This window comes from Bradyrhizobium betae, from assembly GCF_008932115.1.
Classification (GTDB): domain Bacteria; phylum Pseudomonadota; class Alphaproteobacteria; order Rhizobiales; family Xanthobacteraceae; genus Bradyrhizobium; species Bradyrhizobium betae.
On the sequence record NZ_CP044543.1, the window covers coordinates 2,530,670 to 2,641,364 of the forward strand.

108 protein-coding genes, 1 tRNA gene, 1 other RNA gene and 1 pseudogene (2 of these 111 cut by a window edge) are annotated in these 110,695 nt (G+C 65.3%); 52 read left to right on the top strand and 59 right to left on the bottom strand.

All coding sequences use genetic code 11. The features are described from left to right. The 3 genes in view from F8237_RS12110 to F8237_RS12120 are tightly spaced (at most 54 nt apart) and all read right to left on the bottom strand, a layout consistent with a single transcriptional unit that may run on beyond the window. On the bottom strand, positions 1-26 hold the beginning of the coding sequence (locus F8237_RS12110; RefSeq protein ID WP_151644916.1) for a fumarylacetoacetate hydrolase family protein. It extends 835 nt beyond the left edge of the window; the window shows 26 of its 861 coding nt (coding positions 1-26); its start codon is at positions 24-26; its stop codon lies beyond the left edge, outside the window. A 54-nt stretch (positions 27-80) separates the two neighbouring features. Next, positions 81-698, bottom strand: a complete 618-nt coding sequence (locus F8237_RS12115; RefSeq protein WP_151644918.1) for a flavin reductase family protein — start codon at positions 696-698, stop codon at positions 81-83. 2 nt (positions 699-700) lie between these two features. Next, a complete protein-coding gene (locus F8237_RS12120; protein WP_151644920.1) occupies positions 701-1,666 on the bottom strand; it encodes a Bug family tripartite tricarboxylate transporter substrate binding protein in 966 nt (321 codons plus the stop codon). A gap of 130 nt (positions 1,667-1,796) precedes the next feature. Here F8237_RS12120 and F8237_RS12125 point away from each other — a divergent pair, with 130 nt between their 5' ends. From F8237_RS12125 to F8237_RS12135, 3 genes are all read left to right on the top strand, one after another. Then, positions 1,797-2,585, top strand: coding sequence for an IclR family transcriptional regulator (locus tag F8237_RS12125; protein ID WP_162006008.1), 789 nt, complete (start codon positions 1,797-1,799; stop codon positions 2,583-2,585). 256 nt (positions 2,586-2,841) lie between these two features. After that, entirely contained in the window at positions 2,842-4,137 is a 1,296-nt protein-coding gene (locus tag F8237_RS12130) for an O-acetylhomoserine aminocarboxypropyltransferase (RefSeq protein ID WP_151644924.1), read from the top strand. Between the two features lie 4 nt (positions 4,138-4,141). Further along, the gene (locus tag F8237_RS12135) at positions 4,142-4,924 is read left to right on the top strand and encodes an alpha/beta fold hydrolase (protein ID WP_151644926.1); all 783 of its coding nucleotides are present in this window, start codon (positions 4,142-4,144) and stop codon (positions 4,922-4,924) included. Positions 4,925-4,930: 6 nt separating this feature from the next. Here the strand turns inward: F8237_RS12135 and F8237_RS12140 are convergent, their stop codons facing one another. Beyond that, a complete protein-coding gene (locus F8237_RS12140) occupies positions 4,931-5,428 on the bottom strand; it encodes a type 2 periplasmic-binding domain-containing protein (RefSeq protein ID WP_151644928.1) in 498 nt (165 codons plus the stop codon). Positions 5,429-5,449: 21 nt separating this feature from the next. Then, entirely contained in the window at positions 5,450-5,671 is a 222-nt protein-coding gene (locus tag F8237_RS12145; protein ID WP_151644930.1) for a hypothetical protein, read from the bottom strand. On the opposite strand from F8237_RS12145, the gene F8237_RS35905 reads away from it, so the two are divergent. From F8237_RS35905 to F8237_RS12160, 3 genes are all read left to right on the top strand, one after another. Then, on the top strand, positions 5,670-5,828 hold the full coding sequence (locus F8237_RS35905) for a hypothetical protein (protein WP_154696358.1): 159 nt from the start codon (positions 5,670-5,672) through the stop codon (positions 5,826-5,828). The genes F8237_RS12145 and F8237_RS35905 overlap by 2 nt on opposite strands. Before the next feature lie 237 nt (positions 5,829-6,065). Then, on the top strand, positions 6,066-6,797 hold the full coding sequence (locus F8237_RS12155) for an SDR family NAD(P)-dependent oxidoreductase (protein ID WP_151644932.1): 732 nt from the start codon (positions 6,066-6,068) through the stop codon (positions 6,795-6,797). 244 nt (positions 6,798-7,041) lie between these two features. Beyond that, on the top strand, positions 7,042-7,482 hold the full coding sequence (locus F8237_RS12160; protein WP_151644934.1) for an LOTUS domain-containing protein: 441 nt from the start codon (positions 7,042-7,044) through the stop codon (positions 7,480-7,482). Positions 7,483-7,575: 93 nt separating this feature from the next. Here the strand turns inward: F8237_RS12160 and F8237_RS12165 are convergent, their stop codons facing one another. The 9 genes from F8237_RS12165 to phnG are packed head-to-tail and all read right to left on the bottom strand — an operon-like array spanning position 7,576 to position 14,571. Beyond that, a complete protein-coding gene (locus F8237_RS12165; RefSeq protein WP_151644936.1) occupies positions 7,576-8,187 on the bottom strand; it encodes a pyridoxamine 5'-phosphate oxidase family protein in 612 nt (203 codons plus the stop codon). A gap of 22 nt (positions 8,188-8,209) precedes the next feature. Continuing rightward, on the bottom strand, positions 8,210-8,806 hold the full coding sequence (gene phnN / locus F8237_RS12170; RefSeq protein ID WP_151644938.1) for a phosphonate metabolism protein/1,5-bisphosphokinase (PRPP-forming) PhnN: 597 nt from the start codon (positions 8,804-8,806) through the stop codon (positions 8,210-8,212). Further along, entirely contained in the window at positions 8,803-9,960 is a 1,158-nt protein-coding gene (locus F8237_RS12175) for an alpha-D-ribose 1-methylphosphonate 5-triphosphate diphosphatase (protein ID WP_151644940.1), read from the bottom strand. The genes phnN and F8237_RS12175 overlap by 4 nt, the downstream gene beginning before the upstream one ends. Positions 9,961-9,971: 11 nt before the next feature. Beyond that, positions 9,972-10,670, bottom strand: coding sequence for a phosphonate C-P lyase system protein PhnL (gene phnL, locus F8237_RS12180; protein WP_162006009.1), 699 nt, complete (start codon positions 10,668-10,670; stop codon positions 9,972-9,974). Between the two features lie 22 nt (positions 10,671-10,692). Continuing rightward, positions 10,693-11,490: a phosphonate C-P lyase system protein PhnK gene (gene phnK / locus F8237_RS12185; protein WP_151644944.1), complete on the bottom strand. Its 798-nt coding sequence runs from the start codon at positions 11,488-11,490 to the stop codon at positions 10,693-10,695. Next, complete coding sequence (locus F8237_RS12190; RefSeq protein ID WP_151644946.1) at positions 11,483-12,391, bottom strand: alpha-D-ribose 1-methylphosphonate 5-phosphate C-P-lyase PhnJ; 909 nt, start codon at positions 12,389-12,391, stop codon at positions 11,483-11,485. The genes phnK and F8237_RS12190 overlap by 8 nt, the downstream gene beginning before the upstream one ends. Continuing rightward, positions 12,388-13,491, bottom strand: a complete 1,104-nt coding sequence (locus tag F8237_RS12195) for a carbon-phosphorus lyase complex subunit (protein ID WP_151644948.1) — start codon at positions 13,489-13,491, stop codon at positions 12,388-12,390. The genes F8237_RS12190 and F8237_RS12195 overlap by 4 nt, the downstream gene beginning before the upstream one ends. A gap of 2 nt (positions 13,492-13,493) precedes the next feature. Next, positions 13,494-14,102, bottom strand: coding sequence for a phosphonate C-P lyase system protein PhnH (phnH, locus tag F8237_RS12200; RefSeq protein ID WP_162006010.1), 609 nt, complete (start codon positions 14,100-14,102; stop codon positions 13,494-13,496). 4 nt (positions 14,103-14,106) lie between these two features. Then, entirely contained in the window at positions 14,107-14,571 is a 465-nt protein-coding gene (gene phnG, locus F8237_RS12205; protein WP_151644952.1) for a phosphonate C-P lyase system protein PhnG, read from the bottom strand. A 119-nt stretch (positions 14,572-14,690) separates the two neighbouring features. On the opposite strand from phnG, the gene phnF reads away from it, so the two are divergent. Further along, the gene (gene phnF, locus F8237_RS12210; protein ID WP_151644954.1) at positions 14,691-15,422 is read left to right on the top strand and encodes a phosphonate metabolism transcriptional regulator PhnF; all 732 of its coding nucleotides are present in this window, start codon (positions 14,691-14,693) and stop codon (positions 15,420-15,422) included. Between the two features lie 184 nt (positions 15,423-15,606). Here phnF and phnE (F8237_RS12215) read toward each other — a convergent pair whose 3' ends face one another. From phnE (F8237_RS12215) to phnC, 4 genes are all read right to left on the bottom strand, one after another. Next, on the bottom strand, positions 15,607-16,455 hold the full coding sequence (gene phnE, locus F8237_RS12215) for a phosphonate ABC transporter, permease protein PhnE (protein ID WP_151644956.1): 849 nt from the start codon (positions 16,453-16,455) through the stop codon (positions 15,607-15,609). Further along, positions 16,452-17,336 (bottom strand): phosphonate ABC transporter, permease protein PhnE, encoded by an 885-nt coding sequence (gene phnE / locus F8237_RS12220; protein ID WP_151644958.1) that lies wholly within the window; start codon positions 17,334-17,336, stop codon positions 16,452-16,454. Before phnE (F8237_RS12220) ends, phnE (F8237_RS12215) begins: the two co-directional genes overlap by 4 nt. 75 nt (positions 17,337-17,411) lie before the next feature. Beyond that, a complete protein-coding gene (phnD, locus tag F8237_RS12225; RefSeq protein ID WP_151644960.1) occupies positions 17,412-18,347 on the bottom strand; it encodes a phosphonate ABC transporter substrate-binding protein in 936 nt (311 codons plus the stop codon). A gap of 62 nt (positions 18,348-18,409) precedes the next feature. Continuing rightward, positions 18,410-19,219: a phosphonate ABC transporter ATP-binding protein gene (phnC, locus tag F8237_RS12230; protein WP_151644962.1), complete on the bottom strand. Its 810-nt coding sequence runs from the start codon at positions 19,217-19,219 to the stop codon at positions 18,410-18,412. 174 nt (positions 19,220-19,393) lie between these two features. On the opposite strand from phnC, the gene F8237_RS12235 reads away from it, so the two are divergent. Genes F8237_RS12235 through F8237_RS12245 form a run of 3 tightly spaced genes read left to right on the top strand, consistent with a single transcriptional unit; the run spans position 19,394 to position 21,960 of the window. Continuing rightward, positions 19,394-20,053 (top strand): transferase hexapeptide repeat family protein, encoded by a 660-nt coding sequence (locus tag F8237_RS12235; protein WP_151644964.1) that lies wholly within the window; start codon positions 19,394-19,396, stop codon positions 20,051-20,053. Beyond that, positions 20,050-21,243, top strand: a complete 1,194-nt coding sequence (locus F8237_RS12240; protein WP_151644966.1) for an alpha-D-ribose 1-methylphosphonate 5-triphosphate diphosphatase — start codon at positions 20,050-20,052, stop codon at positions 21,241-21,243. The genes F8237_RS12235 and F8237_RS12240 overlap by 4 nt, the downstream gene beginning before the upstream one ends. An 18-nt stretch (positions 21,244-21,261) precedes the next feature. Continuing rightward, entirely contained in the window at positions 21,262-21,960 is a 699-nt protein-coding gene (locus tag F8237_RS12245) for a DUF1045 domain-containing protein (RefSeq protein ID WP_151644968.1), read from the top strand. A 172-nt stretch (positions 21,961-22,132) separates the two neighbouring features. Here the strand turns inward: F8237_RS12245 and F8237_RS12250 are convergent, their stop codons facing one another. The 11 genes and pseudogenes from F8237_RS12250 to F8237_RS12300 all read right to left on the bottom strand — a co-directional run bounded on the left by F8237_RS12250 (position 22,133) and on the right by F8237_RS12300 (position 36,967). Beyond that, positions 22,133-23,071 carry a dihydrodipicolinate synthase family protein gene (locus tag F8237_RS12250; protein ID WP_151644970.1) on the bottom strand — a complete coding sequence of 313 codons (939 nt, stop codon included), beginning with the start codon at positions 23,069-23,071 and terminating at the stop codon, positions 22,133-22,135. A 123-nt stretch (positions 23,072-23,194) separates the two neighbouring features. Further along, positions 23,195-25,276, bottom strand: coding sequence for a methyl-accepting chemotaxis protein (locus F8237_RS12255; protein ID WP_151644972.1), 2,082 nt, complete (start codon positions 25,274-25,276; stop codon positions 23,195-23,197). Positions 25,277-25,401: 125 nt separating this feature from the next. After that, positions 25,402-26,172 (bottom strand): enoyl-CoA hydratase, encoded by a 771-nt coding sequence (locus F8237_RS12260; RefSeq protein WP_151644974.1) that lies wholly within the window; start codon positions 26,170-26,172, stop codon positions 25,402-25,404. Between the two features lie 11 nt (positions 26,173-26,183). Beyond that, entirely contained in the window at positions 26,184-26,645 is a 462-nt protein-coding gene (locus tag F8237_RS12265) for a MarR family winged helix-turn-helix transcriptional regulator (RefSeq protein ID WP_151644976.1), read from the bottom strand. A 118-nt stretch (positions 26,646-26,763) separates the two neighbouring features. Next, a complete protein-coding gene (locus F8237_RS12270) occupies positions 26,764-28,425 on the bottom strand; it encodes a tannase/feruloyl esterase family alpha/beta hydrolase (protein ID WP_162006011.1) in 1,662 nt (553 codons plus the stop codon). A gap of 82 nt (positions 28,426-28,507) precedes the next feature. After that, the gene (gene serA / locus F8237_RS12275; protein WP_151644980.1) at positions 28,508-29,752 is read right to left on the bottom strand and encodes a phosphoglycerate dehydrogenase; all 1,245 of its coding nucleotides are present in this window, start codon (positions 29,750-29,752) and stop codon (positions 28,508-28,510) included. Between the two features lie 291 nt (positions 29,753-30,043). Then, a complete protein-coding gene (locus tag F8237_RS12280; RefSeq protein ID WP_151644982.1) occupies positions 30,044-31,276 on the bottom strand; it encodes a rhodanese-like domain-containing protein in 1,233 nt (410 codons plus the stop codon). Between the two features lie 72 nt (positions 31,277-31,348). Continuing rightward, entirely contained in the window at positions 31,349-32,530 is a 1,182-nt protein-coding gene (locus F8237_RS12285) for a PepSY-associated TM helix domain-containing protein (RefSeq protein ID WP_151644984.1), read from the bottom strand. After that, positions 32,523-33,545, bottom strand: a complete 1,023-nt coding sequence (locus F8237_RS12290) for an extracellular solute-binding protein (RefSeq protein WP_244626113.1) — start codon at positions 33,543-33,545, stop codon at positions 32,523-32,525. Before F8237_RS12290 ends, F8237_RS12285 begins: the two co-directional genes overlap by 8 nt. An 8-nt stretch (positions 33,546-33,553) precedes the next feature. Continuing rightward, positions 33,554-35,793, bottom strand: a pseudogene (locus tag F8237_RS12295) (TonB-dependent siderophore receptor). A 289-nt stretch (positions 35,794-36,082) separates the two neighbouring features. Continuing rightward, complete coding sequence (locus F8237_RS12300) at positions 36,083-36,967, bottom strand: dihydrodipicolinate synthase family protein (RefSeq protein WP_151644988.1); 885 nt, start codon at positions 36,965-36,967, stop codon at positions 36,083-36,085. A gap of 214 nt (positions 36,968-37,181) precedes the next feature. Between F8237_RS12300 and F8237_RS12305 the strand changes: the two genes are divergently transcribed. Both F8237_RS12305 and F8237_RS12310 read left to right on the top strand, forming a co-directional pair. Then, positions 37,182-38,558: an FAD-binding oxidoreductase gene (locus tag F8237_RS12305; RefSeq protein WP_151650527.1), complete on the top strand. Its 1,377-nt coding sequence runs from the start codon at positions 37,182-37,184 to the stop codon at positions 38,556-38,558. A 6-nt stretch (positions 38,559-38,564) separates the two neighbouring features. Then, the gene (locus F8237_RS12310; protein ID WP_151644990.1) at positions 38,565-39,230 is read left to right on the top strand and encodes a GntR family transcriptional regulator; all 666 of its coding nucleotides are present in this window, start codon (positions 38,565-38,567) and stop codon (positions 39,228-39,230) included. Positions 39,231-39,278: 48 nt separating this feature from the next. On the opposite strand, the gene F8237_RS12315 is transcribed toward F8237_RS12310, so the two are convergent. Then, positions 39,279-39,578, bottom strand: a complete 300-nt coding sequence (locus tag F8237_RS12315; protein ID WP_151644992.1) for a hypothetical protein — start codon at positions 39,576-39,578, stop codon at positions 39,279-39,281. 143 nt (positions 39,579-39,721) lie between these two features. On the opposite strand from F8237_RS12315, the gene F8237_RS12320 reads away from it, so the two are divergent. Together F8237_RS12320 and F8237_RS12325 are read left to right on the top strand one after the other, a co-directional pair. After that, the gene (locus tag F8237_RS12320) at positions 39,722-40,588 is read left to right on the top strand and encodes a beta-keto acid cleavage family enzyme (RefSeq protein WP_151644994.1); all 867 of its coding nucleotides are present in this window, start codon (positions 39,722-39,724) and stop codon (positions 40,586-40,588) included. 76 nt (positions 40,589-40,664) lie between these two features. Next, on the top strand, positions 40,665-42,686 hold the full coding sequence (locus F8237_RS12325; protein ID WP_151650528.1) for a YgiQ family radical SAM protein: 2,022 nt from the start codon (positions 40,665-40,667) through the stop codon (positions 42,684-42,686). A gap of 261 nt (positions 42,687-42,947) precedes the next feature. Here F8237_RS12325 and styB read toward each other — a convergent pair whose 3' ends face one another. Then, a complete protein-coding gene (gene styB / locus F8237_RS12330; RefSeq protein ID WP_151644996.1) occupies positions 42,948-43,433 on the bottom strand; it encodes a styrene monooxygenase NADH-dependent flavin reductase subunit StyB in 486 nt (161 codons plus the stop codon). Between the two features lie 24 nt (positions 43,434-43,457). Further along, a complete protein-coding gene (styA, locus tag F8237_RS12335; RefSeq protein ID WP_151644998.1) occupies positions 43,458-44,708 on the bottom strand; it encodes a styrene monooxygenase subunit StyA in 1,251 nt (416 codons plus the stop codon). A gap of 103 nt (positions 44,709-44,811) precedes the next feature. Here styA and F8237_RS12340 point away from each other — a divergent pair, with 103 nt between their 5' ends. Both F8237_RS12340 and F8237_RS12345 read left to right on the top strand, forming a co-directional pair. Then, positions 44,812-45,741 carry a LysR family transcriptional regulator gene (locus F8237_RS12340; protein WP_151650529.1) on the top strand — a complete coding sequence of 310 codons (930 nt, stop codon included), beginning with the start codon at positions 44,812-44,814 and terminating at the stop codon, positions 45,739-45,741. Between the two features lie 30 nt (positions 45,742-45,771). Then, the gene (locus F8237_RS12345; RefSeq protein WP_151645000.1) at positions 45,772-46,794 is read left to right on the top strand and encodes an LLM class flavin-dependent oxidoreductase; all 1,023 of its coding nucleotides are present in this window, start codon (positions 45,772-45,774) and stop codon (positions 46,792-46,794) included. A gap of 34 nt (positions 46,795-46,828) precedes the next feature. Here the strand turns inward: F8237_RS12345 and F8237_RS12350 are convergent, their stop codons facing one another. From F8237_RS12350 to F8237_RS12375, 6 genes are all read right to left on the bottom strand, one after another. Further along, on the bottom strand, positions 46,829-48,328 hold the full coding sequence (locus tag F8237_RS12350; RefSeq protein WP_244626114.1) for a hypothetical protein: 1,500 nt from the start codon (positions 48,326-48,328) through the stop codon (positions 46,829-46,831). A 141-nt stretch (positions 48,329-48,469) separates the two neighbouring features. Next, complete coding sequence (locus F8237_RS12355) at positions 48,470-49,615, bottom strand: glycoside hydrolase family 5 protein (protein ID WP_151645004.1); 1,146 nt, start codon at positions 49,613-49,615, stop codon at positions 48,470-48,472. Positions 49,616-49,617: 2 nt separating this feature from the next. Further along, positions 49,618-51,771, bottom strand: coding sequence for a GumC family protein (locus tag F8237_RS12360; protein ID WP_151645006.1), 2,154 nt, complete (start codon positions 51,769-51,771; stop codon positions 49,618-49,620). Positions 51,772-51,936: 165 nt separating this feature from the next. After that, on the bottom strand, positions 51,937-52,971 hold the full coding sequence (locus tag F8237_RS12365; protein WP_151645008.1) for a tripartite tricarboxylate transporter substrate binding protein: 1,035 nt from the start codon (positions 52,969-52,971) through the stop codon (positions 51,937-51,939). Positions 52,972-52,993: 22 nt separating this feature from the next. Continuing rightward, positions 52,994-55,081 carry an acetate--CoA ligase family protein gene (locus F8237_RS12370; RefSeq protein WP_151645010.1) on the bottom strand — a complete coding sequence of 696 codons (2,088 nt, stop codon included), beginning with the start codon at positions 55,079-55,081 and terminating at the stop codon, positions 52,994-52,996. Positions 55,082-55,084: 3 nt separating this feature from the next. Beyond that, the gene (locus tag F8237_RS12375) at positions 55,085-55,876 is read right to left on the bottom strand and encodes an enoyl-CoA hydratase/isomerase family protein (protein ID WP_151645012.1); all 792 of its coding nucleotides are present in this window, start codon (positions 55,874-55,876) and stop codon (positions 55,085-55,087) included. 182 nt (positions 55,877-56,058) lie between these two features. Between F8237_RS12375 and F8237_RS12380 the strand changes: the two genes are divergently transcribed. Next, a complete protein-coding gene (locus tag F8237_RS12380; RefSeq protein WP_151645014.1) occupies positions 56,059-56,835 on the top strand; it encodes an IclR family transcriptional regulator in 777 nt (258 codons plus the stop codon). Positions 56,836-56,846: 11 nt separating this feature from the next. On the opposite strand, the gene F8237_RS12385 is transcribed toward F8237_RS12380, so the two are convergent. The 5 genes from F8237_RS12385 to F8237_RS12405 all read right to left on the bottom strand — a co-directional run bounded on the left by F8237_RS12385 (position 56,847) and on the right by F8237_RS12405 (position 62,131). Continuing rightward, the gene (locus F8237_RS12385; RefSeq protein ID WP_151645016.1) at positions 56,847-58,679 is read right to left on the bottom strand and encodes a heavy metal translocating P-type ATPase; all 1,833 of its coding nucleotides are present in this window, start codon (positions 58,677-58,679) and stop codon (positions 56,847-56,849) included. A gap of 38 nt (positions 58,680-58,717) precedes the next feature. Then, entirely contained in the window at positions 58,718-59,419 is a 702-nt protein-coding gene (locus F8237_RS12390) for a VIT1/CCC1 transporter family protein (protein WP_151645018.1), read from the bottom strand. A 39-nt stretch (positions 59,420-59,458) separates the two neighbouring features. Continuing rightward, positions 59,459-60,025: a cytochrome b gene (locus F8237_RS12395; RefSeq protein ID WP_151650530.1), complete on the bottom strand. Its 567-nt coding sequence runs from the start codon at positions 60,023-60,025 to the stop codon at positions 59,459-59,461. A gap of 226 nt (positions 60,026-60,251) precedes the next feature. Further along, positions 60,252-60,328 (bottom strand) — tRNA-Arg (locus F8237_RS12400). A 303-nt stretch (positions 60,329-60,631) separates the two neighbouring features. Next, a complete protein-coding gene (locus F8237_RS12405; RefSeq protein WP_201280192.1) occupies positions 60,632-62,131 on the bottom strand; it encodes a sensor histidine kinase in 1,500 nt (499 codons plus the stop codon). Between the two features lie 349 nt (positions 62,132-62,480). Here F8237_RS12405 and rpmH point away from each other — a divergent pair, with 349 nt between their 5' ends. The 11 genes from rpmH to dapE all read left to right on the top strand — a co-directional run bounded on the left by rpmH (position 62,481) and on the right by dapE (position 72,317). Then, the gene (rpmH, locus tag F8237_RS12410; protein ID WP_008542748.1) at positions 62,481-62,615 is read left to right on the top strand and encodes a 50S ribosomal protein L34; all 135 of its coding nucleotides are present in this window, start codon (positions 62,481-62,483) and stop codon (positions 62,613-62,615) included. A gap of 26 nt (positions 62,616-62,641) precedes the next feature. Beyond that, a complete protein-coding gene (gene rnpA / locus F8237_RS12415; RefSeq protein WP_151645020.1) occupies positions 62,642-63,076 on the top strand; it encodes a ribonuclease P protein component in 435 nt (144 codons plus the stop codon). Positions 63,077-63,092: 16 nt separating this feature from the next. Beyond that, a complete protein-coding gene (gene yidC, locus F8237_RS12420) occupies positions 63,093-64,931 on the top strand; it encodes a membrane protein insertase YidC (protein WP_162006012.1) in 1,839 nt (612 codons plus the stop codon). A 201-nt stretch (positions 64,932-65,132) separates the two neighbouring features. Then, positions 65,133-65,786, top strand: a complete 654-nt coding sequence (gene yihA, locus F8237_RS12425) for a ribosome biogenesis GTP-binding protein YihA/YsxC (RefSeq protein ID WP_151645024.1) — start codon at positions 65,133-65,135, stop codon at positions 65,784-65,786. Then, a complete protein-coding gene (locus F8237_RS12430) occupies positions 65,786-66,145 on the top strand; it encodes a DUF423 domain-containing protein (RefSeq protein ID WP_162006013.1) in 360 nt (119 codons plus the stop codon). The genes yihA and F8237_RS12430 overlap by 1 nt, the downstream gene beginning before the upstream one ends. Positions 66,146-66,393: 248 nt before the next feature. Further along, a complete protein-coding gene (gene argB, locus F8237_RS12435) occupies positions 66,394-67,281 on the top strand; it encodes an acetylglutamate kinase (RefSeq protein WP_015689065.1) in 888 nt (295 codons plus the stop codon). A 182-nt stretch (positions 67,282-67,463) separates the two neighbouring features. Continuing rightward, positions 67,464-68,450 (top strand): DUF1036 domain-containing protein, encoded by a 987-nt coding sequence (locus F8237_RS12445; protein ID WP_151645030.1) that lies wholly within the window; start codon positions 67,464-67,466, stop codon positions 68,448-68,450. 84 nt (positions 68,451-68,534) lie between these two features. Next, the gene (locus tag F8237_RS12450; RefSeq protein WP_151645032.1) at positions 68,535-69,230 is read left to right on the top strand and encodes a pyrimidine 5'-nucleotidase; all 696 of its coding nucleotides are present in this window, start codon (positions 68,535-68,537) and stop codon (positions 69,228-69,230) included. A 188-nt stretch (positions 69,231-69,418) separates the two neighbouring features. After that, a complete protein-coding gene (dapD, locus tag F8237_RS12455) occupies positions 69,419-70,264 on the top strand; it encodes a 2,3,4,5-tetrahydropyridine-2,6-dicarboxylate N-succinyltransferase (RefSeq protein WP_151645034.1) in 846 nt (281 codons plus the stop codon). Between the two features lie 239 nt (positions 70,265-70,503). Further along, positions 70,504-71,154, top strand: coding sequence for a DUF805 domain-containing protein (locus F8237_RS12465; protein ID WP_151645036.1), 651 nt, complete (start codon positions 70,504-70,506; stop codon positions 71,152-71,154). Continuing rightward, positions 71,151-72,317, top strand: a complete 1,167-nt coding sequence (dapE, locus tag F8237_RS12470) for a succinyl-diaminopimelate desuccinylase (RefSeq protein ID WP_151645038.1) — start codon at positions 71,151-71,153, stop codon at positions 72,315-72,317. The genes F8237_RS12465 and dapE overlap by 4 nt, the downstream gene beginning before the upstream one ends. Positions 72,318-72,492: 175 nt before the next feature. Here the strand turns inward: dapE and truA are convergent, their stop codons facing one another. The 3 genes from truA to def form a co-directional block, all read right to left on the bottom strand. After that, entirely contained in the window at positions 72,493-73,230 is a 738-nt protein-coding gene (truA, locus tag F8237_RS12475; protein WP_151645040.1) for a tRNA pseudouridine(38-40) synthase TruA, read from the bottom strand. A 121-nt stretch (positions 73,231-73,351) separates the two neighbouring features. Beyond that, complete coding sequence (fmt, locus tag F8237_RS12480; protein ID WP_151645042.1) at positions 73,352-74,287, bottom strand: methionyl-tRNA formyltransferase; 936 nt, start codon at positions 74,285-74,287, stop codon at positions 73,352-73,354. A gap of 140 nt (positions 74,288-74,427) precedes the next feature. Continuing rightward, the gene (gene def / locus F8237_RS12485) at positions 74,428-74,952 is read right to left on the bottom strand and encodes a peptide deformylase (protein ID WP_151645044.1); all 525 of its coding nucleotides are present in this window, start codon (positions 74,950-74,952) and stop codon (positions 74,428-74,430) included. A 173-nt stretch (positions 74,953-75,125) separates the two neighbouring features. Here def and F8237_RS12490 point away from each other — a divergent pair, with 173 nt between their 5' ends. From F8237_RS12490 to F8237_RS12500, 3 genes are all read left to right on the top strand, one after another. Next, positions 75,126-76,325: a DNA recombination protein RmuC gene (locus F8237_RS12490; RefSeq protein WP_162006014.1), complete on the top strand. Its 1,200-nt coding sequence runs from the start codon at positions 75,126-75,128 to the stop codon at positions 76,323-76,325. 61 nt (positions 76,326-76,386) lie between these two features. Further along, complete coding sequence (locus tag F8237_RS12495) at positions 76,387-76,689, top strand: GIY-YIG nuclease family protein (RefSeq protein ID WP_151645048.1); 303 nt, start codon at positions 76,387-76,389, stop codon at positions 76,687-76,689. A 161-nt stretch (positions 76,690-76,850) separates the two neighbouring features. After that, a complete protein-coding gene (locus tag F8237_RS12500) occupies positions 76,851-78,215 on the top strand; it encodes an AmpG family muropeptide MFS transporter (protein ID WP_151645050.1) in 1,365 nt (454 codons plus the stop codon). 121 nt (positions 78,216-78,336) lie between these two features. Here the strand turns inward: F8237_RS12500 and F8237_RS12505 are convergent, their stop codons facing one another. The 5 genes from F8237_RS12505 to ffs form a co-directional block, all read right to left on the bottom strand. Next, on the bottom strand, positions 78,337-78,774 hold the full coding sequence (locus F8237_RS12505; protein ID WP_151645052.1) for a hypothetical protein: 438 nt from the start codon (positions 78,772-78,774) through the stop codon (positions 78,337-78,339). A gap of 26 nt (positions 78,775-78,800) precedes the next feature. Then, a complete protein-coding gene (gene recR / locus F8237_RS12510; RefSeq protein ID WP_015689077.1) occupies positions 78,801-79,403 on the bottom strand; it encodes a recombination mediator RecR in 603 nt (200 codons plus the stop codon). A 1-nt stretch (position 79,404) separates the two neighbouring features. Next, a complete protein-coding gene (locus F8237_RS12515; RefSeq protein ID WP_151645054.1) occupies positions 79,405-79,734 on the bottom strand; it encodes a YbaB/EbfC family nucleoid-associated protein in 330 nt (109 codons plus the stop codon). 24 nt (positions 79,735-79,758) lie between these two features. Beyond that, positions 79,759-81,576, bottom strand: coding sequence for a DNA polymerase III subunit gamma/tau (locus tag F8237_RS12520; RefSeq protein ID WP_151645056.1), 1,818 nt, complete (start codon positions 81,574-81,576; stop codon positions 79,759-79,761). A 95-nt stretch (positions 81,577-81,671) separates the two neighbouring features. Continuing rightward, an RNA gene (ffs, locus tag F8237_RS12525) (signal recognition particle sRNA small type) lies at positions 81,672-81,768 on the bottom strand. Between the two features lie 183 nt (positions 81,769-81,951). Between ffs and F8237_RS12530 the strand changes: the two genes are divergently transcribed. The 9 genes from F8237_RS12530 to F8237_RS12570 all read left to right on the top strand — a co-directional run bounded on the left by F8237_RS12530 (position 81,952) and on the right by F8237_RS12570 (position 89,517). Next, positions 81,952-82,806 carry a transporter substrate-binding domain-containing protein gene (locus F8237_RS12530; RefSeq protein WP_151645058.1) on the top strand — a complete coding sequence of 285 codons (855 nt, stop codon included), beginning with the start codon at positions 81,952-81,954 and terminating at the stop codon, positions 82,804-82,806. Between the two features lie 185 nt (positions 82,807-82,991). Further along, positions 82,992-83,654 carry an amino acid ABC transporter permease gene (locus F8237_RS12535; protein ID WP_151645060.1) on the top strand — a complete coding sequence of 221 codons (663 nt, stop codon included), beginning with the start codon at positions 82,992-82,994 and terminating at the stop codon, positions 83,652-83,654. Continuing rightward, a complete protein-coding gene (locus tag F8237_RS12540; protein WP_151645062.1) occupies positions 83,651-84,445 on the top strand; it encodes an amino acid ABC transporter ATP-binding protein in 795 nt (264 codons plus the stop codon). The genes F8237_RS12535 and F8237_RS12540 overlap by 4 nt, the downstream gene beginning before the upstream one ends. Beyond that, positions 84,445-85,200: an SDR family NAD(P)-dependent oxidoreductase gene (locus tag F8237_RS12545; protein WP_151645064.1), complete on the top strand. Its 756-nt coding sequence runs from the start codon at positions 84,445-84,447 to the stop codon at positions 85,198-85,200. Before F8237_RS12540 ends, F8237_RS12545 begins: the two co-directional genes overlap by 1 nt. Continuing rightward, on the top strand, positions 85,197-86,324 hold the full coding sequence (locus F8237_RS12550; RefSeq protein WP_151645066.1) for a muconate cycloisomerase family protein: 1,128 nt from the start codon (positions 85,197-85,199) through the stop codon (positions 86,322-86,324). Before F8237_RS12545 ends, F8237_RS12550 begins: the two co-directional genes overlap by 4 nt. A 281-nt stretch (positions 86,325-86,605) precedes the next feature. Beyond that, positions 86,606-87,025 (top strand): HIT domain-containing protein, encoded by a 420-nt coding sequence (locus tag F8237_RS12555; RefSeq protein ID WP_162006015.1) that lies wholly within the window; start codon positions 86,606-86,608, stop codon positions 87,023-87,025. 10 nt (positions 87,026-87,035) lie between these two features. Further along, positions 87,036-87,980 carry an NAD(+) diphosphatase gene (gene nudC / locus F8237_RS12560; protein WP_151645068.1) on the top strand — a complete coding sequence of 315 codons (945 nt, stop codon included), beginning with the start codon at positions 87,036-87,038 and terminating at the stop codon, positions 87,978-87,980. Between the two features lie 21 nt (positions 87,981-88,001). Further along, complete coding sequence (locus tag F8237_RS12565) at positions 88,002-88,940, top strand: sugar kinase (protein ID WP_151645070.1); 939 nt, start codon at positions 88,002-88,004, stop codon at positions 88,938-88,940. A gap of 67 nt (positions 88,941-89,007) precedes the next feature. Beyond that, a complete protein-coding gene (locus F8237_RS12570) occupies positions 89,008-89,517 on the top strand; it encodes an Lrp/AsnC family transcriptional regulator (RefSeq protein ID WP_151645072.1) in 510 nt (169 codons plus the stop codon). A gap of 3 nt (positions 89,518-89,520) precedes the next feature. Here the strand turns inward: F8237_RS12570 and F8237_RS12575 are convergent, their stop codons facing one another. Further along, on the bottom strand, positions 89,521-89,898 hold the full coding sequence (locus F8237_RS12575) for an ATP-binding protein (RefSeq protein WP_310473112.1): 378 nt from the start codon (positions 89,896-89,898) through the stop codon (positions 89,521-89,523). Here F8237_RS12575 and F8237_RS12580 point away from each other — a divergent pair. The 3 genes from F8237_RS12580 (at position 89,879) to F8237_RS12590 (ending at position 92,093) form a co-directional block, all read left to right on the top strand. Beyond that, on the top strand, positions 89,879-90,181 hold the full coding sequence (locus tag F8237_RS12580; RefSeq protein WP_374761632.1) for a sterol desaturase family protein: 303 nt from the start codon (positions 89,879-89,881) through the stop codon (positions 90,179-90,181). The genes F8237_RS12575 and F8237_RS12580 overlap by 20 nt on opposite strands. 105 nt (positions 90,182-90,286) lie before the next feature. Further along, positions 90,287-90,607, top strand: a complete 321-nt coding sequence (locus tag F8237_RS12585) for a hypothetical protein (protein ID WP_244626116.1) — start codon at positions 90,287-90,289, stop codon at positions 90,605-90,607. A 16-nt stretch (positions 90,608-90,623) separates the two neighbouring features. Then, positions 90,624-92,093, top strand: a complete 1,470-nt coding sequence (locus F8237_RS12590; protein ID WP_151645076.1) for a methyl-accepting chemotaxis protein — start codon at positions 90,624-90,626, stop codon at positions 92,091-92,093. Between the two features lie 176 nt (positions 92,094-92,269). Here F8237_RS12590 and F8237_RS12595 read toward each other — a convergent pair whose 3' ends face one another. The 4 genes from F8237_RS12595 to F8237_RS12610 form a co-directional block, all read right to left on the bottom strand. After that, positions 92,270-93,769 carry a phosphomannomutase/phosphoglucomutase gene (locus F8237_RS12595; protein ID WP_151645078.1) on the bottom strand — a complete coding sequence of 500 codons (1,500 nt, stop codon included), beginning with the start codon at positions 93,767-93,769 and terminating at the stop codon, positions 92,270-92,272. Between the two features lie 190 nt (positions 93,770-93,959). Next, positions 93,960-94,472 (bottom strand): TIGR02281 family clan AA aspartic protease, encoded by a 513-nt coding sequence (locus tag F8237_RS12600; protein ID WP_162006016.1) that lies wholly within the window; start codon positions 94,470-94,472, stop codon positions 93,960-93,962. A 128-nt stretch (positions 94,473-94,600) separates the two neighbouring features. After that, positions 94,601-97,075 (bottom strand): ATP-dependent helicase HrpB, encoded by a 2,475-nt coding sequence (hrpB, locus tag F8237_RS12605; RefSeq protein ID WP_162006368.1) that lies wholly within the window; start codon positions 97,073-97,075, stop codon positions 94,601-94,603. A gap of 143 nt (positions 97,076-97,218) precedes the next feature. Then, positions 97,219-98,535, bottom strand: a complete 1,317-nt coding sequence (locus tag F8237_RS12610) for a UDP-glucose dehydrogenase family protein (protein ID WP_151645082.1) — start codon at positions 98,533-98,535, stop codon at positions 97,219-97,221. Between the two features lie 192 nt (positions 98,536-98,727). Here F8237_RS12610 and F8237_RS12615 point away from each other — a divergent pair, with 192 nt between their 5' ends. From F8237_RS12615 to F8237_RS12635, 4 genes are all read left to right on the top strand, one after another. Then, entirely contained in the window at positions 98,728-99,795 is a 1,068-nt protein-coding gene (locus F8237_RS12615) for an acyltransferase family protein (protein WP_151645085.1), read from the top strand. 208 nt (positions 99,796-100,003) lie between these two features. After that, positions 100,004-103,045: a DNA polymerase I gene (polA, locus tag F8237_RS12625; protein ID WP_151645088.1), complete on the top strand. Its 3,042-nt coding sequence runs from the start codon at positions 100,004-100,006 to the stop codon at positions 103,043-103,045. A 16-nt stretch (positions 103,046-103,061) separates the two neighbouring features. After that, on the top strand, positions 103,062-103,604 hold the full coding sequence (locus tag F8237_RS12630; protein ID WP_151645090.1) for an NADPH-dependent FMN reductase: 543 nt from the start codon (positions 103,062-103,064) through the stop codon (positions 103,602-103,604). Positions 103,605-103,699: 95 nt separating this feature from the next. Beyond that, on the top strand, positions 103,700-104,341 hold the full coding sequence (locus F8237_RS12635; RefSeq protein ID WP_151645092.1) for a LysE family translocator: 642 nt from the start codon (positions 103,700-103,702) through the stop codon (positions 104,339-104,341). A 140-nt stretch (positions 104,342-104,481) separates the two neighbouring features. Here the strand turns inward: F8237_RS12635 and F8237_RS12640 are convergent, their stop codons facing one another. After that, entirely contained in the window at positions 104,482-105,108 is a 627-nt protein-coding gene (locus F8237_RS12640; RefSeq protein ID WP_151645094.1) for a glutathione S-transferase family protein, read from the bottom strand. Positions 105,109-105,293: 185 nt separating this feature from the next. Between F8237_RS12640 and pyrE the strand changes: the two genes are divergently transcribed. Both pyrE and F8237_RS12650 read left to right on the top strand, forming a co-directional pair. Continuing rightward, complete coding sequence (gene pyrE, locus F8237_RS12645) at positions 105,294-105,857, top strand: orotate phosphoribosyltransferase (RefSeq protein WP_151645096.1); 564 nt, start codon at positions 105,294-105,296, stop codon at positions 105,855-105,857. Positions 105,858-106,154: 297 nt separating this feature from the next. Continuing rightward, positions 106,155-106,934, top strand: a complete 780-nt coding sequence (locus tag F8237_RS12650; protein WP_162006017.1) for a DUF2865 domain-containing protein — start codon at positions 106,155-106,157, stop codon at positions 106,932-106,934. 135 nt (positions 106,935-107,069) lie between these two features. On the opposite strand, the gene F8237_RS12655 is transcribed toward F8237_RS12650, so the two are convergent. Further along, on the bottom strand, positions 107,070-107,501 hold the full coding sequence (locus tag F8237_RS12655; RefSeq protein ID WP_151645098.1) for a hypothetical protein: 432 nt from the start codon (positions 107,499-107,501) through the stop codon (positions 107,070-107,072). 816 nt (positions 107,502-108,317) lie between these two features. Between F8237_RS12655 and F8237_RS12660 the strand changes: the two genes are divergently transcribed. Continuing rightward, positions 108,318-108,506, top strand: coding sequence for a hypothetical protein (locus F8237_RS12660; protein ID WP_151645100.1), 189 nt, complete (start codon positions 108,318-108,320; stop codon positions 108,504-108,506). Between the two features lie 4 nt (positions 108,507-108,510). Here the strand turns inward: F8237_RS12660 and F8237_RS12665 are convergent, their stop codons facing one another. Then, positions 108,511-108,849 carry a hypothetical protein gene (locus F8237_RS12665; protein ID WP_151645102.1) on the bottom strand — a complete coding sequence of 113 codons (339 nt, stop codon included), beginning with the start codon at positions 108,847-108,849 and terminating at the stop codon, positions 108,511-108,513. A gap of 270 nt (positions 108,850-109,119) precedes the next feature. Between F8237_RS12665 and F8237_RS12670 the strand changes: the two genes are divergently transcribed. Both F8237_RS12670 and F8237_RS12675 read left to right on the top strand, forming a co-directional pair. Beyond that, a complete protein-coding gene (locus F8237_RS12670) occupies positions 109,120-109,578 on the top strand; it encodes a hypothetical protein (protein WP_151645103.1) in 459 nt (152 codons plus the stop codon). Positions 109,579-109,669: 91 nt separating this feature from the next. After that, positions 109,670-110,695, top strand: partial view of an AlbA family DNA-binding domain-containing protein gene (locus tag F8237_RS12675; RefSeq protein WP_151645105.1) — the 5' portion only. 186 nt of this gene lie beyond the right edge of the window; the window shows 1,026 of its 1,212 coding nt (coding positions 1-1,026); the start codon lies at positions 109,670-109,672; the stop codon falls past the right edge of the window.

Consider the following 110,695-nt stretch of genomic DNA (forward strand, 5'->3'; position numbering starts at 1 on the left):
TCCAAGAGATAGCTTACGAGTCGCATGTCGGTTTCTCCAATGGACTTCAGGCACTGAGGGCGGCGCGATGCGCAGCTCGCTCAGTCCTTCGATTTGGGCGTCTGGAAGACGGTATTCAGCGTCACGATCTCGCCGAGGCTGGCGTAGCGCGGCCCGCCAATGCGCGCGATCGGATCGAGCGCCTTGGTCTCGACCTTGCCGTCGTTCACGAGACCGTCGCGCAGATGGAACATCACGACCTCGCCGACGATCAGCCGGCTCTTCGCGTCGCCGAATTCGAGGCACTGCCGGAAGCGGCACTCCATCGCGACGGGCGCCGCAGCCAATCGCGGCACCTTGATGCGCTCGCTCGCGAGCGTCTCCAGTCCGAGATGCTCGACCTCGCTCACCTCGGGCGGATGCTCGACGGAGCTGTCGTGCACCGCGGACATTAGCGGGGTATCGGCGATGTGGATCACATATTCCTCGGTGTCGAGGATGTTGTGCGCGGTGTCCTTGTAGTTCGCGCCCTTGCGGCCGACGCTGATGGCGAGCATCGGCGGCTTCTGCGAGACGAAGGTGAAGGCGCTGAACGGCGCGAGGTTGAGCACGCCGGAGCGCGACAGGCTCGTCACCCAGGCGATCGGGCGCGGCACCACGATGCCGGTCATCAGCCGGTAGATGAGCTCCGCGCCGAGCTCGGTGGGGTCGATCCGCATGCTCAGTCAGCCTTGATGTTGGCCTTGCGCACGACCGGAGTCCACTTGGCGTCCTCGCGCTCGAGATAGGCCTTGAATTCGTCCGGCGTCATCGGGGTGGATTCCCCGCCGAGCTTTTCGAACTTGTCGATCACGCTCGGGTTTTTCAGGATCGCGACCAGCGTTTCGTGCAGCTTGTCGATGACAGGCGCCGGCGTGCCCGCGGGCGCGAACAGGCCGGTGAAGGTCTGGCCATCAAAGTCCTTGTAGCCGAGCTCGACGAAGGTCGGGACGTCAGGCAGCGACTTCAGGCGATGCGGGCTGGTGACTGCGAGCGCACGGAACAGGCCGGCCTTGATGTGCTGCAGGCTGACCGTGAGCTGGTCGAACGCGAACTGCACCTGACCGCCGAGCAGATCGTTGATCGCGGGCGCGTTGCCGCGATAGTGCGCGGTGACCCATTGCAGATCGAGGCTGGACTGCATCAGCTCGCTGAGCAGATGGTTGGTGGTGCCGGGCCCGGGCGAGGCCATGGTCAGCTTGCCGGGGTCGCGCTTGGCGAGCTCGATGAATTCCTTGAAAGTGTTGGCCTGAACCGACGGATGGACCTCGAGCACCAGCGGCGTCATCGAGATCGTCGAGATCGGCATGAAGTCCTTCTTCCAGCTATAGGCCTCGCGCTTGTTGATCTCGGTCGCGAACAGCACAGGGCCGTTGGCGCCGACGAACAGCGTGTAACCGTCGGGCGCGGACTTCGCGAAGGCTTCGCCCGCGATCATGCCGCCGGCGCCGGCCTTGTTCTCGATGATGAAGGGCTGACCGAGTTTTTCCTGGAGCTTGTCGGCGACGATGCGCGCCGCGCTGTCGACATTGCCGCCGGCCGGATAAGGCACGATCAGCTTGACGCTGCGCGCCGGCCATTGCTGAGCCGAAGCGGGCCCCGCGAGCATCGCGGTGACAGCAGCGATGGCAATCCCGATTAATCTCATGTTAACCTCCCGACGGCGCTTCCAATTTCCATGCGAGTGCCCCGACGTCATGCAAGGCATCCCGATGGGATCGCAATCTCCAGATGCGGGCTTTACCTGTCGAGTGAATTGTGGCGTTCTTGTCCATATTATGGACAAGAGAGCTTTGTCAAAATCCGCGGTCGAACCGCGACAAGGCGCGCAGGCAATCCGGCGCGCGCTCGCGGTGCTGCGCATTCTTGCCGCAGGCCGCGAAGACGGTGTGCCATTGGCCGAGGTCGTACGCGCAACCGGCCTCACCCGCCCGACCGTGCATCGCATCGTCCACGTGCTGATCGAGGAAGGCATCGTCGAGCGGCACGATCGAACCGGCCGCTATGCGATCGGCAACCAGGTGCCCGAGCTGGCGCTGGCGCGGGCGCGGCCGTCGCGGCTGCTGGTCGCCGCCAATCCGTCGCTGCGGCGCGCCTCCGCCGAGATCGGCGACACGCTGTTCCTGACGATGCGGACCGGCAACGACACGCTCTGCGTCGATCGCAGGATTGGCGTCTATCCGATCCAGGTGCTGTCGATCGAGGTCGGCGCGCGCCGGCCGCTCGGCGTCAGCAGCGCCGGCGTCGCCATCCTCGCCGCGATGCCGGCGCCGGACGCGCGAAAAATCGTCGCAGCCAACGAGAAGAGATTCGAAGCCTACCAGACCGACGCGGCGTCGGTGATGAGCCAGGTCACGACGGCACGGAAGCGTGGATACAATATGAGGGAGATCGGCCTCGTGCAGGGCACCAAGTCGATCTCCACCTGGATCAAGACCCCGGACGGACAGCCGGCCGCGGCGATGACCGTCTCCGCCGTTCGAACGAGGCTCGGGCCAAGGCGCGAGCAGGAGGTCGCGGAGATCCTGCTGCGCGAGGCGCGGATCATCGAGCAGGCGATGCGCTAGCGCTACCGGTGCCGCTTCACCTCGCCCCGCTTGCGGGGAGAGGTCGGAATTCAAGCAAAGCTTGAATTCCGGGTGAGGGGGAGTCTCCGCGAGTTCAACTCTCACCGTCTTCGCGGAAAGGGCCCCTCACCCCACCCCTCTCCCCGTAAGAACGGGGCGAGGGAGCGCACCGTCTCCGGCGCTGTCAATGGGCTGACGTGGCCCGCCATTTTGTGGCACAAGGGCCGCCATCGCCGACCGACCAACGAGGCCAAGCATGCCCGCGCCGAAACCGCCTGCCTTCGAGACCCTGAGCCTGCATGCGGGCCAGCATCCGGATCCCGCGACCGGCGCCCGCGCGGTGCCGATCTACCAGACCACGTCCTACGTGTTCCAGGATTCCGACCACGCCGCAGCGCTGTTCAATCTGGAACGCGCCGGCCACATCTATACGCGCATCTCCAATCCGACCACCGGCGTGCTGGAGGAGCGGCTCGCGGCGCTGGAGGGCGGTGTCGGCGCGATCTGCACCGCGAGCGGCATGGCCGCGCTGCATCTGGCCATCGCGACGCTGCTCAATGCCGGCGACCACATCTTGGCATCGAGCTCGCTCTATGGCGGCACCATCAACCTCTTGGCACACACGCTGCCGCGCTTCGGCATCACCACCACCTTCGTGAAGCCGCGCGACCACGACGCGTTCCGCGCGGCGATCAAGCCCAACACGAAGCTCGTGATCGGCGAGACCATCGGCAATCCCGGCCTCGAAGTGCTCGACATCCCCAAGGTCGCAGCGATCGCGCATGACGCAAAGATTCCGCTGCTGATCGACAACACTTTTGCCACGCCCTATCTCAGCCGCCCGATCGAGCTCGGGGCCGACATCGTGATGCATTCGGCGACCAAATGGATCGGCGGCCATGGCATCGCGATCGGTGGCGCCATCATCGACGGCGGCCGCTTCGACTGGCGCGACTCCGGAAAGTTCGGCGTGCTGACCGAGCCCTATGGCGGCTATCACGGCATCGTCTTCGACGAGCAGTTCGGCACGGCCGCCTTCATCATCCGCGCGCGCACCGAGGGCCTGCGCGATTTCGGCGCCTGCCTGTCGCCGACCAACGCATTTCAGCTGCTGCAGGGCGTCGAGACGCTGGGCGTGCGCATGGACCGCCACATCCAGAATACGCACCTCGTGCTGGAAGCCCTGAAATCGAACAAGGCGGTCGACTGGGTGCTGCATCCCTCGCTGGAGGACCACGCGGACTATCAGCTGGCAAAGCAGCTGCTGCCGCGCGGCGCCGGCTCGATCGTCTCCTTCGGCATCAAGGGTGGGCGGCCCGCGGGACGCAAGTTCATCGAATCGCTGCGCATGATCAGCCATCTTGCCAATGTCGGCGACGCCAAGACGCTGGTGATCCATCCCGCCTCGACCACGCACCAGCAGATGGACGCCGAGCAGCTCAAGGCCGCCGGCATCGGCGAGGAGCTGGTGCGGCTGTCGGTCGGCATCGAGACCGCCTCCGACATCATCGACGATCTCTCCCAGGCGCTGCGCATCTCGCAAAAGGTTTGAGACCATGAAGCTCTCCGTCAACGGCGCCGAAGTGTTTGTCGCAACCGGTGGCCGCGAATTCGACAAGTCCCTGCCCGCGGTGGTCTTCATCCACGGCGCCGGCTTCGACCGTTCGACCTGGGCGCTGCATACGCGCTGGTTCGCCCATCACGGCTTTGGCGTGCTGGCGCCTGACATGCCCGGCCACGGCCGTTCGGCCGGACCTTCGCTGTCAACCATCGCGGAGATGGCCGACTGGACAGCGGCATTGCTCGATGCCGCCGGCGTGCAGAAAGCGCACCTGATCGGCCACTCCATGGGATCGCTGATCTCGCTGGAGACCGCGGCGCGCCATCCGGACAAGGTCTCCGCATTGAGCCTGATCGGCACGGCCGCGACCATGACGGTCGGCCCCGACCTGCTCAAGGCCGCCGAGGCCAACTCGCAGGACGCCAACGATATGGTCTCGATCTGGGGCCTCGGCTTCAACGCCGAGCTCGGCGGCAGCCTTGCACCGGGCCTGTGGATGCACGGCGGCGCGCAGGCGGTGCTGAAGCATTGCGAGCCGGGCGTCCTGTTCAAGGATCTGTCCGCCTGCAACGCCTACGCGAATGCGCTGACCGCTGCCGCGAGCGTGAAGGTGCCGACCACGCTCATCCTCGGTGAACGCGACATGATGACGCCGGCAAAGGCCGGCAAGGCGCTTGCGGCGGCGATCCCGCATGCGAAGACCGTCGTGGTGCCGGGCGCGGGCCACATGATCATGGCCGAACGCCCGGATGAATTGCTGGTGGCGCTGAGGGGCTGAGTCCGCTCAGGACCCCGGCGTCCACTTCCAGACGATGTCGGAGACATTGACCGGCTTCGGGATCAGGCCAAGTTTTGCGAAACGATCGGCCACGGCCTGCTGGCTCTTGATCACGTCGGCGTCGAGCGGCACCACGCGATAGCTCGAGCGGTTGACGAAGCGCCTGATAGCCTCGATGTCGACGCCGGTCGCCTCGGCCTGCGCCTTGGCGACCTCCTCGTGATGGGCGTCCGCCCATACGCCTTCGGAGGCGAAGGTCGTGTTGAGCCTGGCCACCAGCGACGGATATTTCTCAACGAAGTCGGTGTTGGCGATGTAATAGGCGTCGATGCCGAGCGGCTTGAAGGCATTTTCGAGCGTCTGACGCTGGCGCACCGCCGGGAAGAAGCCGCCCTTCTGGGTGCCGATGCGGATTTCCGCCGGCTTGTCTTCAGCGCGCGCAGGTGCGGCCAGGGCAGTTGCGAGGACGAGTGTCGTTGCGAGAATGTGTCGTCGGGTGATCATGACGTTGCCCTTTCGGTGAGATCAGTTGGCGAAGAGTTGCGAGTTCGCGCGTCCGCTCCGCTCGGCGAACACGGCGCGAGCGGCGCGCTCGGCCTCGCGCGCCGAGCGGAACTGGCGGCCTTCGAGACTATCGAACAGGCGCTCGGAGGAGAAGAAGCGGAAGCCGCGCTCGTCGCGTGTGATGATGCCGGCGGCGCGATCGTGGATCTCGATGATGTAGGCGTTGGACTGGGAGTGGGACATGGCTGCTCGTTCGCCGGGATATCGGCGCTTCCTGTCTGGAATCTTCGGTGTGAGTTTGCTGCTAGGACGCGGTCAGCAACAACAACAGGCGCCGGTGGCCGCCGAGAAACAGCGCCGCGTCATGCATACTTGCATGTCGCCGGAACTACGCTGGTGATCGTTTCTCATGTTGCGGCTTCGAGCTCGAGGAGCAGTTTCGATGCTGCAAATATCGAGCGATTGGCGCGATTGGTCAATGAAATGGCTATCCATATTTGGGACTGGCGCGCTGGGGCGCTTCTCCCGCCGCAAGCACTGACAGACAGATTCATCTCGCGATGATTTCAACACGATCACGCGGCCGGCATGGTACGCTTCCGGCAGCCGGAAAGCAGATCATTTGGGAGGTTCAGGCATGGCGGACGATCTGAAGGGGCGCACGGCTCTCGTCACCGGCGGCTCGCGCGGGATTGGCGCTGCCGTCTGTCGGGCGTTGGCCGATACAGGTGCGGCCGTGGCGATCAATTGCCGCGAACGGATCGGACAAGCCGAGCAACTGGCGGGCGAGATCGTCAAGCGGGGCGGTCGGGCGATCGTGGTTGCGGCCGACGTCTCACAGAGCGAGGCCGTGATGAACATGGTCGAGCGTGTCTCGGCCGGGCTCGGGCCGATCGACATCCTCGTCAACAATGCCGGCATCGCCATCACCCGCGGCGTCGACGATCTCACCGAGGACGATTTCGACCGGACGATTCTGGTCAATTTGAAATCCGCCTTCCTGTGCACGCAGGCGGTGCTGCCGTCGATGCGCGCGAGGAAGTGGGGTCGCATCGTCAACGTCTCCTCCGGAGCCGCGCGCGGCGCCGGCTCGATCGGCCCGCATTACAATGCCTCCAAGGCTGGCATGGAAGGCCTCACGCGCGGTTACGCGGCGCGGCTGGTGAAGGAAGGCATCACCGTCAACGCGGTCGCACCATCGCTGATCGAGACCGACATGATGAGCGGACAACCCCAGCTCATCAGCCGCATCCCGCTCGGCCGCTTCGGCACGGCGGAAGAAGTGGCGAAAGCCGTGATGCTGCTGGTCGACAACGCCTACATGACCGGGCAGACGGTCGCGCTGAGCGGTGGGATGGCGTTCAATTAGAAGGCGAGCTCGAACGAACGCATGGCGAGGTGCATTGCGTGCGGCGATTAGGGAGCGAAGGCTGATATCAAAGCGGATCCGAACGTGTGGATCGATGATCGCGACAGGATAATCGTGACAATGGCGAAAACAATTGGCACGCCAACCTCTAGAATCTTGCGCGTCCGCCTCAATTCTCGCGGCAGCCGCCTAACCCCTAGCCGCCTTTCTCGAACGGCCCGCCAAATTCGTCAAGGCGATCGGCATGATCAGCATTGAAAATTCCAGCCTTGAGGTACTATTCGCAGAGCTGCTCGCCGCTCTGCTCGGCGTCCATGGTGAATTTGGAATTTTGATCTATTTCACGCCGAAAGCTGCCATCGCGAGGCTCGATATGATTGACAACGTTATTGAACCTTCACTGGCAGGTCATTCCGAACTGATTGCAGAAATCCGTGCCATCCTGAAGCGTGCCAAAGCCGCAATCGGGCGACGTCATGACGCCATGCATACGCTTTGGGCTTTCGACGACCCGGCGGACGGGGTGCAACAAATACTCTTGCCGTCATTTAAGGGAGGAGAAATGAATCTCTCCACCCTCGATAAACTAATTGCGGACTATCGAAGCCTAATCGAAGAGGTCATCCCACTAATCGACCACGTGCAAAAGGCGAGAGGGTTTGGTTGGAAGGCACCTTATCGCTGACTTATCGCCTCTCCCTTAGAGCTGGTCCCTCACCCATCTCGCCGCTTCACGGCGAGCCACTCTCTCCCGCAAGCGGATAGGGGAGGAAAGCGATCACCACATCGTCGCGGCGGCCCGCTCCGGCCAGATACGGTCGTATTCCGCGCCGCCGACCTTGTTCTCGCTCATCTCGGCGAGGATCTGGCCGGGCGTCGGCAAAATCTTGGGATCGATGCGCTTGTCGGGATTCCAGAGGTCGGAGCGGACGATGGCGCGGGCGCACTGAAAGTAAATTTCTTCCACGTTCATCACCATGACGCTGCGCGGCGCCTTGCCTTCGACCTTGAACGAGGCCAGCAGTTCCGGATCGATCGAAAGATGCGCGCGGCCGTTGGCGCGGACCGCGTTGCCGGAGCCGGGGATCAGGAACATCAGCGACACCCTGGGATCGCGCACGATGTTGCGCAGGGAATCGACCCGGTTGTTGCCGCGCCGGTCCGGCAGCATCAGCGTCCTGGGATCATGAATGCGGACGAAGCCGGGCAGATCGCCGCGCGGCGAGCAGTCGATCCCCTCCGGCCCGATGGTTGCGAGCGCCGCGAACGGCGCCTTCTCGATGAAGATGCGGTAGAGCGGAGTGACGTGGTCGGCGACTTTCACGGTCGAGGCATCACCGACGGCACCGTAGATGGCCTCGAGCTGTTCGACCGTTTCAATCACCGACATTCCAGTCTCCTTGTCGTACCGGCTATTCGTGCCAGCCTTCATTCCTGATCGCCCGCACGAGCTGGCGGCTGTGATAGTCCGCACTGCCCGCATTGAGGATGGTGACATCGGCATGGACCGATGCATCACTGATGCTGCGCGCGAGGCGGTCCCCGATATTGCCGTCGCTCTGCCGCGCGCGGGCGGCCAGCCGCTGTGCCAGCACGTCCGGCGGCGCGGTGATCGCGACGACGACGACGTTGGCGTAGGCCTTGCGCAGTTCGCCGATCACGGTACGCGAGACGTTGGCGACGACGGCTCGGCCGGCCCGGATATCGTCGTTGATGCCGAGCGGCAGCGCATAGGAATGTCCGTGCGCGTCCCAATGCACGGCGAAATCGCCGTGCTCTTGCGAGCGGCGGAATTCTTCGGGACTGACTGCGATATTGTCCTCGTCCGCGGAGGACTCGCGCGTCACGACACGGCGCGGAAAGACGATGTCGCGGTCGTCGACGCAGGCCGCCTGCGCCAGCCGCAGCAAGGTGTCCTTGCCGGCCCCGCTCGGGCCGACCACGAGCACGAGCCGGCCGGGGCCGATCGTACCCGCCTCGCTCTGCGCAATGGTCGTGGTCTCGCTCATGCGACACGGCTTCCTTCGCGCCAGACGCTGCGAACGACCGGAACGCTGCCGGCAACGTGCACACGGATCAGATCGGCGCGCTTGCCGGCTGCGACCTCGCCGCGATCGGACAGGCCGACCGCCTCGGCGGGGGCCTTGGTCACGGTGCGAACCGCTGCCGGAAGGCTGATCGCGGGCACATGCTCGGGCAGTTGCAGCGCAGCCATCAGCAGGCTCGACGGAATGTAGTCCGACGACAGGATGTCGAGCAGGCCCTCGCGGGCAAGATCGACCGCGGCGATGTTGCCGGAATGCGAGCCGCCGCGGACGACGTTCGGCGCCCCCATCAGGATGTCGATGCCGGCCTGGTGCAGGCCGCGCGCGGCTTCCAGCGTGGTCGGGAACTCGGCCACCGACACGCGATCGCGCACGGCGTCCACGACGTTCTCCTCGGTGGTGTCGTCATGGCTCGCGAGCGGAATGTTGTACTTGTGCGCCAGCGACACGATCTCGCGCATGTTGGTCGCGGCATATTTTTTCTGATATTCGAAGCGCTTTGCGAACAGCTCGTCGAGCTCGGCATCGGTCTTGCCGCCGCCCTTGCCGCGGTAATAGTCGCGCAGCTTGACCTCGTCGCGGAACTGGCGCTGGCCGGGCGTGTGGTCCATCAGCGACATCAGCCGGACGTCGGGACGGTCGATCAGCTCCTTGGCCTCCTCGACCACGCTCGGCATTGGGATTTCGCAGCGCAGATGCAGAAAGTGGTCGGCGCGCAGCAGGTCGGCCTCGCGCGCGGTCGTGATCGCCGCGGCGAGCACGCCAGCACGGCCGTCGACCTCCTCGGCGCCGTCCTCGCGCCAGACCCGGAGTGAGTCGAACACGGTGGTGATGCCTGAGGTGGTAAGCTGGCCGTCATAGGAGATCACGGCCGCGACCGGATTCCAGAACACCTTCGGGCGCGGCACGTAATGCGCTTCGAGATGGTCGGTGTGGAGCTCGATCAGGCCTGGCATGATGAGGTCGCCGCCGACGTCGTCCGCGCCGGCCGGGGCCCTGCCCTCGCCGATCTCGGCAATCCGTCCATCCGCGAGAGCAAGCCAGCCCTGCTCGATCACCCGGTCAGCCAGCACGATCCTGGCATTGGCGATCACGGTATCCTTCGGCTTGGCGTTCATTTCCATTTCCTTCAGGCCGCGGCGGCAAAGCTGGTGACGTCAACGATGCGGTCGGCAATCAAATGGCGGATTTCGTCGTCGTGGACAATGGCGACCATGGCGACGCCCTGGCGCTTTTTCTCGGCGACCAGCTCGACCACGACGGCGCGGTTGGCGGCGTCGAGCGAGGCAGTCGGCTCGTCCAGCAGCAGGATCGGCAGCTCGGAGATGAAGCCGCGCGCGATGTTGACGCGCTGCTGCTCGCCGCCGGAGAAGGTCGCGGGCGGCAGCTGCCAGAGCCGCTCGGGGATGTTGAGGCGATGCAGCAGCTGGCCGGCGCGCGCCTGCGCCTCGGCGCGGGCCATGCCGTTGACGATCAGCGGCTCGGCGACGACGTCGATGGTCGCAACGCGCGGCACCGCCCGCAGAAACTGGCTGACATAGCCGATGGTCGCACGGCGGACGTTGAGGACCTGCCGCGGCTCGGCGGTGGCTAGATCGATCACCGCGCCGCGATGGCGGATGCCGATGCGGCCGGAGTCGCAGCGGTAATTGCCGAAGATCATTTTCAGGATCGACGATTTGCCGGCGCCTGATGGCCCCGACAGCACGACGCATTCGCCCGCATCGACGTGGAAGGTCACGCCGCTCACGACGGGCAATTCGATGCCGCCCTGCAGGTGCATCGTAAAAGTCTTGTTGGCGTTGGCGACGTCGATCATGGCGGTCATCGGGGAACTCATCTTGGCAGCCTTATGGCGGCAGAATCGAGGAGACGAGAAGCTGGGTATAGGGCTCGCGCGGATCGTCGAGCACCTGGTCGGTGAGGCCGGTCTCGATGACGCGGCCGCCCTTCATCACCATCACGCGGTGCGACAGCAGCCGCGCGACCGCGAGATCGTGGGTGACGATGACGACGGCGAGGTTCAACTCGGCGACGAGGCTACGCAGGAGATCGAGCAGGCGGGCCTGCACGGACACGTCGAGGCCGCCGGTCGGCTCGTCCATGAACACCAGCCGCGGCTCGGTGACGAGGTTACGGGCGATCTGGAGACGCTGGCGCATGCCGCCGGAATAGGTCCGCGGCGCATCGTCGATGCGCGCGATGTCGATCTCGACGCGGGTGAGCCAGTCCGACGCGGTGTCGCGGATGCGGCCGTAGTGATTCCAGCCCACCGCCATCAGCCGCTCGCCGACATTGGCGCCGGCCGACACCGCCATGCGCAGGCCCTGCGCGGGATCCTGATGCACGAAACCCCAATCGGTACGGAACAGGAGGCGCCGCTCGGCCTCGCCGAGCGTGGCGAGATCGCGGGTGACGCCGTCGCGCATCCGGTAGGACACATGGCCGCCGCTGGCCGCGAGCTGGCCCGACAGCAGTTGCAGCAGCGTCGACTTACCCGAACCGGATTCGCCGACGATCGCCAGCACCTCGCCGGGATAGAGCGAGAACGACACGTCGCGGCAGGCGGCGATGCGGCCGTAGGATTTGCTGAGGCCTGCGGCGATCAGCAACGGATCATCGTTCTCGAGCATGTCGCGATCAGCCATGTGAGCCCTCATGTGAGTCCCCTGGCGCCTTCTCCTTGTACGGCGCAGCGCTCTCGCTGCCGTGATGGCCGGCGGCCTGGCGGCCCTCGCAATAATCGGTGTCCGAGCAGACGAACATGCGTCCGCCCTTGTCGTCGGTGACGATCTCGTCGAGATAGGAATTCTCGGCCGCACACAGCGCACAGGGCGCGTTGAAACGATACGGCTCGAACGGATGATCCTCGAAATCGAGCGAGACCACCTGCGTGTAGGGCGGGATCGCATAGATGCGCTTCTCGCGGCCGGCGCCGAACAATTGCAGCGCCGGGCAATTGTCCATCTTGGGATTGTCGAATTTCGGCGTCGGCGACGGGTCCATCACGTAGCGCGCATTCACCTTCACCGGATAGGCGTAGGCGGTCGCGATGTGGCCGAAGCGGGCGATGTCCTCGTAGAGCTTCACATGCATCAGGCCGTATTCGGCGAGCGCATGCATGCGCCGCGTCTCGGTCTCGCGCGGCTCGAGGAAGCGTAAGGGCTCCGGGATCGGCACCTGGTAAACCAGCACCTGGTTCTCGTGCAGCGTCGTCTCCGGAATGCGGTGACGGGTCTGGATCACGGTCGCCTCATTCGTCGCCGTGGTCGTGGCAACGCCCGCGGTCCTGGCGAAGAATTTGCGGATCGAGATCGCGTTGGTGGTGTCGTCGGAGCCCTGGTCGATCACCTTCAGCACGTCCTGGGGGCCGAGGATCGCCGCGGTCACCTGCACGCCGCCGGTGCCCCAGCCATAGGGCATCGGCATCTCGCGGCTGGCGAACGGCACCTGGTAGCCGGGGATCGCGATCGCCTTGAGGATCGCGCGACGGATCATCCGCTTGGTCTGCTCGTCGAGATAGGCGAAATTGTAGGCCGGCGCGTTCATTCCGCGGCCTCCTTCATGACGTCGGGCGCACTGGCTTCGGCGAATTCCTTGCGCAGCTTGCGGAGCAGGCCGAGCTCGGACTGGAAGTCGACATAATGCGGCAGCTTCAGATGCTCGACGAAGCCGGTCGCCTGGACGTTGTCCGAATGCGACATCACGAATTCTTCATCTTGCGCCGGTGCGAGGGCCTCCTCACCTAGCTCGCGGGCACGCAGCGCGCGATCGACCAGCGCCATCGACATGGTCTTGCGCTCGCTCTGGCCGAAGGCGAGACCATAGCCGCGGGTGAAGCACGGCGCCTCGGTCGCGGAACCCTTGAACTGGTTGACCATCTGGCACTCGGTGAGCTCGATCGAGCCAAGCGGCACGGCGAAGCCGACATCTTCGGCCGCGAATTCAACCTCGACCTCACCGAAGCGGATCTCGCCGGCGAACGGATGGTTGCGGCCATAGCCGCGCTGGGTGGAGTAACCCATCGCGAGCAGAAAGCCTTCGTCGCCGCGCGCGAGGTTTTGCAGGCGCAGGTCGCGATCAGCCGGGAAGTTCAGCGGCTCGCGGGTGAGATCGCCGACGCTGGCGCCTTCCTCCGCTTGCGGTGACGATTCGATCAGCCCGTCGCGGCCCAGAATGTCGGTCACGCGCGGCGTCGGCGCGGTCGAAGCTTCGGCCGTCGCGGGCGCCTCGGGCACAAAGCCCTGGCCAAGCGAAGGATCGAGCAGGCGATGCGTGTAGTCGAATGTCGGACCGAGGATCTGGCCGCCCGGAATGTCCTTGAAGGTCGAGGACACCCGCCGCTGTACGCGCATCGCGCCGGTGTCGACCGGCTCGCTTGCGCCGAAGCGCGGCAGCGTGGCGCGGAAAGCGCGGACCAGGAAGATCGCCTCGATCAGATCGCCGCGCGCCTGCTTGATCGCGAGCGCCGCCAGTTCGCGATCATAGAGCGAGCCTTCGCTCATGACGCGGTCCACGGCTAGGCCGAGCTGCTCCGAGATCTGGTCGAGGGAGACTTCCGCAACGCTCCTGTCGCCGCGCCGCGCATTGGCGAGCAGGCGATGGGCGTTCTCGATGGCGCGCTCGCCGCCCTTGACTGCGACATACATGCTTAGCTTCCCTTACTCACGACACGCGTTGTCCGCGGGATCGCCACCACGGAATCATCTGCGACCAGCACCAGATCGATGCCGCGCGGAAACAATGCCTCGTTGAGATGCAGGCGCTCGAACAGATCGGCGGGCTTGATCGTCGCCTTGAGCGTGGCGACGCCGTCGATGCCCGGGCCGCGCAGCTCGAAGCTGCGGCCCGCATCCAGACTCTCGACCTGGACGATCACGGTGGTCGAACGGTCTGGGTACTCGCTGGTGCCGAGCGCGAAGCGCTCGAGCGCCGGAAGCAAGCCGCCGTCGCTGATCAGCGCAAAGCTCGCGATCGAGGAATCCTGCACCACCGGCGCGCCGGTATGGAATTTCAGCCACTTCGTGACGTCGGTGCTCTCCAACATCCGCGCATCGAGCCAGAGCGGCGTGTCGTGGTCGAACAGCGTCAGCGCGATCGCCGCGGTGCCGCGCATCATCGTCTCGGGCGCCCCCGCCATCGGCACGATGCGCTGGACCGAGCCCGGCCGCGCCATCGCGTCCATGACCGAGCGAAAGGTCGACTGCGCCGACAGCACCTTGTCGGCGAAACCCGGAGGCAATTCCGCAATCGTCGTCATGGCCTCACCCCTCACCGCGCACCATGGTGTAGAAATCTACTTTCGTCGCGGCGGTCTCCGCCGCCGTCTGCTTGCGACGCATCGCAAGCTGCTCGCGCAACGGCGCGATGATGTCCCGCTCAACCGACGCGCCGAAATCCCGCGACTGCACCAGTGCGTCGCACAGCGCGATCAGCCGCGCCTTCTCGCCGTCGCGCCCGAGCGTGTAGCCGAATCCGACCTCGCCGCTCGCAAGCCGCACCGCGGCGCGCGACACCGTCGCTTCGCCGAGATTGAACGGCGCGCCGTCGCCGCCGACGCGCCCGCGCAGCATGACGAGGCCGTTTTCCGGCGTACGCAGATCCTGATGGGGCGGAAGCGAGAAGTTGCGGAGGCGGGCGGCGATCTCGCCCGCCTCCGCATGCGCCAGCACGGCCATTGCGGCCTGGCGCTGGGCTTGCTGGGTATTGTGCTGAGTCACCAAATCCACCGAACGTGTTTGCCGAACTTGCCGGATCCAAGTTGTCTATGATACTAGACAACTTGATACGCAAGCGCCATGACTGTTTCGTGACAAGGGTGTGATTTCTGGAGTAGGTTGCCGGCGATATGAGCATGCAGGACACCGCCTCCTCGGGCGTCGCGCTGTGGCGCCTCGTTGCCGACGGCATCGAGCGCGGCATCGCCGACGGCCGCTTCGCGGCCGGCGACAAGCTGCCGGGCGAGATGGAGATCGCCGAAACCTATCGGGTCAACCGCCACACCGTGCGGCGCGCGCTGGCAGCCCTTGCCGAGCGCGGCATCGTGCGCGCCGAGCGCGGCAGCGGAACCTATGTCGAGGCGCAGAAGCTCGCTTATCCCTTGCGCTCGCGCACGCGCTTTTCCGAGATCGTCGGCGCCGAGGGCCGCGAACCGCATGGCCGCCTGATCGGGGCGTCCGATGATGTCGCGACGCGCGAGCTGGCGCGGGAGCTCGGCCTGAAGACCGGCGCGCCGCTGGTACGGATCGAGGCGATCCGCCTCGCCGACCGCACGCCGATCTGTGTGTCCACCACCTGGCTGTCGGCGGAGCTGTTTCCGGGCGCGGGCGCGGTATTCGCCGCGACGCGCTCGATGACGAAGCTGCTCGAGCAATACGGCGTGCGCGACTATCGCCGCGGCGCGACGCGGATAACCGCCGGCATCGTCGACGCGAAGGATGCCGCGCGGCTCGATCTGCCGCTGGGCCGGCCGATCCTGGTGGTTGACGCCACCGACCATGATCTCGACGGCAAGCCGCTCGTGACCAAGCACTCGCGCTTTGCGGCGGAGCGGGTGGAGTTTCTGGTGGAGAACGGGTGAGGCTTCCCCTCTCCCCTTGTGGGAGAGGGTGGCTCGCCGCGCAGCGGCGAGACGGGTGAGGGGTATGTCTCCGCGCGTACTCTTCTCATATTGGATTCGTGGAGAGAGACCCCTCATCCGGCGCTTCGCGCCACCTTCTCCCACAAGGGGAGAAGGGAAGTGGAGTTCGTGGCCACGGCTGCGATCAGGCCACCGCGCGCCTTCCAATGATCGCGAACCGCAGCTTGCTCGAGACAAAATCGATCGCAGCAACGGCGACCAGAATCATCAGAATGAGGAACGACACCTTCTGCCATTCCAGCACGCGAATCTGTTCGGCGAGCTGCAGCCCGATGCCGCCGGCGCCGACGATGCCGATGATGGTGGCCGAGCGCGTGTTGGATTCGATGAAATAGAGCACCTGGCCGGCGATCACGGGCAGCACCTGCGGCAACAGGCCAAACCGGATCTCGTGCAGCGGACTGCCGCCGGAAGCACGGATGCCCTCGACCTGCTTCTGGTCGGCGCCCTCGATCGCCTCCGAGAACAGCTTGCCGAAGGCGCCGAAATCCGACACGGCGATGGCGAGCACGCCGGCGAACGGGCCGAGCCCGACGACATTGATCCACACCAGCGCCCAGATCAGCGTGTCGACGCCGCGGATCGAATCCAGGAAGCGCCGGATGGGAAAGCGCAGGATCTTCGACGGCACGATGTTGCGCGCGGCCAGCAGGCTGACGGGAAGTGCGAACACCGCGGCGAGCGTGGTGCCGAGCAGCGCGATCGAGAGCGTCTCCCCGAGCGCCTTCAGATAGACCGGCAGCGAGGAGCCGGGATCCGGCGGGATCATCATCAGGCTGATCCAGCCGAGCTGGCTGAGGCCGGCGAAGAAGCGCGACGGCGAGAAGTCGAGATCGACGAGGCCGTAGACCAGGATCGCGAAGGCCGCGACGATCATCGCGGGCGTCGCAAGCCGCGCCGAGGCCGGCCGGTCGAACACATCGGGGTAGCGCGCGCGAATCTGCGCGGTATCGACCTGCTGCGGCCCCGTCATCTCCGCGCCTCCTTGCCGAACAAGCGGCCACGCAGCCATCCGGTGGCGATGTCGATGATGAAGACCGTGACGATGATGGTGAGCAGGATCGCGCTGACGTCCGAATAATAGAATTTTCGGATGGCGACGACCAGTTCCTGGCCGATGCCGCCGGCGCCGACGAAGCCCATCACCGAGGCTTCGCGGACGTTGATCTCGAAGCGCAGCAGCGCATAGCTCGCATAACCCGCGGTGACCTGCGGCACGATGGCAAAGCGCATGCAGGAGAGCCAGCTCGCACCGGTCGAGCGGACACCTTCGACCGGCTTCATGTCGGCATTCTCGACGATCTCCGAGAACAGCTTGCCGAGCGCACCGGTGGAGTGGATCGCGATCGCCAGCACGCCCGCCATCGGGCCGAGCCCGAAGGCGATGACGAAGATCAGCGCGAAGACGATTCCGGGCACCGTGCGCGCGAATTCGAGCAGGCGACGCACCACGAAGCGCAGCCAGGGTGCGGGCGAGGTGTTCTCCGCCGCGAAAAAATTCAGCACGAACGCAAAGGTCGCGCCGATCAGCGTGCCGACATAGCTGATCAGCAGGGTCTCGCCCAGCATCTTCAGCCATTTGCGCCAGCCCCACAGCCATTCGCCGAAATCGGTCCAGACCCGCTGGCCGTTGTCGAGGGTGAAGATGCGGTCGAAATAGCTGACGAAATTGCCGAAATAGGTGAAGAGCGTGCGCAGGTTCACTTCGGCGCCGATCGCGGCGAGAAGCAATGCGGCGGCGAACACCGCGGCTCCGAACAGGAGACGCCATCGCCTGCGCGCGACTGCCTGGCCATAGGCGGCGTTCAGCGCAGCCAATTGCTGCTCGGGCAGGATCGAAACCGCGATGGTCATTGGTCTGGAGAGGACCTGTCAAAAAGAGAAAGAGCCGGGTCCATCGACCCGGCTCAAGTCGCTCGTCCCGAGAACTCAGGACGCCTTCTTCTTACGCAGTGCATCGACGAACTTGATCAGCTCGATCGTGCCATCCCAGTCCTTGGTGGTGGCGGGATGAAAACCCTTCTTCTGGCCGTCGGAGAGGCGATCAAAGGCGACCTTGTCCTTGGCCGGGGCGTCGAAGAACGCCTTGGCGATCGCCGCCTTGGCGCCTTCCGGCAGGTCGGAGTTGTAGGCGTAGGGGCCGTTGATGATCGGCGCCGACTTGTGGATAATGCGGAAATTGTCCTTCTTCATCGCCGAGCCGTCGGCGTTCTTCAGCATGCCCTTGGTCAGCATCTGCGCCAGCGTGGAATCGTCGTCACTGGTCCACTGGTTGGCGGCAACATCGACCGTACCCTGCGCCAGCGCCAGGATCGCGTTCTCGTGGCTGCCGGTGAAGACGACCTTGCCGAAATAGGTGTCGGCGTCCGCGATGCCCATCTTGTCGAGCTCGAAACGGGGCACGTTGTTGCCGGACGTCGAGTTCGGATCGACGAGGCCGAGGTTCTTGCCCTTGAGCTGATCGACGCTCTTGTAGGGGCTGTTCGCCTTGACGAAGAACACCGAGTAATAGCCGGTCGAGCCGTCGGCGTTGATGTCGTTGGCGAAGGCATCGGTCTTGACGCCGGTCAGGCGGGCGCGGGCGAACGACGCCGAGCCGTAGCTGGCGATATGGATGTTGCCGGCGCGCTGGCCTTCGATGACCGCGGCGTAGTCGTTGGCGATGCGCAGCGTGACCTTCACGCCCAGTTCCTTGGAGAGGTAGCTGACGAACGGCGCCCAGCGCTCGGTGACGCCGGAGGCGTTCTCGGCCGGAACGACCGCGAAGGTCAATTCGGGATATTTGGCTTTCCAGTCTTCGGCGGAAGCCGACGAGGCGAAAGCGAGCGCGGCGGCGCCGGCAAGAATGAGTCTGCGAGTGATCATGATACCCTCTTCATCGGTTGGGTCGGTTGACGCAAAACTGGCAATCAGGCAGGTGGCGCAGCTCAGGCCGCCGCGGCCGTCCCGAGCGCAGGGACGCCATCGGGGGCCGGCGCGGACGCACCACCCATGACATCGGCGGCTTCGAGATCGTAGAGCTCGCGCGCGACGTGATCGGTCAGCGCGGCCGGCGCACCGTCGAACACCACGCGGCCCTGCGCCATGCCGATCAGGCGGTCGCAATAGCTGCGCGCCAGGTCGAGCGAATGCAAATTGCAGAGCACGGTGATGCCGAAGTGCTTGTTGATGCGCAGCAGCGCATCCATGACGATCTTGGTGTTGCGCGGATCGAGCGAGGCGATCGGCTCGTCGGCGAGAATGATGTCGGGCTGCTGCACCAGCGCGCGGGCGATCGCAACTCGCTGCTGCTGGCCGCCGGAGAGCTGATCGGCACGCTGGGCGGCGAGCGCGGCGATGTCGAACTGTTCGAGCGCGGACATCGCCAGCGCCTTGTCATGCTCGGGCCATGTCTGCGTGAGCGAGCGCCAGGCCGGCATCGTCGCAAGACGTCCCATCAGGACGTTGGTCAGCACGTCGAGCCGCCCGACCAGGTTGAATTGCTGGAAGATCATGGCCGAACGCGCCCGCCACTGCCGCAGCTCCTTGCCGCGCAGCGTGGTGACGTCGAGGCCGTCGAACAGGATGCGGCCCTGTGTCGGCGTCGCGAGGCGGTTGATGGTTCGCAGCAGCGTCGACTTGCCGGCACCGGAGCGCCCGATCACACCGACGAAGCCGCCAGGGGAGATTTTGAACGAAGCGTCGTCCACCGCGGCTTTTGCGCCGAAGCGGCACGTCAGACCTTCAACCACCAGCATAGAGGGCTCCAGAGTAGCTGGGGCCCACCGCTAACGCCAGCGCTTGACACTTGTGTGACACGCACGATGCGATGCGGCGATGCTACGCACTTCGTCCCCTGTCATCGTCTTGTCATGACATTGTCATCAAGCCGCTCGAAGAGAAACGCCCGCCCTCAAACCGTCGGATGCAACATGGCCGGCAAGATGCTTTCGGTTCAACCGACCGTCGACGCGTCCGCAAAGCTGCAGGAAACCAGGCTCGGCGCCTATACCGAGGTCGGCGCGCGCACGATCCTCACCGAAGTCACGATGGGCGACTACTCCTATGTCGTGAACGACGCGCAGATCACCTACACCACCATCGGGAAATTCTGCTCGATCGCGGCGATGACGCGCGTCAATCCCGGCAATCATCCGATGCAGCGCGCCACACAGGCCCATTTCACCTACCGCTCCAGCGCCTACTTCCCGGGCGAGAGCGACGACGCGGAATTCTTCGACTGGCGGCGCCAGCATCACGTCCATATCGGCCATGACGTCTGGATCGGTCATGGCGCGGTCGTGCTGCCGGGCCGCAACATCGGCACCGGCGCGGTGATCGCGGCGGGGGCCATCGTCACCAAGGACGTGCCGGCCTACACCATCGTCGCCGGCAACCCGGCGCGCATCGTACGACGGCGGTTCTCGGAAGAGATCGCCGGCCGGCTCGCCAGGCTCGCCTGGTGGAACTGGGATCACGACAAATTGCGTGAGGCCCTGCCCGATTTCCGCAAGCTCGGGATTGAAGATTTTCTCTCCAAGTATGAAGCACAGGCACACTCCCCTGCCAGCCAACGAAGCGCGCTCGCGTGACAGACATCTTCCTTGAAGGCGGCCGGGCCCTGATCGGCACCGGGTTCGTCGAAACCTCGCTTGGCGTGTCCGGAACGGATATTGCGCAGGTCGACGCCTCTCGCGGCCGCGCGCGGCTGGCGATCGACGCGCGAGATCTGCTGGTGCTGCCCGGTATCGTCGACCTGCACGGCGACGCCTTCGAGCGGCAGATGATGCCGCGCGCGGGCGTCGACTTCCCGATCGATGTCGCGCTCGCCGACAGCGACCGCCAGGCGATCGGCAACGGCATCACCACGGTGTTTCACGCCACGACCTGCTCGTGGGAACCGGGCCTGCGCAGCGCGGACAATGCGCGGGGGCTGATGGAGGCGATCGAGCGGCAGCGCCCGCAATTCGCCGCCGACACCCGCTTTCACCTGCGGCACGAGACCTACAATCTCGACGCCGAGGCCGAGATCACCCAATGGCTCGCCGAAGGGCGCGTCGACCTGTTCGCCTTCAACGACCACATGGACGGCACCGTCGCCGACATGGCCAAGCCCCGCAAACGCAACCGCATGGTGGAGCGGACCGGGCTGACGAGCGAGGACTTCGACGAACTGGTCGCGCGTATCGTCGCGCGCGCAGCCGACGTGCCCGCTTCCGTGTCGCGGCTGGCCGCGGTGGCCCGCGCCGCCGGGGTGCGGATGCTCTCGCATGACGATGCGACGCCGGCGATGCGCCAGGAGTTTCGCCAACTGGGCGCTGACATCGCGGAGTTTCCGATCAACGAGGAGACGGCGCGGGCGGCAGCCAACCACGGCGACGCCATCGTCTATGGCGCGCCGAACGTCGTGCGCGGCGGCAGCCACACCGGCTGGACCAAGGCGGCCGACATGATCGCCAAGGGGCTCTGCTCGGTGCTGGCGTCGGACTATTACTATCCCGCGCAGCTGCTCGCCGCATTCCGCCTCGCCGCCGATGGCGTGCTGCCGTTGCCGAAGGCCTGGGATCTGGTCTCCGCCGGGCCCGCGCGCGCGACCGGCTTTGCCGATCGCGGCGTCATCGCCGAAGGATGCCGCGCCGACATTCTGCTGGTCGACGACACCGTGCCGCTGCGGCCGCGGCTGGTCGCGGTGATCGCAGGCGGCAAGCTCGTGCACCTGACCGACGCGACGCGGCTACTCAGCGCGGCGGCAACGCCCCGCGAGGCTGTCGTCGCGGCATAAATTGGTTATGCTGAGACGATGACCGGTTTCCCCCGCTACGCGATCTATTTTGCCGCAGGCAGCACCAGCGCGCTGTCGCGCTTGGGCGCCGAGCTGCTTGGCTACGATGCCTATACCGGGGACGAGGTTTCGTTTCCGCAGGAGGCGCAGCATGTCGCGCCTGACTGGCGCGAGATGACCACCGATCCCCGCAAATACGGTTTCCACGGCACGCTGAAAGCGCCGATGGCGCTGGCGGCCGGGAAGACCGAAGCGGAGCTCATGGCGGCGTGTACCGAATTTGCCGGCAAAGTGCGGCCCATTCCAGTGATCCGGCCGGTCGTCGATGCCATCAGCGGCTTCATCGCCGTCATTCCGGTCGAGCCGGTCGACGCGCTGCAACAGCTCGCCGCCGATTGCGTCCGAGATTTCGACTCCTTTCGCACCGAGCTGACCGCGGAAGACCGCGCGCGGCGCAAGCCCGAGAAACTGAGCGAGCGGCAGCGCGACTATCTCGACCGCTGGGGTTACCCTTACGTGATGGAAGAATTCCGCTTCCACATGACGCTGACGGGACGGCTGGACGCGGAACGGCGCGGACCTGTTCTGGCGATGCTGCGGGAACGGTTTGAGTCGCTGAAGCTCGATACGCTCGCGATTGATCGCATCGCGCTATTCAAGCAGCACGATGCCAAGGCACGCTTCCGCATTGTTGGTGAGTGGGCGCTGGTTCGTTAGCCGAGCTAACGCGTCATCGTCAGTGTCGTCCCCGCGTACGCGGGGATCCATAACCCCAGGGAGAGGTTATGGCGCGAGCTGACAACCCCGAGTCTTCGCCAAACTTCTCCCTGGGGCTATGGGTCCCGGATCTGCGCTTCGCTTGTCCGGGACGACGGTGGAGTGTTTGGCGCTACTTCCCCCACCTTAGCGCCAGCGCATCGCGCTCCCTGGCCAGCTCCAGCAACCCTGTCCGCGTCGCGGGATGCAGCGGCTGCAGCGGATGGCGCACCGTTTCGGACTTGATGACGCCGCCGGCCTGCATCATGACCTTGCAGGCGATCAGGCCGCATTGGCGGTTTTCGTAGTTGATCAGCGGCAGCCAGCGCTCGTAGGCGGCTTTCGCTTCCTCGCGCTTGCCGGCGAAATAGGGATCGATGATCTGGCGAATGCCGTCGGGATAGCCGCCGCCGGTCATGGCGCCGGTGGCACCGGCATCGAGATCGGCAAGCAGCGTAATCGCCTCCTCGCCGTCCCACGGGCCTTCGATGTCCTTGCCGCCCGCCTCGATCAGGCTGCGCAGCTTCGATGCAGCGCCGGGCACCTCGATCTTGAAGTAACGGATGTTGGAGAACTCGCGCGACAGCCGCGCCAGCAGGTCGACCGACAGCGGCGTGCCCGCCACCGGCGCGTCCTGGATCATGATGGGGATGGTGATGGCGTCCGAGAGCACCTTGAAGAATTCGACGACGCCTTTCTCGGGCACGCGAAAGGTTGCGCCGTGATAGGGCGGCATCACCATCACCATGGCCGCGCCGGCCGCTTCGGCCTGCCTGCTGCGCGCGGCGCAGACGGCCGAGCTGAAATGGGTGGTGGTGACGATCACGGGCACGCGTCCCGCGACATGCTCCAGCACCGCATGCATCACGGTCTCGCGCTCGGCATCGGTGAGCACGAACTGCTCGGAGAAATTGGCGAGGATGCAGAGGCCGTGCGAACCGGCATCGATCATGAAATCGACGCAGCGGCGCTGGCCTTCCAGGTCCAGCTCGCCGCGTTCGTCGAAGATGGTGGGCACGACCGGGAACACGCCGCGATAGGGGCGCTGGGCCTTGTGTGGGGTGACCGGCATCGAACTCTCCATCCCTGATGTTCTTGTCGTCTGTCGCCGCGCTGGCGCGACATCACAGATTTACCCGGCGCGCGGATCGGCGGCAATGCCGGCCCGCGCGCCGTGGGAACAGGGGACAGAGCGTCAGGCTGACTTCACCGCGCCAAGGAAGCCCTCGACCGCGGTACGGAGACGATCGGCGTCGGCCGACATCTTCTTCACGGAGTCGGAAAGAACCGTGCCGGCGTTGCCGGTCTCCTGGTTGAGCTTGGCGACGCCGCCGATGGTATCGGTGACCTCGCGGGTGCCTTGCGCCGCCTGCTGGAAATTGCGCGAGATCTCGGTGGTCGCGGCGCGCTGCTCCTCCACGGCCGCCGCAATCGCGGTCATCTTCTCGTCGATGCCGCTGATGGCGCCGCCGATGGAACGGATCGCGGCAACGGCCTGCCCCGTCGCCCCCTGGATCTCCTCGACCTGCCGCGAAATCTCTTCCGTAGCGTTCGCGGTCTGCGCCGCCAGGCTCTTGACCTCGCCCGCGACCACGGCGAAGCCGCGGCCCGCCTCTCCGGCGCGCGCGGCCTCGATGGTCGCGTTGAGCGCCAGCAGATTGGTCTGGCCGGCGATGGCGTGGATCATCTTCACGACCTCGCCGATGCGGCTCGCGGTCTGATCGAGGACTTCGACGGTCGCGTTGGTTTGCTCGACCTGCGCTACCGCTTCGCGCGCCTCGCGGGCGCTGGACTGCACCTGTGCGGAGATCTCGCCGACGGACGCGGAGAGCTCCTCGGTGGCAGCCGCGATGGTTTCGAGATTGTTGGTGGCCTGCTCGGCGGCAGAGGAGACAGCCGCGGTCTGACTGCTGGATTCCGCAACCAGCGAGCGCACGCCCGTGGCCGTCCCATCGAGCTCCCGGGCCGATGCCGCGACGCTGTGAATGACGGCCTGCACGGTGTCGTCGAAGCTGCGGCATGCGGCATCCACGGTACCGGAGCGTGCTAGCTGCAGCGCCTGCTGCGATTCGCGCTCCTGGCCCAGACGCTCCGCGGTCGCTGCGCTCTCGCGCAGGCTTTCGAGTGCGGCCGCCATGGTGCCGAACTCGTCGGGATATGCGGATTGCGGAACCGGCGTCGCATAGTCGCGCGCGCCGATCCGCGCGATCGCATCGAGGATGGCGCGCACCGGACGCATCAGGCGATTGCGGACCACATACACACCGGCCAGCGTCACGGCGAGCGCGACCAGGAATGCGAGCGACTGCAGGACGAGATTGGTGAGCGCCTTGGCCTGAACTGTCTCGGCACGCGCGATGGACTGGTCCAGCGCCTTGGTCGCGACGCCGACAATGAGCGGGAACGGCGACTGGCAGAGCGTATTCCACTCCGAGGCGGGCATCGCGGGCTTGCCGCTACCGTCGAAGTTCTTCGTGAGCTCGCCGATCTGCTTCAGCACGCCGTCGGTCTTGGCCTGAGCGTCTTTGGCCGCATTTACCAGTTCAGCGGCCACATCGGGCGCAGCCATCACCTCGGCCATGCCGGCCCAGCCTGAGGCAATGGTTCCGTCCCATTGCGCCAGCTGGCGCTTCTGAGTGTCGTCCAGCGGCTTGCTGCCGTTCACGTTCGAGCGAAGCATCGAGCAGTGCACGCCATAGCGGTCACGCACCTGCCAGGCGAGGCGGCGGACCTGGATCATGCGGGCGATGAAGGGATCGTTCATCCAGGCGCGGTTCGACACCGCGGTGGAGGCGAGGTTGGCCGTGTCGATCACCTTGGTGACGGCATCGTACCAGGGGTTGGTCCGCTCGATCTTTCGCTCGGCGCGCGGGCGCTTGGCTTCGTCGTAGAATAATTGGAACTGCGGCGCGGCGTCGTTCCAACGCTGCTTCAACGTGCCGGCGAGCTCGTCGCGGCGGGCGAATTCGATGGTTGAGAGCGCCGCGCCAATGGCGTCATAACCGGCCTGCTCGGCCTTCTCGGCGGCCTCAAGCTTCGCACGCGGCTCGTCTTCGCCGAGGATCGCGCTCTGGGCGTCGCCGCGATTGTTGCGCAAGGACAGCACGCCCTGGAAAATCGCCTTGTCGGCGGCAGCAAGCCGCTCGGTCTCGAGACTCTCGCTGTAGCGGCCGAAGGCCCCTACCATCTGGATCGCCGTCGCGGCCAGCGCACCGGCCGCCAGCAGGGCCATCAAGGTCAGGAGAAGCGAACTTACCGATTTCTTAAAAATTGCCATGGGGTCGAGGGGCCTACTCTGCAAGAGAGGCCACCTTGCACCGCGACATGCCAATGTTCCGTTAAGGTTTTAGTTGAATTGAGGCGGTTGCGCCTGCACGCTTTCGGGCGACGGCCAGCAGAACCTTACGCAACCTTGGTGAAATCCGGCGGGCGGCGCTCGGCGAACGCGGTGAACGCCTCGCGCGCCTCGGCGGTGCGCAGCCGCTGTGCGAACTGCTGGCCTTCCGCCTGCATCTGCGCGAGCAAAACTTCGCCATTGCGCATCAGCTTCTTGGTGGCGGTGAGCGCGCCGGCCGGCTGGCGGGCAAGCCGGTGGGCGAGCGCGAGGGCCTCGGCATCGAGCTTGTCGAGCGGGACCACCCGGTTGGCGAGGCCCCAGTCCAGCGCGGCCTTCGCCGGCACGGTCTCGCCGAGCGCAAACATTTCGTAGGCGCGGGCGTAGCCGATGCGCGCCGGCATCAGCAAGCTCGAGGCGGCCTCCGGCACCAGCGCCAGGCTGACAAAGGGCGTCGACAATTGCGCATTGTCGGCGAGCACCACGAGGTCGCAATGCAGCAGCATCGTGGTGCCGACGCCGACGGCGCGGCCCTGCACGGCCGCGACCAACGGTCGCGTACAGCGCGCCAGCGACTGGATGAAGCGTATGACGTTGCGGCTGCCCTCGGACTTGCCGGCCGCCACGGCCGCGAACTCGCCGACGTCGTTGCCGGCGGTGAACATGTCGCCTTCGCCGCGGATCAGGATCACGCGGGCCGAGGGATCGAACTCGGCGGATTCGATGGTGTCGGCGAGCTTGCCGTACATCGCATCCGTCAGCGCGTTCTTCTTGTCGGGGCGCGCCAGCGTGAGCGTGAGAATTCCGCCGTTGTTCTCGATCCGGACCAGGTCAGTCATTTGTTGGCTCCTCATTCCTTTGAATCTCGCGAAGGGTCTCTTGGAAATTTGTCCTGAATGCTCGTCAGCCAGCGCGCGACGATGTCGATCTCCGCGCTGGAAAATCCTTCCGTCAATGCCGCATTGATCCCGGCCGCATCGGTCTTCGCCTGCGCCAGCGCGGTTCGCCCCTTCGGCGTCAGCCACACCCGCCAGGCGCGGCCGTCCTCGCGATCGGCCCGCCGCTCGACCAGCCTTGCCGCAACACTGCGATCGACGAGACCGGAAATCCCGGCCGGCCCCATGTCCAGCGCCGCGCCCGCCTCGCCCATCAGCACGCCGTCCTGCCTGCCGAGAATGAACAGCAGCCCCGCCTGCGCCGGCGTCACCTCGCTCGAAGGCTGCGCCGCCATCCAGCGCTGCAACCGGCGTTGCGCGACATTCAGCAGATAGATCAGCCGGTGATGCCTCGCTGCGGCTTCTTTACTTCGCATGCGAAGTATTTAGCCGGAGCGGGAGAGGTTGTCAAACGGGCACGTTCTCGGTGCGGCGTAACAAGGCGCGGATGGCCGGGACGAGCCCGGCCATGACGCTATGGTGACAGTCGATGTCTCAGGGCGCGCAAGTAAAGCTCGACGCCTCCGCCACCGGTCCCGACTTGTAATGCGGCCAGGACGGCCAGCGGCACAGCGGCATCGCGCGCAACACCGCGAATGATGGCGCCTCGACCTTCTGCTCGCTGACTTCGAGGTCGCCGGGCGCCTTGCCTTTCTCGACCCAGTCCACCAGCGCGCTCAGCATGTCGACATTGGCCGGCGCGCCGGAGCCGACATGGTCGACGCCGGGCGCGGTGTAGAGCCGTGCGAATTCGGCGGTCTCGGCCTTGCCGAGCCTGCGCTCGACGCTCTCAAAATAGCGGATGCCGGCACAGGGGCTCTGCGCATAATCGGCCATGTGCTCGAGCATGATGAGACGGCCGCCGCGGGCGCGGAAGCGGCTGAGATCCGGATCGGTCGAGTCCATCAGGGTGGAGACTTCGAGCAGCCGCGCCTTGTGATCCTCGGGCTTGTAGGTGGTGACGTCGAGCTTGGGATCGCGCGCGAACACATATTGAATGCCGCCGGCGCCATAGATCCAGGCGATGCCGTTATTGGGCGCAGGCGGCTGCGCGGGCGGCGCCGTGCCGAGCCACCACGCGACCCAACCGCCGGTCGGGCCGACCGCCGGCGTATCTTCGCCTGACACGCCCCAGCCCGGATAATCGTCGAGACCATTGGCGAGCGCGAACGGGAATTTATAGGTCGCATGCAGCATATTCACAGCCTTGATCTGTGGGTCGGTGAGACACTGATCGCCTGTCTTGCCGGACTCGCAGCGCAGGGTCTCGACCTTGAACGCCGCCTTGCAGGCCACGGGATCCTGCACCAGCGCATCGTCGGAGCCGTCGGCCTTGTCGCAAGCGGCCCGCACGGCATCGCCGACGAGCTTGACCTGTGCCGGATTGATCCAGCCCTCGCCCATGGTCGCAAGCCCCGAGCGGGTGCCGGCATGTTGCAGGCCAACCCAGTTGATCACAGGCACGCGCGCAAAGATGCCATCGAAATCGTCAGGATAGCGCTGCGCCATGGTGAGGCCTTCGCGGCCGCCTTCGGACGAGCCCATGAAGTACAGCTTCTCCGGCTTCTTGCCGTAGGCGCGTTCCATCAGCACGACGGCGGCATCGCGCACCTTCTTGTAGGCGCGATGGGCAAAGTTCTCGAACGCTTCGTCGTTCAGCGCGAACACCTGCGGCGGCTCGCCTTGCTTGGTCTCGTGGCCGGAATCGGTGCCGTAGGTGACGAAACCGCGCGCCAGCGGCGACGGCTTGTCGAAGGGATAGGCCGGCGGCAGCCCGAGGCCCGTGATCAGCACGCCGTTGAAGCCGCCGCCGCCATATTGCAGCGAACGGCCGTTCCACTCGACCGGGAGATTGACCTGGAACTTGATCGGCGGCGCCTTTGGATCGGTAGGGTCGATATGGCCGAGCAGCTTGCAGAACGCGGGATTGGCGGGTGTGACGCGCCCTGACGGCGTCGGTCCACGCTCGGCAATTGCGAGAGGCGATGGTGCCAGCAACGTCGCGGCGTCGATCTTCACGGCATCCGCGCCGCCGACCAGACCCTTGCAGACCGTATCCGCATCCTCGGCCAGCGTCACCGCGAACGCGCTGTTCGCGCCCATTGCGGCTGCCGTGCCCACGAGCCATGCGCACAGCTTCGCTCTTGTCAGCGTCATCGTTTCCACCCGGTTGTTGTGTTTTCGTTCAGTCCGTCAGGAGGCCGCATTCAATGCGACCTTCCGCCGGCCGTCAACAAAGCTAGTGCTCGAACACGAGCCGCGCACCGATGGTGCCATCGAGGGCGCGGATCTGCTGGAGCAGCGTCGCCGAATCCTGCCCCGCCAGGTCGGCGTCGAGCACGACGTAGCCGAGGTCGCCGGAGGTCTCCAGATATTGCGCGACGATGTTGATGTCGCGCTGGAGGAAGACCTCGTTCAGCCGCCGCAGCATGCCCGGCACGTTGCGATGGACATGGCTGAAGCGCACGCCCGCGGGACGCAGATGCAGTTGCACTTCCGGGAAATTCACCGCCCCCATGGTCGAGCCAGTGATGAAATAGTCGACCAGCTTGCGCGCCACCTCGCCGCCGATGCGCTCCTGCGCCTCCTCGGTCGAGCCGCCGATATGCGGGGTGAGAATGACGTTGCCGAGGCCCTGCAACGGACTCTTGAAGCGATCGGAATTCGAGGACGGCTCGACCGGAAACACGTCGACGGCGGCGCCTGCGAGATGGCCGTCGCGCAAGACGCCCGCGAGCGCGTCGAGATCGACCACGGTACCGCGGCTGTTGTTGATCAGGAAAGAGCCCGGCTTCATCGCCCGCAGCTCTTTTTCACCGATCATGCCTGCGGTCTCCGGCGTCTCCGGCACGTGCAGGCTGACGACGTCGCTCTGCGCCAGCAGCTCCTCCAGCTTTTCGACCGGCTCGGTGTTGCCGTGGCGGAGCTTGTCGGTGCGGTCGAAATAGATGACGCGCATGCCGATGGCCTCGGCGAGCGTCGAGAGCTGCGAGCCGATATTGCCGTAGCCGATGATGCCGAGGGTGCGGCCGCGGACCTCGCGGCTGCCGGTCGCCGACTTGTCCCAGCCGCCGTCATGGGCCGACACCGAGCGCGGGAAGATGCGCCGCAGCAACATCACGATCTCGCCGATCACGAGCTCGGCGACGCTGCGCGTGTTGGAGAACGGCGCGTTGAACACGGGAATGCCGCGCTTGCGCGCCGCCAGCAGATCGACCTGGTTGGTGCCGACGCTGAAGCAACCGACCGCGAGAAGCTGGTCGGCCGCGGCGAGCACGTCATCGGTGATCTGGGTGCGCGAGCGGATGCCGAGCAGCGACACGCCCTTGAGCGCCCGCCGCAGATCCTCGCCGTCCAGCGCCTTGGTCAGCCGCTCGACATTGGTGAAACCCGCGCTCCGGAACAGGTCCACGGCGCTGTCGTTGACGCCTTCGAGCAGCAGCGCCTTCGCGCTCCGCTCCGGGTTTTGGCCTGGGGCTGACATGGAATCTCCGTAGGTAGCGGCTTTGCCCGCAGCTCATAGACCGCGGACGAGACGCAGCACAATAGGGTTGGGATATGGGGAGAAAATGGCGCGGGGTAGATGTGTTTGGCATCCCACCAGCCCCGTCATCCTGAGGCGCGAGCGATGGGGCGCGGAGCGCCCCATCGGGAGCCTCGAAGGATGAACGGCCCGGATGCAGCCGGGCCGTCGCCCTTCGAGGGCCGCTGAAGAAGCGGCCACCTCAGGGTGACGGTGATGGAGTATTGGCGCGGAGCACGCGGACCGCTCGCGTCAAATCACGTAAAACCCATGCGTGCCGTCGAGCCGGAGCTGCTCGACCAGGCCGTATTCCCAGTCGAGATAGGCCTGCATGGCACGCTCGGCCACGTCGGTGCCTTCATAGGGGCGGCGGTAACGGTGCGCCGGGTCGGGCTTCGGCAGCACGCGCGGCGGGCCGATCTCGAGCGCGCCGTCATAGCCGCCTTCGAGCACATAGACCTCCCAGCCCATCTGCGCGAGCCAGGACGCCGTCATGTCGGCGCGGACGCCCTTGTCGTCGGTCAGGACGATGCGCGCGCCGCGCACGGGCGCGGCCATATCGGTTTCCTGGACGAGCTGGCCGCCCGGATAATGGCTGAAGCCGGGGAGATGGCCGGCCGCATATTCTTCCGCATCGCGCACGTCGAAGCGATACAACGTACGGCCCGCCTGCGCGGCAAGCGCCGCCATCTCGCACGCACCGATATGGCGGACGCCGGCGCGATAGGCGACGTCGCGGGCATTGGCCGGGCCACCCTCGAACGATCCGATCGCGCCGCGCCGGTCAGCACCGTGGTTGAGACCATGCCGCGCCAGCGTCCAGCCGATGGTCCCGTTGCGCAGCGCCCGCACCTTGTTGGGCACGCCGGCATTGATCAGCGACTGGGTGCCGATGATCGAGCGGGTGCGGCCGGCACAATTGACGATGATGGTGGTTTCAGGGTCTGGCGCGGCCTGCCCCGCCCGCAACACCAGTTCCGCGCCGGGCACGCTGACCGAGCCCGGAATGTTCATGGTCGCATATTCGTCGAAGCGGCGGACGTCGAGGATGGCGATGTTGGCCTTGTCCGCGATCAGCTTTGCCACCTCGTCGGCGCTGAACGAGGGCGTATGCCTGCGCGATTCGACCAGTTCGCCGTACGCCTTGGAATAGGAATTGACGTCCTCGAACACCTGATAGCCCGCATCGCGCCAGGCCTTCAGTCCGCCATCGAGCGCACTGATGTTGGTGTAGCCGAGCGTGGCGAGGCGTTCAGCCCCCGTGGCAACGAGGCCCTCGCCGTCATCATAGAGTACGATCGCCACGTCCTTGCGCGGCAGCCGAACCTCGGCTTCGATGGCGATCCGGTCCGCGGCCATGTTGGCGGCAAACAGCGGATGGCCGGTGGCAAAGCCCGCCTCATGCCTGAGATCGAGCAGCGCGATCTCCTCGCGCAAGAGCAATGCCCGGCGGATGTCGGCGGGGGTGACGGTCGGAAGCTTCATGGCGCGAACCTTGACGAGAACAAGCCATGGCTTTTGAACGATTAGACGTGCGTTGGCTAGCCTCTGTTGCCGTCACTCGCCCGGGACGAGCCGCCCGAGCCGCAGCTGGGACGGGCGCCGCAGCTTGCGGCGCGACAGATAGAGCAGAAGTCCGGTGACCGAGAACAGCGGCATCAAGGCCGCGGCGATCATGAACACGAGCTTGCCGGGCCAGCCCAGGATTGCGCCGCGATGGATGTCGAGCACGTTGGCGATCATCTTCTCGCCGAAGGTCTTGTCGGCATAGCGCTCCGCCGAGACCAACTGACCGGTGATCGCGTCGATGCGGAATTCGTCGCGCGTGGTGTCGAGCGTGGAGTCCTTCCCCCATGACCGGATCCGGATCACCGTGCCCGGGCCCGCGGGCAGCGTCAGCAGGGCCCTGGAGAAGTGCCCGCCCTCCTCTTGCCGGAACGTGGCCCACGCGCGATCGAATCCCACAGGCTGGGCCGGCTCGGGACGACCGGGTGCGCGCGGCTGTTTCGGCTGCATCTTCGCGGCGGCGACATGTGGGCGCGACAGCAGCCAGACGACACCGTCCTTGTACCAGTCGAACGAGTACCACAGCCCCGTGAGCGTCATCACGAGATAGATCGGGAGGACCCAGGTGCCGATCACCGCGTGCAGCGACCGGTGCAGACTACGGCCGCTGAGCCCGAGATTGGGTTTCAGCCACATCTTCACATTGCCAGCGCGGCGCGGCCAGCGCAGCACGAGGCCCGAAATAAGCATGACGATCAGGCCAAGCGCCGCGATGCCAGTGATCTGGCGCCCCCAGCCCTTGGCATCGCCGGGAATGAGCAGCCAGCGATGCAGCCGGCGGACGGTCGCGAAGAATTCCTCGCCGCGCGGTGAGCCCAGCACGCGGGCATCGTAGGGATCGACATAGAGCGAGGTCCGCCGCGCGCCCTGCTCGTCGCGACCGAAGCGGACACGCACGGCCGCGGACGGATCGCTCGACAGCGTGACCGCGGCGACCTTCCCGGCATCCTGCGTCGCCTCCAGCCGCGCGAGCAGTTCGTCCGGCATCAGCGCCGGTGCCTGACGCGGCGCGACCTGCATGATGCCGGCGTTCAGATGTTCGACGATCTCGTCCTCGAAGCTCATGACCGAACCGGTCAGCGCGATCAGGGCGAGCAGCAGCGCGAGGACGAGGCCCGCGATGGAGTGGGCCTGGAACAGAGACGCCCTGATCTTGTTCCCCGGCCTACTCATCGAAACCCACCTTCCCGATGAGCGCGATGGCGGCTTGCTGTTGTCCGGAGATCTCGTCGATCGGCAGCGTATCGGCGGCGAACGAGCCGATGGCAGCGACGATCGGCGCGGGCTCCGTCTCGGCAAGCACAGGATATTCCAGCTCGGCGGCGGCAAAGATCCGCTGCGCCGCTGGTGTCACCAGGAATTCGAGCAGCCTTCGCGCGGCCTCCGGATGTGGCGCGCGTTTCGCAATGGCAGCGCTGGTCAGGTTCACATGTGTGCCACCGCCCTTGAACGTCGTCGGCACCGCCTTGACCTCCATCGCCCAGACGCGCCAATCCGCACCTTCCCGTCCGTCACGCAATTGCGCCAATGCGACGGTGTTGGCGATGCCGATCTCGCAAGTGCCTTGCGCGATCTCGCGGATCACGTCGTTGTCCTTGCCGGCAGGCTTGTGGACGAGATTGGCCTTCAGGCCCGCCAGCCAGGCCTCCGTCGCGGCTTCGCCGTGATGGGCGAGATAGGCCGCGACCAGCGCCACATTGTTCTGATGCAACGCCGAGCGCATGCAGAGCTTGCCGCGCCATTGCGGACCCGCGAGGTCTTCATAGTCGATCGCCGCGAGCGCGCTGTTCTTGCGCGCCAGCACGATGCGGGGACGGATGGCGAGCGTGATCCATCGTGCCCCGGCGCCGCGCAGATGTGCCGGCACAGCCTGTTCAAGGCGCGGCGAAGCAATGGCTTGCGTCAGACCGCGGGTGGAGAGCTGGATGGTCTTGTCCAGCCCGATCGTCAGCAGCACGTCGGCGGGCGATGTCTCGCCTTCCGACACGAGGCGCTTGACGAGACTGTCCTCGACGAAGACGACGTTGACCTTGACGCCGCTGGCTTTCGTGAACGCCGCAACGACGGGTGCGACCAGAGCAGCCTCTCGGGTCGCATAGAGCGTGATTTCCCCGGCGCGGCTCGCACCCGTGGCGGCAAGGCAAACAAACGCCAGCGCGACCAGGACCGCGACGGCTTTGTGCCGCATCGCCATCGCTAGAACTTCACCGTTGCCGACAGCGACACGCGGCGTGCATCACCGATCGCGACGTTCAGATTGTTGACGGCGGAGGGATAGTAGACCGTGTCGAACAGGTTCTTGACGTTGAACTGGTAGACCACCGGCGTGTTCTGGTGTTTCGTCTCATAGGTCGCGAAGATATCGGCGACCACATAGGACGGCAGGAAGAAGCCATTGGTGGAATCGCCGGGGCGATCGCCGACGTAGCGCGCGCCACCGCCGAGGCGGAGCTGGCCCGGCAAGGCTGTGCCGAAGTCATAGACCAGATAGAGCGAAGCCGTGTTCATCGCAACGTTCTGCAGCTTCCTGCCAAGCAGCGTCGAATCTTCGGACGCCGTCACCCGCGCATCGGTGTAGCCATAGCTGCCGATCAAGGCCCAGCTGTCGGTGAGCCTGCCGGTGACATCCAATTCGACGCCGCGCGAATGGGCACGGCCGACGGTGTGGATCTCCACTACGTTCGCGCTGTTCGTCTTCGTCGTCTGCACGTTCTTCTTGTCGAGATCGTAGAGTGCCAGCGTACCCGAGATGCGCTTGTTCAGATCGAACTTCACGCCGGTCTCGTATGACACGCCCTCTTCCGGCGCGACGTTGGAATCGACCACGGCGCCGATCGGCGCAATGGTCGAATTCGGCTTCAGCGACTCGGTGTAACTCGCATAGAGCGAGATCTGGTCGGTGAGCTTGAAAATGGCGCCGCCGAGCGGAAGCACCTTGTCCGCGGAGACATTTGTGTTGGTGACGAAGGGCTTTCCGCGTCCGGCGATCTGGTCGTAGTCCATGTAGCGGACGCCGCCGACCAGCGCGAAGCGTTCGGTCAGATGCAGCGTGTCCTGGAAGAACATCGACCATTGGCCGAGCTTGTCGGTCTGGGCGCTGTCCGGATTCGATACCGTCGTGCCCGGGCTGACCAGCCCGTAAACGGGATTGTAGACGTTGATGGCAGGCGTCGCCTGCCGGATCAGATTGTCGCGGTAGATGGTGCGGTACTGGCCGTCGCCGCCGAACACCACCTCGTTGCGCATGTTGCCGAGCCAGAAGCCACCGGACATGTAGGACGTTCCGTAGCTGACATTGCTGAGCGAGCCCTGCGTGCCGTCGTTGCTGCGGGTCTCTGCGCCCGTCGTGAAGTTGAGGGTGGAGATGCGAAGCTGGTTGGCGCTGAAAGTCTCGGTGTTGTAGCTGTATCCGGCGTAGAGCTTCCAGTCCTGGTTGAAGCGGTGCTCGACCGACGCCTGGATCAGGTCGGACGTCCCCACACATTGTTGAAGGGTTCGTCGAGCCGACGCGTCGCAGGAACCGCGAGCGGCGTTTTCGTCACCGGATTGAACGCGGTCCCGCGGTCGAACGGATAGATGAACTCGCGGTGCTCGTAGTTGAGCTGAACGGTGGTGTCCTGGCCGTACCAGGCCAGTGACGGCGCAACCAGCATCTCGCGGTGGCGGCCGAAATTCCGCCAGTAATCCTCACTGACGCCGTAGCCGATGAAGCGATAGGCAAGACCCTGGTCCCCGATCGGGCCGGTGATGTCGAGCAGGCCGTCGGCACCCGTCTTGGAGGCGCTGAACGCCGAGCCGAGCAGCGTGACCGAACCGTGCTGGTAGAGTTCCGGACGCTTGCTGATGGTGTTGACGATGCCGCCGGGGTCCATGATGCCGTAGAGCAGCGAGGCCGGCCCCTTCAACACCTCGACGCTCTCGACCGCGGCATTGAAGCTGCGCCCCTGCACGAGCGGCATGCCGTTGCGCATGATCGAGCCGTCGCGATTGTCGCCGAAGCCGCGGCGGATCACCGCGTCCTGGCTGCCGGCGAGCGTGTTGGTCTGGGTGATGCCGGAGACGTTGATCAGCGCGTCGTCGATGTTGCGCGGCAGCTGGTCCTTGAGAACCTGCTCGGGCACGACGTTGACGGCCTGCGATGTGTTGAGCGGCGAGGCGCCATTGCGCAGCGTGGTCGCACTCGGCATCGCGCGATAGCCGAGCTTGGCGGCCTGTTGCGCGGCGGCTTCCACGGCTGCGCGCTCCGACAGTGTCGGCGCGGCAGGAGCAGCGGCGTTCCGGTTGCGCTGGCGTGCGGCCGCTTGCGTGCGGCGTTGCGACGATTCCGACGCCCGCGCAGGCTTCGGCCGTTGCACCGGAGCGTCCACCGTCACCGGAGGCAATGCGGACTGCGCCTGCGCGATCGTCGTATTGGAGGGGAGTTCAGCGAGCAGCACGGCTGCTCCGATGAGAAGACCTGCACGGCTTCTGCCGGCACGATGACCACTGATCGGGTCATCCGCATTCACACGCACTTTCGCCCCACTTCAATTCTGCAACAACTATGAAGCTTGCGCGTCTAGCAATCGCAGCGAATGAAGAGAACCGTAGGCGACGTTGAATCGCTCTAGTGTTGAATCGTTCTAAACGAAGATCGACGCCAATCGGCAATCACGAATTGCCGCGATGCCGCGCGCGACACGTTACGCGCGAATTCGCGGCATCGTGTCGCGGCGTCGTGCGATCTCAAGCGATGGCGGGCGTGATCAGCTCGTCGAGCTTTCGCTTGAGCGCGGCACCGTCAGACAGGGCGCGGAGCGGCGGCCGCACCCGGAGCCAGCTTGCATCGCTGGTCTGCGCGGCGAGAATGGCCTTCAGCGTCGGGAGGAAGGATGGCGACTTCACCACGATGTCGACCGCCGCCTGCATGCGCGCTTCGACATCCTTGCCGTCGATCATCGCCTTGACCAGCTCCGGGGCGATGTTGGCCATGCCGCAGATGGTGCCGGCACCACCGCCGGCAATCGCGCGGGCGATGTCGGTTTCGTTGCCCACGGTGATGGCGAGCTCGGGGCTGGCGGCACGGAACGCCTGGAACTGCTTGAAGTCGCCGCTGGAGTCTTTCAGGCCCGCAACCACCTTGCCGTAACGCTTGCGCAAATTCGCAGCAACGCTGGTCGGGATCGCGACGCCGGAGACCTGGGGGATGTGGTAGAGATAGGCGCGCAAGCGATCGTCGGCGACGCCATCGAAGATCGCGGCGAAGGCATCCTCGATGCCTTCGGGCGTCACGCTGCGATCGAAGTAGGGCGGCAGGTACAGCACATGGCGCAGGCCGAGGCCGAGCACCGCGCGCGTCAGCGCGATGCTGTCGCTGATGGCGGGAAACCCGCCGCCGATGCCGATGCGCTCGGCCGCGACGCCGGCCTTGAGCATCGCTTCGATGGTCGCGACGCGTTCGCCGACATTGAACGAGGTGCCTTCGCCGGTGGTGCCGAACAGGACGACGCCGTCGACGCCCTTGCTGAAGAGCTGCCGGGCATGGGCGGCGAGCTTGGCGGAATCCGCGCTGCCATCCGTTGCCAGCGGTGTCGCCGACGCCACCCAGAACCCGCGAATTGCCTCCGTCATCGTACCGCCCCTTGCTGCGACCCCGGACCGAGCCCCCGATCTGCAATGATCTTGGGAAACCCGTCCGCGCCTTGTTTTTACTTTACTTTTTATCTTGTACCTTACATACAAGAGAGACGCAAACCCTTTCCATCGCTACACCGCGCATCAGGCGCAGCCAGTTTCCAAGGAGGTCTTGCATGAACATGGCGACCCCATTGAGCGCCCCGACCAGATGCTCGGCGCATTGCGCGACAAACTCGGCGCGGCCGCGGTGCTGATCGGCACCGACGTGCCCGCGCGCAATTGCAACGACTGGAGCGCGAGCCTGCCGCAGGCACCGCTCGCAGTGATCCGCCCCATCGACGCGCAGGGCGTCGCGGACGCGATTCTGACCTGCCGGCGGGCGCACCTGCCGTTCGTGCCGCAGGGCGGATTGACCGGGCTTTGTCGCGGTGCCTCGCCCGAGCCGGGCTGGGTCGCGATCTCACTGGAGCGCATGACCGGCATCGAGGAGATCGACCGCGCCTCGATGACGATGACGGTGAAAGCGGGCACACCGCTGGAGACGATCCAGAAGGCCGCCGACGAGGCCGGCTTCTTCTTCCCGCTCGATCTCGGCTCGCGCGGCTCCTGCGCGATCGGCGGCAATCTCTCCACCAACGCCGGCGGCAACCGCGTGATCCGCTACGGCATGACGCGCGAACTTGTGCTCGGCCTGGAGGTGGCGCTGCCCGACGGCACCATCATCACCAATCTCAACAAACTGATGAAGAACAACGCGGGCTATGACCTCAAGCATCTCTTCATCGGTTCGGAAGGCACGCTCGGCATCATCACCCGCGTGGTGCTGAAATTGCTCCCGAAGCCGCGCTCGACCACGGCTGCGCTGTGCGCGCTGAAGGATTACGCCGCGGTGATCGAGCTGCTCAGTGCTGCGCGTAGCGGGCTCGGCCCGCTCTTGTCGGCCTTCGAGGTGATGTGGCCGGATTACTGGGACGTGATTACGACGCGCGCCGGGGTGAAGCCGCCGGTCGTCGCAGGCGACAGCCTCTATGTGCTGGTGGAAGCGCAAGGCACCGACGAAAGCCTGGATGCGCCGCGCTTCCAGAGCTGGCTCGAAGAGCTGATGGAGCGGGGGCTGCTGGTCGATGCCGCCGTGGCGCAATCGCTGGCGCACACGCAAGGCTTCTGGCGCGTCCGTGACATCTGCGCCGAGTTCGGCCAGGTGCTGGGGCCGCACATCTCCTACGACATCGGACTTGCAGTGGCGCGGATGGACGAGTTCGTCGGGCGCTGCAAGGCCGCGCTCGCCGAGGGCATCGCGGGCTGCGAGAGCGTCTATTACGGCCATATCGGCGACGGCAATCTGCATCTCGTCTCATGGGTCACGGGGCTCTCCGTCGAGCAGCAGCCGAAGGAGGCGATGGACGCGATCATCTACGGCCTCGTGCGCGAGATGGGCGGCAGCGTGTCCGCCGAGCACGGCATCGGCACGCTGAAGAAGAAGTGGCTGGGTCACGCCCGCAGCGACGCCGAGATCGCGCTGATGCGGACGCTGAAGGCGGCGCTCGATCCCGATCATCTGCTCAATCCCGGCAAGGTGTTCTGAGATCACATGCGATCGCTCAAGCTCGATACGCCGAAATCGCTGTCGCAGCGGGTGATGCAGCGGCTGCGACATGCCATCATCGACGGCGAGTTCGCGCTCGGCGCCGCCATCTCGGAGGAGATGGTGGCAAATTCCTTCGGCGTCAGCCGCACGCCGGTGCGCGAGGCGATGGGCCTGCTGCAGGCGCAGGGCCTCGTGGTGATCCGGCCGCAGGTCGGCAGCTTCGTGTTCACGCCGAGCGCGGAGGATATCGACGCGCTCTGCACCTTCCGCATCGCGCTCGAGCCCAAGGCCGCCGAGCTCGCCTTCCGCCATGACCGCAACGGCGCGATCGCAACGCTGAGCGAGGCGATCGCGGCGATGGAGCCCGCGGTGGAGGCCAGGGACAACATTGCCTATGGCCGCGCCGATGCCGCCTTTCACGAAGGCCTGTTCGCGCATTGCGGCAACCGCTATCTCGTCGAATCCTACCAGCTCGCATCCAGCCGCGTCGCGGCACTCCGCACCAATCTGACCTCGCCGATCGACGTGCGCACCCGCTCGTCGTTCGACGAGCACCGCAAGCTGCTCGACCTGTTCGCGCGGGGCGAGTTCGCGGCCTTCGAGGCACTGATGACGACGCACATCACCAATTCCGGCGTGGTCTACGCCAAGGCGCTGACGGTGGATTGAGTGCATCGAGCGGCCTCGGTCGATGCCGCGCCGGCTTCATCACTGCCGTCAGAAGCTTCCTTGCCCGTTTCCTTGCCCATGGAGCAGTCGCATATCCGATGTCGGCCGCGGCGAGAGCCCTGAAGACGGATCGCTGAGGTGCATATGCGGCACGCGCACCATTCCCGGAGGCGATGAAATGCTCGCCATCAGAACCGGCGCAACAGACGTGCGAGTGATCGAGACCGAGAACACCGCCAGCAGCGCGCAGAGCATGCAGAGCCGCATCCGCACCGTCCTGCGATCGGAGATCGGCAGGAACAGCAAAAACAACATCGCCAGGATCAGCAGCGCATCGACCAGAAACATGGATCTCTCCCTTTGAAACTGGAGAGAAGATGACGCGGCAGCGCCCGCTGGTATGTGGACGGCATCACACACCTGACGGCGCTGACCGCGCGCGGCGGGCGTGATACGGTTGGTCAAAACAGGCACCGCAAGGGAGGCGCGACATGCACAAGTTCTGGATCGAAGCGGCGTTGAACGGGCCGTGGAGCCGCGCGCTGCAACCCGGCATCCCCGACACGGTGGACGCGATCATCGCCGAGGGCATCGCCTGCGCGGAAGCCGGCGCGGCGATCATTCACACGCATGCCTATGACGGCGGCGGACCGCAAACCTTCGACTGGCAGGTCTATGCGCGCATCATCGAAGGCATCCGCGCCAGGGTCGACGTGCCCGTGTACCCGTCCATCCCCGGCCTCGATACGCGCGGCAATGTCGCCGACCCCACAGCGCGCTTCGCGCACATCGAAGCCCTGGCCGAACGCGGCCTGCTCGAATTCGCGGTGGTCGATCCCGGCAGCGTCAATTTCACGCTGACTGCGACTACGGCGCAGGCAAAGCCGGCCGAGACCTATCTCAATCCGGAGACCCATATCAGGCACGGGCTCGGCGTGGTCGCACGGCACGGCATCCACCCGGCCTTCGCGATCTACGAGCCCGGCTTCATCCGAGCCGGCGCGGCGCTGGCGCGCGCGAGCGGCGTCAGGACGCCGATCTACCGCTTCATGTTCTCGCAGCAATTCGCGTTCTGCTTTCCGCCAAAGCCTTACGGCCTTGCCGCGCTGGTGACGCTGATGGAGGAGGAAGCGGCCGGCGCGCCCTGGATGGTCTCCGGCCTCGGCGTCGACATCACGCCGCTGATCGGCGATGCGATCGCCCGCCGCAGCCATATCCGCGTCGGGCTGGAGGATGCGCTGCTGGGCGCGACTGCGACCAATCTCCGCCTCGTCGAGGACGCGGTGCGGATGGTCCGCGCGCAGGGCGGCGAGCCGGCCACGACGGCCGAGGTCCGGCGGGGGCTCGCGAACGGTTAAGGCATCCGCACGGAACCGCAAATCTTCACGTGGCCGTCGGTTGTATTCGCGGGCCTGGAGTCCTATGGCTGTGCGCATGGACACCCAGATCATTGCCGCCGCAAAGCCCCTGATGGCCCGGGCACAGCCGCGCAAGCCGGCGCCGTTCCTCCCCATGAGCCGCGCCGAGATGGACGCGCTCGGCTGGGATGCCTGCGACATCGTGCTGGTGACCGGGGACGCCTATGTCGACCATCCGAGTTTCGGCATGGCGATCATCGGCCGGTTGCTGGAGGCGCAGGGATTCCGGGTCGGCATCATCTCGCAGCCGGACTGGCATTCGGCCGAGCCGTTCAAGGTGCTCGGCAAACCAAAGGTGTTCTTCGGCGTCACCGGCGGCAACATGGATTCGATGGTGAACCGCTACACCGCGGACCGCCGCATCCGCAGCGACGATGCCTATACGGCCGGCGGCGAAGGCGGCAAGCGGCCGGACCGCTGCACCGTCGTCTACGCCCAGCGCTGCCGCGAGGCGTTCAAGGACGTGCCGATCGTGCTCGGCGGCATCGAGGCCTCGCTGCGCCGGATCGCGCATTACGACTACTGGTCCGACAAGGTGCGCCGCTCGGTGCTGGCCGACGCCAAGGCCGACCTGTTGCTCTACGGCAATGCCGAGCGCGCCGTCGTCGAGGTGGCACAGCGTCTCGCCGCCGGCGAAGCGCCGCGCGAACTGAACGACATCAGGGGCGTCGCGCTGTTCCGCCGCGTGCCCGAGGATTACACCGAGCTGCATGCCGACGATCTCGACTCCGCCGACGAAGGCGCAACGCGCCAGAAGGGCGCGACCGTCATCCGCCTGCCGGCGCTGGAGCAGGTCGAGCAGGACAAGGAAGCCTATGCCCGCGCCTCACGCGTGCTGCACCGGGAGAGCAATCCCGGCAATGCGCGGCCGCTGGTGCAGCGTCATGGCGATCGCGACCTCTGGCTCAATCCGCCGCCGATCCCGCTGACCAGCGAGGAGATGGACGCGGTCTACGATCTTCCTTACGCGCGCGCGCCGCATCCGTCCTACGGCGAGGCCAAGATCCCCGCCTGGGACATGATCAAGTTCTCGGTGACGATCATGCGCGGCTGCTTCGGCGGCTGCACCTTCTGCTCGATCACCGAGCACGAAGGCCGCATCATCCAGAACCGCTCCGAAGGTTCTATTCTGCGCGAGATCGAACTGATCCGCGACAAGACGCCCGGCTTCACCGGCGTCATCTCCGACATCGGCGGCCCCACCGCCAATATGTACCGGATGGCGTGCAAGGATCCCAAGGTCGAGGCCGCGTGCCGGCGGCCGTCGTGCGTGTTCCCCGAGATCTGCCCGAACCTCAACACTTCGCATGACGATCTGATCCGGCTCTATCGCAAGGTGCGCGAGACCAAGGGCATCAAGAAGGTGATGGTCGCCTCCGGCGTTCGCTATGACCTCGCGGTCGAGAGTCCCGAATACATCAAGGAGCTCGTCACCCATCACGTCGGCGGCTACCTCAAGATCGCGCCGGAGCATACCGAGCGCGGCCCGCTCGACAAGATGATGAAGCCCGGCATCGGCGCCTACAACCAGTTCAAGCGGATGTTCGATGCCGCTGCCGAACAGGCCGGTAAGAAATATTACCTGATCCCGTATTTCATCGCGGCGCATCCGGGCACGACCGACGAGGACATGATGAACCTCGCGCTGTGGCTCAAGAAGAACCGCTATCGCGCGGATCAGGTGCAGACCTTCCTGCCCTCACCAATGGCGACCGCGACGGCGATGTATCATACCGGCGTGAATCCCTTGCGCGGCGTGCGCCACGGCGGCAGCGACAAGGTCGAGGCGATCAAGGGCCTGCGCCAGCGACGGCTGCACAAGGCCTTCCTGCGCTATCACGACCCGGACAATTGGCCGGTGCTGCGCGAGGCTCTGAAGGCGATGGGCCGCGCCGATTTGATCGGCTCGCAGCCCCACCAACTCGTGCCTGCGCACCAGCCTCCCGGCACAGGCAAGGCCGCCGGCACGCGGCGTCCGGTGCGGCCCGGCGACAGGACGCAGCGGTTTACGACCAAGGGTCTGCGGGTGATGAAGTAACGGGGCGGGCCTCGTACCGTCATGCCCTCGATGGCAAGATATCGAAAACAACCCCATGCACAGTAGCCGGACATAGCAAGATCAATGGCTTGAAGCGGCGTGAGACCGGGCTGCCCCTCATCGCGCCGGACCTCAGCCTCCACGCAAAATTTCTGAAAAACAGTAAATCGCTTGACGCGTCGGGCAAAACAGGCGCATGATGGCATGGTCGGACGTATGGGACAAACACCAGCGTAGCACCATGCGAGGATCGCCCACTCCTCACCTCTCCACCGGCACCCCCGCCCCGCGATGATACCGGCTCGAAAAGAACACCAGCGGCGTGGTGTCGCGATGGTCGCAGCTGGAGACTTCCGCGATGATCAGCGTGTGGTCGCTGACGTCGACGTGGCGGATGACCTCGCAGGCGAACCAGGCGATGCAGCCCTGAAGGCGCGGCAGGCCGTCGACGATATCGTAGTCGGGACTGGCGCCTGCATTCGGCTGGCTGGCGAAATGCCGTGACAGATCCCGGCCGTGATCGGGCAGGACGTTGACGCAGTAACGTCCGGTCGTCGTGATCGCGCGGTGCATGCGGCCGGGCATGACCGAGACCAGCACGGTCGGTGGTGACAGACTGACGGTGACGAAGCTGTTCGCGGTCATGCCGCAGACGCGGCCGTGCTCGTCCAGCGCGGTCAGCACCGCGACGCCAGTCGCAAAGCGCGACGCGGCCTCGCGAAATGACGCCGGATTGGCACGCGGCATCTCAGTTTCCGCTCGCATCGGTCCTCACGCGATCGCCCTGACGGGCTCTGGGGATGCCGACATGCGTTCGATCCAGGCCTGGATGCGCTGCGGCGTGGAGATGCGGTCCCATTGCCGGTCCGGATAGTTGAAGTTCTCGGTGAACTCGTTCGCCAGCGCCGGATTCTGGCTCATCGCGCCGATCAGCATGCCCAGTGCCTCCGTCGGCGGCTGCAGCATCACATTGGTCCAGCGCGAAGCCGCCAGCACGCGGTCCTGCCGCTTCAGGTCGATCTTCTCGCAGAGGCGCGCGTCACACGCGTCGGCGTTGACGATCTCCTCGCCGAGAACGAAGGCCGCATAGGAAGCGACATTGGCGCCCTGGCCCATCATTGGGTCGACGATGGCATGGACGTCGCCTAGCGCGATGGCGCATTTGCCGTCGTCGAATTCGACCACCGTATTGCGCACGGTCGGGACCACACCGCCCTGCAAGAGATCCTGAGGCTGCGCGAGGTCGAAGCGCGCGGTGTCGATACGGTCGTAGGTGGTGGGGTGATGCTTCTCGAGCTTGCCGAGCAGCACCTTCAGGAAGTGCTTCGGGTTGTCGTCGTAGCTGAGCGTCGCCAATTCCTCCATGTCGCCGCCCGGCACGTTTTCCATCAGCAGCGCGTTGGCGATGCCGCCGAAAGTGACGGTGGGGATTACGATCATCTCGCCATGGCCGGGCGAGACCGAGAGCGTGACGTTCATGGGATCGGGCTGCCACACGCCGGTGTAGAGCCCGACGCACAGGCGCCGCTGCGGCTGCGAATAGGGCGTGTGCTCGGGACGGTAGCTGAAGAGCTGGCCGAGCGGGCCCTTACCGGTCGAGACGACCAGCAGGTCGAAGCGCGCGACCAGCGGGCGGATGTCGCGCTCCTCGATGCGGCGGTATTCGATCTTGCCGCCACGCTTGCTGAAGTCCTGCATCAGGGCAGGAAGATACAGCCGGTAATCGACGGCGCGGCTGGCCTTCGAGAAGTCGCCGCGAAAGCGCAGCGGCTGCGGAAAGTTGAAGAAATGGTCGTGGTAATAGTAATGGTCCTTCGGATCGGTCCAGTGATTGACGCCGAGATAGTCCTCGCGCGCGATCGTGACGTGGTGATGCGCGACGGTGTTGAGCAGCCGGATGTTCCTGTAATCCTCGGGCGGCCGGTCCGTGATGACGGTCGCGTCCACACCGTGCTTCTGCAGGTAGAGCGCGAGATGCAGGCCGGCGATTCCGGCGCCGACGATTCCGATGTTGCGTGCCATGTGGTCTCCCCCGCGATTGCTTGTTTTGAGGGAGCCTACTGGCCTGCCGTGTTGCGCACTACGGAATAGATAGGATATAATTTATTCCAGATCGGAATGAATGATGGACCGGATCGATTGCCTGCGCGCTTTCGTTCGCACCCTCGAGGGCGGCAGCTTTTCGGCTGCGGCGAAGGAACTCGGCATCGGCCAGCCCGCCATCAGCAAGCGCATCGCGATGCTGGAGAGCGAATTCGGCACACAGTTGTTTTCGCGCACGACGCGCACGCTGAAGCCGACGGCCGAGGCGCACCGGATCTACGATCTCGCGCGCCAGATCCTCGACAGTTTCGACATGGCGCGGGCGAGTGTTGACAAGGCCGCGCCCCGCCCTACCGGCACGCTCCGGATCGGCGTGCCGTCGTCGTTCGGGCGGCGCTACATGATGCCTGTCATCGCCGAGTACGTTCGGAATTATCCGGAGGTGCGGGTCGACATCCGCTTCAGCGAACGCTTCGTCAATCTGGTGGAGGAAGGCATCGAGCTGGCACTGCGGATTGGAAACCTCGAAGCGAGCACGCTGGTCGCCCGCCGGCTCGGAACCGTGCAGCGCCATCTGGTTGCGACACCGACCTATCTGCACGGTCGCCCGCTGCCGCGGACGCCTGACGATCTCGGCTCGCACCAGTGCATCGTCTATTCCAGGATGTCGCCGGCGCACCAATGGACTTTTGAATCCGAGCATGGCCGTCACGTCGCATCGATCAACGGCCCCATTCACGTCGACGACGCCGATGCGATGCAGGAGGCGACGATGCAGCATCTCGGCATCGCCATCCTGCCCGACTGGAATGCCGCGGACGGTCTTCGCAGCGGCGAACTCGAGCATGTGCTGCCGGACTACAGCATCGCCGCGCTGCCCTTGCACGCGGTCTATCCGGAGACGCACTGGATGTCGCTGCGCGCGCGTAGCTTCCTTGATCTCCTGGTCGAGCGCGCCGGGCATTTTGCGCCGGCCCCGACGCAGGGCCCCGTTGCAAGCGCGGGCGGTTGACGCCATCCCGGCCGTCATTAAATAACGTCCATGAAAAAGATCGGATTTCTGTCCTTCGGACACTGGACGCCCTCGCCGCAGTCGCAGACCCGCTCGGCGGCGGACACGTTGTTGCAATCGATCGAGCTCGCGGTCGCGGCGGAGCAGCTAGGGGCCGACGGCGCCTATTTCCGCGTGCATCATTTCGCCCGCCAGCTCGCCTCGCCCTTCCCGCTGCTCGCGGCCGTCGGCGCCAGGACCAGCACGATCGAGATCGGCACGGCCGTGATCGACATGCGCTACGAGAACCCGCTCTACATGGTGGAGGACGCAGGCAGCGCCGACCTCATCGCCGGCGGCCGGCTGCAGCTCGGCATCAGCCGCGGCTCGCCCGAGCAGGTGATCGACGGCTGGCGCTATTTCGGTTATCGCCCGGCCGAGGGCCAGAGCGACGCCGACATGGGCCGGCGCCATGCCGAGGTGTTCCTCGACCTGTTGCGCGGCGAAGGTTTTGCCGAGCCGAATCCGCAGCCGATGTTTCCCAACCCGCCGGGTCTGTTGCGCCTCGAGCCGCATGCCGCGGGCTTGCGTGACCGCATCTGGTGGGGCGCCGGTTCGAACGCCACGGCGGTGTGGGCAGCACAGCACGGCATGAACTTGCAGAGCTCGACGCTCAAGAACGACGAGACCGGAGAGGCCTTTCACGTGCAGCAGGCCGCCCAGATCCGCGCCTATCGCGCCGCCTGGAAGGAAGCCGGCCACAGCCGCGAGCCGCGCGTGTCGGTCAGCCGCAGCATCTTCGCGTTGATGAACGATCGCGACCGAGCCTATTTCGGCGGCGAGCGCGGCGGCGAAGACCAGATCGGCTTCATCGATCCGCAGACGCGCGCGATCTTCGGCCGGAGTTATGCGGCCGAGCCGGATGCGCTGATCGCGCAGCTGCGTCAGGACGAGGCGATCGCGGAGGCGGACACGCTGCTGCTGACGATCCCGAACCAGCTCGGCGTCGACTATTGCGCGCATGCAATCGAGGCGATCCTCACGCATGTCGCACCGGCGCTGGGGTGGCGGTGAGGCGCGGGGCGAGCCTGCCCCCCGAACACGAAAGTTATGTCGCGGCCTGGTAGTGCGTCAGCTGCTCGACCGCCGCATCCCGCACCACCACCGTCTGCATCCTGATCTGGCTTCCGATCACGAGGCCCGTCAGCGAGAGCATCAGCCCCAGCGCCGGCGGCGCGAACAGAGCTTCTTCCTGGAACAGGCCGTTGAGCAGCACGACCATGACACCGAAGCCGGCGAGGCCCTGCGTCAGAAATCCTGAGGACGCGTAAAGGCGCCAGGCCTTGAGTGCCATCGCGAAATAGAAGCCGAGCGGCACGAGGGCGGCGATGCCCATCTGGTAGATCAGCACGCCGATCGCGCTCTCCGCCGCGCCATCGATCGTTCCGGCCGCCTGCGCGGCGCTCCAGTCGATCGAGAAATAGCTGTCCGACAAATTGCCGCCAATACCGAGTCCGCGGCCGAACGGCTTTTCAAGGAAGCCGTTGAGGCCGCCCATCAGGCCGATGACGTGATAGTCGCCGATCTGCAGGCCGACACGGATCGCGACGACCGCGAACACCATCAGGGCCAGCAGGCCGAGCACCAACGTCACCACGGCACCGAGCAGACGGGTCGAGATCCAGGCCGCGATCACAAACAGGACCGTGATCAGCGCGCCCTTCACGCTGCAGAGAATGAGGAGCGGAAGCGCGGCGAGAGCCAGAAACGGACGCCCGACCGAAAACAGGAACAGCCCGAAGAAGGCGATGCCGTAGCCGAAGCTGATCGCGCTCATGTTCGGCCCGTGGATGCGCAGGATCTTCGACAGGCCGAAGCCTTCCAGCAGCGGCGTGTTGAGGAAGTCGAAGCTGAAGCGATCCTTGAGGTCGACGGGCACGTCGCCGGTGGCCCGCATCTGCGCTTCCCAGACGCCCGAATGGGTCGCCTTGAGCTCGTCGAAGCCCCAGAAGGTGTAGCCGTTGGTGACGGCCAGCCAGACATCGCGGAACGCAAACTCGACATAGCCGCAGATGATGAGAACGACCGCGAGCGTCACCAGGAACGGCGTGGCGCGGACCTCGAACGTCGCCGCCGTCAGCAGCGAGAGCTGAAACAGGAACAGCGGCAGCACGATGTTGCGCAAGTAGACCGACGCCGGTTGCCCGTCCTGGACGAAGCCGATGGCGAAATACAGCCCCACCACGGCGAGGGTGACGACTCCCCAGCGCATGAGCCTGACAATTTCGGCCGACTGATTCCGCTGGCCGAACACGTAAAGACCGAACGTCGTCAGCCACATCACGGAGCAGACGAGGAAATTATAGCCCTTGATGAAGTCCAGATCGGACGGGATCGACACCAGCGGCGACAGGATCGAGACGAACAGGTTCTGGAAGAACAGGACGAAGATCGCAATCAGCGGCGCGTAGGTCGGGACCGCCAGCACGATGGCGATGGCGACGAGGACTTCGACGGTGAGGGACAGCACCGGGCTCGCCACGTGCAGGACCGGAACGAAGCCGATCGTCGCCACGGCGATCAGAAGCGTCGGGACCAGATCGCGCAAAGGCGATGGCTCGAACGTACCGGCCTGCGCGGTCTGATATCGCGGTGAGGTCCCGCCACTCATAACTCGTCCTTTGGCGTAGCGCGGGGGCCACGATAGCTATGGGATGCGTAAGGATTCGTTAACGATAGCGAACCGGGATCATCGCTCGCCCGGCTTGGTCGCCCCGAGCAACGCCCGCATCACGCCGGGATCGGGCTTGCCGGTGCTGCTGTCGACGAGGCCGAATCCCTGCGCCAGCTCCCAATGCGTCCAGCCCCAGCAATGCGCCCTGGCATAGGCGGTGACCGACGCGAGCCATCGCAGGCGGCTGTCGCGGGGCGCGCCGGCTTTCAGCACGCCGAACTCGTTGACGATGAGCGGCCGCGCAAATTGCCGCTGCCATGCGACTGCGGGCTCAAGCCATTGATCGACGCTCGGCTTGTCCCGGGCGACGGCAATCGCGGTGTCGAGCATGCCGAGCGCCCTGGTCGCGCCCCTCGCCTGCAAATCCTGACGGAGTGTCTGAACGGCGGGATCGCTCGCGCTGATCGGATAGGGCAGATCCACGATGTCGTGCAGCGGATCCTGCGCATCCCAGTGGCCCTGATGGGTGAACACCATGGGATCGTAGAAATGGATGGCGTAGACGACGTTCGGATCCGGCAACGGGCGAAATTGCGGAAGCGAGTCCGCGCGCTGCCAATTGACCGGCCCGACAACGAGTGTGGTCGCGGGGAGCAATTGGCGGACGACGGCGGCGAGCGATTCGACCTCCTCTTGCCACCTGCCCACTTCGACATCGGGCTCATTGAGCAGCTCGGCGAAGACGCGACCAGCGGGATAGGCCCGAATGATGTCGGCGAGGGCGCTCCACGCATCCTTCATCTCGCGCAGCGCTGCGTCCGGATCGTCCTTGTGCAGGCGATTGAAGCGCTCGCCGGGATGCAGATCGACCGAGACGAAGTAGCCGAGCGCCATGAGCTGCTTCAACGCCGTGTCGAGCGCGCGCAGCGTCTCGTCGCGTTCGGCCTTTGCGGCAAAGCGGAGCATCACGCGCTCTGCGGGAACCGGCAGCCGGACATGACTCATGCCCGCCTTGCGAAGCTGCATCAGCAGTTCGCGACCGGGGGGCGCGGATCGTTCACCGTTGATCCAGCCGTCGGCATTGAAACCGCGCGACAAGGCGGCGAGCCTGTCCGGCGCAACGGTCTGCGGCACGGGCACGCAAGTGTCCGCCATTGCCGGCGGCATGGATAGCGAAAGCAATATCGCGGCAAGGAGCAGACGACCGCGCGAGGTCGTCATCGTCAGATCGCCCGGCTCAATGCGCCGCCGTCAGGATGAGGGACCGCAGAGCCCGCGGGCGCATGATTGACGACGAGTCCGGTCGGCACGGTGTTGTACCTCGCCAGCGCCGCGGTGACCCGCCGCATCGCCGCCGAGCCGAGCTCGCCGGCGCGCGCCACCGGAATGATCAGATCCGCATGCGCCGCCAGCGCGATCGCGTCAGGCTGCAAGGCGAGATTGCTCGCATGGACGATGATGAGATCGAATTCCGAGCGGATGTCGTCCTCCGGCCTCGCATCGGCCTTGCGGCCGGCGCTCAGCAGCTCGACGATCGACTGAAGTCCCGCCGTGGTCGAGCCATCCTGCCATTCGGTGACGGGGGGCTGGCTACCTGCGAATTCCGGCTGTAGCCGGATCAGCACGCTCATCATGCCGCGATTGACGGCCGCACGATTGAGGGAGCGCGCAACGGTGTTGCCGCCGGCGCTCTTGCCGACAGACAACACAAGGGCGACCTTGCAGCCGCGCACCGGCGCGCGATCGATCCGCTCGAGCAGCGGACGCAGGTAAGCGCCGAGATCGAGCTCGGCGGTGGCGGCGACCGGTCGTTGCCAGACGGTGCCGGGAGCAGCCCCCGACGCCAGATCGGGAATGCGGGCCCAGACCGGGAGATTCGGCATCGCCTCGGGCGGGCGCGCGGCGGGCGCCGACGGCGGAGCCTGCCGATGGGGCACGCTCATCGCTTCCGCGCGCACGGGCGTTTGAACAGGGGCCTTCGCGGGCTCGGCCCCGTCAGGCATGCTTCCCATCGCCGCAACGGCGGCGGTCGAGGTCAACAGCGAGCCGATCGCGAGCGCGGCAAGCAGCAAAGCAAGCGGCGGACGGGTCGAGCGCAGCGGTGGAATCGCGGGCGAGGCGACCTTGGTCTGCGAACTCTGCAACTGACGCTGCTCATTGGTGGTCTTGAACCGCGACAAGAACTGCTCGTAGATGTTCTTGTTTGCGTCGGCGTCCCGCTGCAGCTCCTGCAGCTTCACCAGCGCCTGGCCATCGACCAGCATCTGCGTCTCGATGGCTTTGAGCTGTTTCTCCAGCGCGTTCTGTTGCTCCAGCTGCGATTCGTATTCGGACTTCGCGGTGTCGATGTTCTTCTTCCGCTCGACCTCGATCTGCCGGTTGATGTCGGCCAGCTGGCTGTAGGAGATCGCAAGATCGGGGTGGCGGTCGCCGTACACCGCCTTCTTCTGCGCGATCTGGTCGTTCAGGGTCGAGCGCTGCGCACGCAGCATGCTCAACAGATCCTGCTTCACGGGCCCTTCGACATTGGCCTTGAGATCGCGCTGCACCTGCTCGTAACGCGCCTTGGCTTCCTCGGTGCGCGCGCGAGCGGCGGAGACCTGCTGGTTGATGTCCGTCACCCGCAATTGCTGGGTGGTGGAATCCTTGCCGGCATTGAGGATCTTGTGCTCGAGCCGGAAGGCCGCGACGGCATCTTCCGATGCACGCAGGCGCTCGTTCAATGCTTTCAGCCGGTCCTTGAGCCAGTCGGCCGCCTCGTCCGTGGCCTCGGTGCGGACCCGGCCCTGGCTCGCGGCGAACGCCTCGGCGATGGCATTGGCGTAATAGGCGGCGCGGTCCGCGCTGTTCGAGGTGAACGAGATGGCGATGACGTAGGTGAGCCCGCGGCGCGAGATATCGAGGCGGCTGCGGAATTTCTCGAGCAGGCGCGTCATGTCGGTATGACCGCCCGCGATGTCCTCGTCGTCCGCGATCTTGAGCTTCTCGATCAATGGCCGGAGAAATCCGTCCGATTTGGCGATCTCGATCTGGCTCTGAAGCGCCGCCGCATCCTGGCCGATGCCCGGCAAGACGTCCTGGTCCGAGGTCACGCGCAGCTCGCGCGGATCGACGACGACCAGGGCCGTTGCGGCATAGCGGACCGGAAGAACCATGAGAACGATGACGCCGAGGGCGAACAGCGCCAGCGCAAGCGTCAGGATGCGGCGGCCGTTGTCGCGCAGAAAGGCGAGCGCGCCGGAGACGGTCAGCGATCCCTTGATCAGCGTAGGGCCGTCGCCGTCGGGCTTCACCGTCGCAGCCCGCGGCGCTTCCCACGAAGCCGCAGGCTCCGTCGGGGCGATGCTTCGCGGAGATGCGCTTCGACCGAACGCCATGGGTTTGAACTCAAAATCAACTGACGGCCCCCGTTCAGAGGCTTGCTACACCGTAAATATCCATGGTTAACCGGCGGTTACGGCTGGGCGTGCCGCGGTTGGTGAACAGTTTGTTAACGCGCCGGCCTGCGGAGCGATGCGTGATCGGGGGGGGCGCTCGATCGCCTATTGCACCTCGATGTTCGCGTCCTTGACCAGCTTGCGCCAGCGCTCCTCCTCCTGCCCGACATAGCGATCGAGCTGTTCCGGCGAGCCTCCCACCATGATGAGGCCTTCGTTGGCCTCGAGCTGCTTGAAACCACCGGACTGGACGGCCTTCGCGACGGCCTGATTCAGGCGTGCGATCACGGGAGCGGGTGTCTTGGCCGGCACGTACAAGCCGTACCACGACTCGGCAGCGTAGCCGGGCACCCCGGCTTCGGCGACGGTCGGCAATTGCGGAAACGCGCTCGAACGCTCGGCGGATGTAACAGCCAGCGCCCGGAGCTGGCCTGCGGCCACCAGCGAGGCCGCGCTCGCCACGGTGGTGAACATCACGTCGATCTGCCCGCCCAGGAGATCGCTGATCGCAGGCGCCGCGCCCTTGTAGGGCACCGCCGTCATCTTGACCTTCGCCATCGCATTGAACAGCTCGCCCGCGAGATGGGCCGAGGTGCCGGTACCGAACGTTCCGAAATTGAGCTTGCCCGGATTGGCCTTGGCTTCAGCGATCAGATCGGAGATCGAGTTGATCTTCGATACGGGATTCACGACGACGATATTGAAGGACCGCGCGATCAGCGAGACCGCCGCGAAATCCTTGTGCGGATCGAACGGCAGCTTGTTGTACAGGCTCGGGTTGACCGCGTGCGCGAAGGTTGCCATCAGCAGCGAATAGCCGTCGGGCTCGCTGGTGGCGACGGTCTGGGTTCCGATGATGGTTCCGGCGCCCGGCTTGTTCTCGATGATGACGGCTTTGCCGAGGTCCGTCTGGATTTCCTGCGCTGTCGTTCGCGCAATGATGTCGGTGCCGCCACCGGCTGCGAAGGGCACCACGATCCTGACGATCTTCTCGGGATATTCGGCGCGCGCCGGCGCAACGCCAAGCCCCGCGACCACCGGCATGACGGCACAGGCGAGCACGGCGAGATTCAGCCGGCGCCGCACGGCGGCCCCCCTGTTGCGAGCGCCGTCGTGGCTGATGATTTCGCCAATGGCCATGTGGGTCTCCATCCGGTTTTGCTCAGACATTGAGAACAACCAATCCGTCCGCCGCCTTCACGCCGTGGCCCGCAGGCAGCACGAAAACCGGATTGATTTCAGCTTCAGTGAGACGGTCACCAAGTTGCGCAACCATGCGCGAGAAAGCGACGATCGTTTCCGCGAGGGCTTCGACATCGCATTTCGGACGGCCACGAAAACCGTCCAGCAACGGCCACGTGACGAGATCGCGCGCCATCGCGCGAGCCTCGGACAGGCCGAGGCTGCCTTCCGGTGGAAGAAGACGCATCGTCGTGTCCTTGAACAGTTCGGCGGAGACGCCGCCCATTCCGAGAAGGATCGCCGTCCCCAGGGGATCGCGATGCATCCCGAGAATGATTTCAACGCCGCCTGAGACCATCTCCTGAACCAGGAAGCGTTCGGCTCGCTTGCCCGTCCTGGCCTCGACCTCGTCCGCCATCGCGGTCAGGCGGTCGCCAATCGTATCCGTGGTCAGGTTGACCGCGACGCCGCCGACATCGCTCTTGTGCGCGATCTCGCGCGAGAGAATCTTGAGCACGACCCGGCCACCGAGGTCGCGCGCTGCCTGCTCCGCTTCGCTTGACGTTGCGACCACCTTCTCGACGACGGTGGGAACGCCGAAACGGGCGAACAGCGCCTTGGCCTGTGCTTCATCCAGCGATCCCGCCGGGAAGTCGCTGATATCGGCCGCCGGCTCGGTCGCGCCGGATGTCCGGACCTGTTCCGGCAATCCGGCCTGCAAGAGCCCGTCGAGCGCAGCAGCGCAGCTCTCGGCGGACGTATAGGCCGGAACGCCTCGCCGGGTGAGGACGGAGACCACGTCGGGCGCGTAGGGACTGACATAGGCAATGACGGGCTTGTCGCTCATCGGCAGGCAGTCGCGGATGGCATCGGCCATCAAAGTCGGCGATCCCACGGCCGACGAGCCGACAATGATGGTCAGCGCATCGTAGGAGGGACTTGCGAGCAGGATGCGGATTGCGGCGCGGAGGAGATCCGGCTGCAGACCGGCCAGGGTCACGTCGATCGGATTGCGATCGAGCGTGGCGTGCGATCCCGACTGAAGGCTGCGCAATTGCGCTGATGTCCCGGTGTCGGGGGCGGGTGTTGCAAAGCCGGCGACGCCGAGACTGTCTGACACGATCGTGCCGGCACCGCCGGTCGAGGTGAGGATCGCCACACGCCTACCGGACAGCTTTCGCCCCGCCGCAAGGGCCGCGGGAATGTCGAGCAGGTCATCGAACGTCCTGGCGCGGATCACGCCGAGCTGCCTGAACAAGGCATCGTACATGCGGTCGGACCCCGCAAGCGCCCCGGTGTGCGAGACGGCCGCCTTTGCGCCCGCCTCCGATCGCCCGATCTTGAAGGCGACGACGGGTTTGCCGGCGCGGCGCGCCTTCAGGACCGCCTGGCGAAAACGCGCCGGATTGCGGATCGCCTCGACATAGAGGGCAATGACCCTGGTCGCACTGTCGTCGGCGAGAAAGTCGATGAAATCCGCGAGCTCGAGATCGGCTTCGTTGCTGGTCGACACCAGCTTGGACAGCCCGACCCCGCGCGCCGCGGCGCGCGACAACAAGGCGCCGAGAATGCCCCCGCTTTGCGAGACCAATCCGATCGCGCCTGTCGGGAAGTGATCCATCGCCAGCGCGCCGGATGCCGACAGCACGATATTGTCGGTGAGATTGACGAGGCCGATCGTGTTCGGCCCGAGAAGGCGCATGGATCCGGCGGCTTCCATCAGCTGCTTCTGCCGCTCGGCGCCCTCCGCGCCGGTCTCGGTGTAGCCGCTGGCAAGAACGATCGCCGCCGCAGCACCCCGCTCGGACAATTGGCGCACCGCGATATGCGCGCGCTCCGCGCCAAGCAGGACAATGCCGACATCAGGCACGTCAGGCAGCGAAGCGATGTCGGGATAGCAGGTGAGACCGCCGATGTCCGCGACCTTCGGATTGACGGGATAGATCTTCCCCGCAAAGCCGTGCTTCCTGAGATAGGAGACCGGCCGCCCCGCCGTCTTGCTCGGGTCTGCCGACGCGCCGATGATGGCGACACTGCGCGGCCGGATCAGGCGTTCGATCGCATCCATCGCTCAATCCTTCGACGCGGATTGCGCGAGGAACGCCGTCACCGCGTCGCGATGCTCCGCGCTGGTATAACAGATGGCTTGCGCCTGGCTGCCGAGACTGAAGATGTCATGCGCGGAATGCTCGAAGGTCTCGTTCAGGATCTTCTTGCCCAGCGCCAGCGCCGTGGGCGATCCCTGAGCCAGTTCGGCTGCCCAGGCCTGCGCGGCCGTCAGCAGTTCGGCCGCGGCGACCTTGCGATCGACGATGCCGAGCGAAAGCGCTTCGTCGGCCTCGACCATGCGCCCGGTGAAGATCAGTTCCTTGGCCCTGGGAAGCCCGACACGTCGCGGCAGGAAATACAGGCCGCCGCCGTCGGGGATCAGGCCTCGCTTGATATACGACCAGGTGAATTTCGAACGTTCCGTTCCCATGACGAAGTCGCAGGCAAGCGCGGTGTCCGCGCCGAGGCCCGCCGCGGCGCCGTTGACGGCGGCAATCGTCGGTTTCGGCAGGCCGAGCAGGAACGACTGCACATGGTGCACGCCCTGCTGACGGCTCCATCCGTTGAATGCGACTTCGCCCTGCGGCGATTCGAGCCGCGGCTTCATGCCGCTGATGTCGCCGCCGGCACAGAAGGCGTTGCCGCGCCCGGTCAGCACCAGAGCCTTGATCGCCTTGTCGCGGGCGACGGTTTCGAGCGCGTTGACGAACTCGGCGCGCATCTCGTCGCTCATGGCGTTGCGCCGTTCCGGCCGGTTGAAGGCGATCGTCGCGACACCGGCTTCGACGGAAAATTCGATGAGCTGATAGGACATGGCAAGCTCCGTGGTTGGAGTCGGCTCCCGAATGCCGCTTCAAGCCGTGCCATTTCCTCAATGAGCCGTGCGCGGCCGGGCATTCTTCTTGCCCGTGCCTATATCGGCTTGCGCCATCAGGCACATCCCCCTAATTCCACTTAGTGGAAATGGCTTGGTGGGAATTCCTGGGGAGGCTGGAGATGGCGCAGGCGCGCAGATATGCGGGCGGGGTTGACGGCAACCGGTCGCTCGAACGGGGCGTCGAAATCCTCAGGGCTTTCCGGCCCGGCGTCGACACGCTGGGCAATGGCGAGATTGCGGAACGCACCGGTTTGCCGCGATCGACGGTCAGCCGGCTGACACGAACGCTGGTCAATTCCGGGATGCTCGACGAAGTCCGCGCTGAGCGAACCTATCGCCTTGCCGCATCCGTCATCAGTATCGGCCACGCGATGCGGACGGGATCACCCGTGCTCAACGCGATCGGAGCGATGATGCGGGCGGAATCTGCCAAGCGCCGGCTGAACGTGGGGCTGGCTACCGCCGATAGAACCATGATGGTGTATCTCGAATCGATCCGCTACAGCCCCCGCGCGGCGCTGCGCAACGTGGTCGCCGGGCAGCAGGTGCCGATGGAGCTGACGTCGCTCGGTCGCGCCTATCTGGCCGGCATTGCGGAAACCGAGCGCGAACGATTGCTGAAGCTGTTCAAACGACGCAGCGCTGTGGCCACGAAGGCGTTGCTTGCGGACGTCAGGACATCGATCAGCGCCGTCGAACGCGACGGCTATTGCGCGGTGTCGTGGCAGCCGGCCGTTCTTGCCGTCGCAACGCCCATCGTGCTCGACGGGCTTCCGGTCTACGCACTCAACATGAGCCTGCAAAATGTCGATCGATCCGATGCGCTGGCGAGCGAGATCGGCTCGTACCTCAACGCCTTCGCGGCCAAGTGCAAGGAGGTGCTGGCGGGCCGTTGATGAAGTGCACGTTAGCGGCCGCCCAGCGCCCGCAGCGCATTCACGATCACCGCAACGTCGATCGCCTCCTGGATCAAGGCCCCCTGGACCGGCGTCAGGTAGCCCAGCGCGGCGGCGACCATTCCGATCACCGAGAGCCCCATTCCGGCAAAGACCCCCTCCAGGGCGATGAAACGGGAACGTCGGGCGATCTCGATCGCCGGCACGATGTGGTCGAGATGATCCACCAGAATGACGACGTCGGCGGCTTCGGCGGATGCAGCGGCGCCCCTGGCTCCCATGGCCACGCCGACGTCGGCCGCGGCGAGCGCGGGCGCGTCGTTGACGCCGTCGCCAACCATCATGACGGGGCCGTTCTTCCGCTCGGAGAGCACGACCAGAACCTTCTGATCCGGCGTCAGCCCCGCACGAACCGAATCGATGTCCAGACCAGCCGTGATCGCTTCGGCCACCTCGCGGCGATCACCCGTTGCGAGAACGATTCGCTGGACTCCCAAGGTTCTCAAGCGCTGAAGAAGAGATTGTGTGCCGGACCGCAGCTCGTCGGCCAGCCTGATCTCGCCCGCCATCCGGCCGTCGATTGCAACGGCAACAGTGGCGGCGCCGGCATCCCTTGACGGCTGGACGGAATCCTCCACGGCTTGCGTCAATTTTGAGGTTACGAACCTGACACCACCGACCGCGACGGATTGCCCTTCCACCACGCCCTGGACGCCCTCGCCCGGCGTTTCGGCGACGCTGGATGGAATGGTGAGCTTGAGCTGACGGCTCTGCGCCTCGGCCACGATGGTCTGGGCGATGATGTGCTTGGAGGCCTGATCAAGCGAGGCTGCGAGGCGCAATACATCGTCGGGATCGGCATTGGCCGATACGTTGACGGCGACGACCTTCGCCCTGCCGTCGGTGAGAGTGCCGGTCTTGTCGAGGACCAGCGAATTGATGCGCGCGAGCGCTTCGATCGCCTTGCCTCCCTTGATCAGAATGCCATGTCTCGCCGCCCGGGACAGGCCGGAGACGATGGCAACCGGCACCGCGAGAATCAGCGGGCACGGCGTCGCGATGACGAGAACGGCGACCGCGCGGACCGGATCGCCGGTGAAGAACCAGGCGGCGGCCGCGATCAGCACGGTCATCGCGAGGAACACCATCGCAAAGCGATCGGCGAGCCGCGACATCGGCGCCTTGGAGCGCTGCGCGCCTTCGACCAGGCGCACGATGCCGGCATAAGTGCTTTCGGCGGCACGGCGCGATACGACGAGATCGAATGCGTCGCCGGCGTTGGTCGATCCGCTCATCGCCTCGTCGCCGGCATGTTGCTGGACCGGGATCGGTTCTCCTGTGAGCGCGGATTGATCCAGCACCGCGAGAGTGCTGGCCACCACGCCGTCGACCGGGACGACATCGCCTTGCCGGATCAACAGACGGTCGCCCGGCGCAATCAGGTCCAGCGCCACCTCTTGCAGTCCGCCGTCCCGATACTGAACGGCCGTTCGAGGCACCCGCGCCAGCAGCGCCGTCATCTCGCCGCGCGCGTGGCGTTCGGCAAAGGCTTCGAGAAATTGCCCACCGGCATACATCAGGGCGACGACGATCGCCGCCAGCTCCTCCCCCACGACGAGGGCGGCAACCATCGACAAGGCTGCAACGATATCGAGGCCGACTTCACCGCGTCGCAGGCTCGTGACGATGTCGTACACGAGCACGATCAGAACCGGAATCGTGAATATCGCCCAGACACGATCCTGCCACGCCGCCTGTCCGAGCAGCGGAATGGCAAAGCCAAAGGCAAGACCGAACGCCGGCAACACGACCAGCAGGGCCCGAACCAGGAAGCCGGCAAGCATTCAATCGACCTCGTTGCGCGATTGGAATCGGGGCCGCTCTAGACCACCGTACCAAACAGCTTCCCGATGCCTGCGGTCAGCGCCAGGGCAAACGCGCCCCAAAACGTCACCCGAATGGTAGCGCGCAAGACGTTGGCGCCGCCAGCCTTTGCGCCGATCGCTCCCAGGACGGCGAGAAAGGCCAGCGATGCCGCGGATACGACCGGCACCAGCACGTTGACCGGGGATAGGGCGACCATCAGCAATGGCATTGCGGCGCCCACCGAGAACATGGCCGCCGACGCGAGCGCGGCCTGGATGGGGCGGGCCGCGGTGACGTCCGAGATCCCCAATTCGTCGCGTGCGTGGGCCTTCAATGCGTCCTTGGCCATCAACTGCTCGGCCACCTGCCGCGCCAACGGCCCGTCGACACCGCGCTTGACGTAGATTTCGGCAAGTTCGTCGAGCTCAAACGCCGGGCTCTCGCGCAATTCCCTGGCTTCCCGTGCAAGATCGGCCTGCTCGGTGTCCGACTGCGAGCTGACGGAAACATATTCGCCGGCTGCCATCGACATGGCACCGGCCACCAATCCCGCGATCCCCGCGATCAAGACGTCGTTTCGCGTTGCAGCTGCCGCGGCAACACCGACAATCAGGCTCGCGGTGGAGATGATGCCGTCATTGGCGCCGAGAACGGCGGCTCTCAGCCACCCGATCCGATCGACCAGATGGTTTTCGGGATGCGCGCGAAGGCGGCTCATGTCGAAATAATCCCTGAAGCGCCTGGAATTCCGCCCGCGCTATCTGTCGGAGTGAGGCAGCATTCGCACGAGCGTGCGATCGCGAAATATCCAGTGATGGACCAGCGCGGCGGCAGCGTGGAAGGCTGCGAGAATCACCAGTGCATGGGCGAGAATTTCATGCACCTCCTTCACATTGTGGGCGAAGGCACGATCATTGAGCCACGGCGATGGAATCTCGGCCAGACCAAACAGCGGCAGGGCATCGCCACGCGCAAACTGAAGCACGATGCCGACGACGGGAACCGCGACCAGCAACACATAGAGGCTGTAGTGCGCGATCCGGGCGGCAGGATCCAGCCACCGTCCCATCCAGTCGCCAAATTCAGTCGCTTCCGGCGGCGGAGACGGATCAACCAACCGCCAGGTCAGGCGCGCAACGAGAAGGGCGAGCACGGCTATTCCCGCAGAAACGTGAACGAACAATCCGGAGTCACGCGGTCCACCTTTGGGCAACGCGTCGCCAAAGATCCCGAGCGCCCAGGCGAGAGCAACGAGGAACACCGTCAGCCAATGCAGCGCCTGCGCAATTGCACCATAGTTCTTCGTTGAATTGAATAGCTGCATGCGGCAACGATATTCGCGCACGGCCGGGATGCCTTGAGGTGGATCAAGCTCATCGCCACCGCGTGTCAGGGCGGTGTGAAGGCGAAGTCTTTCGGCAAAAGTGCTCCGCTGCGGCAAGGCGCGCTTTGTTCAGGCGGAGCGGCTCACGCGCGCTGCAAACGGCTTGATGCACCGTTTGCCCTTGGCGGGGCATGAGATCCTGGCGGGATTGTCGATCGTCGAGAAATGGCGCGCCCGGAACGATTCGAACGTCCGACCCTCAGATTCGTAGTCTGATGCTCTATCCAGCTGAGCTACGGGCGCGTTTTTCGCGAACAGTGCGGGCTTTAGCCCACACGCAGCCTCCGGACAGCGCCGGAGGGGTGCGAAAGAGCGCTCTGACTAACCGCTCTTGCCTCGATTGGCAAGCGCCGGGATGGGGAGATTTTGCAGGGAGATGACGGTTGCCTCGTCATTCCGGGATGGCCCGGAGGGCCAGGCCCGGAATCCATAACCGCAGCTTGTGGTTATGGATTCCGGGCTCGCGACTTCGTCGCGCCCCGGAATGACGGAAGATAGTCGGGAACGGCCCCTGAAAATGAAGACGCAACTCGGCCTCTGGCCGACCTATGCCCGCGCCCGCTCGTTGCGGATGGAGAGGAGTTCCACGGGGCGGTCGGGGATAACGATCCGGAAGGTGGCGCCAATGGTGCCTTCGACCAGATGGATGTCGCCGCCATGGGCGCGAACCAGCTCGGCGGCGATGGCGAGGCCGAGACCGCTGCCGCCGGGGCGGCCGGAGGTCTGGAACGCCTCGAACAGGTGATCCCGGGTCCGCTGGGGCACCCCGGGACCGGTGTCGGAGACTTCCAGGATGGCAACGGCGCCTTCGCGCTTGCCGGTGATCCGGATCTGCTGCGCGCTGCCCTCGCCCGACGAATGGCTCTCCAGCGCCTGCGCCGCGTTGCGAACGAGGTTGAGCAGCACGCGGAACAGCTGGTCGGGATCGGCATCGACGGCGAGCCCGCGCTCGATCGCCGCGACCCAGACGATGGCAGCATCGCTGGCCAGGCCCGCGGTCTCGCGTACCTCGAGCACGACCGGCTCGATCAAAATCATGCGGCGGTCGGGCGCCGCCTCCTGGGCGCGGCCGTAGGACAGCGTCGACTGGCAGAAGGCGATGGCGCGCTCGAGCGAACGCACCAGCTTGGGCGCAAAGCGCTGCACCCGCGGATCCGGCACGCTGGCGAGCTGGTCGGACAGAAGCTGGGCGGAGGCCAGCAGATTGCGCAGATCGTGGTTGATCTTGGACACCGCGAGGCCGAGCGCGGCGAGCCGGCTCTTCTGATGCAGCATCGACATCAGATCGCGCTGCATGTCCGACAATTCGCGCTCGGCGACGCCAATTTCGTCGCTGCGCTGGCTCGGCACGATGATGCGCGCCGAACTCTCCGGATTTTCGTGGAAACCGACCAGGCTCGCGGTCAGCCGCCGCATCGGCCGCACGAACAGGTAATGCAGCACGAGATAGACGAGCCCCGCGGTCAGGACGCCGATGATCAGGGCGACCACCACGACATTGCGGGAAAAGCGGTACATCGCCTGCCGCAGCGGCAATTCGTCGGTGACGATCTCGACGAACTGGGCATTGCCGACGCCGGGGCCGACGATCCGGATGGCCTGGTTGCCGGTCTCCAGCATCATCTGGAACGAGCCGGTGATCGCCTCCCACGCGGTCATGTCGCGCAGGTCGACATCGTGCTCGATCGCGGTCGGAAGGTTGTCGCTGGCGAGCAGCCGGCGCTGCTGGCCCATCTTGATCGCAACCGCGCGGGCATGGATGCTTTTGAGGATCTCGCGCGAAAGCGAATCGGGGACCATGCCGAGCGGGGCGGCGTCGAGCACGAGGGCTGCCGTGTTGGCGGCCGCGACCCGGTCGTTGAGCCGGTTGACCCAGAAGTTGGCGATCGCCGGTACATAGAGCAGGATCGCCGCGACCATGACCAGGGGAACGGTGAGCAGCAGCAGCTTGCCGGAGAGGCCAAGCCCGGCCGGCCCACGCGGCCGCGTCGCCGGCTGGTCCGGCTGATCCAGATCCTGGACCGGCTGGCGATCTGTCGTTGCCACGAAATTCGCCCCTGTTGGCCTTGGGTGATGGAGGATGCGACCCGCCCCGGTGTCCGGTCAAATTACGGATCGCTAATCTACCAAGGTGGGATGTAAGCGTTGATACGGCGAGTCGCCACCTCAAGGGTTAAAAACCCCACGCGAGCGGCGATATTCACCGGAATCGCGCGCTCTTGCGGCGTTGACGAAAACAAGACGCTCGCATATAAGCCGCGCAATTGTCCGCGATGACCCGGTGTGATGCCGGGAGCGGCTCTCTTGGGGCCGAAAAAGGCCCGTTTTGGGCAGCATCTTCCGGGCTTTACCATCAATTCTACAGGCAAATTGCCCGGTCAGCGGAGAAAAACCCGTGAAGCGGACTTATCAACCCAGCAAACTGGTGCGCAAGCGCCGTCACGGTTTCCGTGCCCGTCTCGCCACTGCCGGCGGCCGCAAGGTCCTCGCCGCTCGCCGCGCCCGCGGCCGCAAGCGTCTGAGCGCCTGAACCGGACCCCTTTTTGGGATTTCATCATGGATCGGCTGAGGCAGCGGGCGGATTTCCTCGCCGTTGCCAATGGCGCGCGGGTGAATAGTCCCGCGTTCGTCCTGCAAAGCATTGGCCGCGACGACGGCGGCCCGATCCGGATCGGCTTCACCGTTACCAAAAAGAACGGCAACGCCCCCCAGCGCAATCGCATCCGGCGCCGGCTTCGCGAACTGGTGAAGCGGCTCGACCCGGTGTCGATGCAGCCCCATCATGATTATGTACTGGTCGGCCGAAGGGACGCGCTCTCGCGTGACTTCGCCACCATGCTCGACGATCTCCGAACGGCGTTCACGAAGCCCTCGCGGCAGGCGCACAAGGGACGCGGTCGAAGGCCGGGTTCAAGCCCAGTTCTTTCAAGGCCAGATCCTTCAAGGCCAGATTCTGGCCCCGCTGCAGCCGCCAGCCGCAAACCCGATTGATGACGAGACACCAGTGATGACCGACAATCGCAATACCATCCTCGCCGTCATTCTATCGGGCCTGGTGCTGATCGCCTGGCAGTATTTCTACAACGTGCCGGCGATGGAGAAGCAGCGCGCCCTGCAGCAGACGCAGGGCGAGCTTCAGAAGGGCACGCCGCAGCCGACGGCGTCGGCGACACCGGGCACAGCCCCGCAGCCCGGCAGCCCGGCGCAACCGTCAGCCACGAACCAGCAAGCCCAGCCGGTCGTTGCCCGCGACACCGCGATTGCGGCTAGCCCACGCGTGAAGATCGACACGCCGCGGCTGACCGGCAGCGTCTCGCTGAAGGGCGGCCGCATCGACGACCTCGCGCTGGTGCAGTACCGCGAAACGGTCGACCCGAAATCGCCGGCGATCATCCTCTATTCGCCCTCGGGCACCGCAGAACCCTACTACGCCGAGTTCGGCTGGGTGGCGGCGACGGGCGTGACGGCCAAGATGCCGGATGCCCAGACAGTCTGGCAACAGGACGGCAGCGGCAGCCTGACGCCGACGACGCCTGCGGTGCTGAAATGGGACAATGGCGAGGGCCTCACCTTCCGCCGCACCATCGCGGTCGACGACCACTATCTCTTCACGATCAAGGACGAGGTGAGCAATGTCGGCAACGCGCCGGTCACGCTCTATCCGTTCGCGCTGATCTCCCGCCACGGCACGCCGCAGGTCTCCGGCTACTACATCCTGCATGAAGGCCTGATCGGCTATCTCGATGGCTTGCAGGAATATGCCTACAAGAAGATCGACGAGACCAAGACGGTGAACTTCAAGTCCACCAATGGCTGGCTCGGCATGACCGACAAGTACTGGGCCTCGGCGCTGCTGCCGGATACCAGTGCGCAGCTTCAGGCGCGCTTCTCGTCGAACCCCGTCGGCAACGTCCACACCTACCAGACCGACTATCTGCTCGACCCCGTCACCGTCGCGATCGGCGGCACCGCGACCGCGAATGCGCGGCTGTTCGCCGGCGCCAAGGAAGCCGGCGTCGTCGGCGTGTTCCCGTTCGCCGGCCTCGGCGGCTACAACAAGGAGCTCGGGCTGAACCATTTCGATCTGCTGATCGACTGGGGCTGGTTCTACTTCATCACCAAGCCGATGTTCCTCGGCCTCGACTTCTTCTACCGTTTCTTCGGCAATTTCGGCATCTCGATCCTGCTCGTGACCGTGATCGTGAAGCTGCTGTTCTTCCCGCTGGCCAACAAGTCCTACGCCTCGATGGCGAAGATGAAGTCGGTGCAGCCGCAGCTGGCGGCGCTGAAGGAGCGCTATCCCGACGACAAGGTGAAGCAGCAGCAGGAGATGATGGAGATCTACCGCAAGGAGAAGATCAATCCGGTCGCCGGCTGTCTTCCCGTGGTGATCCAGATCCCGGTGTTCTTCTCGCTATATAAGGTGCTGTTCGTCACCATCGAGATGCGGCACGCGCCGTTCTACGGCTGGATCAAGGATCTCTCCGCGCCGGATCCGACCAATCTGTTCACCCTGTTCGGGCTGATCCCGTTCGACCCCACGACGCTGCCGCTGTTCGGCCACTACCTCGCGCTCGGCATCTGGCCGATCATCATGGGCATCACGATGTGGTTCCAGATGAAGCTGAACCCGACGCCGCCGGATCCGACCCAGCAGATGATCTTCAACTGGATGCCGCTGATCTTCACCTTCATGCTGGCGGGCTTCCCGGCGGGCCTGGTGATCTACTGGGCCTGGAACAACACGCTCTCGGTGCTGCAGCAGAGCTTCATCATGCGCCGCAACGGCGTGAAGGTGGAGCTGTTCGACAATCTCAAGGCGACGTTCGCGAAGAAGGCGACGTAGCTTCACTCGAGCGTGCGCGCTCATGTGGGCGCAAATGCCTCCACATCGTCATGCCCGGGCTCGTCCCGCCTGCGCGGCCGTAGCCGCTTCGGCGAGGCGAAGGCCCGGGCATCCACGTTTTGGAGGGTGCCGCATCGACAGACGTGGATGGCCGGGACAAGCCCGGCCATGACGAGAGGATAGAGTGGTCGGATGAACGACGTGACCGACGACAAAGATGCGAAGCTGATCGAGGCCGGGCGAAAGCTGTTCACCCGCGACTGGCAGTTCATCTGGGCCTCGCCCTCGATCCAGACGCTGCCGCCGATGGACGGCCTGGAGATCGCCTTTGCCGGCCGCTCCAATGTCGGCAAGTCCAGCCTGATCAACGCGCTGACGGGGCGCAACGCGCTTGCGCGCACCTCGCATACGCCGGGCCGCACCCAGGAGCTGATCTTCTTCGAGGTCCCCGGGAAGAAAGACCTGCGCCTCGTCGACATGCCCGGCTATGGCTACGCCAAGGCGCCCAAGAGCCAGGTCGCGTCCTGGACCGAGCTGATCCACAAATTCCTGCTGGGACGCGCCAGCCTCGCGCGCGTCTACGTGCTGATCGACGCACGGCACGGGCTGAAGGATGTCGATCTCGAAATCCTCGGGACGCTCGACCGCTCCGCCGTCAGCTACCAGATCGTGCTGACCAAGGCCGACCAGGTGAAGGCCTCCGAGCTTCAGATCTGCATCGCCGAGACCGAGGCCGCGCTGGCCAAGCATCCGGCCGCGTTCCCGAACGTGCTTGCGACCTCGTCACGCAGCTCGACCGGCATGGCCGAACTGCGCGCGGCGATCGCCAAGCTGCTGGAGGAGCGGAGCTCGTGATGGCGCGCCTGCTGATTGGGCTTGCCGGTTTGATGGGCGCCGCCGGCGTCGCGCTGGCCGCCGCCTCCGCCCACGGCGCCGATGCCACCCGCCTCGCCTCGGCCAGCGCCATGCTGCTGTTTCATGCAACCGCCATCCTCGCCGCGGTGGCGCTGCTCGCGCGCGGACTTCTGCACGGCGGAATTGGCCTCATTGCCGCGTTCGGCTTCGTGATCGGCGCTGTGCTGTTCGCGGGCGACCTCACTTTGCGGCAATATGCCGGCCATTCGCTGTTTCCCTATGCGGCGCCGACCGGCGGAACGGTGATGATAGCGAGTTGGCTGGCGGTGACGCTGGCGGCGGTGGTGGCGAGGAAGTAGGCGCGCCGTCTTACCCTACCCTGGAGGGGGAGGGTCGGCTCACATTGAGCGCAGCGAAATGTGAGACGGGATGGGGTGACAGTCTCTCCACGGAAGCGCTGCCCGAGTGGAGAGATCACCCCACCCCGCTCGCGCTATGCGCGATCGACCCTCCCCCTCCAGGGGAGAGTAAGAGCAACACCACTTTGCGCTGCCCCCGCCAATCGGATAGAACGCGGCCCGACAGTCCCGCCAGCGAGATCCGCGACATGACCGACATCTCCCCGCTCGACCAGGCCCGTATCCTGTCCGAAGCGCTGCCGCACATGCAGCAGTATGACGAAGAAACCATCGTCATCAAATATGGCGGCCATGCCATGGGCGACGAGGAGACCGCGAAGAACTTCGCCCGCGACATCGTGCTGCTGGAGCAGACCGCGATCAATCCGGTGGTGGTGCATGGCGGCGGGCCGCAGATCGCGACCATGCTCAAGCGCCTCGGCATCGTCTCGGAATTCGCGGCGGGCTTGCGCATCACCGACGCCGCGACCATCGAGATCGTCGAGATGGTGCTGGCCGGTTCGGTCAACAAGCAGATCGTCGGCTACATCAACGAAGCCGGCGGCAAGGCCGTGGGCCTGTCGGGCAAGGACGCCAACATGGTGAAGGCGTCGAAGACGACGCGCACCATCATCGATCCGGACTCGCACATCGAGAAGGCGGTCGATCTCGGCTTCGTCGGCGACCCCGAGAAGGTCGACCTCACGCTGCTCAACCAGCTGATCGGCTATGAGCTGATCCCGGTGCTGGCGCCGCTCGCGACTTCCAAGGAAGGCCAGACGCTGAACGTCAACGCCGACACCTTTGCCGGTGCGGTGGCAGGCGCGCTGAAGGCCAAGCGTCTGCTGCTGCTCACCGACGTACCGGGCGTGCTCGACAAGTCGAAGAAGCTGATCCCGCAGCTCTCGGTGAAGGACGCCCGCAAGCTGATCGCCGACGGCACCATTTCCGGTGGCATGATCCCGAAGGTCGAGACCTGCATCTACGCGCTCGAACAGGGCGTGGAGGGCGTCGTCATCATCGACGGCAAGATGCAGCACGCGGTGCTGCTCGAGCTCTTCACCAACACGGGTACGGGAACGCTGATACACAAGTGATGAGCGAGCGGACAAAGAAAGCCGTCATGGCCGGGCTTGTCCCGGCCATCCACGATCTTTCGACCCGCACGAAGAACGTGGATGCCCGGGACTTGTCTGCCGAGACGCGCTCCGCGCTTTTGCCCGGGCATGACGAGCGGAGAACGCGGCCCCGCCGTCGCTCCACCCTCACCCGCTTCCTGATGACGCTGCCGGCGGCGGCCGTCTCATTTCTGTTTTCCGCCGCCCCCGCGCTTGCCGACCTGAAAATCTGCAACCGCATGTCCTATGTCGTCGAGGCCGCAATCGGAATCGACGACAAGGCGGCGACCGCGACGCGGGGCTGGTTCAGGATCGATCCCGCCACCTGCCGCGTGGTGGTGCAGGGCACGCTCTCCGCCGACCGCATCCTGCTCAACGCCCGCGCGCTCGGCGTCTATGGCGCCTCGCCGATCCCGCAGAGCGGCAGCGACACGCTGTGCGTGGCACAGGACAATTTCGTCATCGCCGCCGCGCGGCAATGCCGCAGCGGCCAGACCCAGGCCGCCTTCACGCAAGTGACGCCGACGCAGGGCGACGACGGCAATCTGGTGACGTATCTCGCCGAGGATTCCGAATATGACGACGAGCAGGCGCGCCTTGCCGGCATCCAGCGGCTGCTGGTGATCATCGGCTACGACGTCGGCGCGATCGACGGCGTCGACGGACCAAAGACGCAAGCCGCGCTGGCCGCTTTCCTGAAGAGCCGCGGGCTGCCGTCCGACGCGGTATCGTCGCAAAATTTCTTCAAGACCATGGTCGATGCGACGCAGACCCCGTCCGCGAGCGGCCTGACCTGGTGCAACGACACGCCGCACAAGGTGATGGCGGCGATCGCCACCGACGACGGCAAGTCCGTGACCAGCCGCGGCTGGTATCGCATCGATCCCAAGGCCTGCCTGCACCCCGACGTAACCGGCCAACCGAAACAGATCTTCAGCTTCGCCGAAGCCATCGACGCCGACAACCGCGTCATCAAGCTGAAGGACAGGCCGCTGAACTGGGGCGGCGACAGGCAGCTCTGCACCCGCGAGACCAAGTTCGAGACCAACGAGCAGACCGATTGCGGCGCGCGCGGATTCGCGGCGACGGGATTTGGCGCGGTGGATATGTCGAGCGGCGGCAAGACACTGCGGTTTGCGATGCCGTGATGGTGTTGGTGTGATGAGAGCGCTCGCGCCACATACAGCGGAGAATGAGGCTGCACGTGCACCCAACGGTTAGAGACATTTGACATGAAATCCCCCCGCGCCTTCAGCCACGTCGACACCTGGGTGTTCGACCTCGACAACACGCTCTACCCGCATCACGTCAATCTGTGGCAGCAGGTCGACGCGCGGATCGGGGAGTTCGTGTGCAACTGGCTGAACGTGAGCCGAGAGGAAGCGCGCAATATCCAGAAGGACTATTACAAGCGCTTCGGCACCACCATGCGCGGCATGATGACCCTCCACGGCGTGCGCGCCGACGACTACCTCGCCTACGTCCACAAGATCGACCACTCGCCGCTGGAGCCGAACCCGGCGCTCGGCGAAGCCATCGCAAAATTATCAGGACGGAAGCTGATCCTGACCAACGGCTCGGTCGACCATGTCGACGCGGTGCTGGCGCGGCTCGGTCTGGCCTCGCATTTCGACGGCGTGTTCGACATCATCGCCGCCGGCTTCGAGCCGAAGCCGGCGCCGCAGACCTACCGGAAATTCCTCGACGACCATGCGGTCGATCCGGCCCGCGCCGCCATGTTCGAGGACCTTGCCCGCAACCTCACCGTCCCGCACGAGCTCGGCATGACCACGGTGCTGGTGGTGCCTGACGGCACCAAGGACGTGGTGCGCGAGGACTGGGAACTGGAGGGCCGCGATGCGGCCCATGTCGACCACGTCACGGATGATCTGACGGGGTTTTTGGCGGGGTTATCCTACCCCAGATAGCGGTCATACCCCGCGAAGGCGGGGTATCCAGTAGTCACCGCCATCTCGATTCATCGCAGCCGCCGCGGCGTACTGGATCACCCGCTTTCGCGGGTGATGACACCGAACCAAGCTTGACTCTCCCCCGCCAAATCCCGAAAAAGCCACCAAATCCTTTGCAAATCCAGCCTTCCCAAGAGGAAATCCCGATGTCCCTCCAAGCCCTCGAATCCACCCTCAACAGCGCCTTCGACGCGCGTGACGGCATTTCGACCACGACCAAGGGCGAGGTGCGCGAGGCCGTGGACCAGGCGCTGGAAATTCTGGACAAGGGCGAGGCGCGCGTCGCCGAGCGCGGAGCCGACGGCAAGTGGAAGGTCAATCAATGGCTGAAGAAGGCCGTGCTGCTGTCCTTCCGCCTCAACGACATGGGCGTCATTCCCGGCGGATCCGGCAAGGCGACCTGGTGGGACAAGGTGCCCTCGAAGTTCGAAGGCTGGGGCGAGAACCGGTTTCGCGATGCCGGCTTCCGCGCGGTGCCTGGTTCGATCGTGCGCCGCTCGGCCTTCATCGCCAAGAACGTCGTGCTGATGCCGTCCTTCGTCAATCTCGGCGCCTATGTCGATGAGAGCACCATGGTCGACACCTGGGCGACCGTCGGCTCCTGCGCGCAGATCGGCAAGCGCGTGCACATTTCGGGCGGCGTCGGCATCGGCGGCGTGCTCGAGCCGTTGCAGGCCGAGCCCGTCATCATCGAGGACGATTGCTTCATCGGCGCGCGCTCCGAGGTCGCCGAAGGCGTGATCGTGCGCAAGGGGGCGGTGCTGTCCATGGGCGTGTTCCTGGGCGCCTCGACCAAGATCGTCGACCGCGAGACCGGCGAGATCTTCATGGGCGAAGTGCCTGAATATTCGGTGGTGGTGCCCGGCGCGCTGCCCGGCAAGCCCATGAAGAACGGCCAGCCCGGCCCGAGTCTGGCCTGCGCCGTCATCGTCAAGCGCGTCGACGAGCGCACGCGCGCGAAGACCAGCATCAACGAGCTGCTGCGGGATTGATCGGCGCAGCAAGCGCCATTCCCTCACCGTCACCCTGAGGTGGCCGCCTCTTCGGCGGCCCTCGAAGGGCGACGGCCCGGCTGTCGCCATATCTCGGCCGTGCATCCTTCGAGGCTCCCCGCACGGCGTGAAACGCCGCGCGGCTCGCGCCTCAGGATGACGGATTTGACAGCGCGTCGAACCCACCCTCCCTCCATCGCGACCAATTCCCGGGCGGCCACCCGCCCGGAGCCGTTCGCATGGACTGGACCTGGTATCTCTTCTGCTTCGACGGCCGTATCAACCGCGCCTTGCTGTGGCAGGCGCTGCTGATCGTCGCGCTGCTGGCGACCCTGCTCGGGATGATCGATCAGGCGATCCACGTCGCGAACGGCCAGACATCTTTCAGATATTCCCTGGAGTTCGACTTCGATTTCGGGCTCGACGACCTCTTCCGGGCGGTCGACCCCCGCGCCTATCCGCTGCTGCCGTCCGCCGACCGCCCGACCTTGATGCTGAAGGTCCTCGGCACGTCGCTGTTCTTCTGGATCTACCTCGCGACAGCGATCAAGCGGCTGCACGATCGCGACCGCAGCGGCTGGTGGATCGTCCCTTTCTTCTTCGCCCCAAGACTGCTGTTTCATTTCCGGGACCTGCTGCCCGACTCCAGCTGGTTTGCTCCGTTCGACTGGGCCGTCCACGCGCTGTGGCTGTGGGGCCTCGTCGAAATGTTCATCGTACCGGGCACCTCGGGCCACAACCGGTTCGGCGCCGATCCGCTCGCCGACGTCGCGGACGGCTCCGCATCTGCCTCGTCCTCTGCAAAAAGCTGGGACCAGCAAAGCGAGCTCGAATTCGTGCCGCCCAGCGCTAGCCCACCCGGCGGCATGCATGTTAAGCGGGGCGCATGACCGATGCTCTTTCGATTGCCCGCGATCTCATCCGCTGCCCCTCGGTAACCCCGGCCGACGCCGGCGCGCTGGGGGTGCTTGAACACGCACTGACCGCCGCCGGTTTCACGTGTCACCGCGTGACGTTCTCCGAGCCCGGCACCGCCGATGTCGACAATCTCTATGCGCGGATCGGCACTGAAGCCCCGCACATCACCTTTGCCGGCCACACCGACGTGGTGCCACCCGGCGACGAGAGCGCCTGGAGCGTCGGCGCATTCTCCGGCGAGGTGAAGGACGGCTTTCTGCACGGCCGCGGCGCGGTCGACATGAAGGGCGGCATCGCCTGCTCGGTCGCCGCGGTGCTGGAGCATCTTGCCGCGAACGATGGCAAGCCGCGCGCCGACGGAAAAGGATCGATCTCGTTCCTGATCACCGGTGACGAGGAAGACGTCTCCATCAACGGCACCATCAAGCTGCTGAAATGGGCCGCGGAGCGCGGGGAAAAATTCGATCATTGCGTGCTCGGCGAGCCCTCCAATGTCGAGACGCTCGGCGACACCATCAAGGTCGGCCGCCGTGGTTCGCAATCCGGCACGCTCGTCGTCGACGGCGTGCAGGGCCATGTCGCCTATCCGCACCGCGCTTCCAATCCGGTGCCGGATATCTCGCGCCTGATCGTTGCCATCAGCGACGAGCCGCTCGACCATGGCAGCGCGCAGTTCCAGGCCTCGAATCTCGAATTCACCTCGGTCGACGTCGGCAACAAGGCCAACAACGTCATCCCCGGCGAGGCCCGCGCCAAGTTCAACATCCGCTACAACGACAACCACACCCAGGCGAGCCTGCGCGAGCTGGTCGAGACGCGGCTGACGAAAGCCTGCGGCAACCGCATCCGCGCCCGCATCGTCTGGGAGCCGTCGAACTCCAACGTGTTCGTGACCAAGCCCGGCCCGTTCACCGAACTCGCGGTCTCCGCGATCGAGGAGGTGACGGGCCGCAAGCCGGAGCTGTCGACCTCGGGCGGCACCTCGGACGCGCGCTTCATCTCCAGCTATTGCCCGGTGATCGAGTTCGGCCTGGTGGGGCAGACCATGCACCAGGTCGACGAGCGCGTGCCGGTGAAGGATCTGGAGAAGCTGACGCAGGTGTATTGCGGGATACTGACGCGGTATTTTGGGTAGGCGCGACTGCCGCCACAAACACAGCTGTCATCGCCCGACTTGATCGGGCGATCCAGTATTCCAGAGACGGCAGTGATTGAGCCGAGAGCCCGCGGCGTACTGGATGCCCCGGTCAAGCCGGAGCATGACAGCGGTGGGTGCGGCCAGAGCACGCGCTCTCAGCCCCTCGGCCCCTCTAATAATCCACCTGCACCAGGTACAGCCCGTCCGGCGGAGCGACGATGCCGCAGGCGGCGCGGTTGCGGGCTGCCAGTGCTGCGGAGAGATCGTCCGCGGTCCAGCGTCCCTCGCCGACCCACACCAGCGATCCCACCATCGAGCGCACCTGGCTGTGCAGGAACGACCGCGCCGAGGTGATGATGGTGATCTCGCGCCCGTCGCGCAGCACGTCGAGCTGGTCGAGCGTCTTCTCCGGCGATTTGGCCTGGCACTCGGTATCGCGAAAGGTCGTGAAATCGTGCCTGCCGAGCAGGCGTTGTGCCGCCGCATGCATCGCGTCGGTATCGAGCTTGCGCGGCACGCGCCAGGCGTGGCCGATGTCGAGCGCGAGATTGGCGCGGGTGTTGACGATGCGGTAGCGGTAGTGGCGCTTGATGGCCGAGAAGCGCGCCTCGAAGCTGTCAGGCACGATCTCGGCCTCCAGCACCGCGATCGGATGCGGGCGCAGATGGGCGTTGAGACCATCGCGAAAACGGCCGGGCGGAAACTGCTTCTCGATGTCGACATGCGCGACCTGGCCGCGCGCATGCACGCCGGCATCGGTGCGGCCGGCACCGTGCACGCGCAGATCCGCACCGGTCATCGCCTTCACCGCCGCCTCCAGCGCGCCCTGCACCGACGGCAGCGTGTCCTGCACCTGCCAGCCGAAGAACGGCGCGCCGTCATATTCGATGGTGAGCTTGTAGCGGGGCATCAGTGTCCAGTTCCGCTGTCATCGCCCGGCTTGACCGGGCGATCCAGTACTCCGAGACACCTCTATTCGGCCGAGAAGCCTCAGCGTACTGGATACCCCGCCTTCGCGGGGTATGACAGTGTCAGTTGAATTTGGCGCCTGCGTTCAGCGGCACGCCGCGCAGGAAGTCTGTGGCCTGCATCCGCGCCTTGCCCTCGCGTTGGAGTTCGAGGATGCGAATCGCACCCTCGCCGCAGGCGATGGCGAGCTGGTCGTCGAGCACATCGCCGGGCGCGCCCGAACCTTTCGCCAACTCGCAGCGCAGGATCTTGATACGCGCGTTCTCGCTGACGCCCGCGAGCTCGGCCCAGGCGCCGGGAAACGGCGACAGGCCGTGGATGTGGCGCAGCACGGCGTGCGCCGGCCTGGTCCAGTCGATCCGCGCTTCGGCCTTGTCGATCTTGGCGGCATAGGTGACGCCGTCTTCGCTCTGCTTCCTGAGCTGGAGGCCGCCGCGTGCGAGCGCGGCCATCGCCCGCACCATCAGATCGGCGCCGAGGCGCGAGAGGCGATCATGCAGATCGGCCGCGGTCATGCTGTCGGTGATGGCAAGGCGTTCGGCCATGGCGACGTCGCCGGTGTCGAGTCCGACATCCATCTTCATCACCATTACGCCGCTCTCGGCGTCGCCGGCCATGATGGCGCGGTTGATGGGCGCGGCACCGCGCCAGCGCGGCAGCAGCGAGGCGTGCAGATTGTAGCAGCCGAGTTTTGGCGCATCGAGGATCGCTTGCGGCAGGATCATGCCATAGGCGACGACGACGGCCGCATCGGCATCGAAGGCTCTGAATTCGTCGAGCGCTTCCGGCGTCTTCAGCGTCTTCGGCGTCAGCACGGGGATGCCGAGTCTTCGCGCAGCTTGTTCAACGGGGGTCGGCTGCAATTGCAGGCCACGCCGTCCGCCCGGCTTCGGCGCGCGGGTATACACAGCCACGATCTCGTGGCCGTGCCCGACCAGTTCGAGCAGCGTCGGCACGGAGAAATCGGGCGTGCCCATGAAGATGAGGCGGAGAGGCATGGAGCTGCGTTCAGTGAGAGTTCTGGTTCTCCGTCATGCCCGGGCTTGTCCCGGGCATCCACGGTCTTGGCGACAAAGCAAGCAAGGCGTGGATGACCGGGTCAAGCACGGCCATGACGAGTGAGAGAGCCGAACCCTGCTCACTCCGCGCGCTTAGCGGCTTTCTCGAACTTCTTGATGACGCGGTCGCGCTTGAGCTTCGACAGATAGTCGACGAACAAGACCCCGTTGAGATGGTCGATCTCGTGCTGGATGCAGGTGGCACAGAGGCCTTCGGCATCCTCCTCGTGCACCTTGCCGTCGAGATCGGTGAAACGCACGCGCACCTTCGCGGGCCGTTCGACCTCCTCGTAATATTCGGGGATCGACAGGCAGCCTTCCTCGTAGACCGAGAGTTCCTCGGACGAGGCGATGACCTCCGGATTGATGAAGACGCGCGGCTCCGGCTTGGTCTCGCCGTTCTCGTCGCGCTTGGCGAGGTCCATGGTGATCAGCCGCAAAGGCTGCGCGATCTGGATCGCCGCCAGCCCGATGCCGGGCGCGTCGTACATGGTCTCGAACATGTCGTCGGCAAGCTTGCGGATCTCGGCCGTGACCTTCTCGATCGGCTTGGAGACCAGACGCAACTGCTTGTCGGGCAGGATGATGATTTCTCTAAGGGCCATGGCGGCGATTTAAGCCGCGCGCCGGATGCGGTCAATGCGGCTGGGGAACCTCGTTAACCCTCCGCTAACCATAAAACTTCAGGTTTCGTTAACCATGAAAATTAACGGGGCATTTACCCCGAAATGTTCGCTATTCGTTCGTGCGACCCGCCGAATCGGCTAGAAGGACAGGCATGAACGAGATCATTTTCGTGGCTGGCGACTGGCCGGTGCGTGCCGTCGATGCGCTGATCGGCTTCGGCGCCCTTGTCCTCATCCTGCTGGTGGCGATCGCCGTCGTGATCGCGCGCTCGGGACGGCGCGGCGCGGAACTCGCGATGGCGCATGCCATCCGGGCCGACGAGCTCGAGGAGCGCCTGAGCCAGGTCCTGCATGCCCAGAGCGAGGCCTCGGGCCGCGTCGATGCCATGAGCCAGGCGCTGGCCGGCCGCCAGGCCGACATGGCGCGGGCGGTCAACGAGCGGCTGGATTCGGTGACACATCGTGTCGGCCAATCCATGGAGAGCACCACCCGCAACACCATGGAGAGCCTGCGCGCGCTGCACGAGCGGCTCGGCATCATCGACAACGCGCACAAGAACCTCACCGACCTCACCACGCAGGTGACGACCTTGCGCGACGTGCTCGCCAACAAGCAGTCGCGCGGTGCCTTCGGCCAGGCGCGAATGGAGGCGATCGTCCAGGACGGCTTGCCGAAGGGCGCCTACGAATTCCAGTTCACACTCTCGACGGGAAAGCGGCCGGACTGCGTCGTGTTCCTGCCCGACCAGCGCCCGCTCTGCATCGACGCCAAATTCCCGCTGGAAGCGATGACCGCGCTGCACGACGCCCGCACCGACGAGGAGAAGCGCATCGCCACGCAGCGGCTGCGCGGCGACGTGATGAAGCATGTCAGCGACATCGCCGAAAAATATCTCGTCGCCGGCGAGACCCAGGAGATGGCGCTGATGTTCGTTCCGTCGGAATCGGTCTACGCCGAGATCCATGACGGCTTCGACGACATCATCCAGAAGGCCTACCGCGCCCGCGTCGTGCTGGTGTCGCCCTCGCTGCTGATGCTGGCGATCCAGGTGATGCAGCAGATCATGAAGGACGCGCGCATGCGCGACGCCGCCGACCAGATCCGCACCGAGGTGATCAAGCTCGGCGACGATCTGGGACGCCTGCGCGACCGCGTGCTGAAATTGCAGAAGCATTTTGCTGACGCCAACGAGGACGTGCGCCAGGTCTTGATCTCCGCCGACAAGATCGAGAAACGGGCGGGACGAATCGAGGAGCTCGATTTCAGCAAGACCGACGCTCCGGAAGGCTCGCATCTGGTGGCGACCGGTGCGCCGGAGCTGTTTCCGAGGAAGCTCCAGGCGGGGGAGTAGATTTCGGGCACACTGTCATCGCCCGGCTTGACCGGGCGACCCAGTATCCCAGAGACGGCAAATGGGCGCACGCTGCTACTACGTGTACATTCTCGCCAGCAGGATTGGTGGTACGCTCTACATCGGCGTGACAAATGACATCATCCGCCGCGTGGCTGAGCACAAGTCGAAAGTCATCGAGAGCTTTACTGAGAAGTATGACGTCGCGAGACTGGTCTACTTCGAGCAGTTCGACGACCCGGAGAACGCGATCAAGCGGGAGAAGCGCGTCAAGAAGTGGAACAGGGCGTGGAAGGTCCGTTTGATTGAGAAGGACAATCCAAACTGGGACGACCTGTATCCTGGGATAGCCGGACCTCCGTAACACCGTCATGCCCCGCGAAGGCGGGGCATCCAGTATGCCGCAGCGGTCATGATTGAACCGAGACGCTGGTGGTTACTGGATCGTCCGCCTTCGCGGACGATGACAGCGAAGAAAGCCGCGGCACCTCCCTTGCGCCCCCCAGAATCTGCTAACACCTCCCCATGACCGCACCCGACGCGACCTCCCCTGCCATCACCGACACGCCCGCCACGTCCTGGCGCGACAGCCTTGCCGTGTATCTGCAGCCGCGGGTGCTGATCGTGCTGTTCCTCGGCTTCTCCTCGGGGCTGCCGCTGGCGCTGTCCGGCTCGACGCTGCTGGTGTGGATGCGCGAGGCCGGGGTCGATCTGGGGACCATCGGGCTGTTTGCCCTCGTCGGCACACCCTACACGCTGAAATTTTTGTGGGCGCCGCTGGTGGATGCGCTGCATGTGCCGCTGTTCACGCGGGCGTTCGGGCGGCGGCGCGGCTGGCTGCTGTTCTCGCAGCTGCTGCTGATCATCGCGATCCTGCTGCTGGCGCTGACCGATCCCGCGCGCTCGCCGTTCTACGTCGCGCTCGGCGCGCTGCTTGTGGCCACCACATCCTCGACGCAGGACATCGTCGTCGACGCCTTCCGCGTCGAGAGCCTGCCGGAGAGCGAGCAGGCCGCCGGCATGGCATCCTACGTCGCGGCCTATCGCATCGGCATGCTGGTCTCGACCGCGGGCGCGCTGTTCATCGTCTCGGGCTTCGAGGGCACCGGCATCCCGCGCACATCGGCCTGGATGTGGGGCTATGTGGTGATGGCGGCGATGGTGCTGATCGGCACGGTCACCGCGCTGGCCGCGACCGAGCCCGAGCAATCGGCGCGGGCCGAGGCGGCGACGCAAACCGAGACGGCGTTCGCGCGCGTGCTGCATGCCGCGATCGGCGCCTTCTCGGAGTTTCTGTCACGCAAGGACGCGCTCGCAGCGCTCGCCTTCGTCGTGCTGTTCAAGTTCACCGACGCCTTCTCCGGCACCATGACCGCGCCGTTCGTGATCGACCTCGGCTTCTCCCGCAACGACTATGCGGCGATCGTGAAGGGTGTCGGCCTCGCCGCGACGCTGATCGGCGGCTTCGCCGGCGGCTTCCTTGCCCGGCGCTACCCGCTGGCGACGTGCCTGTGGATCGGCGGCGTGGTACAGGCCCTCGCGAACCTGTCGTTCTCCTGGCTTGCATACGTCGGCACCAGCCAGTGGGCGCTCGCCTTCGCCATCACTTGCGAAAACTTCACCAGCGCCATTGGCACGGTGATCTTCGTCGCCTACCTCTCCGCGCTATGCCAGAACCCGCTGCACACGGCGACGCAATACGCGCTGCTCACCGCGCTCGCGGCCGTGGGGCGGACGTATCTGTCGTCGGTGGCCGGCTATGTCGCCAAGGCGACCGGCTGGCCGCTGTTCTTCGTGATCTGCGTGCTGGTGGCGATCCCGAGCCTGTTCCTGCTGACATGGCTGCAGAAGCGCAGGCATTTTGAGGCACTGGGGCCGGTGACGGTGTGACGGTCTGGTAGGGTGGGCAAAGGCGCGCTTGCGCCGTGCCCACCATCGCGAAGACGTCGAGGGAGGTGGTGGGCACGCTTCGCTTTGCCCACCCTACGGCATCTCGATCGGATGCCCGCCCCTACTGCTTCTTGATCAAACTCCACTTCGTGACCACGGCTTCGCTCATCTGGCCGGGGTCGCTGGCGCAGGCGACCTCGTCGACCTTGATCGAGATTTCCTTGCCGGTGAACATCTTCAGCTGCGCGGCCTGGGCATCGCCGCTCGGAACAAGCTGGAAGGTTTCGGGACCGGTCTCGAGATTGCACAGCCCGTTCGGCGCCGGCAGGCGGCGCGGCTCGGAGGTGATCTGGTACATTGCAATCCGCTTGCCGGCATTCTTGACGTCGCGCACCTTCATCGCATTCAACGCGCCCGAGAGCACCTCGCCGGCGTTGATCGGCTTGCCGGGCTTCGACGGCGGCGGCGCCCCGTCGTCCTGCTGCGCGGCGAACACCGGGGTCACCAGCATCGTCATCGTCGCGACCAAAGCCAATTGTGTGGCGAATCGTTTCGTCATGTCGTCCGTTCCGTAGGTCTGGATGGCTAGAACAGGGTTCGCTGCCGCATCGCGGCCGATAGCGTACCTTCGTCGAGATAATCAAGCTCGCCACCGACCGGCACACCGTGCGCCAGCCGGGTTACTTTTACGTTGGCGTCCTGAAGCAGGTCGGTGATGTAGTGCGCCGTGGTCTGGCCGTCGACCGTGGCATTCAGCGCCAGGATGATTTCGTGCACCTCGGCCGCATGCGCACGCGCGACCAGCGCGTCGATGGTGAGGTCCTGCGGACCGACGCCGTCGAGCGGAGACAAGGTCGCGCCCAGCACGTGGTAGCGACCCTGGGTCGCATTGGCCCGCTCCAGCGCCCAGAGATCGGCGACGTCGGCGACGACGACGATGATGGCGGGATCGCGCCGCGGATCGGTGCAGACCGTGCAGGGATTCTGCGTGTCGATGTTGCCGCAGGTCTTGCAGACCTGGACCTTGTCGAGCGCGACCTGCAGGGCCGAGGTCAGCGGCATCATCAGCGCTTCGCGCTTCTTGATCAGATGCAGCGCCGCACGCCGCGCGGAGCGCGGGCCGAGGCCCGGCAGCCGTGCGAGAAGCTGGACCAGCCGCTCGATTTCGGGACCCGCAACAGCGCCCATATTACTGGCCGAACAGCCCCGACAGTCCCGGCGGCAGGCCGAGCCCGCCGGTGAGCGACTGCATCTTCTCCTGCACCGCCGTCTCCGCCTTGCGGCGGGCATCGCCGAGCGCGGTGACGAGCAGGTCTTCCAGCACCTCGCGCTCCTCCGCCTTCATCAGCGAGGGATCGATCTTGATGCCCTTCACGTCCATCTTCGCGGTCATGCGCACGGCGACGAGACCGCCGCCGGAGATGCCTTCGACTTCCACGTTGGCGAGCGCGTCCTGCATCTCCTGCATCTTGGATTGCAGCTGCTGCGCTTGCTTCATCATGCCGAAAATATCGACCATCGGTGCTGTCCTTGGAAAATCGGCTCAGAGATCGTCGCCGTCGGAACCGTCGGGCGGATCGTCACTGCCATAGTCGGCGTTAATATTGGATTCCGGCGTCTCCGGGGCAAGCCTGCGGACCTCGACGACCTTCGCACCGGGGAAGCGCGACAGCACCTCCTGCACGCGCGGATCGGCCTCCGCCGTGCGTGCATGTTCCTGCTTGGCGGCCTGGTTCACCGATCGCAATGTCGGCTGGCCTTGCTCGTTGGAGACGATCACGGTCCAGCGCCGGCCGGTCCACAGCTCGAACTTGCGCGCGAGCTCGGTGATCATGGTCTTGGACGCGTTGGGCTCGAGCGCGACTTCCAGCCGGCCCTCCTCGAAACGAACGAGGCGCATGTCGGATTCGAGCGCGGCCTTGGTCATGAGGTCGCGCTTCTGCCCGGCGAGCGCGACCAGCTGGGTAAAGCTCGTGACGCGGAGCACGGGCGCTGCGGCTTGCGGATCCGGCGCGGGCGCCGCCATCTGCGGCCGGGCGCCGCCGCCGCCGAACGAAGACGGCGATGAGGTCGGCATGCGAACCGGCGCCGCGGACGCAACGGGCGCCGACGGCGCGCCGCGCGCGGCACTGCCGCCGCCCACGACCGGCGAGCCGCCGCCGTTCTGCTCCAGCATCTTGAGGGCTTCATCCGGCGTCGGCAGATCGGCGACATAGGCGATGCGGACCAGCACCATCTCGGCGGCCGCCGCGGGGCGCGTCGCGGCCTGCACTTCGGTGATGCCCTTGAGCAGCATCTGCCACATCCGCGACAGCACGCGCATCGAGATTTTCGAGGCAAAATCCCGTGCGCGGACCCGTTCGGTCTCGCCATAGGCGACGTTGTCGGCGGTCGCCGGCACGATCTTCACGCGGGTGACGAAATTGACGAATTCGGCAAGGTCGGACAGCACGACGATCGGATCGGCGCCGACATCGTACTGGTCGCGGAACTCCTTGAACGCGGACGCGATATCGCCGCGCGCCAGCGAATCGAACAGGTCGATGACGCGGGTGCGATCCGCGAGCCCCAGCATCTGCCGGACGGCGTCGGCCTTCACGGCCCCCGCCGCATGTGCGATCGCCTGGTCGAGCAGCGACAGCGAGTCGCGCACGGAGCCTTCGGCGGCGCGCGCGATGATGCCGAGCGCTTCCGGCTCGATCTCGACGTTTTCCTTGGCGGCGATGTTGGCGAGGTGCTTCATCAGCACGTCGGCCTCGACGCGGCGCAGATCGAATCGCTGGCAGCGCGACAGCACCGTGACCGGAACCTTCCGGATCTCGGTCGTCGCGAACACGAACTTGGCGTGCTCCGGCGGTTCCTCCAGCGTCTTCAGGAAGGCGTTGAACGCCGCCGTCGACAGCATGTGGACTTCGTCGATGATGTAGACCTTGTAGCGGGCGCTGGCCGGCGCGTAACGCACGCTGTCATTGATCTGGCGGACGTCGTCGACGCCGGTGTGCGAGGCCGCGTCCATCTCCAGCACGTCCATGTGCCGGCTTTCCATGATCGCCTGGCAATGCACGCCCAGCGTCGGCATGTGGATGGTGGGGCCCTTCACCGAGCCGTCCGGCATCTCGTAGTTGAGCGCACGGGCGAGGATGCGCGCGGTGGTGGTCTTGCCGACGCCGCGGACGCCGGTGAGGATCCAGGCCTGCGGAATGCGCCCGGTCTCGAACGCATTGGAGACGGTGCGGACCACGGCCTCCTGGCCTATCAAATCGTCAAAAGAGGACGGGCGATATTTGCGCGCCAGCACCCGATACGGCGTGCCAGCCTGGCTGGCGCGGTCAGGATTGGAAGGGGCGCCAGCGTCGGTCATCGGTCGATCCGCAATGGAAGTGTCTCTCGCCGGCTCTTGCGGAAAGGAGCGCGCTGGCGGCTTTGGCCGCCGGCGCAATTCGCTCGGAAAAACAAGTAGGAGACTGACGAGCGACCCGATCCGGACCTCGTTAGGGCTGCTTCCTTCCGGACCTGACCCGGTTGGCGAGTGGCTCGTCCACCGCCAATCTCCCAGTCCCTATTTGGGGCCAAAAGGGCGGGAAAGCAAGCGGGGATCGGCTTGAACCGCTTGATCTTGCCCAGCATCCGGGCAATTCCGGTTCTGCCCAGCCGATAGGCTGTGCTTTCGCTGATAGGGCCGCCTTGGTATGAACGCTGCCGGAACTCCATCCAACCAGAAAAGCGATTGATCCCAATGGTTACACGTCGTGATGTTGCATCGATTGTCGGACTTGGCGCCATTGGCGCGGTGACCGCGAGCGCGCTGGCCTCGCCGGCCGTGGCCCAGGCGGCCGATCCCAACGAATCGACCTTCGCCCGCATCCGCCGCACCAAGAAGATGCGGATCGGCGCGGTCGGCGGCGGCGCGCCCTATTACATGAAGGACCTTTCGAGCGGCCAGTGGAAGGGCTTCTACGTCGACATCGCCAAGGCGCTCGCCGACGACATGGAGGCCGAGCTCGACATCACCGAGACCACCTGGGGTAATTCGGTGCTGGATCTGCAGTCCAACAAGATCGACATCTTCTTCGGCCTCAACCCGACCCCGAAGCGCGCGCTGGTGGTGGATTTCTCGGTGCCGGTCTTCAACAACGCCTTCGGCATTCTCTGCAAGAAGGACTTCAAGCCGAAGAGCTGGACCGAGCTGAACTCGCCCGACGTCAAGATCGCCGTCGACCAGGGCTCGTCCCACGACCAGGTCGTCAGCCGCCTGACGCCGAAGGCGCAGATCTCGCGTCTAAAGACCGCGGACGACGCCACCGCCGCGCTGCAGACCGGCCGCGTCGACGCGCAGTGCCTGATCACCATGCTGTCGCTGACCGTTTTGAAGAAGAATCCCTCGCTCGGCCAGTTCGTGCTGCCAACGCCGATCTTCGCGACCACGTCGAATGCCGGCTTCCGCCGCGAGAACGACAAGACTTTCCGCGACTACGTCAACACCTGGATCGACTTCAACAAGGGCCTCGGATTCATCCGCAACGCCATCATCACCAACATGGAGCTGGTCGGCGTGACCGAGGCGGACATTCCGCCGGGCGTTTCGCTGTAAGCTGTGATGCATCCGCACCGTCATGGCCGGGCTTGTCCCGGCCATCCACGTTCTGGCCGCCACGAGCGAGTAAGTGCGTGGATGCCGGGGACATAGGCGAGCGGAAGCGACGCCGTCCTTCGGACGGCTACGCCCGGGCATGACGGCGAGTTTCTGAACTGACATCGGGTACGAGTTAGGCACGCATGTATCAGTGGGACTTCGGCATCCTCTGGAGCTATCGCTGGCTCTTTCTCAACGGGCTTGGCGTCACCGTCGGCTTCACCGTGGTCATCGTCGTGCTCGGGCTGGTGTTCGGCCTGTTCGGGGCGTTCGGCAGCCTGTCGCGCTTCAAGGCGGTGCGCGCGCTCGCGTTGACCTTCATCGAGGCGTTCCGCTGCACGCCGATCCTGGTGCAACTGATCTGGTTCTATTACGCGCTGCCGATCCTGGCCGGCGTCGAGATGACGCCGATCACGGCCTCGGCGCTGGCGCTGTCGCTTTACGGCGGCTCGTTCTATTCGGAGATCATCCGCGGCGGCATCATCTCGATCGACAAGGGCCAGTCGGAAGCCGGCGCCGCGCTCGGCATGACGCCCGGCCAGAGCATGCGGCGCATCGTGCTGCCGCAGGCGATCAAGCGCATGATCCCGGCGCTGATGAACCAGTCGATTATCCAGTTCAAGAACACCTCGCTGGTCTCGGTGCTGGCGGTGCCAGACCTCGTCTACCAGAGCCAGGTCGCTGCCCATGACAGCTACCGGCCGCTGGAGACCTACACCGCGGTCGCGGTCGCCTATGCGGCGATCCTGATCCCGCTCACCATCATCGTCCGCCGCGGCGAGAAGCGACTGGCGGTCAGCGAATGAGCGACATTTCGAAAATCGAGATCCGCAGCCTTCGCAAGAGCTTTGGCAGCAACGAAGTCCTGAAGAACATCAGTCTCGACGTCGCCAAGGGCGGCGTGGTCGCGCTGATCGGGCCGTCAGGCTCGGGCAAATCGACGCTGCTCCGCTGCATCAATCTGCTGGTCGTGCCGGACGGCGGCAGCGTCCGCGTCGGCGACACGCGCTTTGCGTTCGGCGACGGTTCGACGCTGCCGAACGTGAGGACGCTGCCCAAATTCCGCGCCACCACCGGCATGGTGTTCCAGCATTTCAATCTGTTCCCGCACATGACGACACTCCAGAACGTGATGGAGGGACCGGTCACGGTACGCCGCATGGCCAAGGCGGACGCAGAGAAGCTGGCGCGGGCGCAGCTCGCCAAGGTCGGCCTCGCCGAGAAGGCCGACCAATATCCGGCGACGTTGTCCGGCGGCCAGAAGCAGCGCGTCGCGATCGCACGCGCGCTGGCGATGGAGCCCGACGTCATGCTGTTCGACGAGGCGACCTCGGCACTCGATCCCGAACTCGTCGGCGAGGTGCTTGCCGTGATCCAGCAACTGGCCTCCGAGGGCATGACGATGGTGATCGTGACTCATGAGATCGCCTTTGCCCGCGAGGTTGCCGACCGCCTCATCTTCATGCGCGACGGCATCGTCGTCGAGGAAGGCCCGGCGCGGCAGGTGATCGACAATCCGCAGGCAGCCGCCACGCGCGCCTTCCTCAGCCATTTCCACCGCACCGGCGCCTTGCCGCCGGCCAACGCAGCAAATTGATGCCTGATATCAACCGTGCCTATCTCGTGACCGGTGCCGCCAGCGGCATCGGCCGCGCCACCGCAAAGCTGCTCGCCGCGCCCGGCACCGCGCTGCTGCTGCACACCCGCTCGAACGCGGCCGGCCTCGACGCCACTGCGGCCGACGCCGAGGCGAAGGGCGCCGTCATCGCCAAATGCCTCGGCGATCTCGCCGAGGAGACCGCGGTCACCGATGCCATCGCGGCAACACAACGCGCCTTCGGCCGGCTCGATGGATTGATTCTGGTCGGCGGCCATGCCCGCCGCGGCAGCGCGATCGGCACGCCGGCAGATCAGTTCCGCCAGGCGATGGACGAGTCCGCGCTGGCCTTCACGCGGCTCGTCGATGCCGCAATGCCGCTGCTGCGCGCCGGAAGCGACGCGCGGATCGTTGCGGTGTCGTCGTTCGTCGCGCACGCTATCCGGCCCGAATTCGCGCCCTTTGCCGCGACCGCCGCGAGCCGCTCTGCGCTCGAAGCTTTGGTGCGCCTCACCGCGGTCGAGCTTGCCAAGGACGGCATCACCGTCAACGCGGTTGCGCCGGGCCTCATCGTCAAGGACAAGCCGAGCGAAAGCCGGCTATCACCCGAGCAGATCGCCGCGACCGAGGCGCTGATCCCGATGGGCCGCCGCGGGCGGCCGGACGAGGTGGCCGAGATCATCGCCTTCCTCGCATCGCCCAAAGCATCCTACGTCACCGGCCAGGTCTGGCACGTCAATGGAGGCCTGACATGACCGAAGCGACCGTTGAACGTCTCAGGCTGTTCCTTATCGAAAGCCCGATCAAGATGGCCCGCCTGCAGGGCGTCGGCAACGTCAAGGGCACGGTGAAACGTGTCCTGCTCGAGCTCACCGCGAGCGACGGCGTGGTCGGCTGGGGCGAGGCCGCACCGTGGGAGGTGTTCACGGGAACGCCGGAAGCGGCGTTCTCCGCGCTCGACATTTATTTAAGGCCAATCGTGCTCGGCAAGCCGGTACGCCGCATCCGCGCGCTGATGGCCGAGCTCGACCGCGCGCTGGTCGGGCATGCCGAGGCGAAAGTCGCGATCGAGATGGCGCTGCTCGACATCGTCGGAAAATCGTCGGGACTATCGGTAGCCGACCTGCTCGGCGGCCGGGTGCGCGACACCATTCCCCTCTCCTTCTCGATCGCCGATCCCGATTTCGCGGCCGATTTCGAGCGCATGCGGAAAATGGTTCCGGACGGCAATTTGATCTACAAGGTCAAGACCGGCGTGAAGCCGCATCGCGAGGACCTCGACCATCTCGAGGCGATCCGCAACGAGTTCGGCGACAAGGTCGATCTGCGTGTCGACTACAACCAGGCCTTGGCGCCGTTCGGTGCCATCAAGATCCTGCGCGACGTCGAGCAGTTCGCGCCGACTTTCATCGAGCAGCCGGTGCCGCGCAAATATCTCGACGTGATGGCGCAGCTCACCGCGGCGCTGGAAACGCCCGTGCTCGCCGACGAAAGCTGCTTCGATCGCCGCGACATGATGGAGGTGGTGCGCCGCGAGGCGGCCGATGCCGTCTCGATCAAGCTGATGAAGGCCGGCGGCCTGTTCGAGGCCCAGGCGATCATGGCGATCGCCGACATTGCCGGCCTGCCCGGCTATGGCGGCACGCTGTGGGAGGGTGGCATTGGGCTGGCCGCAGGCACGCAGCTGATCGCGGCCACGCCGGGCATCTCACTCGGCTGCGAGTTCTACATGCCGCATCACGTGCTGACCGAGGACGTACTGGAAGAGAGAATCGCCAACCGCGGCGGTCATGTCGTGGTGCCGGACGGGCCCGGCCTCGGCATCCGTGTCAGCGAAGCCTCGATCCGCGCCAATGCGCGGGTGCTGGCGGAGGCGTAAGGCAGCCGCCCGCACTGCCACCAACTCGGTCGTCGTCCCGGGGCGCGCAAAGCGCGAACCCGGGACCCATAACCACAGGATCGAGTTTGGCGAAGTTTCGGAGTTACCAGCTCGCGCAATAACCTCTCCCTGGGGCTATGGATCCCGGATCTGCGCTCCGCTTCGCTGCGCTTGTCCGGGACGACGACCGCGTATGCAGCTGCCAACCTTCCCCAATCAGACTCCGTATCGTATGGTCGGACCAAACAAGCCCGACCCCATCGGGCCATCCGGAAACACATATGTCCGAACCCGCCTGGTCGCTGCACTCCCGCCTGAAAGAGGACACCATCGACATCGGCGATTTGCCGCTGTCGAAGGTGCTGGTCATCAAGGACGCGCATTATCCCTGGCTGCTACTGGTGCCGCGGCGCGCCGATGCGGTCGAGATCATCGATCTCGACGAGGTCCAGCAGGCGCAGCTGATGACGGAGATTTCCCGCGTCTCGCGCGCGTTGAAGGAGATCACCCAATGCGACAAGCTGAACATCGCGGCGCTCGGCAACCTCGTGCCGCAGCTTCACGTTCACATCATCGCGCGCCGCACCGGTGACGCCGCCTGGCCGCGACCGGTCTGGGGCGTGATGCAGCCTTTGGCGCATGATGCCACCGAAGTGCAGAATTTCATCAGCGCGCTTCGCAAGAAAATCTGGTTGGGTTGAAAGAACGATAATGTCAGCATTCGACTCGTTTCCGCTGGGACAGCCGGCCTTCGTCACCAACATCCTCGATCGCGCCGCGCATCTGCGCCGCGACGACGAGAAGCTGTTCGCGATGGAGCAGAAGCCGTCGTCGCGCGCCTATGTCGTCTACCGCGACTCTCTGCTGGTGAAGCGCGAAGGCGAACAGGTGCGCGCGCTGCTGGGACTCGACGAGGCGCTGAAATGCGGCGCCAATCCCGGCACGATCTTCTTAGGCTTGCGCGACGGCGCCGCGATGTTCGGCATGGGTCTGTCGCAGGCCGCGGCCGAGAAACTGGTCGGGCGCGAGGACTACACCGTCACCGAGCTGCGCGGCATGGCGATGCAGGGTGCGATCCCGCCACAGGAGCTTTCGGCGGTCGCGATGGCGAAGTCGATGGTGAGCTGGCATCAGCGCCACGGCTATTGCGCCAATTGCGGCACACGCAGCGCGATGAAGGAAGGCGGCTGGAAGCGCGAATGCCCGACTTGCAAGGCCGAGCATTTTCCCCGCACCGATCCCGTGGTGATCATGCATGTCGCTTCCGGCGAGAAGTGCCTGCTCGGCCGCCAGAAGCAGTTTCCGGCGGGCATGTATTCCTGCCTCGCCGGCTTCGTCGAGGCCGCCGAGACCATCGAGGACGCGGTGCGCCGCGAGATCCTGGAAGAGTCCGGCATCAGCTGCACCGACGTGCAGTATTACATGACCCAGCCGTGGCCCTACCCGTCGTCGCTGATGATCGGCTGCAGCGCGCGGGCGCTGAACGAAGACATCGTCGTCGACCATTCCGAGCTGGAGGACGCGCGATGGTTCACGCGCGAGGAGGCGGCCCTGATGCTGACGCGGACGCATCCGGACGGGCTCGCCGGCCCGCATCCCTTCGCGATCGCCCATCATCTGCTCGGCCGCTGGGTGCACGACAAGAGCGGCGCTTGAGCTGAGACGCCGGTGGCCGGGATGGCACCGCGCATCCTCTGCGTCGGCATTCCCGTGCGCGATCTCACCTTTCGGGTCGAGACCGTGCCCGAACGCGGCAGCAAGGCCAACGCCAGCCATTTCGCCGAGATTTGCGGCGGCAACGCACTCAATGCGGCAATAGCGATCGCCCGGCTCGGCGGCCGCGTCTCTTTCGCCGGACCGATGGGCGACGCGCGGGAAACATCGAGCGGCTTCATTCTCGAACGGATGGCGCAGGAGGGCATCGAGACCACGCACATCGTGCGCATGGCGGATCTCGCGACGCCGGTCTCTGCGATCATGATCGAGCCCTCCGGAGAACGGACACTCACGATCTATCGCGATCCCGGCCTCTGGAACGTGAAGCTGCCCGATGCCGGCGAGTTGCTGGCCGATTGCCAGGCGGTTCTGGTCGAGAGCCGCTGCGCCGCGTTCTGTACCGAGGTCTGTGTCGAAGCACGCCGCCGCGGCATTGCCGTCGTCGTCGGCGTCGACCGCGCCTTGGCGCTGACCGATGGCCTGCTCACCACCGCTTCGCACCTGCTGTTCGCTAGCGCGCAGCTGCAGGAGACGACCGGCGTGGCCGACGACGGCGAGGCATTGCGCCATCTGTCGAGGCTGACGCCAGCCTTCCTGGCCGCCACGCGCGGTCCGCGCGGCACCATCTGGCTGAACGAAACCGGCGAGCTGGACGAGACCCCGGCCTTTCCGGTCGAAGCCATCGACACACTCGGCGCCGGCGACGTCTTCCACGGCGCGTTCACGCTGCACCTCTCCGAAGGTGGCGATGTCCGGGAAGCGCTGCGATTCGCCGCGGCGGCCGCAGCACTGAAATGCACCCGCCATGGCGGCGGGCTCGCCGCCCCGCAGCGTCTTGAAATTGAAGAGTTTTTACGCGGTTACCGAGAGCTAACCCTAAACGCGCCGCCAAGATTATAGGCTTGCGGTAGAAGATTTTTCTATATATGAGGTAAAGCGACCTCCATAATGGAACAAAGTTCTTCCAATGACTGATGTGGCCCTCCAGGTTCCCGGGACCAGCCGTCGCCTCGACGCCATCGACCGCAAGATTTTGATGGTTCTCCAGGACGATGCCTCCCTGTCCGTCGCCGAGATCGGCGACCGCGTCGGGCTGTCATCGACCCCTTGCTGGAAGCGCATCCAGCGGCTCGAGGCCGACGGCGTGATCATCAAGCGGGTGGCGCTGGTCGATCAGAACAAGATCGGCCTCGGCATCTCCGTGTTCGTGTCGGTGGAGAGCGCCGACCATTCGGACGCCTGGCTGAAGAAGTTCGCCGAGGCCGTCAGCGCGATGCCGGAAGTGATGGAATTCTACCGCATGGCCGGCGACGTCGACTACATGCTGCGCGTCGTGGTCGCGGACATGCAGGCCTATGACATCTTCTACAAGAAGCTGATCAGCGCCGTTCCGCTGAAGAACGTCACCTCGCGCTTTGCGATGGAGAAGATCAAGTCCGTGACCACGCTGCCGATCCCGGCGGTGGTTACGGCCTGAGTCTCACGCCGGCTGAAACACCGGCAGCGCGACATTGACCCGCGTCCCTCCGGCGGAGGCCGGGGCAATCCCGATCGTTCCGCCATGGGCCTCGATCAGGCTGCGCACCACGGCGAGGCCGAGGCCTGCGCCGCCGGTTGCACGGTTGCGGGACTTCTCCAGCCGAAGGAACGGCTCCAGCACGGCCTGGCGCTGATCGTCGGGAATGCCCGGCCCTTCGTCGTCGATCGACACGACGACCGCGCCGTCCTTCAACGCCGTCCTGACATGCGCGGCATGGCCATAGGCGAGCGCGTTGGCGAGGATGCGCCGCAGCGCCAGCCGGTCGCCGAGCACGACCGCGTTCCGCGCGCGCTCATCCGTGACCAGATCGATCAACACGCCCGGCCATCATCGCGTCCACCATGCCTGCAACCCGCAGTGCCTCGACCGGAACTATGGCGGCATCCTGATCGTGTTCGATCGCCTGTTCGGGACCTTTGCGGAGCGTCCCGGAGACCAGCCGCTTCGTTTCGGCCTCGTCGGCGGCACGCCGTCCTTCAATCCGATCCGGATAGCGCTGGGCGAATGGATCGCCATGCTTGGCGATGCCTGGAGAGCGCGCGGCACCAGCGCGAAGCTACGCGTGCTGTTCGGGCCGACGGGCGGCGAGATCCCCCGCTGACCGCCGCGCGGCGGCACGCGGACAGTAGTCCTACGAGCCCGCCCCTAACCGGATATTTACCGGGAATTAGGTCCGATCGCCTAGATTTCGGTCATGGAGGGGAAAATGGCGATTCCGTCCCGGCGGTGGCCTGCCTGGGCGAATGCGGCAGCGTTGCTGCTCGCAGGCTGGATCGCACTTGCAACCCTCACCTTACAGGTTCGTCCGGGCGCGACAATTGTCGCAGTTGCGTTTCCGCCGTGGTGGAGCACGCAGCAGGTTTTTCAGGCTGCGGGATCGGCACAAGCCGCGATCGTTGGGGCAACCGCCCTTCCCACTCTCCTCGTCGTCCGCCCGGATGACCATGACGGACTGGCTCGCCTGCACGAGGCGGGCGCCTGGTTCGTGATGGACGCGCAAGCGGTTTCGGCATGCTTTGGTAGATAGCTCTGGGGATGACGACATGATTGTCGAGAACGACGGACTGGAATCGCTGCGACAGACCACCAGCAAGATCCTCGTCGCGGCGCTTTGGCTGCACGTGCCGATCAGCGTGACGATCGGGCTGGCGCTCGGCAAGCCCTGGCTCATCCCCGCGATGTTCATGGCCATCTTCGCGCTCGCCGCGACCCTGTCCTGGCGCCTGTCCGGCAACGGCCTTTCCACGCGCCTCGTGTTCTCCGTCGCACTGATGAGCGGCGTGTCGATGTTCACCTACCAGCTCGAGGGAAACCCCTGGCAGATCGACATGCACATGTACTTCTTCGCGGCGCTGGCGTGCATCGTCGCCTATTGCGATTACCGTGCAATCGCCGCGGCGACGGTTGCTGTGGCGCTGCATCACATCGCACTGAACTTCCTGCTGCCCGCGGCGATCTATCCCGGCGGCTCCGATTTCGGCCGCGTCGTGCTGCATGCGGTCATTCTGCTGATCGAAGCCGGCGTGCTGATCGCGCTGTCCCACAAGCTCCAGGAACTGTTCGAGACCACGGCCATGAAGACGGCCGAGGCACAGGCCGCGATGGCGGCGGAAGCGCGCGCGAACAACGAGCGTAGCGAGGTCGAGCAGCGCGCAAAGGACGAGCGCGAGGCCTCCAAACAGCGTCTGGCCAGCAATTTCGAGCGCAGCATCGGCGGCATCGTGCAGGCGGTGGCGGTTGCCGCCAGCGAAGTGCAGCAGCTGTCATCCGCGATGAGCAATAACAGCACCGAGACCGCGCGGCAGACCGCCGCAGCGGCCTCGGCGTCGAACCACGCCTCGAGCAATGTCGAGACGGTCGCTGCCGCAACCGAGGAGCTCACCGCGTCGGTCGGCAGCATCACCCAGCAGGTCGCCCGCTCCGCCGAAATCGCGGCCAAGGCCGCGGGCGAGGCCCGCCGCACCAATGAGGTGGTCGAGGGCCTCGCCATCGGCACGCAGAAGATCGGCGAGGTCGTCACCCTGATCCAGAACATCGCGAGCCAGACCAATTTGCTCGCACTGAACGCCACCATCGAGGCCGCCCGCGCCGGCGAACATGGTCGAGGATTTGCGGTGGTCGCGAGCGAGGTCAAGGCGCTGGCGAACCAGACCGCAAAAGCCACCGAGGAGATCTCGGCGCAGATCCAGAGCATCCAGGGCGCGACCAGCGATGCCGTCAACGCGATCCAGGCGATCGGCGCGACGATCGCCGAGATCGACGAGATTTCCGGCCAGATATCGACAGCGGTCGATCAGCAGGGGCTGGCGACGCGCGAGATCGCCGGCAGCCTGCAACAGGCCGCCACCGGCACGCGCGAAGTGAACGACAACATCGTCGGCGTCAGCAAGGCGTCCGAACAGGCCGGCGCCGCCGCCTCGAAGATGCACCATGCGGCCGCCGGACTGTCGTCGCAGTCCGAGCGTCTCAAGGCCGAGGTGGATGAATTCCTGGGGTCGCTGCGGACGGCGTGAGACGCGACACGAACGCGGTCATCGCCCGGCTTGACCGGGCGATCCAGTACTCCGTGACGCTAGTTTTAGAATCGATAGGCTGCGGCGTACTGGATCACCCGCTCCAGTGCGCAATTGCGCACAAGGCGGGTGATGACAGCAGTGGATACGGCAAGCGCGAGCGCTCCGGACCCCGCTCAGATCTTCTGATTGTACTCGCCGACTTCGGGATGGGTGCGCAGCACGCTGTTCACCATCTCGAACATGTCGTGCATGCGCTGCTCGGAGACCGGGCTCTCGACCACGACGACGAGCTCGGGCTTGTTCGAGGAGGCGCGCACCAGGCCCCAGCTGCCGTCCTCAACCGTGACCCGCACGCCGTTGACGGTGACGAGATCGCGGATCGCCTGGCCGCCGATCTTCGCACCCTTCGCCTGTAGATCCTCGAAATGCTTCACGACCTGATCGATGACGCCGTATTTGACCTCGTCGGCGCAATGCGGCGACATCGTCGGCGACGACCAGGTCTTCGGCAGCGCGTTCTTCAGATCGGCCATCGACTTGCCGGGCGCACGGTCGAGCATGTCGCAGATCGCGAGCGCCGAGACGAGGCCGTCGTCATAGCCGCGTCCATACGGCTTGTTGAAGAAGAAATGGCCGGACTTCTCGAAGCCGGCGAGCGCGCCGGTCTCGTGAGTGCGGCGCTTCATGTAGGAATGGCCGGTCTTCCAATAGGTGGTCTTGGCGCCCTGCTTCTGCAACACCGGATCGGTGATGAACAGGCCGGTCGACTTCACGTCGACGATGAACTGCGCGTCCTTGTGGATCGCCGACATGTCGCGCGCCAGCATCACGCCGACCTTGTCGGCGAAGATTTCCTCGCCGGTGTTGTCGACGACGCCGCAGCGGTCGCCGTCACCGTCGAAGCCGAGGCCGACATCGGCCTTGTGCTGCAGCACCGCGTCGCGGATCGCGTGCAGCATCTCCATGTCTTCGGGATTGGGGTTGTATTTCGGGAAGGTGTAGTCGAGCTCGGTGTCGAGCGGGATCACCTCGCAGCCGATCGCTTCAAGCACCTGCGGCGCGAATGCGCCGGCGGTGCCGTTGCCACAGGCCGCGACGACCTTGAGCTTGCGCGTCAGCTTCGGACGGCTGGTGAGATCGGCGATGTAACGCGCCGGATAGTTTTCGTGGAACTGGTAGGAGCCGCCGGCCTTGTTCTTGAAATCGGCGTTGAGCACGATCTCCTTCAGCCGCGTCATCTCGTCGGGGCCGAAGGTCAGTGGGCGGTTGGCACCCATCTTCACGCCGGTCCAGCCATTGTCGTTGTGCGAAGCGGTGACCATGGCGCAGCAGGGCACGTCGAGATCGAACTGCGCGAAATAGGCCATCGGCGTTACCGCGAGCCCGATGTCGTGTACCTTGCAGCCGGCCGCCATCAGGCCGGAGATCAGCGCGTATTTGATCGAGGCCGAATAGCCGCGGAAATCATGGCCGGTGACGATCTCCTGGTTGACGCCGAGCTCCGCGATCAGCGCACCCAGCCCCATGCCGAGCGCCTGGATCCCCATCAGGTTGATTTCCTTCTGGAACAACCAGCGCGCGTCGTATTCGCGGAAACCCGTGGCCTTCACCATCGGCTCGGATTCGAAGGCGTAGGTGTTGGGCAACAATACGGATTTCGGCTTGGGAAACATTGAGACGGTCTCGTGAAAATGGCGGGAATTGGTGCAGCCTTAGCGAATGCCGGGCCGCAGCGGAAGGCGGGATTGGCGCCTTATGGATGATAATTGCGGCAGTTTGGTAACGGGGGAAATCTGACCGCGGGAGCAGTCAAAACAGAGACGTTTTTTGAAATATACGGTCGCAGGAGCCTCTGGAGACCCCTTACTGCTCCAGCACCATCTGGCCGTTGGCGTACTCAAAACGCTTGAGGCGGGACAGGAAGGAGAGGCCGAGCAGGTTCTCGGACAGCGCCTCGTCGGGCAGCACCATGGCGTCGACGTCGCGCACGATGAGACCGCCGACCTCCAGCATGGCGATACGGGTGCGGGCGGCCTTGATGGTGCCGTTGGCGGTGGAGACGGTGGCGTTGTACTCGCCGCGCGAAGGCCGCAGGCCGAAGCGGGCGGCGGAGGTCTCGTTCAGCGCCACCACGGAGGCGCCGGTGTCGATCATGAAGCCGATGCGCTGGCCGTCGATACGGCCTTCGGTCTGAAAATGGCCGCGCCCGTCGCGGGGGATATTGAGGCTGCGGCCTCCGGCCGGCGCCGTGGCCGCAACGGCGACCGCTGCACGCGGTGCTGACGTCGCGGAGGCAGAACTGATCCTGTCCGCCATCTGCGCCATGAACGTGCCGAGGCCGATCATGATGGCCGCGATGATCATAATGTTACGCATCACACCACTTCCGAGCCGAAAGCTCGACTTCACCACGTGCCAAGCCGGTCCGCGAGCGACGCCGCGGCCGGGCCGGTGTCATTTTGACGAAAAGGATGAGCGAACGGTTAATGCGCGTTCGTGGCTTCTCACGTCCCGCGCGGCTTCACCCGCCGGGTCGGCAGCGCACTTGCCGGATCCTCCGGCCAGGGATGGCGCGGGTAGCGGCCGCGCAGGTCGGAGCGCACGCCGGCATAGCTGCCGCGCCAGAAACCGGGGAGATCGCGCGTCACCTGCACCGGCCGCTGCGCCGGCGACAGCAATTCCAGCACCAGCGGCACCTTTCCGGCGGCAATCGACGGATGGGTGTTGAGACCGAACAATTCCTGCAGCCGCACCGCGATGGTCGGCCCCTGCTCAGCCTCGTAGTCGATCGCAAGCACGGTGCCGGTCGGCGCCTCGAAATGCGTCGGCGCCTCACGGTCGAGCCGCGCGCGCATGTCCCAGGGCAACAGCGCCATCAGCGCATCGGAAAGATCGCCGGCCGAGATGTCCTTGAGCGCGATCTTGTCGTAGAGCGCCGGCACCAGCCAGTCATCACGTCGCGCGATCAGCCCGGCGTCCGACAAATCGGGCCAGCTGTCACCCTCGGCCTTGCGCAGGAACATGACGCGGTCGCGCCATTGTTTTGCAGCCTTCGACCAGGGCAACCGATCGAGGCCCGCCGCGATCAGCCCGTCGGCAAAGATCCGCGCGGTCTCCTCCGAGGGCGACACCGCAAGCGTCGCCTCGGACAGCGTGATTGCATGCAGCACCCGCTTGCGCCGCGCGCGCAGCGCCATCGCGCCGCGATCGAAGGAAATGTCGTCGACGGCTTCGATATGCTCGGCAAAGTGCCGCTCGATCTCGTCCTGCGTGATTTGCGCGGCCAGCAATATGCGGCCGCTCGCCGCCGTTCCCGTCATTTCGCCGATCGCGATATAGGGCGCGCGGGCGAGCGACGAGGTCTGCTCGACGGCGGCACCGCGGCCGTTGGCAAGCACGAAGCTGCCGTTGCCGCGGTTGCGCGCGACGCGATCCGGGAAGGCGTAGGCGAGCATCAGGCCGGTGGAGAGATCCTCGTGCGACCCTGCCTTTTCCGACGCCGCGACCTGCGAGGCCCAGCGCCGCGCCAGGTCGCGTGCGCTGGCGGCCCGCGGCGAACGGTCGCGGCGGAACTGGTCGCGCCGATGCTCGAGATCGGCGCTGTCGCCGCCCAGGCCGCGTTCGGTGAGAATGGCGGCGATCTCGGCGGCGGCCTCGCCCGCGCCTTCACGATGTGAATCCACGATCATGCGCGCGAGCCGCGGCGGCAGCGCCAGCGCGCGCAGGCTCTTGCCTTCCGCGGTGATGCGGCCATCGCCGTCGAGCGCGTTGAGCTCCGAGAGCAGGCTTTTCGCCTCCTTCCAGGCCGGCTGCGGCGGCGGATCGAGAAACGACAGCGCGGCGGGATCGGCGACTCCCCATTGCGCGAGATCGAGCACCAGCGAGGACAGGTCGGCGCTCAAAATCTCGGGCTGGGTGTACGGCGCGAGCGCGGCGGTCTGCGGCTCGTCCCAAAGCCTGTAGCAGATGCCCGGCTCGGTGCGGCCGGCGCGGCCGCGGCGCTGATCCGCCGCCGCGCGCGAGACGCGCACGGTCTCGAGCCGGGTCAGGCCGATGTCGGGCTCGTAGCGCGGCACGCGGGCGAGACCGGAATCGACCACGATGCGGACGCCTTCGATGGTGAGTGACGTCTCCGCGATCGAGGTCGCCAGCACCACCTTGCGCGTGCCCTTGGGCGCGGGTGAGATGGCGCGGTCCTGCACAGCGGCGTCGAGCGCGCCGAACAGCGGCACGATCTCGATGCTGGCATCCTGCACGCGCTCGGCCAGAAAATTCTGGGTGTGGCGGATTTCGGCGGCGCCCGGCAGGAACGCCAGCACCGAGCCACTGTCAGCCCGTAGCGCGGACGCGATCGCATCCGCCATCTGCCGCTCGATCGGCGCATCGGCTTTGCGGCCGAGATAGCGCGTCTCGACCGGAAAGGCGCGGCCTTCGCTCTCGACGACAGGCGCGTCGCCCAGCAACTTTGCAACGCGCGCGCCGTCGAGCGTCGCCGACATCACCAGGATGCGGAGATCCTCGCGCAGGCCGGTTTGCGCATCGCGAGCCAGCGCAAGGCCCATATCGGCATCGAGCGAGCGCTCGTGGAATTCGTCGAACAGGATTGCAGCAATGCCGGAAAGCTCGGGATCGTCGAGAATCTGGCGGGTGAAGATGCCCTCGGTCACGACCTCGATGCGGGTCGCACGCGAGATTTTCGAGCCGAAGCGGACGCGGTAACCGACGGTTTCACCGGCGCGTTCATGAAGCGACTTGGCCATGCGATCGGCGCTGGCGCGCGCAGCGATGCGGCGCGGCTCCAGCACGATGATCTTCTTCCCCTTGGCCCAGGGCGCATCGAGCAGCGCCAGCGGCACACGCGTGGTCTTGCCCGCGCCCGGAGGAGCTACAAGCACAGCGGCATTGTGCGCCTCCAGCCTGCGCGAGAGGTCGTCGAGCACGGCATCGATCGGGAGGGGCGTGTCGAAGCTGCGGGGCAAGGATTTGGGTCCCGTCATCACCCGCCTTTGCGCGCGATTGCGCACCGGGGCGGGTGATCCAGTAAACTGAGGTCCCAATCATCACGATGATCGGGATTACTGGATACCCCGCCTTCGCGGGGTATGACAATCATATGTAGCGATCAGCCCTGCGCGGACGGACGGCCGATGCTCTCGTAGGTGAAGCCGGCGGCACGCATGTCTTCCGGGCGGAAGACATTGCGGAGGTCGACGACGACGGGCTGCACCATGGTCGCTTTCAGCCGGTCGAGATCGAGGCCGCGGAACTGCGTCCATTCCGTGACGATGACGAGCGCATCGGCGCCTTCGGCGCAGGAATAGGCATCCTCGCAATAGGTGATGCTGGGGAGTTCACCCTTGGCCTGCTCCATGCCGACCGGGTCGAACGCCCGCACCTTCGCGCCCATATCGATCAGGCCGGTGACGAGCGGGATCGACGGGGCGTCGCGCATGTCGTCGGTGTCGGGCTTGAAGGTGAGGCCGAGCACCGCGACGGTCTTGCCGCGCAAGCTACCGCCGAGCGCTTGGCTCACTTTTCGCGCCATCGCGCGCTTGCGGTTCTCGTTGACCGCCAGCACGGATTCGACGATGCGCAAGGAGACGTCGTAGTCCTGCGCGATCTTGATCAGCGCCTTGGTGTCCTTCGGGAAGCACGAGCCGCCGAAGCCGGGACCGGCATGCAGGAACTTGGTGCCGATGCGGTTGTCCAGGCCAATGCCGCGCGCGACCTCCTGGACGTTGGCACCGACTTTCTCGGAGAGGTCCGCGATCTCGTTGATGAAGGTGATCTTGGTCGCGAGGAACGCGTTCGCGGCGTATTTGATCATCTCGGCGGTGCGGCGTTCCGTGAACATCAGCGGCGCCTGGTTCAGTGACAGCGGGCGATAGATGTCGCCCATCACCTTGCGGCCGCGCTCGTCGGAGGTGCCGACCACGACGCGATCGGGAAACTTGAAGTCGCGGATCGCCGCGCCCTCGCGCAGGAATTCGGGATTGGAGGCGACGACGACGTCGGCCTCGGGATTGGTCTCGCGGATGATGCGCTCGACCTCGTCGCCGGTGCCGACCGGCACGGTCGACTTCGTCACCACCACGGTGAATCCGGACAGCGACTGCGCGATCTCTTTCGCGGCGGCGTAGACATAGGACAGATCGGCGTGACCATCACCGCGGCGGGAGGGCGTACCGACCGCGATGAACACGGCGTCGGCATCCGCCACCGGCTTCGACAGGTCGGTGGTGAAGTCCAGACGCTTGGCCTTGACGTTGGTCGCGACCAGTTCATCGAGGCCGGGCTCGTAGATCGGAATCTCGCCGCGATGAAGCGCCGCGATCTTCTTCTCGTCCTTGTCGACGCAGGTGACGTCGTGACCGAAATCCGCAAAGCAGGCTCCGGACACCAGTCCCACATAGCCCGTTCCGATCATCGCGATGCGCATGAAAAACCCTGTTTGGCTTGGTTAACGAAACCCCAATGCGGGGCGGTTTAGCACTTTCCCGGCCTGAGGGAACAGGCGGCACGCAAAAACCGGCATGCGAATTGTACCGGTAAAGAAATCGTAAACCGCAAGGCCCCACACTGCTTCACGCCCGCACAGAACCGGGCGGAGCACGCCTCGAAAAGGGACACCATGGCAGCAATCGGCACAATCGCCGCAAGCGGGGGCGTCAACACCCCGGCCGCCGCGCGTGTTGACTGGATCGACTACGCCAAGGGCATCTGCATCGTCATGGTCGTGATGATGCATTCTGTGCTGGGGGTCGAGCTCGCCGCCGGCGAGACCGGTTTCATGCATGTGCTGGTGGCCTTCGCAAAGCCGTTCCGGATGCCGGATTTCTTCCTGATTTCGGGCCTGTTCCTGCCGTTGGTGATCGATCGCGACTGGCGAACCTATCTCGACCGCAAGGTGGTGCATTTCGCCTATTTCTATGTCGTCTGGGTGACAATCCAGTTCGGCTTCAAGGCGCCGGCCTTCGCGGCGCAGACGGGCTGGCGCGACGTTGGCTTGCTGTATCTGGAATCCTTCATCGAGCCGTTCGGCACGCTCTGGTTCATCTATCTGCTGCCGATCTTCTTCGTCGTCACAAAACTGACACGGCGCTTCCCGCCGCTGGCGATCTGGCTGATCGCAGCCGCGCTGGAGACGGCGCGAATCACAACCGGCTGGACCGCGATCGACGAGTTTTGCTCGCGCTTCGTCTATTTCTACTCGGGCTATCTGTTCGCACCTTACGTGTTCGCGCTGTCGGATCGCGCACGCAGCCAGCCGCCGCTGGCATTGGCCGCGCTCGCGATCTGGGCGCTGGTCAATGCCGGCCTCGTCGAGACCGGTGCCAGCGAATGGAAGATCGTCTCGCTCGTGCTCGGCTTCGCCGGCGCCTGCGCCATCATCACCATGGGCACGCTGCTCGCGCGCCCCCAGTGGTTGAACTTTTTCCGCTTCTGCGGCGAGCATTCGATCGTGATCTATCTCGCGTTCTTCCTGCCGATGGCCGCGACGCGGACGCTGCTGCTGCGCACCGGTATCATCCCCGACATCGGCACGGTGTCGCTGATCGTCACCATTGTCGGCGTGGTCGGATCGCTGGCGATCTGGCAGCTAGCCTTGCGTCTCGGCGCCGATTTCCTGTTCGAGCGACCGGATGCATTCTGGATCTCGCCGAAGAAGGCGGGGCCGGCGTTGCAGGCGGCAGAGTAGCTCGCTGTCGTCGCCCGGCTTGACCGGGCGACCCAGTACGCCGAGACGTCGCTGATTGAGCCGAGAAGCCGCAGCGTACTGGATTCCCCGCTTTCGCGGGGAATGACAGCGGGGATGCGGGGAACGACAGTGGGGATAGAAGCATCCGCAAACCAAAAATCCCCCTCCCAAGGCTGTCAAAGTCCGCAAAAATTCATACATTGCGGCCATGCCCAAAACCGCCCCGAAGACCGCCGCCAAAGCCGATTCCAAGCCCGCTGCTGCGACAGCTGCTGCCAAACCGGTCGCAGCTAGAGCAGCCGGCAAGGGCGACCACATCTTCCTGGTCGACGGTTCCGGCTACATCTTCCGCGCCTATCACGCGCTGCCGCCGCTGAACCGCAAGTCCGACGGCTTGCAGGTCAACGCCGTGCTCGGCTTCTGCAACATGCTGTGGAAGCTGCTCCGCGACATGCCCGCCGACAACCGGCCGACGCATCTGGCGATCGTGTTCGACAAGTCCGAAGTCACGTTCCGCAACAAGATCTATCCCGAGTACAAGGCGCACCGGCCGCCGGCGCCTGACGATCTGATTCCGCAATTCGCGCTGATCCGCGAGGCCGTGCGCGCCTTCGATTTGCCTTGCCTGGAGCAAGGCGGCTTCGAGGCCGACGATCTGATCGCGACCTATGCCCGGCAGGCCAGCGACCGCGGCGCCACCACGACCATCGTGTCCTCCGACAAGGATTTGATGCAGCTCGTCAACGACAAGATCACGATGTACGACACCATGAAGGATCGCCGCATCGGCATCCCCGAGGTGATCGAGAAGTTCGGGGTGCCGCCGGAGAAGGTGGTCGAGGTGCAGGCGCTCGCCGGCGATTCCACCGACAACGTGCCCGGCGTACCTGGCATCGGCATCAAGACCGCGGCGCAGCTGATCGTCGAATATGGCGACCTCGAGCAGCTGCTGTTCCGTGCCACGGAGATCAAGCAGCCGAAGCGGCGCGAGGCTCTGATCGAGAATGCCGAGAAGGCGCGGATCTCGCGCCAGCTGGTGCTGCTCGACGACAAGGTCGAGCTGGAGGTGCCGCTCGACGATCTCGCCGTTCACGAGCCCGACGCGCGGAAGCTGATCGCCTTCCTCAAGGCGATGGAATTCACCACGCTGACACGCCGCGTCGCCGACTATTCGCAGATCGATCCCGCCAATGTCGACGCCGACGTGGCGAACAGCAGCGAGGCCCGCGGCGGCGACGGCGCGGCCAGGACGGTTTCGTCGGGGACATCAGGCGATCTCTTCGCGACCCCTCCCGCAACGGCCAAAGGCGGCGACAAGGGCGACAAGGCCGCGAGCCCCAAGGGCGCGCCAATCTCGCTTGCGGCGGCGCGCGAGGAGGCTTTGCGCAAGCTTCCGGTCGATCGCGGCAGATATCAAACCATCAAGACCCTCGCCGAGCTGAACGCCTTCATAACGCGCATTCACGATGCGGGCCATGTCGCGATCGAGGTCCGTGCGAACTCCATCGATCCGATGCAGGCCGATTTCTGCGGCATCGCGCTGGCGCTGGCGCCGAACGAGGCCTGCTATCTGCCGCTGGCGCACAAGCAGTCCGGCGGTGGCGCCGGCCTGTTCGACGCCGGCCTCGCGCCGGACCAGGTCAAGCATGCCGATGCGATCGAAGCGCTGCGGCCGGTGCTGGAAGCATCGGGCATTCTCAAGATCGGCTTCGACGTCAAATTCACCGCCGTGATGCTGGCGCAGCACGGTATCACCTTGCGCAACACCGACGATGCGAAATTGATCTCCTACGTGCTCGACGCCGGCCGCGGCTCGCATGAGCTGGACTCGTTGTCCGAACGCTGGTTCGGGCATGCCATGCTGAAGGAGAGCGAGCTGCTCGGTAGCGGCAAGGGCAAGATCACCTTCGACCAGGTGCCGATCGACAAGGCCGCGCCGCTGTCGGCCGAAGGCGCCGACATGACCCTGCGCACGTGGCGCGTGCTCAAGCCGCGTCTCGTTGCCGAGCACATGACCACGGTCTACGAGACGCTGGAGCGGCCGCTGGTGGCGGTGCTCGCACGCATGGAGCGGCGTGGCATCTCGATCGACCGCCAGGTGCTGTCGCGACTGTCCGGCGACTTCGCCCAGACCGCGGCGCGCGTCGAAGCCGAGATCCAGGAGATCGCGGGCGAGCCGGTCAATGTCGGCAGCCCCAAGCAGATCGGCGACATCCTGTTCGGCAAGATGGGACTATCCGGCGGCACCAAGACCAAGACCGGCGCGTGGTCGACGACCGCTCAGGTGCTCGACGAACTCGCCGAGCAGGGCCACGACCTCCCGCGGAAGATTCTGGAGTGGCGCCAGGTCTCGAAGTTGAAATCGACCTATACCGACGCGCTGCCAACCTACGTCAATCCGCAGACCCATCGCGTGCACACGACCTACGCGTTGGCTGCGACCACGACGGGCCGGCTGTCGTCGAACGAGCCTAACCTGCAGAACATTCCGGTGCGCACCGAGGACGGCCGCAAGATCCGCCGCGCTTTCATCGCCAGCCCCGGCCACAAGCTCGTCTCCGCCGACTATTCGCAGATCGAGTTGCGGCTGCTGGCGGAGATCGCCGACATCCCCGTGCTCAAGCAGGCGTTCAAGGACGGCCTCGACATTCACGCCATGACGGCCTCCGAAATGTTCGGCGTGCCGATCGCGGGCATGCCGAGCGAAATCCGCCGCCGTGCGAAAGCAATCAATTTCGGCATCATCTACGGCATCTCGGCGTTCGGCCTCGCCAATCAGCTCGGCATCGCGCGCGAAGAGGCCTCCGCCTACATCAAGAAGTACTTCGAGCGTTTCCCCGGCATCCGCGCCTATATGGACGAGACGCGCGATTTCTGCCGCAGCCACGGCTATGTCACCACGCTGTTCGGCCGGAAGATGTACTATCCCGACATCAAGGCCTCGAACGCTTCGGTGCGCGCGTTCAACGAACGCGCCGCGATCAACGCACGGCTGCAGGGCACCGCCGCCGACATCATTCGCCGCGCCATGATTCGGGTGGAAGACGCGCTCGCCGAGAAGAAACTCTCGGCACAGATGCTGCTCCAGGTGCACGACGAACTGATCTTCGAGGTCCCGGACGCCGAGGTCGCGGCGACGCTGCCGGTCGTGCAGCATGTGATGCAGGACGCGCCGTTCCCGGCGGTGCTGCTGTCCGTGCCGCTGCATGTCGATGCGCGTGCGGCGAATAATTGGGACGAGGCGCACTGACGGCCGGAGAAGCCCGATGAAGATCGCCGCCGTCTCGGGCAGCCTGCGCGCGGGTTCGAGCAATACAGCCGTGCTGCGCGCGGCAGCGCGGGTCGCACCCGCCGATGTCGAGATTGTCCTCTTCCGGGGGATTGAGGAATTGCCCTTCTTCAATCCGGATCTTGATGGCGATGATGTGCCTGCGCCGGTCGGCGCATTGCGCGGCCTCGTCGGAAGCGTGGATGGCATCCTGATCTCCAGCCCCGAATATGCCCGCGGTGTCGCCGGCGTGCTGAAGAACGCACTCGATTGGCTGGTCGGGAGCCATGAATTTCCCGACAAGCCCGTGGCCTTGATCAACACCTCGCCGCGCGCGACACATGCGCTGGCCGCGCTGACGCTCACTCTCGAGACGATGTCGGCCCGGATCGCGAGGAACGCCTGCGTGACGCTGCCCCTGTTGGGCCGCCCCTGGGACGAGAACGGGATCGTCGCCGATCCCGCATTGGCGGAGCCGCTGCGCGCAGCGATGGAAGATTTTGCAGCATTCATCAGGGCAGCGCAGGCCGAGGCGTCCTGACAGGACGCGTGCGCGAATGTCCTCCGAGCAATTGCGTAATGGCGACGCGATCCCTCGCATATTAGAACCGAACCATCTCCCGCACCGGCTCGCTCATGCCCCACACCTCCGCCCTGCTCGGCTTCGCCCTCGTCTCTCTCGGTCTCGTGCTGACGCCCGGGCCGAACATGATCTATCTGATCTCGCGCTCGATCACGCAGGGGCCGGCGGCCGGCATCGTCTCGCTCGGCGGGGTGGCGCTTGGCTTCGTGTTCTACATGCTGTGCGCGGCGTTCGGAATCACGGCGCTGCTGCTTGCCATTCCCTTCGCTTATGACGCGCTCCGCTTTGCCGGTGCGGGTTATCTGTTCTGGCTGGCGTGGCAGGCGGTGAAACCGGGCGGCCGCTCGCCGTTCCAGGTGAAGCAGCTCGCGATCGACAGCCCGCGCAAACTGTTCGTCATGGGTTTCGTCACCAATTTGCTCAATCCGAAGATCGCGATGCTTTATCTCGCGCTGCTGCCGCAGTTCATCGATCCCACCGCCGGCAGCGTGCTGGCGCAGTCGGTGGTGCTGGGCGCGATCCAGATCGCGATCAGCGTCAGCGTCAGCGTCAACGCCATGATCGCGCTCGCGGCCGGATCCATCGCGCTGTTCCTGGCAAGCCGGCCGAGCTGGATGCTGGTACAGCGCTGGCTGATGGGCACGGTGCTGGCCGGGCTTGCGATCAGGATGGCGGTGGAAGCGCGGAAGGTGTGAGGCGCGACGCTGTCATGCCCCGCGCAGGCGGGGCATCCAGTACCCCGCGGGTTCTCGGCTCAATCACTGGCGTCACGGAGTACTGGTCACCCGCCTCAGTGCGCAAGTGCGCACAAGGCGGGTGACGACAGCGTCCAACCTCAATCCAGCTTCGCCTCCATGCCCCGCTTCACCGCCGGGCGCGCCATCAGGGCGTCGTACCAGCGCTTGACGTTGGGGAAGTCGGCCAGATCAACCTTGTGGCGAGGGTGGCGCCAGGCCCAACCGAGGATGGCGAAATCGGCAACCGAGAGATCGCCGGCGACGAAGTCGTGCTCCGCCAATCGGCGGTCCAGCACGCCGTAGAGCCGGCGGGTCTCGGCCATGTAGCGCTTCAGGCCGTAGGCGCGGTCCTGCTCGTTCTCGAGCGCGATGAAATGATGCACCTGGCCGGGCATCGGGCCGAAGCCGCCCATCTGCCACATCAGCCATTCGTAGACGGGAATGCGCTCCGAGAGCGATTTCGGCAGGAATTTGCCGGTCTTTTCGCCGAGATAGAGCAGGATCGCGCCGGATTCGAAGATGCTGACGGGCTTGCCGTCCGGGCCCTCGGGGTCGACGATCGCGGGAATCTTGTTGTTCGGGGAGAGCTTGAGGAACTCCGGCGCCATCTGCTCGCCCTTGCTGATGTTCACCGGGACCACCTTGTAGGGCAGCCCCATTTCCTCCAGCGCGACCGAGATCTTGCGGCCGTTTGGCGTGTTCCAGGTGTGGAGTTCGATGGTCATGCCCGGTTTCCTTCCCCAGTAGGATTGGGCCCTCCACTACTCCGGAAGGCTGTACCCCCACAACTGGCGGACCGGGATGGCCGACCGTCGGCCGATCCCTGTTGACTGGACCTGTCCCCTCTGGAATGTCGCGACCGTCGCGGATAAATTCCGCCACCTTCAAAAAATGCTCCCGAGGGACCGCCGTGTCGAAATCAGCCTCCCGCGCCCGCCTGTTCGAAATCATCCGCCGGCGCTCCTTCGGCCGCGGTGACGTCACGCTCGCGTCGGGCCGCAAGAGCGATTTCTACTTCAACCTCAAGCCGACCATGCTCGACCCGGAGGGCGCGACCCTGCTCGCCGAGCTGACCTATGAGACGCTGAAGGACGACAAGCTCGACTTCATCGGCGGCCTCGAGATGGGCGCGGTGCCGCTCGCCGGCGCGCTGGCGCAGATCTCCTGGATCAAGGGCCATCCGATCGCGGCGTTCTTCGTGCGCAAGAAGCCGAAGGAGCATGGCGCCAAGCTGGCGATCGAGGGGCTGCCCAAGGGCGAGACGCTTGCCGGCAAGCGCGTGGTGATCGTCGAGGACGTCACCACCACCGGCGGCTCGGCGATGAAGGCGGTGGAATCCGTGCGCGAGACCGGCGCCGAAGTGGTGCTGGTGCTGACCATGGTCGACCGCGAGGAAGGCGCCACCGACACGTTCGGTGCGGCCGGCCTGCCGTTCCGCTCGCTGTACAAGGCGTCTGAATTCCTGAAGGCTTGACCGCCCTCGTGTCCCGGACGCGGCGCGGCACGAAGTGACGCGACGCAGAGCCGGGACCCAGAATGTCGCGAGCATGGGCCCCGGCTCTGCAGCGCATCACGCCGCGAAGGGCGGCGCGCTGCGCAGCGTCCGGGGTACGAGAGTCCGCCAGGAACGGCCGCCTCAACCGCTCATTTACCATCCCGCTCTATGGTGAATCATCTGCTGAGACCTGAGGGTCCCGGCCCGGTTCGGTAGCGTCGGGTGGAGTGAGCGTTGCGTACAGTCATGTCCCATGCGCGCCAGCGGCGTCGCGCGATGCTTGTGGCCGCCGCCCTGGCAGCCCCGCTGCTTGCGGCTCCCGCCCCGGTTTCGGCCGAAGGCCTGTTCGACTTCTTCTTCGGCGGCGTGCAGCAGAAGCGGCCGCAGCGTGAGGTGCCGCAGCAGGCGAGTTCCTACGCCGATCCCTTCACCGGCCAGCAGAATGCGCCCCCGCAATACGTGCCGCCGACGCGTGCGGCTGCCGCCGGCGGCTCCGGCCCGGCCTTCTGCGTGCGCAGCTGCGACGGCAAGTATTTTCCGCTGATGCGCGGCCTCGCCTCGCCCGCCCAGATGTGTCAGGCGTTCTGTCCCGCCAGCACGACCAAGGTCTATTTCGGCACCTCGATCGACGGCGCCGCCTCACAGACCGGCGAGCGCTATGCCGACAGCGATAACGCGTTCGCCTATCGCAAGGCGCTGCGTTCGGACTGCACCTGCAACGGCCGTGAGCCGGTCGGCCTCGCTCCGGTCGATCTCGCGCTGGATTCCTCGTTGAAGGCCGGCGACGTGATCGCCACCACCGACGGTCTCGTCGCCTATACCGGCATCCGCGTCGGCAACGACCAGGCCGCCGACTTCACCCCGGTCGCCTCCTATCCCGGCCTCACCGCGCAGGTCCGCGCACGGCTCGGCGAGATGAAGGTGGCGCCGGTGCGGGCAGAGACGGTGTCGGCAGATGCGCCGGCATCGTCCGAGATCGTGCGTGAGGCGCTACCTGATGTGACGCTGCCGAAGGCGACGGCGCAGAAATCGGCGAAGCGGGCGGGATTGGATTAGGCTGGGGCTCTTGTCCCGGACGCGCTACAGCGTGAAACGCTGCTGCGCAGAGCCGGGACCCAGAATGCCTCACCAATGGCCCCGGCTCTGCAGCGCACCGCTGAAGAAGCGCTGCACCGCGTCCGGGGCACGCGACTATCTCCCGATAATCACCCCGATCACATTCGGTGCCGCCAAGTATTTCTCCTCGATCGCCGCGCGCGCGGCGGCGCGGTTGTCCGCCGTCAGCAGGCCGCGCTTCTCGGCCAGGATCATCCAGCAGAAACCCCACCAATCGGTCAGCATGCCCTGATCGTCGACGAGGTCATACCCCTGCTCGGCCGCGAAGATGCGCGCCTGCGCTTCATCGAGCGTATCGAGGAACAGATGGTCGTCGGGCGAGAACAGGTCATCGCTGACATCGTCGATGGTGTAGCCCCAGATCGACTGGCACACCGCGTTGAACTCGCGGTCGAACTGGTCGTCATCGACCGCGTAGCGCCGCGCCGCCTGGTGCAGCCGCGACAGCGAACGCGCGAAATCGGCGATCCGGGTGAGCGCGAATTGATCGAAGGCAATGGTGGACATGTAGACCTCAGAAACTGATATCTCAGGATTACTCAGGATAACGCGCGATCACGTAACCCATTAGCACTCCTCAGTTTTCTGTAACCAAGATCACTGAGGACCATTTGAGATATCTCAGGATAAGAGCTACAAACGCGGAAAGCGGCGCGGAAAGATACCATGGCGATTGAGCCTATACGGGCTGGCGAGCTTGACCGGCTTATGCGAACAAAGGGTAAACATTCTGACGGCGGCGGCTTGATTCTGCAAGTGTCAGCGCCGGGCTAGGCGAGCTGGGTCTTCCGCTACAAAGACCGCCAGACACGGAAAGAGCGTTGGCCCTGCATCGGGCCTGCGAGCCATAACCGGCGCGAGCGTTAACGGATCGTAAATGCGCTGGGCACATGGCTTCGGCCGTTTCGCTAGAGCTATGCGTTTGCCCATCAAACAGGCTGGCACGCGGCTTGCGCGAGGCCGAAAAGATTCCATAACGGAGATTATCCGCGGTGGGTTAACCACGATCGGCCATGCTGCCCTCGCCGTAGGCAAGATCGTGGTGAAGGAAGCGTTGAGACGAACGAACAGTGATCTCGCCACGCCGCGCGACTGGGCCTGTGCCGCGGGGCGCGTGGGGAGGGAGGCGGAAGTGGGTGGATCGAGCTACCGGGTAAGGACCCTCAATCGCGGGCAGTGTCAAAAACGCTATGTGCCCTGGGACGTGCTCGCTATTAGGTTCTGAGGTCTGTTTCTGAAAACGAGAAAGGCCCGGGACGATTTCAAAACTACCCTCCGTGACGCGCTCGTGCTCCAATACACCGCAAGCGAGGAGAGATTCACATGACGAAGCGATGGAAGTCGCCGCTCATTCTCAGGCTCAGCCGGATCGAGGCGTGGGGCAAGGCGCGCTTTAAGAGCGCGATACAGTCACGGGACACAGCCAAGGCGTTGAAAGCCGCCAACCTCTACACGGCCGCCTCAGCCCGCGCGAATGGCTTGCTAGGCAGCATGATCAGGCCTGACACCTAGGGCGTCAGGCTGCCGCCGACTGGACCTCGAATGCGACGCCAGCTTTTTGCAGCTCCGGGACGAACTCAGAATCGACCGTCAGCGTCACCCTGTTGCCGGCCGCACGGCCAAGGATGGACGGCTGCAAATCACTGCGGCGTCGTGCTCGCCACCACTCCATGTACAATCGATCTACGGCCAGACGATCAACTGCGTCGAACGCGATAATGACGATCCGCATGATGGCTTTCTCACGCTGCCAATGAAGCGACCAGCTTTCCCGGAGACCGAGGCCAAAAAGCGATGTCGCTAGGCTGTCCACAGGAAATTGACTGCCCATGACAGACGAAGCGAGGATCGACATCGGCCGGTACTTCGAGAAGCACGGCCGCAAGCGGCTACTGGGTCTTTCGGATCGTCTCGCCGCTCGCGACGGCGCGAGATCACGAGTTGCGCATGCCCGAAGAGATGGCTTTCAAAGACGCGTGCGATGGGGCGTTGGAGGTCGAGGCGCTGCGCAAGTCGACGCGGATCATCGTGCTCCCGTAGTAGCCTCCTGACTTGTCGGAGTTCCAGAGCCCGTTTAAGTTGAGCGTGGGGAAGCGGCGACGCGGGGCGATTACGATGGAAGGGGATGCCGGGGAAAAAATTGGCGAGCTGGCTTTTCGGCGCGCTGCTTCTCGCGTTAGCCGGATTTTTCATCTGGCCGACCTTCGATCGCATGCACGGCGAGGTCACGGTCTACAATATGTTTTGCAAGGTCAATCGGGTCGCGGGCGAATGCAAGCGAGACCAAGAGCAAACCTCGATCCCCCCGACGTTTAAGGTTTTCCCCGAGCAGCAGCTCGTGATCTATTGGATCGGTGACAACTCGCCGACGCGGTACAGTAACTGCGCGGTTCGCGACACCATCAATTGGCGATGCAGGATCGGCGCGGTAAACGAGGCCAAGACGGAATATGCAATGGTCGACGGTCAATATATCGAGACCGTCGATCCCCCGTTTCTGCCGAGCACGAACCTCTTCTATCAGGTGCCCCTTTGGCGATGGTGGTATCTGAGAATCATAGAGTCGATCTTCGGTCAAAATTGACGCCGCACGAGGCGGATCGCGGACGCCGCTTGATTGCGCAAACGCGAGCCGGGTATGTGGGGCTAGGCATCGTCCGCGCGGGGAGATTTCAATGGCTCTTCTAAACGTGCCGCTCGATCAGATTGATGAAGCCCGGCTCTTGGCGTTAATCGCCGCAGGCGCCGCGGAAAGCCGCACGATCGACTACAAGCGGGATAGCTACGGCAACGCGCACGCCGATCTCTCGGAATGGCTTGCTGACATCTCGTCATTTGCGAACACCGCGGGCGGTGACTTGCTGCTCGGCATGGATGCGGCCAACGGCACCCCCTCGACCATCACGCCGCTCACGATGCCGATGGACCCGGAGATTTTGCGCTTAGAGCAGAGCGCGCGAGGCGGGCTCCAACCACGCATCACGAACCTCACTTTTCATCCGATCCCGATCGCAGTCGGCGGCAACGTCCTGTTGGTTCGTGTGCCGCGGAGCTTCAATTCGCCGCACAGGATCATCCGCCAAGGCAGCAATAGGTTCTGGGCGCGATCGGCGGCCGGCAAGTATGAGCCGGACGTCAATGAACTCCGCGCGCTGTTCAACAACGGCCCTCAACTCGCCGAGCGCATCCGGAATTTCCGGCTCGATCGCGTGGCAAAGATCGCCGCAGGCGAGGCACCGGTTAAGCTGATGGATGGCGGCATCGTCACGCTTCATGTTGTTCCGCTCTCAGCTTTCGATGTCGGCTTGGCGGCCGTTCCTATTCGCAAAGTCATGATAGATTACACCGCGTTTTTGCCCTATGGCTCGCGGTCATACACCAATTCGCGAATCACCTTCGAAGGCATTCTCCAGACATCGAACGCGGATCAGCAAGCCGCCCAACATCGCGCGTATCTACAGCTCTATCGCAACGGCATCGTTGAGACGCTGACTTCAACTCTCGCCGCGCGCAGCAGCGGCACGCCAATTATTTCGGGGCTCGACGACAATCTGATCAATGAAGTGCAACGCATTCTGCGCGATCTCGCGTTTTACAGCATTGAGCCGCCCTACGCGGTGTTCGTCAGTCTGCTTGAAGTGAAAGATATGAGAATCCACCTCGTACGTGATCCGCGAGATTCCAGCTGGTATGACAACCTC

Bases quoted from the DNA above. Each gene is read 5' to 3' on its own strand.
- F8237_RS12115 (WP_151644918.1), bottom strand. From the start codon at position 698: ATGCGGATCGACCCCACCGAGCTCGGCGCGGAGCTCATCTACCGGCTG.
- F8237_RS12120 (WP_151644920.1), bottom strand. From the start codon at position 1,666: ATGAGATTAATCGGGATTGCCATCGCTGCTGTCACCGCGATGCTCGCG.
- F8237_RS12125 (WP_162006008.1), top strand. From the start codon at position 1,797: ATGGACAAGAGAGCTTTGTCAAAATCCGCGGTCGAACCGCGACAAGGC.
- F8237_RS12130 (WP_151644924.1), top strand. From the start codon at position 2,842: ATGCCCGCGCCGAAACCGCCTGCCTTCGAGACCCTGAGCCTGCATGCG.
- F8237_RS12135 (WP_151644926.1), top strand. From the start codon at position 4,142: ATGAAGCTCTCCGTCAACGGCGCCGAAGTGTTTGTCGCAACCGGTGGC.
- F8237_RS12140 (WP_151644928.1), bottom strand. From the start codon at position 5,428: ATGATCACCCGACGACACATTCTCGCAACGACACTCGTCCTCGCAACT.
- F8237_RS35905 (WP_154696358.1), top strand. From the start codon at position 5,670: ATGGCTGCTCGTTCGCCGGGATATCGGCGCTTCCTGTCTGGAATCTTC.
- F8237_RS12145 (WP_151644930.1), bottom strand. From the start codon at position 5,671: ATGTCCCACTCCCAGTCCAACGCCTACATCATCGAGATCCACGATCGC.
- F8237_RS12155 (WP_151644932.1), top strand. From the start codon at position 6,066: ATGGCGGACGATCTGAAGGGGCGCACGGCTCTCGTCACCGGCGGCTCG.
- F8237_RS12160 (WP_151644934.1), top strand. From the start codon at position 7,042: ATGATCAGCATTGAAAATTCCAGCCTTGAGGTACTATTCGCAGAGCTG.
- F8237_RS12165 (WP_151644936.1), bottom strand. From the start codon at position 8,187: ATGTCGGTGATTGAAACGGTCGAACAGCTCGAGGCCATCTACGGTGCC.
- phnN (WP_151644938.1), bottom strand. From the start codon at position 8,806: ATGAGCGAGACCACGACCATTGCGCAGAGCGAGGCGGGTACGATCGGC.
- F8237_RS12175 (WP_151644940.1), bottom strand. From the start codon at position 9,960: ATGAACGCCAAGCCGAAGGATACCGTGATCGCCAATGCCAGGATCGTG.
- phnL (WP_162006009.1), bottom strand. From the start codon at position 10,670: ATGACCGCCATGATCGACGTCGCCAACGCCAACAAGACTTTTACGATG.
- phnK (WP_151644944.1), bottom strand. From the start codon at position 11,490: ATGGCTGATCGCGACATGCTCGAGAACGATGATCCGTTGCTGATCGCC.
- F8237_RS12190 (WP_151644946.1), bottom strand. From the start codon at position 12,391: ATGAACGCGCCGGCCTACAATTTCGCCTATCTCGACGAGCAGACCAAG.
- F8237_RS12195 (WP_151644948.1), bottom strand. From the start codon at position 13,491: ATGTATGTCGCAGTCAAGGGCGGCGAGCGCGCCATCGAGAACGCCCAT.
- phnH (WP_162006010.1), bottom strand. From the start codon at position 14,102: ATGACGACGATTGCGGAATTGCCTCCGGGTTTCGCCGACAAGGTGCTG.
- phnF (WP_151644954.1), top strand. From the start codon at position 14,691: ATGAGCATGCAGGACACCGCCTCCTCGGGCGTCGCGCTGTGGCGCCTC.
- phnE (WP_151644956.1), bottom strand. From the start codon at position 16,455: ATGACGGGGCCGCAGCAGGTCGATACCGCGCAGATTCGCGCGCGCTAC.
- phnE (WP_151644958.1), bottom strand. From the start codon at position 17,336: ATGACCATCGCGGTTTCGATCCTGCCCGAGCAGCAATTGGCTGCGCTG.
- phnD (WP_151644960.1), bottom strand. From the start codon at position 18,347: ATGATCACTCGCAGACTCATTCTTGCCGGCGCCGCCGCGCTCGCTTTC.
- phnC (WP_151644962.1), bottom strand. From the start codon at position 19,219: ATGCTGGTGGTTGAAGGTCTGACGTGCCGCTTCGGCGCAAAAGCCGCG.
- F8237_RS12235 (WP_151644964.1), top strand. From the start codon at position 19,394: ATGGCCGGCAAGATGCTTTCGGTTCAACCGACCGTCGACGCGTCCGCA.
- F8237_RS12245 (WP_151644968.1), top strand. From the start codon at position 21,262: ATGACCGGTTTCCCCCGCTACGCGATCTATTTTGCCGCAGGCAGCACC.
- F8237_RS12250 (WP_151644970.1), bottom strand. From the start codon at position 23,071: ATGCCGGTCACCCCACACAAGGCCCAGCGCCCCTATCGCGGCGTGTTC.
- F8237_RS12255 (WP_151644972.1), bottom strand. From the start codon at position 25,276: ATGGCAATTTTTAAGAAATCGGTAAGTTCGCTTCTCCTGACCTTGATG.
- F8237_RS12260 (WP_151644974.1), bottom strand. From the start codon at position 26,172: ATGACTGACCTGGTCCGGATCGAGAACAACGGCGGAATTCTCACGCTC.
- F8237_RS12265 (WP_151644976.1), bottom strand. From the start codon at position 26,645: ATGCGAAGTAAAGAAGCCGCAGCGAGGCATCACCGGCTGATCTATCTG.
- F8237_RS12270 (WP_162006011.1), bottom strand. From the start codon at position 28,425: ATGACGCTGACAAGAGCGAAGCTGTGCGCATGGCTCGTGGGCACGGCA.
- serA (WP_151644980.1), bottom strand. From the start codon at position 29,752: ATGTCAGCCCCAGGCCAAAACCCGGAGCGGAGCGCGAAGGCGCTGCTG.
- F8237_RS12280 (WP_151644982.1), bottom strand. From the start codon at position 31,276: ATGAAGCTTCCGACCGTCACCCCCGCCGACATCCGCCGGGCATTGCTC.
- F8237_RS12285 (WP_151644984.1), bottom strand. From the start codon at position 32,530: ATGAGTAGGCCGGGGAACAAGATCAGGGCGTCTCTGTTCCAGGCCCAC.
- F8237_RS12290 (WP_244626113.1), bottom strand. From the start codon at position 33,545: ATGCGGCACAAAGCCGTCGCGGTCCTGGTCGCGCTGGCGTTTGTTTGC.
- F8237_RS12300 (WP_151644988.1), bottom strand. From the start codon at position 36,967: ATGACGGAGGCAATTCGCGGGTTCTGGGTGGCGTCGGCGACACCGCTG.
- F8237_RS12305 (WP_151650527.1), top strand. From the start codon at position 37,182: ATGCTCGGCGCATTGCGCGACAAACTCGGCGCGGCCGCGGTGCTGATC.
- F8237_RS12310 (WP_151644990.1), top strand. From the start codon at position 38,565: ATGCGATCGCTCAAGCTCGATACGCCGAAATCGCTGTCGCAGCGGGTG.
- F8237_RS12315 (WP_151644992.1), bottom strand. From the start codon at position 39,578: ATGTTTCTGGTCGATGCGCTGCTGATCCTGGCGATGTTGTTTTTGCTG.
- F8237_RS12320 (WP_151644994.1), top strand. From the start codon at position 39,722: ATGCACAAGTTCTGGATCGAAGCGGCGTTGAACGGGCCGTGGAGCCGC.
- F8237_RS12325 (WP_151650528.1), top strand. From the start codon at position 40,665: ATGGACACCCAGATCATTGCCGCCGCAAAGCCCCTGATGGCCCGGGCA.
- styB (WP_151644996.1), bottom strand. From the start codon at position 43,433: ATGCCGCGTGCCAATCCGGCGTCATTTCGCGAGGCCGCGTCGCGCTTT.
- styA (WP_151644998.1), bottom strand. From the start codon at position 44,708: ATGGCACGCAACATCGGAATCGTCGGCGCCGGAATCGCCGGCCTGCAT.
- F8237_RS12340 (WP_151650529.1), top strand. From the start codon at position 44,812: ATGGACCGGATCGATTGCCTGCGCGCTTTCGTTCGCACCCTCGAGGGC.
- F8237_RS12345 (WP_151645000.1), top strand. From the start codon at position 45,772: ATGAAAAAGATCGGATTTCTGTCCTTCGGACACTGGACGCCCTCGCCG.
- F8237_RS12355 (WP_151645004.1), bottom strand. From the start codon at position 49,615: ATGACGACCTCGCGCGGTCGTCTGCTCCTTGCCGCGATATTGCTTTCG.
- F8237_RS12360 (WP_151645006.1), bottom strand. From the start codon at position 51,771: ATGGCGTTCGGTCGAAGCGCATCTCCGCGAAGCATCGCCCCGACGGAG.
- F8237_RS12365 (WP_151645008.1), bottom strand. From the start codon at position 52,971: ATGGCCATTGGCGAAATCATCAGCCACGACGGCGCTCGCAACAGGGGG.
- F8237_RS12370 (WP_151645010.1), bottom strand. From the start codon at position 55,081: ATGGATGCGATCGAACGCCTGATCCGGCCGCGCAGTGTCGCCATCATC.
- F8237_RS12375 (WP_151645012.1), bottom strand. From the start codon at position 55,876: ATGTCCTATCAGCTCATCGAATTTTCCGTCGAAGCCGGTGTCGCGACG.
- F8237_RS12380 (WP_151645014.1), top strand. From the start codon at position 56,059: ATGGCGCAGGCGCGCAGATATGCGGGCGGGGTTGACGGCAACCGGTCG.
- F8237_RS12385 (WP_151645016.1), bottom strand. From the start codon at position 58,679: ATGCTTGCCGGCTTCCTGGTTCGGGCCCTGCTGGTCGTGTTGCCGGCG.
- F8237_RS12390 (WP_151645018.1), bottom strand. From the start codon at position 59,419: ATGAGCCGCCTTCGCGCGCATCCCGAAAACCATCTGGTCGATCGGATC.
- F8237_RS12395 (WP_151650530.1), bottom strand. From the start codon at position 60,025: ATGCAGCTATTCAATTCAACGAAGAACTATGGTGCAATTGCGCAGGCG.
- rnpA (WP_151645020.1), top strand. From the start codon at position 62,642: ATGGATCGGCTGAGGCAGCGGGCGGATTTCCTCGCCGTTGCCAATGGC.
- yidC (WP_162006012.1), top strand. From the start codon at position 63,093: ATGACCGACAATCGCAATACCATCCTCGCCGTCATTCTATCGGGCCTG.
- F8237_RS12430 (WP_162006013.1), top strand. From the start codon at position 65,786: ATGGCGCGCCTGCTGATTGGGCTTGCCGGTTTGATGGGCGCCGCCGGC.
- argB (WP_015689065.1), top strand. From the start codon at position 66,394: ATGACCGACATCTCCCCGCTCGACCAGGCCCGTATCCTGTCCGAAGCG.
- F8237_RS12445 (WP_151645030.1), top strand. From the start codon at position 67,464: ATGACGCTGCCGGCGGCGGCCGTCTCATTTCTGTTTTCCGCCGCCCCC.
- F8237_RS12450 (WP_151645032.1), top strand. From the start codon at position 68,535: ATGAAATCCCCCCGCGCCTTCAGCCACGTCGACACCTGGGTGTTCGAC.
- dapD (WP_151645034.1), top strand. From the start codon at position 69,419: ATGTCCCTCCAAGCCCTCGAATCCACCCTCAACAGCGCCTTCGACGCG.
- F8237_RS12465 (WP_151645036.1), top strand. From the start codon at position 70,504: ATGGACTGGACCTGGTATCTCTTCTGCTTCGACGGCCGTATCAACCGC.
- dapE (WP_151645038.1), top strand. From the start codon at position 71,151: ATGACCGATGCTCTTTCGATTGCCCGCGATCTCATCCGCTGCCCCTCG.
- truA (WP_151645040.1), bottom strand. From the start codon at position 73,230: ATGCCCCGCTACAAGCTCACCATCGAATATGACGGCGCGCCGTTCTTC.
- fmt (WP_151645042.1), bottom strand. From the start codon at position 74,287: ATGCCTCTCCGCCTCATCTTCATGGGCACGCCCGATTTCTCCGTGCCG.
- def (WP_151645044.1), bottom strand. From the start codon at position 74,952: ATGGCCCTTAGAGAAATCATCATCCTGCCCGACAAGCAGTTGCGTCTG.
- F8237_RS12490 (WP_162006014.1), top strand. From the start codon at position 75,126: ATGAACGAGATCATTTTCGTGGCTGGCGACTGGCCGGTGCGTGCCGTC.
- F8237_RS12495 (WP_151645048.1), top strand. From the start codon at position 76,387: ATGGGCGCACGCTGCTACTACGTGTACATTCTCGCCAGCAGGATTGGT.
- F8237_RS12500 (WP_151645050.1), top strand. From the start codon at position 76,851: ATGACCGCACCCGACGCGACCTCCCCTGCCATCACCGACACGCCCGCC.
- F8237_RS12505 (WP_151645052.1), bottom strand. From the start codon at position 78,774: ATGACGAAACGATTCGCCACACAATTGGCTTTGGTCGCGACGATGACG.
- recR (WP_015689077.1), bottom strand. From the start codon at position 79,403: ATGGGCGCTGTTGCGGGTCCCGAAATCGAGCGGCTGGTCCAGCTTCTC.
- F8237_RS12515 (WP_151645054.1), bottom strand. From the start codon at position 79,734: ATGGTCGATATTTTCGGCATGATGAAGCAAGCGCAGCAGCTGCAATCC.
- F8237_RS12520 (WP_151645056.1), bottom strand. From the start codon at position 81,576: ATGACCGACGCTGGCGCCCCTTCCAATCCTGACCGCGCCAGCCAGGCT.
- F8237_RS12530 (WP_151645058.1), top strand. From the start codon at position 81,952: ATGGTTACACGTCGTGATGTTGCATCGATTGTCGGACTTGGCGCCATT.
- F8237_RS12535 (WP_151645060.1), top strand. From the start codon at position 82,992: ATGTATCAGTGGGACTTCGGCATCCTCTGGAGCTATCGCTGGCTCTTT.
- F8237_RS12540 (WP_151645062.1), top strand. From the start codon at position 83,651: ATGAGCGACATTTCGAAAATCGAGATCCGCAGCCTTCGCAAGAGCTTT.
- F8237_RS12545 (WP_151645064.1), top strand. From the start codon at position 84,445: ATGCCTGATATCAACCGTGCCTATCTCGTGACCGGTGCCGCCAGCGGC.
- F8237_RS12550 (WP_151645066.1), top strand. From the start codon at position 85,197: ATGACCGAAGCGACCGTTGAACGTCTCAGGCTGTTCCTTATCGAAAGC.
- F8237_RS12555 (WP_162006015.1), top strand. From the start codon at position 86,606: ATGTCCGAACCCGCCTGGTCGCTGCACTCCCGCCTGAAAGAGGACACC.
- nudC (WP_151645068.1), top strand. From the start codon at position 87,036: ATGTCAGCATTCGACTCGTTTCCGCTGGGACAGCCGGCCTTCGTCACC.
- F8237_RS12565 (WP_151645070.1), top strand. From the start codon at position 88,002: ATGGCACCGCGCATCCTCTGCGTCGGCATTCCCGTGCGCGATCTCACC.
- F8237_RS12570 (WP_151645072.1), top strand. From the start codon at position 89,008: ATGACTGATGTGGCCCTCCAGGTTCCCGGGACCAGCCGTCGCCTCGAC.
- F8237_RS12585 (WP_244626116.1), top strand. From the start codon at position 90,287: ATGGCGATTCCGTCCCGGCGGTGGCCTGCCTGGGCGAATGCGGCAGCG.
- F8237_RS12590 (WP_151645076.1), top strand. From the start codon at position 90,624: ATGATTGTCGAGAACGACGGACTGGAATCGCTGCGACAGACCACCAGC.
- F8237_RS12595 (WP_151645078.1), bottom strand. From the start codon at position 93,769: ATGTTTCCCAAGCCGAAATCCGTATTGTTGCCCAACACCTACGCCTTC.
- F8237_RS12600 (WP_162006016.1), bottom strand. From the start codon at position 94,472: ATGCGTAACATTATGATCATCGCGGCCATCATGATCGGCCTCGGCACG.
- F8237_RS12610 (WP_151645082.1), bottom strand. From the start codon at position 98,535: ATGCGCATCGCGATGATCGGAACGGGCTATGTGGGACTGGTGTCCGGA.
- F8237_RS12615 (WP_151645085.1), top strand. From the start codon at position 98,728: ATGGCAGCAATCGGCACAATCGCCGCAAGCGGGGGCGTCAACACCCCG.
- polA (WP_151645088.1), top strand. From the start codon at position 100,004: ATGCCCAAAACCGCCCCGAAGACCGCCGCCAAAGCCGATTCCAAGCCC.
- F8237_RS12630 (WP_151645090.1), top strand. From the start codon at position 103,062: ATGAAGATCGCCGCCGTCTCGGGCAGCCTGCGCGCGGGTTCGAGCAAT.
- F8237_RS12635 (WP_151645092.1), top strand. From the start codon at position 103,700: ATGCCCCACACCTCCGCCCTGCTCGGCTTCGCCCTCGTCTCTCTCGGT.
- F8237_RS12640 (WP_151645094.1), bottom strand. From the start codon at position 105,108: ATGACCATCGAACTCCACACCTGGAACACGCCAAACGGCCGCAAGATC.
- F8237_RS12650 (WP_162006017.1), top strand. From the start codon at position 106,155: ATGCTTGTGGCCGCCGCCCTGGCAGCCCCGCTGCTTGCGGCTCCCGCC.
- F8237_RS12655 (WP_151645098.1), bottom strand. From the start codon at position 107,501: ATGTCCACCATTGCCTTCGATCAATTCGCGCTCACCCGGATCGCCGAT.
- F8237_RS12660 (WP_151645100.1), top strand. From the start codon at position 108,318: ATGACGAAGCGATGGAAGTCGCCGCTCATTCTCAGGCTCAGCCGGATC.
- F8237_RS12665 (WP_151645102.1), bottom strand. From the start codon at position 108,849: ATGTCGATCCTCGCTTCGTCTGTCATGGGCAGTCAATTTCCTGTGGAC.
- F8237_RS12670 (WP_151645103.1), top strand. From the start codon at position 109,120: ATGCCGGGGAAAAAATTGGCGAGCTGGCTTTTCGGCGCGCTGCTTCTC.